Below are 114,291 nucleotides of genomic sequence, written 5' to 3'. Positions count from 1 at the left end.
TTCCAGCATGAGCGGTACTGGCCGGCACCGCCCAGAACTGCCCCCGACACCGTCACCGACCCGCTCGACACCGACTTCTGGGAGGCCGTCGAGCGCGAGGACCTGTCCGGGCTGGCCGGGGACCTGGAACTGTCGGCGGATGCCCCGCTGGGTGAGGTGCTGCCCGCGCTGTCGTCGTGGCGTCGTCGCCGGAAGCAGCGTTCCGAGGTCGACAGGTGGCGCTACCGCGTCACCTGGAAGCCCGTACAGCCCCCGGCCGGCACCCTGTCCGGCCGCTGGCTCCTCATCGCACCGGAAACAGGCCCGGCGGACATCACCGAGTGGTGCGAGGCGGGCCTGCGCAAGGCAGGTGCCGACGTCGTACGGACGGCCATCACCGACCTGGCCCCGGGCCTGGACGTGACCGGTGTCGTCTCCCTCCTGGGCATCGACAACGCTCCGCTCGACCAGGGGGTTTCTCCGGGCCTGGCCGCCACGCTGCAACTCGTCCAGCAACTGGGGCAGGCCGGGATCGACGCGCCCCTGTGGTGCCTGACCCGGGGCGCCGTATCAACCGCAGCCTCCGACCCGCTGCGCAGCACCGCTCAGGCGCAGGTCTGGGGGCTGGGCCGGGTCGTGGGCCTGGAACACCCCAAGCGGTGGGGCGGTCTGATCGACCTCCCCGAAACCCTGGACGCACGGGCCTTCGAACGCACCGCCACCATCCTCGCCAACAGCAACGACACGGGCGAGGACCAGGTCGCCGTGCGGTCCTCCGGCGTCTTCGTACGCCGTGTCGTGCGGGCCGCTGCCGGACCGCACAACGACTGGAAGATCAGGGGCACGGTCCTGATCACGGGCGGTACCGGGGGCCTGGGCGCCCGGGTGGCCCGCTGGGCCGCCGCCAACGGCGCCTCACACCTCGTCCTCACCAGCCGCCGAGGCCCCGACACCCCCGGCGCGGACGAACTCCGCGCAGACATCGAGGAATTGGGGGCCGGAGCCACCGTCGTCGCCTGCGACGCGACCGACCTGACAGCCCTCACCGCCCTCGCCCACTCCCTCGAAACCGACGGCACCCCCGTCCGTACCGTCGTCCACGCCGCAGGCGTCGCCTCGGCCGGTCCGACCAGCGAGCTCGACGCAGAGGCGCTGGCCGGACAGATGCACGCGAAGGTCACCGGAGCGGCCAACCTCGATGCCGTCTTCGCGGACACCGAACTGGACGCGTTCGTCCTCTTCTCCTCCATCGCAGGAGTCTGGGGCAGTGGCGGGCAGGCGGGTTACGCCGCCGCCAATGCCTACCTGGACGCGCTCGCCCAGGAACGCCGGACCCGCGGCCAGGCCGCCACCTCCCTCGCCTGGGGCCCCTGGGCCGAAGGCGGCATGGCAGACGACGAGATGACGGCGGAGCTGAGCCGACGTGGTCTGCCGGCCATGGCTCCGGATGCGGCCATCACGGCGATCGGCCAGGCGCTGGCACTGGACGAGACGTGCGTGACCATCGCGGACGTGGAATGGGAACGCTTCGTACCGCCCTTCACCGCGCTGCGGCCGAGCCCGCTGCTCGGCGACCTGCCCGAGAACCAGCGGCTCGCCGTGACGTCCGCCTCTGCGGAGTCGGCGGGCGCCGAATCGGCGCTGCGCGGCAGGCTGACCGGTCTGACCGGCGCCGAGCAACTGCGACTGCTGCTGGGTGTCGTCCGGGCACAGGCCGCGGTGGTGCTGGGGCACAACGGTGCCGGTGCCATCGGAGAGACGGCGACCTTCCGGGAGCTGGGCTTCGACTCGCTCACGGCGGTGGAGTTCCGCAACGCCCTGGCGGGCGAGACGGGACTTTCGCTGCCCGCGACCCTCGTCTTCGACTACCCGAGCCCGGCTGTCCTGGCCGAGCATGTGCGGGACGAACTGCTGGGCTCCGAGGCGCGGGCCGCGAATGTTCCCGCGGCCACGGGCGGACCTGTCGACGGGGACGATCCCATCGCGATCGTCGGCATGAGCTGCCGCTACCCGGGTGGTGTGCGGTCGCCTGAGGACCTGTGGGAGTTGCTGGCGTCCGAGGCGGACGCGGTCTCCGGATTCCCGGTGGACCGTGGCTGGGACCTGGAGCGGCTCTACGACCCGTCGCGCGAGCGGGAAGCGGCTTCGTACGTCGACCAGGGCGGTTTCCTGCACGATGCCGGGGAGTTCGACCCGGTCTTCTTCGGGATCTCGCCACGTGAGGCCCTCGCGATGGACCCGCAGCAGCGACTGCTGCTGGAGACCTCGTGGGAGGCGTTCGAGCGGTCGGGTATCGACCCGGCGTCCGTGCGCGGGAGCCGCACCGGTGTGTTCACCGGCACGAACGGCCAGGACTACACGGGTCTGCTGCTCGCATCCCCGGACAGTGCCGAGGGACATGTCGGCACGGGCAATGCGGCGAGTGTGGTGTCGGGTCGTATCTCGTACACGTTCGGTCTGGAGGGGCCGGCGGTGACGGTGGACACGGCGTGTTCGGCTTCGCTGGTCGCGTTGCACCTGGCGGTGCAGGCGTTGCGGTCGGGTGAGTGCGAGATGGCGTTGGCGGGCGGTGTGACGGTCATGTCGACGCCGGGTGCGTTCATCGAGTTCTCCCGGCAGGGCGGGCTCGCCGGGGACGGCCGGGTCAAGGCGTTCGCGGAGGCCGCGGACGGCACCGGCTGGGGCGAGGGCGTGGGCATGCTGCTGGTCGAACGACTGTCCGATGCCCGCGCGAAGGGACACCCGGTCCTGGCGGTCGTCCGCGGCTCGGCGATCAACCAGGACGGTGCGTCCAACGGCCTGACCGCCCCCAACGGCCCCGCCCAGCAACGCGTCATCCGCCAGGCCCTGACCAGTGCGGGCCTGACCAGCGCCGACGTCGACGTCGTCGAAGCACACGGCACCGGCACCACCCTCGGCGACCCGATCGAAGCCCAGGCACTCCTCGCCACCTACGGCCAGGACCGCCCACAGGACCGGCCGCTGTGGCTCGGCTCGGTCAAATCGAACATCGGCCACACCCAGGCCGCCGCCGGAGTCGCCGGAATCATCAAAATGATCATGGCAATGCGCCACCGCATCATGCCCCGCACCCTCCACGTCGACCAGCCCTCCACCCACGTCGACTGGACCACCGGAGCCGTCGAACTCCTCACCGAACCCCGCACCTGGAACGAACACGAACACCCCCGCCGCGCCGCCATCTCCTCCTTCGGCATCAGCGGCACCAACGCCCACGTCATCATCGAAGAGGTACCGGCCGAGGCCGGTACCTCGGAGGCCGGACAGCCGGCGGACTCGTCGGCGCCCGTGGTGCCCGTGGTGCCCTGGGTGCTGTCCGCAAAGACGCGGTCGGCAATGGCTGCACAGGCGCGGGAGTTGTACGCGCGACTGCTCAGCCGACCGGACCAGGGCGCACAGGACGTGGCTTACTCCCTCGCCACGAGTCGCAGCGCCCTTGAGTACCGCACCGCCGTCGTCGGCAGCGACCGAGCCGAACTGCTCGAAGGCGTCAAGGCGCTGGCGGAGCAGGGCATGGAGGCGGATGTCATCGGCGGCCGGGCGCACCCCGGCAGCCAGATCGGGTTCCTGTTCTCGGGTCAGGGGTCGCAGCGGTCCGGGATGGGCCGGGAGCTGTACGAGGCGTACCCGGTGTTCGCCGATGCCTTTGATGCGGTGTGCGCGGAGCTGGACCGGCACCTCGATCAGCCGGTGAAGGAGGTGGTGTTCGGTGGGTCGGAGCTGATCGACCAGACCGTCTACACCCAGGCGGGCCTGTTCGCGATCGAGGTTTCCCTCTTCCGGCTGCTGGAGCACTGGGGCGTGACCCCGGACTACCTCCTGGGCCACTCCATCGGCGAACTGGCCGCCGCACACGTGGCGGGCGTCTGGTCGCTGGAGGACGCGGCGGCACTGGTCGCCGCGCGTGGGCGTCTGATGCAGGCACTCCCGACCGGTGGCGCAATGGTCGCCATCCAGGCCACCGAAGCAGACATCCTGCCGCTGCTCACCGAAAGCGTCTCGATCGCCGCGCTGAACGGCCCGGACTCCGTGGTGATCTCGGGTGACGAGGACGCCGTACTGACGATCGCGTCGAGCTTCGCCAAGACGAAGCGGCTTCGCGTCAGTCACGCCTTCCACTCGCCGCGCATGGAACCCATGCTCGCCGAGTTCAAGACGGTCGCCGAGGGTCTGACCTTCCATGCACCGAAGCTTCCGATCGTTTCCAACCTCACCGGTGAACTCGCCGGTGAGAAGCTACTGTCGGCCGACTACTGGGTGGACCACGTCCGCCAGGCCGTCCGCTTCCTCGACGGCGTACGCCACCTCGAAACCCAGGGCGTCACCACCTACCTGGAACTCGGCCCCGGCGGCGTCCTCTCCGCCATGGGACAGAGCTGCGTCACCGACGACGCCGCCTTCCTCCCCGCCCTGCGCAAGAACCGCACCGAGACCGACGCGCTCGTCGCCGCCCTCGCCGAACTCCACGTCCGAGGCACCCGCATCGACTGGACGACGTACTACGCCAACACCGGAGCCCAGCGCGTCGACCTGCCCACCTACGCCTTCCAGCGGCAACGCTTCTGGCCCAAGGCTCCGGTGGCGGGCGGGCACCCGGGTGCCGTGGGCGAGGCCCCGGTCGCGGACTCGGCCTTCTGGGAGGCCGTGGCGCGCGAGGACCTTTCGGCGCTGGCCGGCGGTCGGGAACTGACGGCCGACAGCCCGCTGAGCGAGGTGCTACCGGTGCTGTCGTCCTGGCACAGCCGACAGCAACAGCGTTCGGTGGCCGATGGTTGGCGTTACCGCGTCACCTGGAAGCCCGTACAGCCGTCGGGCGGTGTGCTGACCGGCCGCTGGCTGCTGGCCCTGCCGGACGCGCTGTCCGGCACCGCCGTCGTCGAGTGGTGCGAGCACGGTCTGAAGGCGGCGGGCGCCGAGGTCGTGCGCGTCACCGGCGCCACCGACCTGTCCGGGTACGCCGGTGCGGCCGGCGTGCTGTCCCTGCTGGGCCTGGCGGGCGACGAGACCCTCGACGAAGGGGTCGCGCCCGGCTTGGCGGCCACGCTTGCGCTCGTCCGGAAGTTGGGCGAAGCCGGGGTGGAGGCCCCGCTGTGGTGCCTGACGCAGGGTGCCGTCTCGACCGGGACCTCCGACCCGCTGCGCAACGCGGCCCAGACGCAGGTCTGGGGCCTTGGCCGGGTCGTGGCCCTGGAGCACCCGAAGCGCTGGGGCGGTCTGATCGACCTGCCCGAGAGCCTCGACGCCCGTACCTGGGAGCAGGCCGTGGCAGTGCTGTCGGGCACGTCGGGCGAGGACCAGATCGCGCTCCGCTCTTCCGGCGTCTTCGCGGGCCGGCTGCTGGCGGCGGCTCCGGCCGGGGACGGCGAGTGGGTCCCGCGCGGCACGGTACTGATCGGCGACGGCACCACGCCGCTTGCGGGGCACCTCGCGGGCTGGCTGGCGGGCACGGCGGTGGAGCGGGTCGTCCTCCTGACCCCGGTCGGCCGCACGCCCGACCCGGACGTCCTCGAAAAGCTGGGCGAGCGGGCCGCGGTGCGGGACGTCGACGTGACCGACCGTACGCAACTGGCCTCCCTCGCCTACGAGTTGGCCGCCGATGGCGCTCCGGTCCGGGCCGTGGTCCACACCTCGGGCGCGAACCACTTCGCACCGGTCGCCGACACGGACCCGGCGCAACTGACCGAGGCGCTGCGGGCGCGGACCGCGGGAGCGGCCGCTCTGGACGCCGTGTTCGCGGAGACCGAGCTCGATGCCTTCGTCCTCTTCTCCTCCATCGCCGGTGTCTGGGGCGGAGGCGGGCAGGGTGCCTACGCGGCGGGTACCGCCTACCTGGACGGGCTGGCCCAGCTCCGGCGGGCCCGGGGCCTGGCCGCCACGTCCGTGGCGTGGGGCCCGTGGGTCGGCGGCGACACGGCCGATTCCGGGAGCTCCGGTGACACGGCCGATTCCGGTGGCGGGAACGGTGAGGGGCAGATGCAGCGGCGTGGTCTGCTGCCCCTGGAGCCGGATCAGGCGCTCACCGCTCTGGTCCGGGCGGTGGCCGAGGAGTCGCCGGTCCTGACCGTCGCCGATATGGACTGGGGGCGCTTCGCCCGCGCGTTCACCGCGCTGCGTCCGAGCCCGCTGCTGGCGGATCTGCCGGACGTCGCCCGGATCACGGCGGACGCGGCCGAGGGCGAGGCGGAGAACACCGATGTCTCCGACGAGCTGCGGCAGCGCCTCGCCGTCCTGCCGGAGGAGGAGCAGGAGGCCGAACTGGTCGAGCTCATCCGCCAGCAGGCGGCCTCGGTGCTCGGGTACGCCTCGGTGGGCGACATCGAGGCGGGCCGGGCCTTCCGTGAAATGGGCTTCGACTCGCTGATGGCCGTCGAGCTGCGCAATCGGCTCACCCGGGCCACGGGGCTGCGCCTGCCGGCGGGCTTCGTGTTCGACTACCCGAACGCGGCCTCGGCCGCCCGTCTGCTGCGGCAGGACATCTTCCGGGACGGCGCGGCGAGCGGGGACTCCCTGCTCACCGAGTTGGACAAGCTGGAGGCCTCACTGGTCACCTCGGAGCCCGATGCCCTCACTCGTACGCGGGTGGCGGTACGGCTGCAGGCGTTCCTCGCGAAGTGGCAGGGCGAGGAGACGGAGTCGGCGGCGGCGGAGGGCGGTGTGCTGGGGCAGTTGGAGTCCGCTTCCGACGACGAGCTGCTCAGCTTCATCAACCGGGAGATGGGGCGGTAACCCACACCCCGGAACCTCGTCCTTACCGCCCGAACGGGACACCGGTCGCGAACCGGTGTCCCGTTCGGTGTTCCGCCCCGGCTCGACCCGCCCTGTAGGCATCGGCAGCACCCTTTAGGCCTTAGGGGTTACGCGTCGGCTAGATGCTCAGGGGGGCGCAGTGGAGCGGGACTGCCGTGAAGCGTTGGACGGTCTTGCGCGGCAACTCGGCGAGTGTGCCGACGGCGTCGGCCAGCTCGCGCTGATTTCAGGGGGCCTGGCCAGCGGAAAGACCCGTCTGCTCCACGAGTTCTCGCGGTACGCGAAGGAGTCGGGTGTGCTGCACCTGACGGCCACCGGATCGCGGGCGGAGGACGATTTCCCGGTAGGGGGCGTGGACCAGCTGTTCCGCAACCCGGACATCCCGCCGGAAGTCGCCGAGTGCGCCGCCCGGCTGTTGCCGGACGCGGCCGAGGCCGCCGGGGCGGCCCGTGCCGTCCATGAACTCACCGTACGGCTGCTGGAGCTGGCCAGACACCGCCCCTTGATCGTCAGCATCGACGACATCCAGTTCGCCGACGAATTCACCCTGCGGCTGATCCGGCATCTGCGACAGCGGATCGCCTCGGCTCGGGTCATGATCGTGCTGACCGAGTGGAGCTGGGCCCACCCGGCGATGACGCGTTTCCACGCCGGGATCACGCAGCATCCGCATGCGCGGCTGCGGCTGGCCCCGATGGACGAGCCGGCGCTGCGGCAGCTGATCGCGGAGCAGTCCACCGACCGGACCGCCGACCCCAGCACCATCCAAACCGCCGCGCCCGAGTACGCATCGTCGCTACTGCGGTTGACGGGTGGCAATCCGCTGCTGGCGGGGGCGCTGCTTGAAGACCACCGGGACTGGCAGCTGGCGCATCCCGGTGCGACGGCCGAGCACGAAGTGGTCGGTTCGTCGTACGCACAGGGCGTACTGAACTGCCTCTACCGCTGGGACGCGAGTCTGCTGACCGTGGCACAGGGGGTGGCCGTGCTGGGTGCGGAACGGGCCACGGGCCCGCTGGTCGCGCAGTTGGTCGCGCTGCCGGTGGACGCGGTCGAGCAGGTGCTGAGCGTCCTGTCGGCCGCGGGGGTGCTGGAGGGTGTGCGGTTCCACCCCGTGGCCGCGCAGGCCGTGCTGGGCACGCTCTCCGCCGGGGAGCGGGCGCGCCTGCACGCCACCGCCGCCGAACTGCTGCAACTGCGGGGCGCGGATCCGGTGACGGTGGCAGGGCAGTTGATCGCCTCCGGCTCCGGATTCGGCCCCGCCCCCGCATCCGGCTCCGGCTCCCGTGCCGGCTCCGGGACAGCGGCTGCGCACTGGCCGGTGTGGGCGGCCGATGTACTGCGCCGCGCGGCGGCGGAGGCGGCCACGGGCGACGATGTCGAGCTGGTGACCCGCTGTCTGGAGCTGGCGCTGGAGGCGACCGCGGACCCGGCGGAGCAGGAGGTGCTGCGGCGCGGGCTGTCCCGGACGGTGTGGCAGGTCGATCCGGCGGCGTCCGACCGCTGGCAGGCCGCACCGCGCAGCGCGCTCGCACAGGGCGCCCTGACCGGGCGGGACGCGCTGCCGCTGCTGAAGCAGGCGCTGTGGAAGGGTGATACCGGTACCGCGCGCGCGGCCCGTGAGGCGTACGAGCAGCGCGGGGCCGGCCGGGACGGCGACCGGTACGCGGAGGCGGAACTCCACCTGGCGTACCGCTGGTTCTATGGCGGCGGAACCAACACAAACAACGGGACCATCGCAAACAACGGCACCGGTACCGGCGCCAATGGGGACCCGCACGGGGACGATCCGTGGGTCCGGGCGGTGCACGCCGTCGCGGAGGGCGCCGCGGGGGCGAACGCGAGGGGTGCGTTGCCCAGCGCGGAGCACATTCTGGAGAGCTGCCGGCCGGGCGATTCCCTGCTGGAGGTCGTACTGGCCGCGCTGTTCACGCTGATCGGCGGCAACCAGCTCCAGCAGGCCGGGGAACAGACGGAACGGCTGTACGCGCAGGCGCGGCGGCGCGGCGTGTTCACCTGGCAGGCCGCCCTGGGCACCGTTCGGGCCGAGATCGCGCTGAGCAGGGGCGAGCCGGCGGTGGCCGCCGTCCGGGCGCAGGCCGCGCTCGACGTGCTGTCGCCTCAGGGCTGGGGCGTGATGCGCGGGTATCCGCTGAGTGTGCTGATCTCGGCGCAGACGGCGATGGGCCGGCACACCGAGGCCGAGGAGTCGATTCGTCAGATGGCTCCTGAGGCCGTGCCGACCACGGTGTGGAGCCTGCGCTTCCTGTCCGCCCGCGGTCAGCATCACCTGGCGACCGAACGGCTGCTCGCGGCCGTCCGGGACTTCCAGGAATGCGGCCGGCTGGCGCAGGACGCCCATCTGGACCTTCCCTTCGTGCCGTGGCGCATCGGTCTGGCGGAGGCGCATCTGCGACTCGGCCGTACGGTCGTCGCCCGGGACCTGGTCAAGCAGCAACTGGGCCGGGCGCAGGCGATCGGCCCGCGCACCAGGGGGATCTCGTTGCGGCTGCTCGCGGCATGCGGTGAGCTGATGCAGCGTCCGGCTCTGCTGCGCAAGTCCGTCGAGGTGCTTCAGGCGGCGGGCGACCGGATGGAACTGGCACGTGCGCTGGCGGACCTCTCCGTGGCCTATCGGAGTGTCGGCGAGCTCGACGAGGCGCGGGCGGCGTCCTGGCGTGCGGCCCAGGAGGCGAAGATCTGCCAGTCCGGGTTCAGGGCGGCGGCGGCCGACCCCGTGGCGCGTGCGCCGCGTGCGCCACGCCCCGGGTACGGGGCCGTGGCCCCCGTGGCCGAGCGGGACGAGCAGGCTGCGGGAGCCGGAGGTGTCGGTGACGCGGGCGATACGGAGGCGTCGCTGCTCAGCGATGCGGAGAGCCGGGTGGCCCTGCTCGCTGCCCGTGGCTTCAGCAACCGCGACATCAGCCAGCAGTTGTTCATCACGGTGAGTACGGTCGAACAGCATTTGACGCGCGTCTACCGGAAGCTGGGTGTCAGCAGCCGCCGGGCCCTGCCCACCCGCCTGCTGGCACCTCCCCTGCAAGCACTGTGACCTTGTGAGTTCTTCCTCAAGAACGCTCTCATGTCCGCTCGAACACCGATCGGGCATCGCGCGCGAGGGGCGGCGAAAGCACTAGCGTCGCCGTGACAGGACCCTCGCCCCTGGAACGGAGATCACGATGCGATTCGGCGGCACCCTGCGGCTGTTCGTGTTCCCGCACGCGGGCGGGTCCCAGCTGATGTTCCACGAGTGGGCCCGGCTCTTCCCCGCGGGCTGGCGGCTGTTGCCACAGGACTATCCGGGGCACGGGCTGCTGGCGGGCGAACCGCCGATCGGCGACGCGGACACCCTCGTGGACTGGTTCCTGGACCGGCTGTCCGCCGAACTCGACGACCCGGAGGTGCCCTTCGCCTGCTTCGGGCACAGCATGGGCTCCCTGATCGCGTTCGAGCTGACCCGCCGACTCGTCGACGAGGGCCGTCGGCCGCCGGTATGGCTGGGCCTTTCGGGCTGCGGAGCGCCGCGGCCGGGCCGGCCGGCCGAGGAGCCCGGCGAACTGTCCGACGCGGAGCTGCGCCGCAAGCTGATCCGGCTGGGCGGCACCCCGCCCCGCATCCTGGACAACCCGGAGCTGTGGAGCGTCTTCGCCCCCGTCTTCCGGGCGGACATCTCCCTCGTACGGAACTGGCGTCCGCCGCAGGATGTGACGCCGCTGCCCGTACCGCTCACCGTGTTCCACGGCGAGCACGACACCACCGCGCCCGCGGGACGGCTGGAGCAGTGGGCAAAGTCCACCGACCACTTCCTCGGTGTCCGACGCTTCGAGGGCGGCCACTTCTACTTCCAGGACGATCCGGCGGCACTGGCCGACGCGGTCACCGCCGGGGTGCGGGCCGGACTGGAGGCCCTGGCAGGCACCCCGTGACCGAGTTCCGGATCCTGGGGCCGGTCGAGGTCCACGACGACCGGACGGGACGGCGGGTCGTCCCGCACGGCTCCAAGCAGCGCGCGCTGCTCGCCGCGCTCGTCATCGAGGCGGGACGGACACTGACGGTCGACCGGCTGGCCGACGAGCTGTGGGGCGACGAACCGCCCCGGCGGGCAGCCAACGCGGTGCAGGCCCATGTGGCCCGGCTGCGCCGGATGCTGCGCGATTCCGGCGGCGGGGAATGGATCAGCACCGAGCCCATGGGGTATCTGCTGCGGCTGGGCAGCGCCACCACGGACGCCCAGCGTTTCCAGCGGCTCTCCGCCGAGGGCCGGGCCGCGGCCTCCACCGACCCGGCGCACGCCACCGAACTGCTGGGGCGCGCGCTGGCGGTGTGGCGCGGTCCGGCGCTGGAGGACTGTCTGCACGCGCCGCTGTGCGCGGCGGAGGCCGAGCGTCTTGAGGAGCACCGGCTGGCGGCCCTGGAGAAGCTGTACGAGACGCGGTTGCGCTCGGCGCCGCACGAGGACGTCACGGGCGAGCTGGAGCGGCTGACGTACGAACATCCGCTGCGGGAGCGCTTCTACGACCTGTCGATGGTCGCGCTGTGTCTGGCGGGGCGGCCCGCCGAGGCGCTCGGTGTGTACGAGCGTGCGCGCAAACTCCTGGTCCACGCGCTCGGCGTGGAGCCGGGCCCGGCGCTGCGCGCCCGGATGGAGGCGACGATCCGGCACGCGCCGTTCGCGGGCCTCGGGGCGATACCGAACGGACGACCGCACGAGATGCCGTCCGACATGCCGCACAGACCGCCGCACGACATGCCGAACGGCATGTCGGACGCGGCGGCCCTGCTCGACCTCGGCGGTACGGTCGCCCGGCTGCGGGAGCGCGTCGACGAACTCTCCCGCGAGCAGGGCACCCTGCTGCGCCGGATCGACGAGCTCGCGGCAGCCGCGGGCGGCGGCGCGCAGAGCCGGGAGTTCGGCGGGTCCGCCCGGCGGGCGGCCCGGAACTCCCTCGCCGGACAGGAGTCCGGGCCCGTGATCACGAGGCCCATGCCCCCGGCGGCGTGAACGGGGCGGGCCCGCGGTGACGGAGCGCCCGGACCCGCACGACGGAGGAGGTCCGTTCCTGCTCCCGCACCCCGTTCTCCCCTGCCTCGTGCTCCCGCGCCCCGTTCGCCGACCAGAGCCGGGCCGTGAGCAGGACGGCGAGGGCGGCGACCTCCTCGGCCGTCGGGTTTCCCTTGGAGACACGGACGGACGCGGAGGTGAGCGCGGCGGCCGGCGTCTCGTTCCCGGCGGCGGTCACAGCGGCAGGTTTCCGTGCTTGCGGCTGGGCTGTTCGGCATATTTCGTACGGAGCATGTCCAGGGTGGAGATCAGCCGGGCGCGGGTGTCGGCCGGATCGATGACGTCGTCGACGAGGCCGCGTTCGGCCGCGTAGTACGGGTGCATCAGCTCGGTCTGGTACTCCTTGATCTTCTGCCTGCGGGTCTCCTCCGGATTGTCGGAGGCGTTGATCTCCCGGCGGAAGATGACGTTCGCGGCGCCTTCGGCTCCCATGACGGCGATCTCGTTCGAGGGCCAGGCCAGGGCGATGTCGGCGCCGATGGAGCGGGAGTCCATGACGATGTACGCGCCGCCGTAGGCCTTGCGCACCACCAGCGAGATGCGCGGCACCGTCGCGTTGCAGTACGCGTACAGCAGCTTGGCGCCGTGCCGGATGATGCCGTTGTGTTCCTGGTCGACGCCGGGCAGGAAGCCGGGGACATCGATCAGGGTGACCAGCGGGATGCTGAACGAGTCGCAGAACTGCACGAACCGCGCGGCCTTCTCGGAGGCGTGGATGTCCAGGACGCCCGCGAGGCAGGCCGGCTGGTTGGCCACGATGCCGACGACCTGGCCGCCGAGCCGGGCCAGGGCGCACACGATGTTCTGCGCCCACTGGCTGTGCACCTCGAAGTAGTCGCCGTGGTCGGCGATCTCCTCGATCAGGTCACGCATGTCGTACGAGCGGTTCGGCTGGGCCGGCACCAGGTCCAGCAGGCTGTCGTTGCGGCGGTCGACGGGGTCGTCGAGGTCGCCGGCGGGGGCGAGTTCGCGGTTGTTCTGCGGCAGGAGGGAGAGCAGGTGCCGTACGTCCTCCAGGCAGCTCTCCTCGTCGTCGTAGGCGAAGGCCGCGACGCCCGAGGACTCGGCGTGGCTGTCGGCGCCGCCGAGGTGCTCCATGCTGACGGCTTCACCGGTGACCGCCTGGACGACGTCGGGGCCGGTGATGAACATCTGCGAGGTGCCGCGCACCATGAAGACGAAGTCCGTGAGCGCCGGGGAGTACGCGGCGCCGCCGGCGCAGGGGCCGAGGATGACGGAGATCTGCGGGATGACACCGGAGTTGCGGACGTTGCGCTGGAAGATGCCGCCGTATCCGGCGAGTGCGGTCACGCCCTCCTGGATGCGGGCGCCCGCGCCGTCGCAGAGGCCCACGACGGGAGCGCCCGCGGCCTCGGCGAGGTCCATCAGTTTGTGGATCTTCTCCGCGTGGGCCTCGCCCAGTGCCCCGCCGAAGATGCGGAAGTCATGGGCGTAGGTGAAGACGGTGCGGCCGTGGACCTTGCCCCAGCCGATGACGACACCGTCGGTGTGGGGTTTCTTGTCCTCCAGGCCGAAGCCGGTGGCGCGGTGCTTGCGCAATCCTTCGACCTCGTTGAACGTGCCCTCGTCGAAGAACAGGGCGATGCGTTCCCGGGCGGTCAGTTTGCCCTTGGCGTGCTGTGCGGCGGTGGCCCGTTCTCCGGGTCCGGATTCGGCCAGCGCCTGGATGGCGTGCAGTTCGGCCGTGCGCTCGCGCATGGTCGCGACGCGGTTCTCGTCGCGGCCCGCGGCGGCCGGGCGCATGCTCCCGGGTTCCGGGGCCGGCGCGGTCTTCAGCGGTTTTTCCTCGACGATGCTCATGGAGGCCCTTTCGACACAGAGGCACCGGATTCCGGCCGGTGTCGCGTCGTCCAGCATCGGCGCAGGCGCTACAGCCGGACTCGAATTCCGCACGGGAACGCCTACGGCTCCGGTGCAGGATCTTCCGTCCGGATCAGGCCGGAGACCATGGCCATGAACCCCTCGTCGAGCATGGTGGCGGCGGCGGTGTCCCGCGAGGTGTCCAGACCGGTGTCGTGGCAGGCGATGCTGACGAGGTAGCGGCCGAGCACCGGATAAGTTCCGAACACCCACTCGCCGTGGGCGGCGGGGGTGCCGTCGGGGGCGAGGAGGCCGGTGTCGCCCGAGGTTCCGGTGGCGAAGCCGAACGAGGAGAAGTCGAGCCGCAGGCCCTGGCCGAGCGCCTTGGTGTAGGCCTCCTTCAGGGTCCACAGCCGCAGCAAGCCCGCGGTCTGTTCGGCCTCCGGGAGCGCGGCGAGCGTGTCCCGTTCCGCCGGGGTGCAGACCTGGTCCTGGAGCAGATCGAACGACAGCCTGCGGTCGACGGGTTCGGTGTCGATCCCGATGCGCCCGGTGCGGCTGATGCCTACGGCGATGAGGTCGTCGGTGTGGGTGAGGCTCAGGTCGATCTGGTCGAAGCCCCGCAGGTAGGGCCGGCCGCCGACCTTGTACGCCAGGTCGAGCTGGGCGGGCGAGGTGCCGAGCGCGGCGGCCGCCGTGTACTTGACGGCCAGCCGGGACGCCACGAAGCGGTACCGCAGGACGGGGTCGGCGGTCTGCCGGTAGCGCGGCCAGTCCCGTCCCAGGAGCGGGCGCAGCACCGGGTCGGCGAGGGCGGCGGGCAGCCATTCGCCCCAGGTGGTGAAGACGGAGGCGTTGCCGCGCCGGGCCAGGCCCTCCCGTACCTCGTGCCAGGGTCCCGCGGGGCCGGTGGCGTGCACGGGTGCCGTGATGCGCCGGGCGGCTTCCGCCTCCATCGGCGGCCTCCTCGGGCCGGTCACCGGGCCAGTTCGGTGGCGTCGAGGTCGTAGCTGAGGCCGGTGCGGTAGCGGCGTACGAGTTCGTCGAGGACCTGGGCGCGGCAGTCCTCGGGCAGCTCCGGCAGCGGGATGCCGAGGCGCCCGCCGATCCGGGTGAGGGCGAGTACGGCCCAGGCGGGCGCGGCAAGGAAGGGATCGCTGCCGTCCTGGCCTTCCCAGGTGGCCAGGATCGCGGCGGCGGCGAGGACGAGGGAGTAGCGGTCGCTGAGCACGCACCAGGCGGGGTCGGCGAGGGCGGCGGCGCCGGGCGGGATGGCCCGGCACTGTTCGCGCAGGGCCCGCAGCTCGTCGACGAACGCCTCGGCGAGGTCGGCGAGGACGGCGAGCTGGCCGCCGACGCCCCGTACGTCGGCCAGGCGGGAGGCGGCGCCGTTGAGGGAGGCGGCGAGGAAGTCGCCGCCCCCGGCGATGCCGAGGAGCCGGTAGTCGAGCCGGGGCAGAGCGGCGCCGGAGCGGAACAGCTCGGGCGGCGGTTCCGCGTCCCGGAACCAGGCGATTTCGGCGAGGGTGCGCAGCTGGGGCACGATCACGGCCTGGCAGGCGGCGGTTCCGGCGTGGCCGAGACCGGCCACGGGCAGGTCCCGGGAGAGCTTGTCGAGTGCGCCGTACTCGGGGGTGCCGTGCTCGTAGCCGTGGGAGCCGAGGACGCTCGCCAGTTCCTCCAGGCTCTCCCGCAGCAGGTCGGGTACGACGTATTTGACGGCCGCGGCGAGGATGTGGGTGCGGTCGGGCAGCAGGCTCAGGGCGCGCAGCGCGACGGTGGCCATGCTGTCGCAGGCGAGCAGGTCGGCGAAGACCCCGGCGAGGGGCTTGTGCCGGCGGCGGGCGATGGGGAGGCTGCGGCCGGTGGTGGCGGCGCGGACGGCGGAGTGCAGGACGGTACCGGCGGCGGCGACGGCCGTCGCGGCGATGACGCAGCGGTTGACCTGGTAGGTGCGCAGCGCCAGGGCCACGCCTTCGCCCGTCCGGCCGACGAGGGCGTCGGCCGGGATGTCGCAGTCGGTGAACCGGAGCCCGGAGAACAGGTTTCCCCGCATGCCGGCGGTGAGCACCCGGGGCAGCGGGCCGATCCCGGCGGTGAGTTCACCGGGGTCGAGGAGCAGCACGGAGTGGCTGAGGGGGGTGCGGGCCGGGTCGGTGCGTGCGTACACGACGTAGGCCCCGGAGACGGCCGCGTTGATGATGACGTCCTTGCGACCGGCCAGCGAGAAGCCGCCGCCGGGGCGTGGCCGGGCGGTGAACTCGTCGCGCAGGATGGCGTTGGAGTGGGCCAGTTCGTGGTGGACGATCGAGGCGCGGCCGCCCGCGAGCAGTAGGTCGGCCGTCGTGCGTCGCTGAGCGGGGGAGCCGGCCGCCCAGACGGCGGAGGTGGCGAACAGCGAGGTGATACCGGCTCCGAAGCCGAGCGCGAGGTCGCGGCGGAAGACGGGGCGCAGCACCTTGGCGAGCAGGTCGGCGCGGGTGAGCCGGCCGCCGAACTCGGCGGGCACGAACTCGGCGCCCAGCCCCGCCTCGACGAGGAGCCGCTCGGTGGCGGCGGGCGGTTCGTGGCGTTCGTCGGCGGCGAAGAGGGCGCCCAGGCCGTGGGGGTTGGCGGGGTCGTAGGGGTCGCCGAGGAGAGCTTCGAGCCGGGCGGCCCGGCGCAGGGCGTCGGTCTCCTCGGCGGCACGCCCGGCGATCCGTTCCGGGTGGATCTGGGTGGTGGCCATGGTGGCGTGGATCAGCTCCTTCGTCACGGGACAGCCCTTCGGGAGGGGGGGCTGAACATGTCCGCGAAGCGGCCGGGCGGCACTTCGTCGGCACACCCGGTGGCCGCGGGGGCGGGTCCGTTCCTGTGCGCGGGAGTTCAGCGTGGCCAGAGACGCTCGACAGCCGCTTGAGGCGCCGTACAGCCGGGCCGGGGGCGGGCCGGGAGCCGCTGGTGGGACGCCGGGCCGGAGGTACGGCTTCCGGTCAGCCCGGTTGCCGGCCGGGTGCGTGGAGCCGGTCGGCGACGCCGAGTGCGGCACGCAGTTCGCGGCCCGGCCGGGTGTCCGCGGGGTCGGGCCCGCAGGGGTGCGGGCGGGGGAAACCGGCGCGTACCAGGGTCCGTACCGCGTCGGCGGTGTGGGAGACCCGGCGGGCCTCCCGCAGCAGGTACGCGGGCGACAGCGGCTGCCGGTCCGGCCCGGCCCCCATGCTCCGGCCGGTCGTCGCGCACACCAGCGGGATCCGGGGCGGTGCGACGGCGCTTTCGGCGGCGGCCCGCACGAAAGCGTCCTCGGAGTCGAGGGAGGCGGCGAAGTCCCCGGCGAGCACGGCGGGGTGCACGGGGGCGATTCTGCCGCGCGCGGCCACGATCCGGGCCGCGTCGGGCAGGCTCAGGGCGTCCGCCGCGTGGGCGGCGGCGATCTCCCCGGCGCCGTGGCCGGACACCGCACCGGCCCGGAGGCCCCAGGACTGCCAGAGCCGGAAGACGGCCACGTGGAACGCGAACAGGGCGGGCTGCCCGAATTCGGACCGTCGGATCAGAGCCGCGTCGACCCCGCCTTCGGGGGCGAACACCACAGCGGCCAGCGGCAGCCGCAGCCAGTGGTCCAGCGCGCCGCGCACGGTGTCGTACGCGGCGCGGAAGACGGGAAAGGCACCGTACAGCTCGCGGCCGAGGCCGGGCCGGATTCCGGAGCCGCCGGTGAAGAGCACGGTCACCGCCGGGCCGGTCGGCGGCCGGCACCGGTGGGCGACGAGCGCCGGGGTCTCATCGGGCACGGGGCGCCGCCTCCACCGTCTCGTACAGACCGGGCTCGGGGGTGGCCAGCGGGCCGAGGTCCTTGACCAGGGCCTGGAACTCCTCGCTGCGCACGGCCCGCCGGTGGGCGGCGGGGTTCTCCCAGACGGCGAGTTCGAGGAAGACCCGCTCGTCGCCGAGGCTGCGCAGCGCCTCGTGGCCGACGTAGCCGGGCTGGCTGCTCATGTAGGCGGTCAGGCGGTCCTTGACGGCCAGGAACTCGTCGATGTCGCCGTGGACGGTCAGCTTGTTGACGAAAGTCACCATGTGAGGCTCCTCGGGTCGGCCACGGCAGGGGTGCCGTTTACGGGTACGGGTACGGGGCGGCGGGGCGGGACAGCCCTTGCGGATGCCACGCTCGGCGAGGAGGCTCAAGGAACCCCGGAAGAGCGCTCGACTCCCGCTTGAGGAAGTGTGGTGATCCGGCGGAGGGCAAAGGCCGCTTCCGGCGGGCCCGAGGGCCGGCGGTACCGGCTCCGCCGGGTGTTCCGGGGCCAGGCTCGGGGGCTCGAATTACGTCGCCGGGCACCGCCGGATTCCGGCCGGGCGGAAAACCGGCAGGGCTTGCTGTTTTTCCGTACCGACAGCACCTCGGTATTCCGGCCGGTGAAGTGATCCGGATTCTTCGGACCGCTCGTTCCATGCGGAAGGACAAAATCCGGCCAGTATCCCGGTGACAATTCGCGGGCCGATCCGATGGCGGCCCGGCACTGCCCCGGACGGATGGCCCGGGGCGTGGCTCGGGCGCCGGAAGCGCGGCAGACCACGCGCGGGACAAGCCCCCCCCACGCCCCCCCTATCCCGCGCGCGGCCGGGTCCGCCGTTGTAGGGGGTGCGGGGACCGCGAACCCCAGAGTGCGGCCGTCGTCATGGATCTGACGGGGGTTCCGAAATAACTTGAGGCTTCCTCGATCGGTTGAAGAGAACCGACGCTCAGGAAAGTGTCTCCGGGTGACCCCGGCACTGGAGGTGTCCGTGCTTGTTCGACCGATGCCCGGGGTGAGTGTCGCCTCGGTGGACGCCACCGGCCGCCTGGAACTCCTGGCGGAATCAGCGGTGGGAACAATGCGCTACCGGTGCGGTCCGGTGGGCACCGCCATGTGGATCGCGCTCCGCCAGCACGAGGGCGACACCGGCGCCGCTGCGCGGCTGCTCGCCGAATTGTGGAATACCGCACCCGAGAATGCTCGTGCCGATCTCGACATATGGGTCGAGGAAATGCGCGACGCGGGTCTCATGTGCGCCGAGCCCCGCCCCTGACCCGACCCCTACCCGCCCTCAGCGGTGGCTCGACCACCCCTGTAGGCGCAGACTTCACCCTGTCCCGGCCAGGGCCTGTCCGTGAATCAGGGGCGGACAAGTTCTAGGGGTAGACCTTCATCAACAGGGGCGAGTATGCGGTTGGTCGGCAGGACATCGGTGATCGACGCCTTGGACGAGGCGCTCGCGGACTGCACGGCGGGCGGCTCCCACGCCGTCCTGATCGAAGGCGCCACCGGGTGCGGCCGGAGCGCCGTGGCCGACACCGTCACCGAGCGGGCGGCCGCGGCCGGCGCCCTGGTCCTGTCCGCCGTCGCCACGTCGGCCGAGCGGCAGATCCCCCGGGGCGTACTGCGGCAGCTCGTCCACCGGACGCCGGGGTTCCTGCTGCCCGACGAGGGCCCCGGCGGTGAGCCCTCGCGGGTGGAGGCCCTGCGGGCGTTCTGCGACCGGGTGCGCGAACTGGGCCTGGACCGGCCGGTGCTGCTCTGCGTCGACGATGTGCAGCACGCCGACGCAGAATCCCTGCGCCACCTCCAGTACCTGGTGCGCCACGCCCGCGGGTCCCGGGTCCTCGTCGTCCTCACGGGTTCGCCGCACATGCCGTCGCAGGACCCCCTGTTCACCACCGAGCTGATGCGCCAGCCCCACTTCCGCCGGCTCCGGCTCGGCCTGCTGTCACGGACGGAGACGGCCAGGTTCCTGGACCAGGGCGGCTGCGGGGACCTCACCACGGACGAGGCGCACCGGGTCAGCGGAGGCAACCCCCTGCTGCTGCGCGCCCTGACCGACGAGTACGCGGACGAGGCCGGGGACCCGCACGGCGAGTCGGCGTTCCCCGCTCCCGACGGCCCGTTCGCGCAGGCGGTCGTCGCGTGCGTGCACCGGGCCGGGCCGGTCGCCACCGCCGTGGCCCGCGCCGTCGCGCTGCTCGGGGACCACGCCTCCCCCGCCCGCGTGACCGGGGCGGCGGAGCTGACCGCCGCCGCCGGGGCCCGGGGCCTCGCCGCGCTGCGGGCGGCCGGACTTCTCGACGGCGTACGGTTCCGGCACCCGGCCGTGCGGGACGCGGTGCTGGAGGAGGCCGGTCCGGCCACCCGGGGCGGGCTGCTGCGGCGCGCCGCACGGGTGCTGCACGAGGACGGTGTCCCGGCCCCGGCGGTCGCCCACCTGCTGCTCACCGCGGCGGCGGACGGCGTGGTGACCGCGGGCGAACCGTGGGACGTCGACGTGCTGCGCGAGGCGGCGGAGGAGTCCCTCGGGCGGGGCGAGGCCCGTGCGGCGGTACGCCTGCTCGAACTCGCCCTCGAAACCGGCGCCGACGACCAGGTGGGGGCCGCGCTGCGCATCCGGCTGGCCCAGATCGCGGCCCGCTTCGACCCGGCCGCCGCCGAACGGCGCGTGGACGCCCTGCTGGAGACGGTGCGCGCCGGCCGGCCGACCACCGGGCACGAACAGCCGCTGGCCGGGCTGCTGCTGGCCCAGGGGCGGGTCTCCGACGCGGCGGAGCTGATCCTCGGCACCGGTACCGGCGAGGGCGGCGCCTCGCCCCTGGACGCGATGGTGGACACCTCTCCCGGTGCCGCGGAACGGCTGCTGCGGTCGGCCCGGCTGACGGATGCCACACTCGCGCCGCTCGCCCAGGCCGTGACCTCGCTGCTCTGCTCCGAGCAACCGGACCTGGCGGTGCGGTGGAGCCGCAGGCTGCTCGACGAGGCGGACCGCTGCCGGGCCCCGGGCTGGAGCGCCGCTTTCGGGACGCTGCACGCCGAGGCCCTGTTGCGGCTCGGTGATCTGCGCGGCGCCCACACCCGTGCGACGGCGGCCCTCGCGGCGCTCCCCGCGCAGGGCCGGGGAACCTTCTCCTGCGCGCCGACGGCGGTGCTGGTGCGCGCGTGCACGGCGATGGGCCAGTACACCGAGGCGTCGCGGCTGACCGGCCGGCAGCTGCCGCGGCGGCAGCTGATGAGCCTGCACGGACTGGCGTATCTGCGCGCCCGCGGACTGCACCACCTGGCGGTCCATCAGCCGCACGCGGCCCTGGCCGACTTCCTTGAGATCGGGCGGCTGATGGAGAGCTGGGGGGTGGACCGGCCTGCGTTCCTGCCCTGGCGCACGGACGCGGCACGTGCGCTGCTGTGCCTCGGGGAGGACCATCGGGCGGAGCAGTTCGCCCTGCGTCAGCTCGCGATGCCCGACGCGCGGCGCCCGCACGTACGCGGTCTGGCCCTGCGCATGCGGGCGTTGGCCGGGGACTCCCAGCAGCGGCCGACGGTCCTGGCCCAGGCGATCGACGAGCTGCACCGCTCCGGCGACCGCGTGGAGACGGCCCGCGCGATGGCGGATCTGGGCCGGGCGCTCCAGCAGGACGGTTCCTCGTCGAAGGGCGGCGTGATGATCCGTTCGGCGTGGCAGCTCGCCAAGGACACCGGCGCGGCGCCGCTGTGCCAGGAGATCCTCCCGGACGCGCCGCTGGTGACGGCGCCGGGCACCGGCCCGGCCCCGCCACAGGCACGGCCGGGCCGGGCCGGGAAGGCGGACAAGGACCGGCCCGGTACCACCGCGGCCCGGCTGAGCGGTTCCGAGCAGCGCGTGGCCACCCTGGCCGCGCAGGGCCTGACCAACCGGGAGATCTCGGCCCGGCTCTTCCTGACGGTGAGCACGGTCGAACAGCACCTGACGCGGGTCTACCGCAAGCTCCGGATCACCTCCCGCGGCGACCTCCCCCTCGATCTGGAGCTCGCCGAGGGCGCCCCGGTCCGCGTCTGAAGGGCGTTGCGGGAGGCCGCGTCATGGAAGCCTGAGGTCCGGGGCCGCCGGTCTCCCGGTGCCGGTCAGCCGGTGCCGGTCAGCCGGTGCCGGTCACCGCGGCGAGGGTGCGGGAGAGGGCGGCCGCGCAGGCCTCGGTGGCCGCGGCGGTGCCCGCGATGGCCACCGGCGGCGGAAGCCAGCCGTGCTTGGCGATGCGCTGGGCGACCTCGTAGGCGAGGGCGCCGCCACCCGAGTAGCAGCCGAACGTCACCGGTTCGGCCGCCGCGAGGGCCGGGCGCAGGGCGGTCAGGCAGTCGGCCGCGTCCGCCTCCCCGTCCACGGTGAGCAGGGTCTGCGGGCCCGGGTAGACACGGGCCAGCTCGTCGTAGCAGCCCGCCGGGGCGTCCGGCGGCGGTACGAGCAGGACGGTGCCTGCGCCGGGCCGGGCGGCCTCGCGCAGGAGGACGGGCCCCGGCGCCGGGTCGGGGCGGCGCGTCCGGGCGGGCGCGGCGGGGCCGAGCAGGGCCAGGGCGTCGGCGACCGGTGTGCCGGCCGCTGCGAACCCCGGGAACTCCCGCAGCAGCAGGGCGGCCTGGGCGAGGGCCGTCGCCGCGTCGGTGTCGGCGAGTCGCCTGCGGTCGTTCACCGCCGTCAGCACCAGGCCGCCGTCGGTGTCGTGGTGGGCGGTCAGGGAGAGCGGCACCCCGGTGTCCGCGGCCAGCGTCTCGGGCGGGGTCAGTCGGATGCCCTGGGCTTCGAACTCCTCGCGCAGCGGGTCCCCGGCGGCCGGTGGCTCGAAGGCGATCAGCGTTCCGGTGAGCCGGTCCTCGGCGGGCCGGCCGCTCCAGGCGTGCACCTGGCCCGCGGAGACCCATTCGTACGCGGCCATGTCCAAGGCCCGTCCGCCGAGTTCGGTCAGCAGCCGCGCCAGCGGCATGGCCGGATCCACCTCGGTGCTCAGGGGCAGCGGATTGCGCAGCGGTCCGGGCAGCAGGGCGGCGCCGTCGAGCAGGATGCCGCGGCCGGAGACGGTCATGGCGAAGGCAACCGGGCCGGGACCGCCGCGGCCGGACGCCCGGTGCAGCAGCAGCGCCCAGGCCGCGTGCAGCGCGGTGCACTCGGTGACGCCGCTGTGCCCGGCCCAGTCGCGCAGCCGGACCGCCTCGTGGGGAGTCAGCCGCTGACTGGTACGCCCGTGGCCCGGCCGGTCCGGGATGCCGGCCGGCCGGGCGGGAAGGGTGGCGGCGTCGGCCGGCGGGGCGGCCCGGGACCAGAACGCGCGGGCCGGGGCGGTGTCCTGGCGGCCCAGCCAGTCGAGGTGGTCGCGCAGATCGGGGCGGCGCTGTCCACCGGCCGGCGGGCCGTCGGCGAGGTAGGCGCGGTGCACGGCACGCAGCAGCATGCGCACGCTGTGCCCGTCGAGGAAGGCGTGGTGGTACGTGACGACGACCCGTACCGGTCCCGCCGGGCCCGGCTGTTCGTCGACGAGCAGGACCCGCAGCGGACCGGGCCGGTGCGGGTCGAAGGGGCGCAACCGCTCGCTCCCGAGCAGCGCCTGCCGGTCGGCGGAGCCGTAAGGGTGCCGGACGACGTACGGAGTGACCCGCGGGTGCACCGCGATCCCCGGGCCGCCGGGCACGCCCGGCTCCGCGAAGGACCCGCGCAGCACCGCCTCGCGGTCCGCGACCGATGCCCAGGCGGCCCGGTAGCGCCGGGTGTCGAGCGGGCCGTACCAGCGCCAGTGCTGCTGCTCGACGTGCGGGGCGGTGCCGGGGGCGGCGGTCATCAGGTCGAGGAGGATCTCCCGCTGCCGGGGTGACGCCGGGAAGACGACAACGGGGTGATCGGGCTCCCCCGGCACGACGGAGCGCGCCGGGGACGCCGGGGACGCAGAAGGACCCTCCGGTTCCGGCGACGGCGCGAGGACGGGCGCGGCTGCCGCCCCGTCGGCGGTGCCGCGTGGACCCGTCAACGCCGTGAGCAGGTCCCCGAGAGCGCCTGCGGGCAGGTGGCGCGGGGCGAGGTACAGGGTGTGGTGGGTCGCGGTGTGCCGGCGCAGGCTGGACGTGCACCCGGGCAGCGCGGCCAGCGCCCGCGCCAGCGCCACCGGGTCGAGCGGACCGCGCAGTTCGAGCGCGGGAGGCATGCCGGAGGAGATGACGACGGTCATGCTGCCGCTCATCCGGTCCCCCCTGTCTCCGATGGTGCCCGCGCCCGGCGCGTCGGATCCGGCTCCGGAGGACAAGAGTGCGCACCCGCCACCCACGTACCGTTCCGGCTCCGGAGGACACAAGTGTGCATGCGGCGCCCACGTACCGCTGACACGGCGCTGACGTGGTGCTCGGGCCGACGTGGTGCTCAGAGGGTCCGGACGGCCGTCTCGGCGTGCTGCCCGGCGAATTCCAGGGTGGCGAGGCTGAACCGCCCTGCCGTCTCGCGGACATGGCTCCGCGCCTGCGCGAGGTCCGCGCCGGCCCCGAGAACGTCCTCGATGCCCTCCTCGCGCAGCAGCACGCTGTGCCGGGCGATCACCTGGACGCCCCGCTCGTCGGGAATCACCGACCACTCGCCGGTATGGGCGTCCGCGAGTGGGGAGGGAATCGTGTGCTTCCACAGGATCCGGCCCGAGTGCGGGAAACAGACCCGGACCGCCTCCATGGTGTGGGCCGCCCCGTCGGCGGCGAGGATGTCCACGCCGGTGAGCTGGACGCCGGGCTGCGGCTCGGCCACGTCGGCACGGGCCACGTGCGGCATGAGGTGCGGCCAGTCGGCGATCCGGTAGAGGAAGTCGTAGACCAGCTCGGCCGGGCCGTTGATGCGTACGGAGTCCTCGAAGGTCAGCAGGAGGTCGTCCAGGCGGTTCCAGCGCTCCGCGGTCTCCCGCAGCCGCTCCAGTTCGGCCCGGCTGTTGGTGTCGGTGGCCCGCCGGACCCAGGCGACGTCCTCGGGACGGTTCCCGGCGACGGTGAAGTCGTGCTCCAGGCGCAGCCGGCAGCGGCCTGGGCCGAGCGGTTCGACGGTCCAGCAGCCGCCCATCGAACTGACCGGCTCCGCGGGCGTCTCCTGCCGGAACTCGATGCGGCGCCGGGTCGCGTCCAGGGTGCGGTGCGAGAGCCAGGACCGTACCGAGCCGTTGGCGAGTACCCACATGTGGAAGCGGTCCTGGGAACCGTCGAAGTCCAGGCGTTCCACATGGATGCTCGCCGGGACGAACAACGGCCACTGCGTCGTGTCCGCGATCAGCCCGTAGACAACACCGGCAGGCGCTGCCACATCGACCGCGTACTGCGCGCGGTGCACTCGCTCGACGGCCATCGTCCATTCCCTCTCTGGATCCTGTACAGATGCTGTCCGCAGTCGCTAGAGGACCACTGGAGACTCCGCGTACCGCTTGGCGTGGGTCAGGGTCGCGGTGCTGTTGCGGCCGAGCGCCTCGCGTACGTACCGCCGCGCCCTCGCGAGGTCCGCGCCCGCGCCCAGTACTCGTTCCACGGCCTCCTCCCGGAGGACGACGCTGTGCCGGGAGGTGGCGACGGTGGTCCCCGCGGGGCCGGGTGCCACCGTCCAGACGCCGGTGTGGGCCGACATGAGGGCCGGGGTGACGGTCTGCTTGTAGACGATCCGGGCGGCTTCGGGGAAGCAGACCCGCACCGACTCGGTGGTGTGCGAGGAGCCGTCGGCGGTGAGCGTCTCCATCGACATGACCTGGACGCCGGCCGGCTCCTCGGTGAGGTCGAGGCGCGAGACGTGCGGCAGCCGGTCGGGCCACCGCCCGGCCTGCTCCAGGAACGCGTACACGGCCTCCGGCGGGGCGTCGACCGTCACCGAGTCCTCGAAGGACAGCACCAGCGAGTCCAGCCGCGCCCACTGCCGGGCCAGGGCCGCGATCCCGGCAAGTTCGGCCCGGCTGTTGGTGTCGGTGGCCCGCTCGACCCAGGCGACGTCCTCGGGGCGGTCACCGGCCACCGAGAAGTCGTGGAGCAGGGTGAGCCGCGAGGTCTCGGTCCCCACTGGCTCGACGATCCAGGTGCCGGTCATCGACGACAGCGGGGCCGCCGGGATCTCCTGGCGGAACTCGATCCGCCGGGCCACCGCGTCCAGTACGCGGCGGGAGGTCCAGGACTTCACCCGGCCGTTCGCCGTCGCCCACATGCGCAGCCGCTCGTGCGTGCCGTCGAACTCCAGCCGGTCCACGTGCACGTTCGGCGGGAAGTACAGCGGCCACTGGGTCGCGTCCGCGATCAGCCCGTAGACCACCCCCGCGGGCGCCGCCACCTCGGTCCCGTGGACCGTGCGGTGGATCCGCCCGCCGTGCGTCGTCCGTTCGTCCGTCATCGTCGGCCTCCCGCTCATCAGAAGTTGCCCAGCCCGCCGCAGACGTTGAGTGCCTGGGCCGTGATCGACGCGGCGAGGTCCGTCGTCAGATAGCCGACCAGCCCCGCCACCTCCTGCGGTGTCGAGTAGCGCCCGAGGGGGATCTTCGCCTCGAACCGCTCCAGCACCTCCTCGTCCGTGGTGCCCCAGGCGGCCGCGTAACCGGCCCGCACCCGCTCGGCCATCGGCGTCTCGACGTAGCCGGGGCAGACCGCGTTGACGGTGATCCCGGCCGGGGCGAGCTCCTTGCCCAGCGCCTTCGTGAAGCCGACGACGGCGTGCTTGGAGGCCGAGTAGGGGGCGCCCAGCAGTACGCCCTGTTTGCCCGCCGTGGAGGCGATGCTGATGATCCGTCCGTGGCTGCCCGCCGCCGCTGCCTCGGTCATCCCGCCGTGCTTGAGCACCTCGCGGGTGAGCAGGAAGACGCTGTTGAGGTTGGTGTCGATGACGTCGTACCAGAGCTCGTCGCTGATGTCGGCGGTCGGACCGCCGCCGCTGCGGCCGGCGTTGTTGACCAGGACCGTGATCGGCCCGTACGCCGCGACGGCCGCCGCGACCAGGGACCGCACCTGCTCCTTGGAGCGCACGTCGGCGGCCGTGCCGGACACCTCCAGGCCGTCGGCCCGCAGCTTTCCGACGGTCTCCTCGACCGCCTCGGCGGTACGGGCGCACAGGAACACCCGGTGTCCGCGGGTGGCCAGGTCCCTGGCCACCGCCAGGCCGATGCCGCTCGTGGCGCCGGTGACCAGCGCCACCGGGCTCTCGGGTGCCGCCGTCGATGCCGTCATCGGGGTGCCTCCAGTTCTGGGGTCGGAGCCTCGACCGTGTCCGGAACCGCTTGAGGAACGCCGGACGAGTGCTGGAGACCGCGCCGGGTACGGACCGGCCCCGGAACCTCTCGTCCGGACCGGGCAACGGATCCGAGCGGGGACAGGGCCCGCTCCAGTTCGTGCCGGGTCAGCCGGGCGCCGCCGCTCGCGACGTAGCCGTCGGGGCGGATCAGCAGCCAGCCGCCCGCGTACAGGCCCATCGACCCGCGCAGCCGCCCGCGCGGGTCGTCCAGCGGATCCGGACCCGTGGCATCGCCCGCGGCACGCATCGTCCGTACGGAGAGCCAGGGCGCGCGACCGGTGGCCGCGTCCGCCGCGACCAGGTCCGCTTCCGGTCCCCCGCCCGCCGCGTACAGCAGGGTCCACCGGGTGTCGCACAGTTCGGCGCGCAACTCCTCCGCCCCGGGGTCACCGGGCGGCCGTGCGGCGACGGCCGCCGCGGCCCGGCTGCCCGGGGGGATTCCCCGGCCGGAGCCCGGGGTGGTGAGCGAACTCCCCGGATAGCCGATCCGCAGCCCGGACAGCCCGCCGAGCACCTTGCGCTGGATGGCCCGGCGCAGCGGCGCCACCCGGCGCACGACGCCGAAGACGACCGGCAGCATGACGCCGGCCAGGGCGTTCTTGAACTGGACCAGGAAGGTCGCCGTGCGGGTGGAGCCGAGCAGTGCCCTGCCGATGGGGACGCGTTCCTCGTCGTAGGTGCTGAGCAGTTCGCGACCGGCGTGGCCCTGGGCGACCATGGCGAGTTTCCAGGCCAGGTTGTAGGCCTCCTGGATACCGGTGTTCATGCCCTGTCCGGAGGCGGGGCTGTGGACGTGGGCGGCGTCCCCGGCGACGAAGCAGCGGCCGTCGTGCATGCGCGGCACCATGCGCTGCTGGAAGGTGAAGACGGAGGACCAGTCGGGTGCGCCGACGGTCACCCGGTGGCCGAGTCCGGCGCCGAGCTTGGCGCCGAAGCGGGCGGCGGCCCGCGCGGGGTCGGCACCGGGGCGGGGCGCGGTGTCGAGCAGCCGCCAGCGTCCCTCGTCCTGGTAGGGGACCATCATCAGGGCCTGCCCGCCGGTGTGCACCCAGTAGATGCTGTCCTGCGGGAGCTCGGTGGTGACCGTCGCGTCGGCGAGTTCCCAGGTCTCGCTGGACTCGCCGATCAGTGGCAGCCGCAGCTCCTTGCGTACGGTGCTGTGGCCGCCGTCGCAGCCGACCAGCCACGGGACGTCGTACTCCTCGGTGCTGCCGTCGGCGTGCTCCAGACCCGCTCGGACGCCGTGCCGGTCCTGGGTGAGGCCGGTGAGCCGGACGCCCCATTCGACGGTGACGCCGAGCCGGGCCACCGCCGCGCGCAGCACCTCCTCGGTGCGGGTCTGCTCGATGATGACGGTGTACGGGTAGCGGGTCGGCATCGTCCGGTAGTCGGCGTTCAGCCGGACCAGGCGGTTTCCCCCGGCGTACATCGTGAACGCCCGGTTGTGGCGCCCGCGTTCGAGTACCGGCTCCACCACTCCCATCTGGTCGAAGGTCTCCAGCGTGCGCGGGTGGACCGCGACCGCCCTGCTGGTGGGCGCGGGCCCGGGGGCCGCGTCGATCAGCCGTACGCGCAGGCCCCGGCGGGCCAGCTCGTGGGCGGCGGTCAGCCCCACCGGGCCGGCGCCCACGACGAGTACGCGCTCCATGTGGTTCATGCGGCGGCCTCCTCGGCTGCACGGGTACTCAACTGCTGGCGCAACACGCGCCGTTCCGGCTTTCCGACGGGGGTGCGCGGGACCGCGTCGAGCACTTCGGCGCGGTGGATCCGTTCGTACGGTGCGAGGCGTTCGTTGGCCCGTTCGACGATGGAGTCCACCACCGCTGTCAGGCCGGGGGCGGCCGAGTCGCGCAGGACGATGCCCGTCCAGACCACCGCTCCGTGGACGTCGTCGGGCCAGCCCGCGGCGATGCAGTCGGTGACCCGGGGGTCCTCCCCGAGGACCGCCTCGACGGCGCTGGGCGAGACGAGTTCGTTGTCGTGCTTGAAGATGTCGCCGAGCCGGTCGACGAGGAACAGCTGCCCGTCCTCGTTCAGATGGCCGACGTCCCCAGTGGAGAACCACCCGTCGGCGTCCACGGGCCCCGGCCCCGAATCGTCCAGATACCCGGCCATCACCTGCGGCCCGCGGATCTGCACCTCTCCGGTGGCGTGGGCGCCCAGCACCTGGCGGGTGTCGAGGTGCACGATCCGGCACTCGGTCCCAGGCACCACCCCACCAACCCCACCGACCGCACCCGGCCCGTACGGGCTCTGGCAGTGGGAGAGCGGGGAGAGCTCGGCCATCCCGTACCCCTGCACGACGGGTACGCCGATGTGCCCGCTCAGCACCCGGGCCGCCGTGGGCGCGAGCGCGGTGCCGCCGGACAGCACGACCGTCAGCCGCGCCCCGCCGGGCGCCCCTCCCCCGTCCGCGAGGAGCCGCTCGTCCCTGGCCAGGCGGTGCAGGCGCGCGGGTAGCCCGTAGTAGTGAGTGGCCCCGACTTCTGCCGCGTACCGCAGCGAGGCCCACGGGTCGGGGTCGGCACACAGCACCTGCTCGGCGCCCGCGTACATCGCCGAGTTGAGGTGCATGACGTGGTAGAGCGGCAGGTGGTTGAGGGTGACGGAGTCGCTGCCGAGGTGGTGGGCGGCGGCGGTCTGGGCGGCGTTGGCGACCAGATTGCGGTGGCTGAGCCGGACGCCCTTGGGCCGGCCGGTGGTTCCGGTCGTGAACTGGACGCAGACGTCGGCGTCGAGATCGGTGGCGAGGGCGGGCAGCGGGCGTCGGCCGGGTACGGAGTCCAGCGCGGCCCGGAGCGGCACGGCGTCGGAAGGCACGATCCCCTCGGACGCGTCGGTGACGACGACGGTACGCAGGGCGGGCAGCCGGTCGGCCAGTTTCACCAGCAGTTCGGCGGTGGCCGTGGGCACGAACGCCACCTCGACGGCCGCCGAGGCCAGGACGTGTTCCAGGCCCTCCGCCCTGAGCAGCGGATTGACCAGCACGACCGTGTTCCCGCTGCGCGCCGTCCCGTAGTACGCGGCGGGAAAGACCGCGTCGAGGGTATTGGCCACGCCGACGCGCGCGCCGCGCAGGCCGAGGGTGTGTTCGAGGTAGGCGGCGATGCGGTCGGCCCGGTCATCGAGCTCCTCGAAGGTGACCGGACCGGCGGCCGTGCGCAGGGCGCAGCCCGCCGGGTCGCGTACCGCGGCCTGCCGAAGCAGGCCGTCCAGCCGGATTCTCGGGTACACGAACGTCGGCATGGTGCTGTCCTCCTGGCTCCCGAAGCGAGTGAACGCTTCGAAAGCTTTGGCGGGGGCGCTTGAGGAATCTTCGAAGGCCGCTCGATCTTCGGGGCAGAAGCTGTCCGGAACCGACGGAACGGAGTCAGCCCATGACCGTGCTCGCCGCCGAGCGGCACCACGTGAGCCCGCCGGATCAGCAGCCCGGCCAGTTCGGCCTGCTGTATGCGGAGGTCCAGCAGTTCTACGCCCACCAGATGCAGCTGTTCGACTCCTTCGCCGCGCAGGAGTGGGCGGGCACGTTCACCCCGGACGCCGTGTTCGACGTACCGACGCTGCCGCAACCGGTACGGGGCCGGGAGGAGCTCGCCGCGAACGTGCGGCGCAACGCGGAGGCGCAGGCACGCAGCGGCGAGCAGCTGCGCCACTGGCTGGGCATGGTCGACGTCCAGCCACAGCCCAACGGGACACTGCGCACCCGTGCGTACGCGCTGGTGTACCTGACCCCGAAGGGCGGGGAGGCCCGGGTGCACCGGGTGTGCGTCATGGAGGACACCCTCGCGCGCTCGCGCGGCGACTGGCGGGTCGTCCACCGGCTCGTGACCCGCGACGACCTGGCGTGACCCGGGCGGCCGGGGCGCAGATCGAGCGTGGCCCGATCGGACCCACCGGCCCCGGCGGCATCACCGAGCCCGGCTGTGCTCGGTCTGCCGCCGGACCGCCGCCGCTCATGACCCGCTACGCCCCTGCCCGACATCGGCCGCTCCCTGAGCGACGGGACCCGCCCTCTGCACCAACTCGCCGCCGACCACGAGACACCCAAAGGGAACAACGAGCGCATCCGCCACCTGGTTCGATCCGGCCCAACGCCTCGGCCCTCAAGAAGGTCCTGGACGGCCTCCTCGCTGATCTGGAGTAAGAGCGTCCGGCTGGGACGGGCATCCAGACCGGGAGCGGCGCCCGACGCCCCGGGGCCGCGACGGGGAACGCCGAGCTGGGCCTGCCGTGGGCTGGCTCAACGACCTCGCGGACCCCTGAATGGCACGTTCCTGAACGGGGTCCCGGGATTCCGGGTGATCTGGATCATCGGCGGGGGCGGCGGCACGCAGCGCCGCTTCGACCCGGCGGTTGCTGGTCATGGTCGCGGTGATGGCGGTCATGGTGAGGAGGAGGCCGGCGGCGGTGTAGAGCGGGGCGCGTACGTCGTAGCTGGTGGCCAGCCAGCCGCCGAGGAAGGCGCCGAACGGGGCGGCGCACATGGCGAGCATGCGGGAGGTGGAGGCGACCCGGCCCATCAGGTGGGCGGGGACGATCGCTTGTCGGAGGGAGGGGCCGAGCACCATCGTGGCGCCCATGCCCGCTCCGCAGACGGCGAGCGCGAGGCCGGCGACGTACGGGTTCGGGGCGGCGGCAAGGCCCAGGATGGCGAGTCCCTCGACTGCGGCCGTGCAGGTCAGCGCGGTGCCGGTGCCGAGTCGTCGGCCGAGGAAGGAGGCGATGCCCGCGCCGAGCAGACCGCCGGTGGCCTCCGCCGTGAGGAGCAGGCCGAAGCCGAAGGTGCCGATGCCGAGACGGTCGTGCGCGAAGAGGGCGAGTACGGTCTCCACGGCGAGGAAGGCGATGTTCCCGACCGCCGGACGCAGCGCGAGCCCGAGCAGCAGTTGATCCCGGAAGACGTACGAGGCGCCGGCCCGCGCCTGCCGCAGCAGCGACTCGCGGGCCTGCAGTGCGGGCCGGGGTGCGGCGGGCAGTGACCGTACGAGCAGTGCGGAGAGCGCGAACGAGACCGCGTCGGCGAGCAGCGGAACCGCCCGTCCGAGCGTGAGCAGGGCACTGCCCGCGGGCGGCCCGGCGAAGCCGGACGCGGCGGTCTGGGTGCCGCGCAGGCGGGAGTTGGCGCGCTCCAGGAGCGCGGGGTCGCGGCCGAGCAGATCCGGCAGATAGGCCGTGGCGGCCGTGTCGAAGAAGAGCCCGCCGAGGCCGAGGAGGAAGGCGACGGCCGCGAGCAGTGGAATGCTCAGCACGTCGAGCGCGGTCGCTGCCGCCGGTATCGCCAGCAGCACCGCACGCGCCGCGTCCGTGACCCACATCGTGCGCCGGCGGTCCCAGCGGTCCACCAGCGCACCGCCGAGCACCCCGAAGAGCAGCCACGGCAGCGTTCCGGCGGCCGTGACGACGGCGAGCGCCATCGGATCCCGCGTCAGCGTCAACGCGAGCAGCGGCAGCGCGGCGTGCGTCACCCCGTCACCGAGCGAGGAGATCGTCTGCGCAGTCCACAGCCGCCCGAACCCGGTCGGCAGCTTCCGGACGCCTGAGGTCACTTGGCGTCCCCTTCGGCCTGCTCGCGCGATGCCGGGTGGAACAGCGCGAAGACGAGTGACGCGTCCGGCAGCGACGGATCGGACAGCTCGCGGTACTCGTCCGCCAGTGCCTGCAGCCGCGCCCCCAGCTCCGCGAACTGCTCCTCGGTGAGCCGCAGATGCGCCATCCGCACGTGCCGCTCGCCATCCGCGGGCGCTGCCTCCAGGTCCGCCACCGCGTGCCGCATCAGCACATCCGGCCCTCCCTCGCCCGGATCCGGCAGCACGATCGCCCGCGCGGCCATCGCGTAGTACCGCTCGGTGACCCCCCGGACCTTGCGCGTCCGCACCACCTTCACCAGGCCGGCCCGTTCGAGCAGCCGTACGTGGTAGCTGGAACTCCCCTTCGCAAGGCCCACTCGCTCGGCGATCTGCGTGATCGTCGCGGGCTCGAAGCGGAGCACAGCCATGATCCGGTGGCGCGTGAGACTGGAGACGGCGCGCAGCTGCTCGTCAGTGGTGACGTGCAGCGTCTCGGGAACATCATCGGTAGGCATGCCCCTAATGGTCAACACTTCTTGACCATTAGGCAAGGGGGTTGTTCGGGCGTCCGAAATCGCCTGTCCAGCACGTGAGGCCTTCGCTCCGTCGCGGAAGCTCAGCCGGACCGCCCGCTCTGCGGCTGTGTCCGGGATCTCCCGGCAGCGGGATGCCTCGGTGCAGCGGATGCGGTCGACGATCAGCTCGCTGCTCGGGGAGAATCGGCCGCCATGTGGAAGAACAGAGCCATGATGCTCACCCTGCTGATGTCAAATGTCGTGCTGCTGACGCTCCTGGTCGCTACGTACATGCCGTCCGAGGGTGATGTTGCGATAGGCAAGGCCGCCCCCCGAGATGCGACTGTCAACCTTCCTGAACTCAAGGATGGGGCAATCCTGGCCGCGAATCAGTGGCCGGACGCGTGCTCGTTCGTGAACCAGGAGGAGATCAAGGCGATCTTCCCTGGCGCCAAGGACATCGAACAGGAGAGCCGTCCGATCAGCGCTCTGTCGATCAAGGACTTCGCTGCCGACTCCTCGTGGAAGGAGAGTGACAGGTCCAAGTCCGGCCAGTGCCTCTACAGCATGCGCCTTCCGGGCGAGACCTACGCCGCTACCCAGTTCTGGTTCCGCATCGAGGCCGTGGCCGACCCCAAGCTGATTGTCGGCTACGAAGATCGCCTCGTGTCAGGAGCCAATACCAACCAGGGTGCACAGGGCGCGGATCACTGCGTCATCACCGGTACTTACGAGGGAAGTTGGAACTGCCGCAAAGGTCCGCTGCTGTTCACCGTGGGCGGGCAGAGCAGCGTGACCTTCAAGGGCGAGTCGGCCCCAGCACCTTTCGTCTGGCGGGACGATGTGCTCCCTGAGTTCGTCCGGACCATCGCCGCGAAGATCAAATAGCTTCCCCAGGAGCGCAGGCGGCTCGTCACCGAAACCGCGAACCGGCTGGCCGATGAACTGCTGTCACAAGGAACCCTCGACTGGCTGCGCACCGCCCTGAGCGAGGGAAGAAGTAACCCCACCGCCCCTGGTACCTGAACGGAAGAGCCGGGGCGTAATGCCCATTTTGACCTCGCCCGCTCGACCGTCATGTACGTGAGGTCAATGAGCACCGCTCTGCTCCTCGGAGCCGCTCAGGTTGCGCGGCGCAGGGGGATGACGACGTCCTCGCCTGTGCTTTTCACGCTGAGCCGGCAGTAGCTGATGTGCGCGAGCCGGTCGGATTCTTCCAGCCAGCCGGCCTCGATGACCTGGCGCCGGGTCCGGGAGAGCCTGCCCTGATCTCAGGAACTGGGTGCACGACGCTGAGAACTGGGTGCCAGATCGTCAGAACCTGATGAAAAATGCGTTTTTGCGCCTGGTGCTGCGCAGGGTCAAGGAGATCCGGTGCCGTAGGCCACCTTGTGGGTGATCAGCGCGCCCAGCCGGGTGCGGGTCACCAGGGTCGCGGCGCGGGCGCGCAGGAAGCCTGCGACGGGGTTGCCGCCGCCGAACATGGCCTTCGCCTGCATGCGCTGCATCCGGTGGACCGATGCCGCCGCCGGGCCGCGCAGCCGGGCGTAGGGGGCCAGGCGCTCGCGGGTCGGCTGTCCGGCGGCGAGTGCGTCGAGCAGGACGGGGTGCAGGGCCGCCGCGTCCTGGAGAGCCAGGTTGATGCCCTGGGCGCCGATGGGGCCGTGGGTGTGGGCGGCGTCGCCGATGAGGACGAGCCCGTCGCGCACCCATTCGCGGGCGTGTGCGGCGAACACGTCGAGCAGGGTGAGGTCGTTCATCGACCTGATCTGATCGTGCAGCAGGTCCTTGAACTGCGGCAGCGCACCGCCCAGTTCCGCCCGGATGTCGTCGATCCCGCGCCGTGCGACCTGGCGCCAGCCGCCGTGCGGCAGGGTCCAGCCGACGCGCAGCCGGTCGGGGTGGGTGTCGTGGACGAGTACGGCGCTGCCGGCCGCGCGGTGCACGCGTACCCGTCCGGTCTCCCGGCCGGGCGCGCGCAGCGAGAACCACGCCACGTCGTGCGCGAAGGACTCGGAGCGCCCCGCTTCGATCCCGGCCAGCGCGCGTGTCTTCGAGAACCGCCCGTCTGCGCCGACGACGACCCGGGCCCCGATGGTGACCCGGGTGCGGTCGGGGCCGTTCGCGAAGATGCCGGTGCAGGGGCTGCCCGGACGGCGCTCGCGCAGGGCGGCGATCCGGTGGCCCTCCAGCAGGGTGAATCCGGGCAGGCGGCGGCAGGCCGCGAGGAGTTCGCCCAGCAGGTGCGGCTGGGGCAGGGCCAGCAGGCAGTCGTACGGGGCGGGCAGCCGGGAGTAGTCGATGTCCAGGAGCACCCGCTCCCGTTCCAGCACCTGGAAGCCGCCCAACCGCGCGGCCCCGCGTGCCCGTGCCGCGTCGAGCACCCCGAGCTCGTCGAGGACCCGCTGGCCGCCGGGCTGCAGGATCTCGCCGTGGAACGTACGGCGCAGCGCGGTGGAGCGCTCGACGAGCGTCACCCGGACTCCGGAGCGCAGCAGCATGAGGGCCAGGGCGAGGCCCGCGGGCCCCGCCCCGACGATGCAGACGTCGGTCTCGGCTGCTTCCGTGCGGATGTCGGCCCCGGGCGCTTCCATCGGTTCGCCGGCCGTCCGCTCAGACCGCGACACGGGCGGCGAGCGCCTCGTTGACCATCGTCAGGAACAGCCGAGGGGTGTCGGCCTCGTCCAGCGCCTCCTCGTCGAGGAGCACCCCGTACTCCCGCTCGATGTGGCCGACGGTCTGCAGGAAGGCGAGCGAGTCGTAGCCGAGCTCCAGCCAGTTCAGGTCGAGGACGTCGCCGTCGAGGTCGACGCCTTCCTCCTCGCCCGCGCACTCGCGCAGGATGCGGGTCAGGTCGCTGAGTCCGAGCCGGTCCATGGGTGCCTCTTCTCCTCAGTGGTGCGGTTTCTCGGTGGTTCTTTGTGGTTCTTCGGTGGTGCGGTCTCTCGGTGGTTCTTCGGTGCGGGACCGGTCAGGCGGTGGCTTCGGGGGCCCGGACGACGACGGCGGAGTTGAAGCCGCCGCGCCCGCGGGCCAGCACCAGCGCGGTACGCAGCGGCAGCCCCATTCCAGGGCTGGGGGCTCCGGTCACCAGGTTCAACAGGCAATCGTCCGCCGGGAGTTCGGTGCCGGTCGTCGGCGGGATGATCTGGTCGCGCAGGGTGAGCAGGGCGGCGGCCACATCGAGGGACGCGCCGCCCGCCGCCAGCCGCCCGGTCATCGACTTGGGCGCGGTGACGGGCACCCCGCGCGGGCCGAAGAGCGCGGTGATCTCCTCCGCCTCGACGCGGTCGGCCGTACGCTCGCCCGCGGCGTCGGCGAAGACGACATCGACCTCGTCAGGGTGCAGGCCCGCGTCGGCGAGGGCGAGTTCCGCCGCCGCGCCGAGTCGGCAGACCCCGTCGGAGTCGAAGGTGGCGGCATGCCCGGCGAGCGTGCCGTACACCGGGGCCCCGCGCCGCCGCGCCTCCTCGGCTTTCTCAAGGATGAGGAGGGCGCCGCCCTCGCCCACGACATGACCGCTCGCGTCCTCGGAGAACGGCAGGTAGGCGCGTGCCGGGTCCGCCCGGTCGGAGAGCCCCCCGCCCGCGACATAGGCAGCCCAGCCCCACGGACACAGTGCGGAGTCGATGCCTCCGGTGACCACGAGCCGGGCGCCCTTGCGGATCTGGCGGCGGGCGTGCGCCATGGCGTCGAGGCCGCCGGCCTGCTCGGAGACGATCACCCCGGAGGCTCCGCGCAGGCCGTGCCGGATGGAGATCTGGCCGCTGTTGACAGCGTAGAACCAGGCGAAGGACTGGTACGCCGAGACGTGCCGGCCGCCCTTGCTCCACAGCGCCTCCAGCTCCCGCTGGCCGAACTCGAAGCCGCCGAAGGAGTTGGCGGTGACCACGCCCGCGGCGTGGTCGGGCAGTTGCGCCGGGTCGGCTCCGGCGTCGTCGAGCGCCTCCTTGGCGGCGGCGAGCGAGAGCCGGGTGACCCGGTCGGTCTGCGGCAGCAGCCTGCTGGGGACATGGTCGCCGTCGACGAATCCGGGCACCTCGCCGGCCAGCTTCACCGGATAGCCGCCCGCGTCGAACCGGGACAGCGGACGAATGCCACTCTCACCGCGCAGGGTGGCCGCCCACCACGCCTCGGTGCCCAGGCCGTTGGGGGCGGCGACGCCGATCCCGGTGATGACGGCCTCGGCGGTGCGGGCTGCGGTGCCGGTGGCGGATTCGGTGCGGTCACGGGGAGCGATGACAGTGGTCATGCGGCTGCGCCCTCCAGGCTCGGGCTGGTCAGGATCATCGCGCTCTGGAAGCCGCCGAAGCCGCTGCCGACGGTCAGTACCGCGTCGGTGCGCAGTCGGCGTGCGGTGAGCGGGGTGTAGTCGAGGTCGCAGGCCGGGTCGGGCTCGTGCAGGTTCGCCGTCGGCGGGACCGTGTCGTGCTCGATGGCCAGGGCGCAGGCGGCCACTTCGAGGGCCCCGATCGCGCCGAGCGAGTGCCCGATCATCGACTTGATGGAGCTGACGGGGACCTCGTGGGCCCGCTGTCCGAGGCTGCGCTTGAATGCCTCGGTCTCGTGCTTGTCGTTCTGCTTGGTGCCGGAGCCGTGCGCGTTGATGTAGTCGATGTCCGCGGGCAGCAGCCGCGCCTCGTCGAGCGCGGCGGTGATCGCGGCGGCCATCTCGACCCCGTCGGGCCTGAGCCCGGTCATGTGGTACGCGTTGCTGCGCGAGGCGAAGCCGGAGATCTCGGCGTAGATGTGCGCGCCGCGGCTGCGGGCGTGCTCGTACTCCTCGATGACGAGGACGGCGGCCCCCTCCCCCAGGACGAACCCGTTGCGGGTGTGGTCGAAGGGCCTGGAGGCGGTTTCCGGTTCGTCGTTGCGGGTGGAGGTGGCGCGGATGGCGTCGAAGCAGGCGGCCGTGATCGGGGTGATGGGTGCCTCGGCCGCACCGGTGACCATCACGTCGGCGCTGCCCTCGCGGATCAGGTCCACGGCGTGCCCGATCGCGTCGAGACCGGAGGTGCAGCCGGTGGACACCAGCGCCACGGGCCCCTGGGCACCTGCCGTACGGGCCACCTCGGCCGCCATGGAACTGGGTACGAAGTAGTCGTACAGGTGGGGCACGGCCCTGGTGTGGTCGACGAGGGTCCGGGTGCCCCGCTCGCTGACGACCCCGTACTCGGCGTCGAGTCCGGTGGTGCAGCCGAGCGCGCTGCCGAGGGTGACGCCGGTGCGCGTGGCGTCGTACGCGCCGGCCAGCCCACTGTCCGCCAGCGCCTCCCGGGCGCTGACGACGGCGAACTGGGCGGCGCGGTCCAGCCGCCCGGCCTGCTCGGCGGTGAGCCCGGACTCCTGCGGGTCGAAGTCCGCCTCGGCGGCGATCCGGGAGCGGAAGCCGGAGGCGTCGAAGAGCGTGATGGCGCGGGTGGCCGTACGGCCCTCGGTCAGCAGCGCCCAGAATTCCTTGGTGCCCGGACGGCCCGGGGCCACGACCCCGATGCCGGTGATGACGACTCGTCTCATCGCCCTACCCCTGTCCTGTCTGGTCGCGGTGGCCGCGCAGCACGATGCGGGCGGCCCGGCCGAGCATCCGGGGCAGTTCGCCACCCCGTACGAAGAAGTGGCCGCCGGGCACGGTCCGCCGGACGAACCTCCCGGTGGTCCAGTGGTTCCAGCCCGCGACGGCCTCGGCACCGGCGAGGGGGTCCTCGCGGCCGGCGACCGCGAGCAGCGGTACGGGCACGGGGCCCGGTGCCGCCGGTCCGTTGACGGCGGCACGAAGGCTCCGGGCGAGCCGCAGATCGGCGCGGAGCACCGGGAACACCGACCGGAACCACACGTCTCCCAGCCGCACTCCGGGCGGCAGCGCGCCGAACCCGTCCAGTACGCGCAGCAGTTCCTCGTCGGGCAGTTCGGCGGTGTCCATGAGCGCGGCCGGTGCGTGCGGCGGCGGGCAGGCCCCGACGGCGAGCAGTGCGGGCATCGGCAGCCCGGTCCTGTGCAGTTCCTGGGTGACCGTGAGGGCGACCATCGCGCCGAGGCTGTGCCCGTAGAGCATGTACGGCTCCGCCGGGTCCTCGGCTATCCGCTCGAAGAGGGGCCCGAGGTCGGCAAGGAGTTCCTCGCGTCCGCTCAGCCGGGGTTCGCGGCGCCGTTCGTCCCGTCCCGGCAGCGGCCGGGCCGAGGTCCGCACCGCACCGCCGGCGGCCTTGTCCCAGCGGTGGAACGAGGACACTCCGGCCCCTGCGTGCGCGAAACAGTGCAGCCGCAGGGTCTGTCTGCCGCCCATCGCCACCTCCCCGGAACCGCCACGTCGGCCTCCACCCTCACCGAACTCGCTCGAGACGGGCTCGAACGGGTCCTGCGGGGTGCGAGGCCGCGCTGCGGCGGGACGGTGGGGCGGCCCTGGCTGCGGTCCGGGTCAGGCCGCGTAGAGGTCGAACGTCGATCCGCGGCGCGGCCCCGCCATCACGTCCAGCGCGGGATCGACCGTCAGCATCGCCTGGTGCAGGCGCTGCAGCTGGGGGGACGGCTCCACACCCAGTTCGTCCGTCAGCCGGCCGCGCAGCCTGCGATAGACGTCCAGGGCCGTGGCCTGACGGCCGGAGCGGTACAGCGCGACCATGGCCTGCGAGTGCAGCCCCTCGTGTTGCGGGTGCCGGGCGATCAGTTCGGTCAGTTCGGCGATGACCTCGGCGTGGCGGCCGAGCCGGAGATCCGCGTCGATGCGCCGCTCGATCGTCACGAGCCGGCTCTCCTCCAGCCGCATGACCTCGATCTCAAGGATCGGTCCGACCCGGACGTCGACCAGCGCCTGGCCGTTCCACAGTCCGAGAGCCTTGCGCAGCAGCTCGGCCGCGCGCTCGTCGTTCCCCGTCTCGAACGCGCTCTGTCCCTCGGCCACGAGACTGTCGTACGCGTGGACGTCCACGGAGTCCGGCGGTATCTGGAGCAGATAGCCGCCGTGCCGCGTCGCGAGCACGTCCTTGGCGTTGCCCGGAGCGCCCGGCCCCATGGCCGTGCCGAGTCTTCTGCGCAGTTGCAGGATGTATGTCTGCAGGGTGGTGAGCGCGCTCTGCGGAAGTTCGGTGCCCCAGATCTCCTCCATGAGGGTCTGTACGGGCATCACCCGCCCCGGGTACAGCGCGAGCAACGCCAGAATCTGGCGCGGCTTGCCGGCCGTCGGAACAATCGAGCCCCCGTTGACCTCGGCACTCAACGGACCCAGAACCTGAATCTTCACGGTCTCCTCCGTAATTCGTCGAGTTCCCATCGATTTTCAGCCTTCGACTTCCCGAACAGTAGCGGGACGCAGGGCAATGTCCCGAAATTCTCAAGCCGGTGTCGAGCGGCCCTCCGCCGCCGCTGACCGCGGACCGGAAAAGCGCTGGTGAATTCCGTTCGGGGGGTGAGGAACGACCGTCCGACGGGGGTTGCGGGCCCGGATTCCGGGTGCCGGCGGGGACTCAGGCGAGACACTCCGGGGGGCGGCCGTGGTACGCGGCCATCTCCGCGAAGAGGGCCGGGACGTCCAGCGGCGAGCCCTCGGGCAGACCCTGCTCCTCGGCGTATCCGCGGTGCAGGTTGGGGAGCAGGCGCTCGCTGTCGAGCAGGTGGGCGTACGGGCCGGGGCCGGTGGTCCGGGCCAGGTCGAGCGGGGTCGCCCCGGCCGCGGTGCCCTCCTTGGCCAACTGCTGGATCCGGCGCAGATAGGCCTCGTTGACGTCGAGGATCTCCGGTCCGCCGACCGGCCCGTGACCGGGGACGACCGTCGTGGCGCCCAGGGCGCGCAGCTGCTCCAGGGCGCGCAGCGATCCGGCGACGGAGCCCATGACACAGAACGGCGTGACGCCGTTCATCACGAGGTCGCCGGTGAACAGCACGCCCTGGTCGGGCAGCCAGACGACGGTGTCGTCGGTGGTGTGGGCGGCCGGGCCGATGTGGATGAGCTCGGCCCTGATCGCGCCCACGTGGAGCGTCGTGCGGTCCCGGAAGGTCAGTTCGGGCGGAGTGATCTCGATGTCGCCCCAGCACACGTCCGGCCACAGGCCGGCCATGTGCAGCCCCGCCGCACCGACCATGGTGCGCGTCCGCTCGTGACCGATGGTCAGGGCTTCGGGGAAGACGAAGTTGCCGTAGGTGTGGTCGCCGTGGAAGTGCGTGCTGACCACGGCGCGCGGCGGGCGCGGCGCCAGTTCGAGGGCGGCCCGGCGCAACCGGCGGGCCCGGCTCTCGGTGGCGGCGGTGTCGACGAGCGCGCTGTGGCCGCCGTCGGTGAGGATGCCCGCGTTGTTCAGGCACCAGCCGCCCGCGTGCTGGACGTACGCATGGACGCCCTCGGCCACTTCGGTGACGGTGGTGGCATGCACGGGACACCTCTTTCTTCGTCATCGGCGGGCCACGGCGGGGCCCGCCGATGATCCGGAATCCGAATTCACGCTAACCGGATCCCGGATTATTCCTTCCTCCGTCTCGACCGACCTTCAAGTCCTTTTCCGGCACCTATTCGGAATTACTCAAGCGGAATACGCCACCGTATTCACCACGGGTACAGGGGTGATGTTCCGGCCACAGCGCGAAAGACCGGGCCCTCAGACGCCGACGGTTTCCTGAAGCACCAGGCGGCGCGGTGCGGCGCGGCCCCAGGGGAACCCGTGGTGCAGGTGGACGGCCGGCACGTGCCCGGCGTCGACCTCCACCGCCACCGCCGCAAGCGCCTCGGGCACCGGCTCGATCTCCAGGAACCGCCAGCACGCGGCCGAGTCGTCGGCGGGCGGCCGGAAGGCGAGCACGCCCCGGTCCTCGGCCAGGGTGAACGCGAAGGAGTCGAAGGGCAGTCCGAGCCCCAGCCCGCGCGCCTTGGAGTACGCCTCCTTCAGCGTCCACAGGCGCAGCGCGCGCCGGTCCCGCGACCGCCCGGGGGCCGCACCGGCGATCCAGGTCTGCTCCTCGGGGGAGAACGTGGCGATGATGTTGTCCAGACCGCGTTCACCCCGGTCCAACCGCTCGACGTCGACGCCGATGCGCAGCCCGCGCGAGACGCCGAGCAGGTTGTACGCGTTGGCGTGCGAGAGGTTGAAGTCCAGTGCGGCACCGCCACGCGGCAGGCCTCCGGCGGGCGTCTGGATGAACGGCCGCCCGCGCGAGGAGCGCCAGATGACCGCCTCGGCCTCGGGGATGCCGGTCTCCAGTGCCAGCACCCGGCGCACCAGGGCGTGGGCGACGAGGTACTGGCGGCGGTCGCGTTCGAAGAGGAAGCGGCCCGCCACCTCCTGTTCGTTCTCGTCCAGCCAGTGCGAGGCCAGGGTGGCGGCGATCCCGGGCGTGAGCTCGTCGTTGGGGCAGAACCACAGATTGACGGGGCCCGGCTCGGATGTGCCCGGCTCCGCCGGGCGGCCGGGGCTCAGCACGGTCATGCCGGGTCCTCCTCGCCGCCCAGCCAAAGCGGGACGCGCAGGAACGCGGACGCGGGCAGCGGCACGACCACGGCGCCCGCCCCATGGGCCCGTTCCAGGGCGGCCCAGTCGACGTCGAGCCCGGACAGCCACAGGCCGCACAGCTGGTGCAGCCGCCCGGCCTGCCACAGCGCGGCGAGATACCCGTCCGTCTCGGGTGCACCGGCCAGCCCCAGCGGATCGGCACCGCCGTCCCGCAGATCGGCGCAGGGCGCACCGTCCCGCACGAACTGCCCCAGAACCCGCACCAGTTCACGGGTGTCGCCGACGACGGCCGCGAACCGGCAGTCCATGGCGGACCGGCCGGTCCGCAGAGCCCGCGCGAGCGCCCCGAGCGGCGGCACCGGCCCCGGACCGCCGAGCAGTTCCGCGAACCGCTGTGCGGTGGCGGCCAGATGGTCGGGGGTGGGAGCGGACAGGACGAACAGCTCACCGGCCCCGGCCGTCGCCGAATCCATGTCCACTGCCGTGTCCGTGCACGTCGCCGTCGCCGAATCCACGTCCGCTGCCGTGTCCCCACCGGCCGGGAGGTACTCCTCCAGGATCACGTGCGCGTCCGCGCCGCCCGCCCCGAGCGCGCCGACGCCGATACGGCGGGGCGCCGCGTCCTCGCGCTCCCAGGCCTCGGCCTCGGCCCGTCGCGGACCGGGCGCCAGTACCTGGTGGCGCAGCTGGAGAACCGCCCGGGTGAGCGAGGCCGCCCCGGTGGCCGCGCCGGCCGCGCCGACGAGCGCGCGTACGGCTCCGGCGTCCTCCCGTACGACGGCGGCCGAGGCGTCCACGCCAGCCGCGCGCAGAGCCGCCTGCGGCACCCGCTGTGCGGCGGCGTGCGCCGGGTCGGCTCCGGTGGTCCGGGACCGGCGGCCGGGGCCCGGGGCCGAGGAGTCCGGTGCGACGTGGCCCACGGCGCTGCCGCGGACCAGGCAGTGGACGCTGTCACCGTCGGCCAGGGCCCGTGCCAGGGGCTTGAGGAGCAGTACGCCGACGCCTTCGCCCGCGCCGGGGCGCCGACTGGACGGGTGCAGGAGCAGCTGGACGCCACCCACGAGCGCGGCGGCGCATTCGCCCCGGTGCAGGGCGGCGAGCGCGAGATGGAGAGCAACGAGCACGGAGGACTGCTCGGTGTCCACCGACTGGCTGGGGCCGGTGAGACCGAGCAGCGAGGAGAACCGGTTGGGCAGGCTCCACCGGCCGCCGCGGGGCATCGGCCGGGGCCGCTCCGGCGTCCACGTACGGGCCGCGAGCAGCGCGTAGTCACCGCTCCCGGCTCCGGTGAACACGCCGACGCTGCGTGGCGTCCCGTCCGCGGCGGTCAGGGCGTCCAGCCGGCCGCCGGTGCATCCGGCGTCCTCAAGGGCCTCCCACGCGGTCTCCAGGAACAGCCGCTCCTGGGGGTCCATCAGGGCAGCCTCGCGCACGTCGATCCCGAAGAACTCCGGATCGAAGTCCTGTACGCGCTCCAGGTAGTGGCCGATCTCGCCGCCGGGCCGTCCGGGCGGCGGCGCCGAGGCGCTGCCGTGCCCGGCGCGTACCCGGTGCCAGAAGGCGGCGAGATCGGGCGCGTCCGGGTAGCGCCCGGCCATCCCGACCACGGCGACCGGCTCGACGACCGGCTCGACGGGGGCGGGGTCGACACGGTCGGCGACCGGCCCCTCTACGACTTCCAACTCAGGCCAGTTGTCCGGCAGTTGGAGGACCACCGGCGCCGGACCGGTGGCGGCGACACCGACTGCACCGATCGCGCCGGTCAGCAGCGCGGCCGCCTGGGCCCGGTCCAGATGGCCGTTCTTGAACCGGGTCAGGACTTCCTTCTCGTCCATCGGGACGCGCTCCTTATGGGGGTGAAACAGCTTCAGCCACGGCGGGCGAGCAGCACGACTGCCTCGTCCACGGTGAGCCGGTCGTCGCGGATCGCGTCCAGCAGGACGTCGACGTCGCCGCGGAACGGCGGCCGTGCGGCGGGCACCGGGACCGGTGCCCGGACGGGGCCGGCGTCCCGCGCGAACGCGCCCGTGCGGGTCGCGATGTACGCCGCCACGGCGGCCAGGTTGGGGTGTTCGTACAGCAGCACCGAGCGCTCTCGGAGTCCGAAGGTGCGGTTGACCGCAGCGATGAACTCCGCGGCCACGATGGAGTCCATGCCGAGCACGTTGAAGGCGGCGGTGGTGTTGATGTCCCACGCGTCACAGCACAGGATCGCCGCGAGCTGCTCGCGCAGCACCTCCGCGATCCGCGTCGCCGCGTCAGGAGCGGGGGCCGCGCCAGGAGCGGCGGCCATGGCAGCCGCGACGGGAGCGGCGGCGAAGGCGGCAGCCGGAGGATCGGCGAGCGCGGCCGGCGCGGCAGGAGCGGGGGCCGCGCCGCCCCTCACCCGCCTGACCTCCTGGGCGAAGGACGCCGGGGTCGGGTAGTCGTACAGGTCCGTCGCGCGCACCTGGAGTCCGTACCGTCCGTTGACGACGGCCACGAACTCCACGACCAGCAGCGAATCGAGGCCCAGGGACGGGAAGGTCTGGTCGGGATCGATCTTCTCCGGCTTGACCCGCAGGACGTCGCCGAGCACCCCGATGAGGTCCGTCAGCACATCCGCGGGATGTTCAATCGTCATCGCAGGCTCCTCCAAGCCGTCGGTGGCACACGCTCACCCGGTACTGCCGGTGATCCCGGCCGGTACCGGTGCCCCAAAGGCGGCCAAGGGGGCGTCCGCGGAATGGTCCGCGGGACGGGACGGCGGGACGGTTCCCGGCATCCCGGCGCGGTAGTTCGCCGCCGCGCCCTCGGGCACCAGGCTCGGCAGCAGCAGCGACCACAGCCCGGTGACCCGGCGTTGGAGCTCGGCGTAGGGCATTCCCGTACCGGCCAGCGTCTCGATTCCGCAGGCCGCCGCGGCCACCAGCGATTCGATGCTCTCCCAGCCGGTCCCGGTACGCAGCTCCCCCGCTTCCCGGGCCTGCCACAACAACTCGCAGACCGCCGCGAGCCAGACGCGGTGGAAGTCGGTGACACCCTCCCGCAGACCCGCGCACTCCTTGGTGATACGGAAACCGGCCGGGATCGACGGTTCCTCGCGCAGATTGAGGGCCAGCCAATGGGTCGTGTCGACCAGGGTCTGGAGCGGGCGGAGTCCGGCTGCGCGCAGTTCGCGCACCGACTCGTGCAGCAGTGCGCATCCCCGCAGCTGGACGGCGCCCGCCAGTTCCTCCTTGGAGGCGAAATGGAAGTACAGCGCCCCTTTGGTCACACCGGCGAACGCGGCGATCTCGCCGAGTGTCGCGTTCGCGTAGCCGTTGCGGTGGAACATCTCGGCCCCCGCCTGCACCAGCTTCCTGCGGGTCCGCTCCGACCTCTCCTGCACCACGCTGCCTCCTCGGCCCATGGTCCGGGTACGTGTCCGGGCCACCGGGCGGGTCGCGGCCGCGCGCCCGGCGTCGCGTGCGGCCATCTCAGCCCACGCGTACGAGTCGCTCGGCGCCGCTCTCCGCCGTCGTCGGGCTCTCGGGGCTGGCCATGAGGATCGAGCGCTGCAGCCTGCGCAGGGCGGCCGACGGCTCCAGCCCGAGCTCACGCACCAGCGTGGTGCGCAGCCGCTGGTAGACGTCGAGGGCCTCGCCCCGGCGGCCGGAGCGGTGCAGGGCGAGCATGAACTGTCCGTGCAGGTTCTCGTGGGTGCGGTACCGGCTGACGAGCACGGTCAGTTCGGCGAGCAGCTCGCGGTGCCGCCCGATCCGCAGATCGGCCTCGATGCGCTGGTCGAGCGCGCACAGCCGGGTCTCCTCCAGCCGCTGGGTCTCCATGTCCAGCTGGATGCCACCGTGCACGTCGGCGAAGGCCGGACCGGACCACAGGGACAGCGCCTCGCGAAGCTGCCGGGCCGCGCCCGGGAAGTCGCCCCCGTCCATCGCCCGGTAGCCCATGCCGGCGAGCCGGTCGAACTCACGGACGTCGCTGGTGCCGCCGCCACTGTTGAGCAGGTAGCCGCCCGGCAGCGTGACAAGCACATCCTTGGCGGTGCCGCGGTCCGATTCCCCATCGGCCGGGCCCTGTTCCAGGGCGGTCGCGATGAGGGCCCGCAGCTGTAGTACGTAGGTCTGCAGTGTGGTCCTGGCGCTGCGCGGCGGGGCTCCCGCCCACAGTTCCTCTATCAGGGCCGAGACCGGAACGACCTGGTCGGAATGGAGCGCCAGCAGCGCCAGCACCTGTCTTGGCTTGGCGGCGGTGGGCGTGATCGAGATCCCGTTCTCCCGCACCGCCAGCGTGCCCAGTACTTCGATGTCCACGCCATACTCCCCTGTCCGTGGATGAGCCTCGGCCAGTAAAAAACAGGACAGGCGGTTTGTCAACACAAAACCGACCGCACTGTTCGTCCCCTCGGAACGCCTGATTCCTCCTCAAATATCCACCCTGAACTGCACAGTTACTACGTATCGACGGTATGGAAGCTCCCTAGAGGACCAGCTCACCCCTCATCCAGAGCGGAAGGAATTCGCCAAAACAAACCAGCAGGTCTTCTCCTTGATCAGCAGTCGGCCGGACAGTCCGGCGACAGTCCAACCGGCAACCGGTCACACCGACCCGCCCCGACCGACCACCGACGTGCCACTGACCAGCCGCTGACCGGCCGGACCACGAAAGAGCCCCGGCCGCTGGCCGGTCGGGCCACGAAAAAGCCCCGGCCCTTCGCAGAACGCGAAGGGCCGGGGCTCCGTCACACCACGGCTACGGCCGCCGGGTTCCCCCGGCGTCGATCACAGTGAGACGCGCCGCCGGCACGAGCATCGGCAGCAGCAGCCGCCAGAACCGCGCGACCGTCGACGCCGAGAGCCATGTCGAGTCCCGGACGCCGAGCACCTCGAACCCCACGGTCGCGGCCACCACAGCGGTCACCACGTCCTGGACCGCCGCCCCGCGGCGCAGTTCACCTTCGGCCTCGGCCTGCTTCAGCGTCTCCTCGACCCAGTACCCCCAGCGCTGCCGCAGGTCCACCCGGGTCGGGCGGGACGTCTCGCCGCTCAGCGCGAAGCCGACCCGCAGCACCACGTCGCCGCGCAGGGCGTCGGCGAGCGCATGAGTGACGTCGACGAGGAGTTGCACCCGGCTCGCCCCGGGCGGCTGCTCGCCGTTCGCGACGGCCAGCAGCCTGGTCAGCGCCTCCTCCTCGACGACATCGACCAGGACGGCCTTGCTGGCGAAGTGAAAGTGCAGCGCTCCGTTGCTCACGCCCGCCTGTGAGCTGATCGCGGTGAGTGACGCCGTCGAAAACCCGTCCCGGTCGAAGACCTCGGCCGCGGACCGGATCAGGGTTTCACGCGTACGCGCCGCGCGTTCCTGTTTGACCATCAACTGCTCCGTCACTGCCGGGGGTTGCCGTGCTTGCCGAAAGGCAGACATGACTATAACAAACCGCGCGTGCGGTTTTTGAAAAGATTTCCTGCTCATCCGTCAAACATCGGGACCATGAGCGGGGCCGGGGCCGGTTCACCCACCAGAACGCTGCGGGCGCACCTTGAGTCACCCCACTAGAGGACGACTTGTGTCACGCTCGAACCATGTGGCCCGGAAGCAGACGCCAACTCGGCACCGAAACGCGCCGATCTGGCTCCCATCCCCAAGAACAGGCAAATCGGAATGAACGCCTCCGCCGTTTTTGAGCGACAAGGACTCGGAGACACTAGAAATTAAACCGGTTGGTATGTATTTTCAGGCCAGGAACAGCCCTGAACACACCTCTCGCACCAGCCCAGGGGGAGCAATGTCTGCGAGCACGTTTCAGGTCGAGCGAACAGCGTTCGACAGAGAAATGACGAGAGACGCCAAGGCTTCCACGATCAAGCCCGGCGGGTTCTACCCCACCACTCTGACCACCACCGTCCCCAAGGAACTCGTACATCGGTCCGCAGTCGCGGAGGTCATGCTCACCGACTGGGAGCGGGTGGACGACACCCACTTCGTCATGTCCGCCCAATGGCCACGCGGCCACAGCTTCTTCACCCCGGTCGCGGACGGCTACCACGATCCGCTCATAGGCTGCGAAACGCTCCGCCAGATCGGGATCCTCCTGGGACATGCGGAGTTCGGTGTGCCCTTCGGCCACCAGTTCCTCGTCTGGGACCTCGACATCGCCGTGCGTCCGGAGCATCTGCGGATGGGCTACGAGCCCGCGGCCCTCAGCATCGACGTCGACTGCACGGAGATCAACCGACGTGGCAGGAACCTGTCGGGGCTGCGCTTCGAGGCGGTCTTCCACCGCGACGGGAACGTCGTCGCGACCGGGGGCGGTTCCTTCTCGTGCATGGCGCCCGCGGTCTACCGGCGGGTGCGCGGCGAGCACATGCCCGGCGGCAACTGGTACCAACTGCCGCTGATCAGCCCGGCGGCCCCGCAGAGCGTCGGGCGCATGTCGCCCATGGACGTGGTGCTCTCCCCCACGAATGAACAGAACTGCTGGCAGTTGCGGGTGGACACACGGCACCCGGTGCTCTTCGAGCACGCGGTCGATCATGTGCCGGGCATGGTGCTGATCGAAGCCGCCCGCCAGGCCACGGCATCGACCCTCGGCCGCTCCTCCTACCTCCCGCTCGGCATCGCCAATGAGTTCAAGCGGTACGTCGAACTGGACACCCCGTGCGTGATCGAGGCGTCCCTGCTGTCCGACACCCCCGGAGACGAACAGAGCGTTTTGGTGACCGCCCATCAGGACGGTGCGCTCGTCTTCACCTCCACGGTGACCGCGGGGTCGCACGGTAGCCGGCCCCTGCCGAACGGCATCTGACCCGTGCCGAACGGCGTCTTATCCGCGACGGACGGCGTCTTACCCACGTCGGACGGCGGCTGTCCCCACCAGGCAGCCGCCATGTCCGCATGCCCTCACCTGTGTCCGAAGGCACTCAGGTGATCGCTCGCCCAACCGCGGAAGGTTCCGGCCCGCCGGCCGAGCAGACCGGCGACCGTGCCGTCCACTCCCGCCTTCGAGCCCTCACGGCCGCGCTCCGCGCTTTCCAGCAGCGCCTCGACGATGTCCGCCGGATAGCGTGCGCCCAGTGCGGTACGGGCCTGCTCCGGGCCCAGTTCCTCGAACCGGAGCGGACGGCACAGCAGTTCGGCGAGCTGGGCCGTCTGCTCGACCGCGGTGATCGCCTCCGGACCGGTCAGCGTGTGGACCCTGCCCGCGTGCCCGTCCTCGGTGAGGGCACGCACCGCCACCTCCGCCACATCACGCGGATCTACGCAGGCGTTGGCCGACGCCCCGTACAGCGCCCGCACCACGTCGTCCGAGCGGATGGACCCCGCCCAGGAAAGCGCGTTGGACATGAACGCGCGCGGACGCAGCAGAGTCCACTCCATACCGGATCCGCGCAGCAGGTCTTCGTTGCGGCGCTGCCACCGGGTGATCAGGTCCTCGGCCCGGCCGTCCGCGACCGCGGCCGCGGAGAGTTTCACCACGTGCCGCACGCCCGCCGACCGAGCGGCCCGGAGGAAGCCCCCGTCGTCGTCCCCGCCGGGATTGGTCACCAGGAAAACGGTGCGAACCCCACGCAGAACACCCACCAGCGAAGCCGGATCCGAAAAATCCCCGGGGACGATCTCGGCCGCCGCACTCGCACCCGTGACTCGCCCCGGATCCCTCGCCATGATGCGAACTGCCAGGTCAGCCGGGACCCTTCGGACCACTTCGCGCCCGATGGTCCCCGTGGCACCAGTGACAAGAATCATGGACTTCCCTCTCTTGTCTGACATTTCCCCGGCCGGTACAGACGAGGAAGCGGCCTGTAAGATACGAACTGGACGGTTTCTTTACCGGCCTCCCGACGTTCGACCACCCTGAGGAGGGAGGAGGCAAAGTGGCTGAGCAGCTACGAGCCATCCGTACCCGTCAGACAATTCTTTCGGCGGCGGCCAAGATCTTCGAGGAACATGGGTACCAAGCGGCCACCATCTCCCAGATCCTCACCGAGGCGGGAGTGACCAAGGGCGCCCTGTACTTCCACTTCCACTCGAAGGAAGACCTGGCTCAGGGCGTCCTCTCCGAGCAGGACCAGCGGATCATCGTTCCGCACCGCGCCTCCAAGGTGCAGGAGATCGTGGACGTCGTGATGCTGCAGGCCCACCGACTGCAGACCGATCCCATGGTGCGCGCCGGTGTGCGGCTGACGATGGACCAGCTGGCGCAGAGCCTCGACCGGAGCGGCCCGTTCCTGCGCTGGGGCGAGGTCGGCCTCGACCTGCTCCAACAGGCCCAGGCCCAGGGCGAGTTGCTGCCCCACATCTCGCCGTCCGAGACGGCCGACGTCATCGTGGGCTCCTTCGCGGGCATCCAGTCCATGTCGCAGGCCGTCTGCGAGTACCGCGACCTTGTGGGGCGGGTCTCCGCCCTGATGCGTCACGTGCTGCCCAGCGCGGTGGTGCCGTCCGTCCTCGCCTCGCTCGACCTCTCCGAGAGCCGTGGAGCCACGGTCTACGCCGAGGCCGTGAAGGCCGCCGAGATGCGGGACCTCGTCGAAGCGACCGGCTGAGCACCGGATGTTCCTGTGGGGCACCGTCAAGGGTGCCCCACAGGAGCGGCGCCCTCGGGGCCAACTCCCTTGTGGTCGACGCTCTTGCTGTCGACGCTCTTGAGGAAGTGCGCCGACAGCACTTCCGTCAGGTCACGGCCGCCCGGCACCCAGGCGATGTAACCGTCGGGCCGCACCAGCAGCGCGTCGTGCGGCACCTCGGGAGTGGGCCGGGCACGGACCACATGCAGGACCCCCGCCCATTCCCGTGCCGCCTCGCGGTGGCCACTGTCTTCCTCGCCGAGGAGCAGCAGCAGCGGCCGACCGTCGCGCAGCAGCCCGATCACATCGGTCTCGCCGGTTGCCGTGCTGAGCACCGCATTACGGAGAAACGTTCCCGTTGCCCGGCAGACTCCCCTGGCAGGGGCCGATCCCCCGGTGGAGTCCGATGCCCCGGTGTGATCCGGAAGCACCGTGTCCTGTGCGCTGATCATGCCGCCGAGGTGCCCGTGCTCACGGTCCGCCGACAGAACTCCGGTGAACACCCTTCGTAGGGCGTCGAGTTCGGGGCCGGGCCGCATCAGGGCGAGCTGGGCCTGCGTCTGGTCGATGACCCGCCGGGCGACGGGACGGCGCTCCAGGTCGTAGGTGTCGAGCAGACCCGCGTCCGCCGATCCGTGCACCGCCAGCGCCAGCTTCCAGCTCAGGTTCAGGGCGTCGAGCACCCCGGTACTGAGGCCCTGTCCACCGATCGGGAAGTGCACATGCGCCGCGTCGCCCACCAGGAAGACCCGCCCCGCACGGAAGGTCCGGGCCAGCCGCGCGAAGTCGCTGAACCTGCTGAGCCAGCGCGGCTCGTTCATCGCGATGTCCCGGCCGGCGATCCAGGACACCTCTCGGCGCAACTCCTCCAACGTGGGCGGCAGTTGCCGGTCCGGATGGGCACCGTCGCAGTTCAGCGTGCGGATGTGTGTCCTGCCCTCCGCGTCGAGCTTGGCCACGATCCAGCCGCGCTCGGTGCGGTGCCAGCCCTTGGGAAGCTCGTCCGGCTGCGCGAGCGTGACGGCGCCCATGAGCGCGGACACCGTCGCCGGGTGGGTATCGGAGGCGATGGCCGCCTGGTCGCGGACCGTGCTGCGGGCGCCGTCCGCCCCCACCACGTACTCGGCGAAGCAGACCGCGGTCCCCTGCGGCCCCTCGGCCGTGACCCGTACCCCGCCGTCCTCCTGGACGACCTCAAGCACCTGGTGCTCGCGCAGGATCCATGCCCCGGCGGCCCGCGCCCGCTCCTCGAAGTGCCGCTCCAGCTCCACCTGGGGGCACTTGAGGATCGGCTCGGGTTCGCGTGCGGGAACCGTGATGGTCAGTCCGGGCAGGCCCGCGAAGTGGAACGGGCTCTCCGCCGCGCCGTCGGTGTACGGGTACCCCTCCCCCGGCAGGTGACCGCGACGGGCCAGGGTCTGCACCGCTCGGGCGTGCAGCGTGGTCGCCTTGGGCTGCTCGGACACCTCGGCCCGGGATTCCAGGAGCACGGTGTCGACTCCGTACCCGGCCAGTTCGGCAGCGACGAGCATGCCGACCGGTCCCCCACCGACCACCACGACCTGTGCCCGTACCGGACATTCCCCCTGCACAGCGACGCCTCCCCCTGGCTGCGGTCCATCCGCTGAAAGAAATATACCGGACGGACTGTTTCCAGGGGAACCGGGATGGCGACCGGACCGGAGTGCGTGCCCGGCACTGACGCGGGAACCACTGCCGAAGCTCAACCTGAGGCTAAGGCTGAAGCTCCCGCGTCGCGGACGACATCGGTCCGCCCTCAGAGCGCTCGGTCTTGTGCCCCTTGCTGCCCGGCGCGAGGGTCCGCACATCCACGGCCTCCGCCGGCGCCCCCCTCGCGTACAGCCCGTCGGGCTCGGTGTCCCGGTCGTGCGGCAGCAGCCAGAACACCCGTCGTCTGAACGTGCCTGAGGAGCGGGACGGCTTGGCTCTCGGCCCCAGCAGGGCGTACCCGACCATCCGGCCGTCACGGTGATACGCGGGTCTGCCGCGCCGGGTCGGCAACCGGTCCAGACTCTGGCGGACATAGTCGAGCCGACTGATGTCCTCCAGCCAGACCAGGTCCATTTCGTCGACGATCTCGTCCTCTGCGATGAGGGCACTCATACTGTCTCCTCGTCCGCGAGCAGGCCGATGCCCGGGTAGTACTTGCGCTGGTTGGAAAGGATCATTTCCTTGGGTGACGTCAGTCCCACCACCTCGCGGACACGTGCCGCGAAAGCCCGGGACGATATCGCCGGTGCGCCTTCATTCTGGCACCAGCTTCTGTAGGCCGCGTATAGCTGCGCTTGCTCGGCGCGCAGATCGGCCTCAAGTCGGCAGGTCTCGTGGACGAAGCGCCCGGTGTGGTCCTCGGTCTCGGCGTACGCCGTGGTCGCGATGCGGACCCGCTCGGGACCCGAGAGGTCCTTGTCGCCCCCGAGGTAGCGACGGGCGCCTTCGATGAGCCAGTTGAGGATGCCCGGACCTTCCTGGGTGACAAGGATGTCCGCCAGGTTGTCGATCTTGCGATCGTCGGAGACGACCCGCTCGAACGGGATCAGCCGCATGCGCCGCCAGAACGCGAAGCCACCCGTGCCCACCTCGGGCCGGTGGTTGCCGAGCAGCCACATCTTGTGCGTCGGCTCGAAGCTGAAGAAGTCCTGCCGCATCCGGCGCGCCTTGATCCGGTCGCCACCGGTGAGCAGCTTGACCCGTGCCTCGTCGAAACGGTCCCCCGGCTTGACCTCGCTGCACACGATCACGCGGCGGCCGTGCAGTTCGGCCAGATCGGTGGGATGGCCTTCGTACGGACGCGACATCAGAAACCCCGGAGGCGCCGCGTCCGCGTAGTCCCCGAGCAGCTTCATCAGGACGTCCAGCAGTACGGACTTGCCGTTCTTCCCGGAGCCGAACAGGAACGGCATGACCTGGGCGCCGACGTCCCCGGTGACGGAGTAGCCGAGCAGCAGCTGGAGAAAGTCGATCATCTCCGCACCGTCCGGCCCCTCGCCGAAGGTATCGGTCAGGAATCGGTTCCAGCGCGGCGTGGGCATCGGCTGTGGCGCGGCCGAGGTGGAACGGGAGTGGAAGTCCTTTGTCGGGTCTGCGGCACGGATGTGTCCGGTGCGCAGGTCGACGACGCCCGCGGGCGTGCACAGCGCGTACGGATCGGCGTCCAGCCGCGCCGCGTTGAGCACCATTCCCGGGGCTGACTTCGCCTGCGTCAGCATCGCGTTCATCCCACTGGTGCTCAGCGTGCGACGGCGGTGCTGCTGCAACGCGGCCGGAGTGCAGACGCCTCGCGGATCGGTGGTGGCAATGGACTCCGCCAGGTCGCCCGCCGACCACATCACGGTGTCGTCCTCGTCGATCTGCCAGCGGGTGCCGTCCCATCGGTACCAGCCGATCCCGGGAACGTGCCGGTAGTCGTTGCGATAGAGCTTGACGAACAATTTGGCGTTGCCGCGGTCGGTGAGCGTGTCGGGCAGCAGCCCGTCCGCCGTCGCCTCGCCGTCCCCCTCCGGTGCGGCAGCGACCGTGTACCGCGCGGACTCGTCGCTCTGCCGGGGTGCCGGGACGGGCTGCGCAAGGATCTGCGCGGCCACGGCCTGGACATCGAAGGCGGACAGTGCTCTTTCCTCGTCCACGCTCACGCACGCCCCCCGAGGGACAGCGGGCGTGCCAGACCCGCGCTCAGCCCGCCCCGGATGATGGCCAGGCATCGCCGTTGCTGCCCCGGGCGGGCCTGCTCGGCCGCATCCCGCAGCACCCGGGTGGCCTCGGCCTCGGTGAGGTGCCCAGCTGCGACCAGACCGCCGGCGGTGTACGCGGCCCGGTTCAACTTCTCCGAGAACGCGGCGCCTTCGGATACGGCCGCGCATGCGGTGACCTCGGCGAGAACTCCGGTCAGTACCCGCTCCCCCGCCCCCCGTCCGCCACCCGCCGCGAGAACCGCCTGCCGGGCGCGGGGCGGCACAGGCCGGGTCCCCGGCATGGAGGCAGACGGCAGATGCCCGGTGCGCTCCAGCTCCCTGGCGAGCCAGGCGGGCAGCGGAGCAGGCACCCGGACGGTTCCCACCGGCCGATAGATCCCCGCGGGGGTCACGGTCCCGGGCGCCACGATGTACCCGCCGTGCGCCCGGACGTCGACCTGCCAGGCGAGGGCCCGGCCGCCGCCCGACCCGGAGGAGCACTGCCAGTGGTGCCCGCCGTCATTGCGGTACCACACGTGCAGGCCTCCGGACGGGGTGCGGACCCGCAGCGTCGACTCGTCGTCCGCCGGGCTGGCGGCGCCGCGCAGAGCGGCCAGCACTCCCAGGGTGTGGAAGCCATTGGCCAGCCCGGTCAGGTCGACCCCGGCGGAGATCCCGACACCGGGCAGCAGCCGGTCCCGGTCGGGGAGTTCGCACGCATGCGCGTCGACATCGATGACGACGAGGCCGGCCGGACCAGTGGCAACACCCACCCCGAGGTCGGGGCGGGAACCCCACCACTGCCGGATCCGGTCAAGATCGAGCGTGGCTGCATGAAACCCATGACACCAGCGGCCCGCACGGATACAGTCGCACCCCCCTCGGGCATGACCCTGTACGCGGCACACCTCGCAGTTGCCCACAGGCGTTTTACGGCCCGGAGCAAGAGGATGAACCGGCCACCCCTGGCGCGCACACCACGAAGCAGTTGTCAGAGGCTGCGAAGCGACCGATGCAGATCTCACGAACTGCCGTGGGTCGCTGCGCGAAACCTGCAGCTCAGCTGCCATTCACTTCCCCCATCAGCGACTGAAGCGACTCAACTCCCAAAATCAGATTAGCGAAATCTGAGGGAGAGGAGAGGCACATGAGACAGAACGGATGTACGCATCCGCAAGAAGCCCCAGCGACCGAGCGACTGAGTCCACAGCGGCTGACGGTCGCTCAGTCGCTCGCCCGAAGGCACACAGAACACCAGGTCAAAGGCTTGCGCAACACAGAACAGCGACTGAAGCGACTCAAGCTCGCCATATATGACACACACACGCGCTCACACGCACACGCACGAATGTCTCCATATACCTGAACCTTGAGTCGCTTCAGTCGCTGTTCTCTCTCGACTGGCGCCCTGACCTGCCGTTTTAGCTCCATGACCGAAGCGACTCAGCACTCATTCAGTCGCTGGCGTTCAGTCGCTGAACCCGCTCCCCCACCGCCCGAACCGTTCAAGTCCGTCTGGATCCGGACTCAAGCGGCCTCCCCATCACCACCGCCCCCACTGGCGCATACCAGCCAATCGCGCCCACCGAGGGACACGGACATACGGGCCTACAACAACGGGAGTTCCGTCGCACAGGCGGCCAACACACCTGCTGCAGCGCGTAGTTCCGTGCTCGTTGCCACCACCACGGCGGCTGGGCCGGGCCGGGAACCTATGCCAGTCCCCCGGCCCGCCCTCACCGGGCCGTTCACCGAACCGAGCTGGTGCCCTCGTCGAGGATTCTGTCGACAAGGATCTTCCGCTGCGCCTCATCCATCTTTCTCAGTACGAGGTCGGCAACCTGATGACCATCGTGCCAGGGCATCTTCGTGACCTTGCCAAGGGCGACGATGCCGGACTCCCCCGGGGCCAGCTGTGTCGGCGCCACCTGTCGTCCGGCCTGCTCCGATCGCTGGCTGGGCACTTCATCCTGCGTCGGCGATACCGATTCCCGCGTCCCGGGACTATCACGCCGTGATAGCTCGGCCTGACGATCCTCCGAGCTATCACGGCGTGATAGCTCGGCTTGCTGCTCCCCCGGGCTATCACGCCGTGATAGCCCTACATGCTGCTCCTCCGGATTATCACGGCGTGATAGCCCCGTCCGCTGCTCCTCCGGGCTGTCCGGGGTATCCGGGCTGTCCGGGGTATCCGGGGTATCCGGGGTATCCGGGCCGTCGGAAGTGCCGGCGTCGGCTCCGGTCCCTTCCACTCCACTACTCTCTTCAACTCCCCCGTTCTCCGGATTATCACGGCGTGATACTTCACGCGCTGCCAAACGCCTCTGGCCACCTGCGGCAGCCCGTGCGTCCGCCTGCTGACGCTGCTCATCGGGCGGGAGCTTGGAGAGATTCCGTACGTGCTCGATCGTGCGGCGCCCCTCCAGCAGGTCCGCTTGGAGTTGTGGATCGAGGTCCAGCACGGAGAGCTTCGACGAGATGGTCGACTGGGCGATGCCGAGTCTCTTGGCTGCCTTGGTCTGGGAGCCGTAGAAGTCGACGAGCGTGCGCAGGGCCTGCGCCTGCTCCAGGGGGTTCATGTCGTCACGGTGGACGTTGGCGACGAAGGCCGCTTCGAGAAGCGACTCGTCGGTGGAGACAAGGGCGTTGTCGACGCTGACGCGAATCGTCGCAGCTCCGGCGAGACGTGCTGCGGCAAGTCGGCGGTGACCGTCGATGACGATGTACCGGGCGCCCTCGTCGAGGTCGGCCGTGCGGTCCGGCCGCTCTGCCAGGTAGGCCTCGACGGAGGCCACCGTGACGGCGTTGACAAGACCGATCTCCGCGATGCTCTCCGCCAGCCCCTGGAGATCGCGGAGCTCCTCGCGGGGGTTGTCGGGGTTCTGGCTGATGAGGCTCAGAGAGAGCTCGGTCGGTTCGGGAACGCCGGCCGTCGGCACGCCCGTAGCAGCACCGATCGCAGCCCGACGCGCGCTGATGGGGCGGGCCTGGGCGAAAGAGGCGCCTGCTCCGAGGTTCTTGGCCTTACTCACTTGCTGATCTCCCGGGCGAGGGCGCGGAGTGCGACGGACTGTTCGCAGCGGGGTGCGTAGGCAAGAAGCGGTCGCTTGGCACGGACGGCTTCCTTCTGTTCCTTGAGGTCTCCGATGACGCCTACGACACGGGGATCCTTTATGGCCATCCAGGACTGGAGCGAGGAGGTGGCGATGTAGCCGCGGCGGGCGTCGTAGTGGTTGACGACAAGGCCGAGGTAGTCGACGTCGAGCGCAAGGTCGTTGCGCATGTCCTCGATCTGGGACGTGAGCAGTTCGTAGGCGTCGGCACTGCTGTCCTCGGCCTGGACCACGATGAGAACGCCGGAGTTGCCGGGCACTTCCTGCGGGCGGCGGCGCCCGTAGTAGGTGGCGGCGTCCATGCTCAGGCCGAGGCTGGGCGGGCAGTCGATCAGGATGACGTCGTAGTCGGGCTCGACCGCGGAGAGGGCTCGTTCGAGGGCCGCTTCGCGTGCGCGGACGGATGCGAGACGTACATCGAGGAGAAAGGCATCGGTGCAGGCGGGCAGAAGATTCAGACGCCCACCGAACCGGTCTTCCTCGATCGTCACAATGAGGTCGCTCAGTGGACCCTTGCCATCACCGGCCATGTGATTGGTGAGGGAGTCCCCGTCCATGGCGAGGGGGGAGTGGCCGAGCTGCTTGGTGAGGTGCCCCTGAGGGTCGAAGTCGACGAGCAGGACCCGTTGCCCGAGTCCGGGCAGATCCTCAAGAGCGAGAGGATCATTGGCAGCTTCCTCGTCATCTTCGAGGAGTGCGGCAAAGTGCTTGGACACACGAACCGGCACCAGGGCGGTGGAGTCTTCCGCGAGAGCCTCGCCGGTTCCGGCAGTGACGGCGGTCTTTCCGACGCCGCCCTTCTGGTTGCAGATGACGACGCGTCGGACGATGTCGGGACGCTTCACCGCGGGAGCGGGATGGCTGTCCAGCCACACGCGTACGGACTGGGCCAGACCCTGGATCAGGGATACCCCCCGGAGCTTGCAGTCCGAGCGGAATCCGGTCCACAGCTGGGCGGGCAGGAATGTCGCGAAGGACTCCGCCCCAGAAGTGTCGATGGGGGAGAGGTTGGATCCGAGACCGCGCCATGCCGTGATGCCGGCTTCGACAGCGTCCTGCATGTCGATGCCATGTTGAACGGCGCGGACCTTGAGTTCCTGGCGGAGCCAAGAAGGCAGCTTCGAGACGACCTTCTCACGGTCGCCCCTGATGTCGGGTGTCGTCATAGTTCGTCACTCTACTAACGCCATAGATCAATTGAGCGCATGAAACGTTAGCTGTGTCGCCTTTTTCGGTGTGGGGCTATCACGCCGTGATAGCCCCACACACCTGCCGCCGGAGCCCCTCAGCTATCACGCCGTGATAATCCCAGGGCCCGAGGCCGAGGGATGCCTTTGAAACAGCGTGTCCGCACGAAGCACCCATGTCATGCACACAGGGCCCGGGGGAGTGGCTCATGAAGAAGTGTCACTGCTCATCATGGTGGACCCACCGCTACCGCCACTGTCACTGCGAGCCGAACACGGCAATCACCAGCGGCAATACCGTATACATCCGTACCCACTTCAGCTAAAATGCGCCCCTTTTGCAACTGATACCTTCCGCCGCTCCCCAACCCACACAGAGCAGCAACTGGATTCGCTACAGGACATCTTGTCCATCGCGGGTGCCGAGCTGACCGGCGGTCAGCTGATGAACCATCGCGGACAGCCGGGCCCGGGGGAGTGCGGGTCGGACAAGACGGTGCAGTGGCTGATCACGGTGGGGGGCTCGGGTAGGCACTCCCACCGCAGGATCCATGACCCTTTCGTCGGGGCTGACTTTCGTCGGCTGAGGTTCAGTACGGCGAGTAGATGGCTTCAGCCGGTGACGCCCGCCCAGGAACACCAACTGACGCCCGAGATGACGTGCGCGCCCGACTCAGACGCACACTCCGGCCCTGAGGGCGACGCCGAACGTCGGGTGCGGGTTCTTCTTTTATAAGAGGCGCCGGGCCTCGAAACAGCGCTGACCTGCGCATATGCGATGTTGATCATGCTCTGGCCGACACATTTGGTAGGTCGAAATGTTAACCTGGCCAGCACATTTGGCCTGAAAAGTAAGGCTCAGCCTAACTTTTCAAACCGGCTGAGCACGCCGGAAAAACCGCAGGTCAGAGGCGTGCCGGTGCCGGGTGAACGCCCCGACGAATGGCATCGATCCGAATCGATCCGAACAAAATGTGCCGCAATATTGACACCGGAAGTTAGGCTGAGCCTAACTTCCGGCACTTTCGCGCACTAAAACTTCGGCTCAGTCGAACTTTTGAGGTGGGCGCGTTGACCTCTGTGACTCGGAGCGTGTCGAGCCGTCAAAAGTAAGGCTCAGCCGAACTTTTGGGATAGCCTCGGACCGCCTGAGCAACAAGGAGGGTCCAGTGACATCTGAAACGCCGTCGCGCCAGCCGCGTCGGCCACGAGCAGTTCCCTCTCCCGCGTCCTCGCCGGAGAGCAACACTGTGTACGACGACATCCTGAACCTGCTGGGGGAGCAACTCGGCGCGACCGCCCAGGAGACAACACCGGCGAGGACAGGGAAGCCCAAGCTCAAGGGCGTCACCTTCGAATACGAGAACGACCCTCGATCCATCCACAGCTTTGCCGGAGGCGCCGGCTACAGCCTCGCCAGCAACTGGTTCACCCAGCTGCTGCCCCAGCTCTTCATCGCCAACGGCATCACGAAGAGCCAGCTGTGCGTGTTCCTGTACGTAGCGGGCGGACAGAGGCCCGGCACCGGGATCGCGGAGTACACCCAGCAGGAGATCACCGACGGCCTGAACGGGCTCGCGGTCAAGAAGCCCGGCGCCAAGATGATCACAAGGCCCACCGTCAACCGCGCCGTCCGAACCCTCTGCGAATACAAGTGGCTGGAATCGGCGGGGAACGGGCGGATCCGCCTCAACGTGACGCTCTGGTTCCAGGGCAACAGCGCTGCCCAGCACGATGTGCTCGCGCAGATCGCCGCGGACCACGACGACGACCCCACCGCGTTCCCGCACAGCATTGGTCCCGAGATGGTCCACCACCAGGAAGCGCTGGACCTTAACCTGGAAGGCGTAGTGCCCGAGCCTGTCAGAAGGAAGCGCACAGGGTGATGCCCGCTACTACGACAAGCCGATTCGATACGGAGGAAGGCACCGATGGCCGTTGCAGTCATGTCGCCCCTCGTTGCTGAGCGCATCTGGGCCTTGCCCATCGGTGCCGCCCCGGTGAAGTTCCTTCAGTACCTGGTCTTCCGGAGCGAGAACGGTGGCGCACTGCCGAGCCAGCGCGAGATGGCGGTGGAGTACAAGGTGAAACCGCCCACCGTCAGCGCGCTGATGGAGCCGCTGTTCGAGCTGAACCTCGTGCTGCGCTCCCGCGCCGAAGGCCGAGGGGGCAACCGGTACCGACTCCACCCACTCGCCGCCAAGTACGAGAGCGTGACGGACATGGAAGCCGCCTTCGCGTACGCCCTCGAAGAGATGAAGAGCGGCAAACTGCCGACTATCCACCTACCGGAATACCGAGCGGCACCGCCGACCGAGGGCCGCCCCGACCTCCGTATTGCCTGACCCGGCAAAATCAGAGGCCCCGTCATCGCAGATGACGGGGCCTCTGTGCCTGAACAACAAGTTGTGCGCCCCACTATACCGGTACACGCGACGGCCGGCGAGGCAGCCGCTGTCGCCGGCTGGGCCGTGGCACCTCAGCCGGAGCTCCTTGTTACGTTCTCACCATGTGCCCATGGAGGCGCCGTCATACGGGGCCGAAACAGTGACGCGCATGAACACGAGCATGCGTGTGAACCCGAACCCGAACGCAAGACGGCGGGTTGTCTCCGTACTCCTGGCCCTGTCCGCCTCCGCAGCGGCCCTGGGCGCCCCTGGTGCGGCAGCCGCCCAGGAGCCGTCCCATGCCAACGCCGCTGTCCCGCCGATCCGTTGGGGCACCTGCCCCAAGGCCGAGCCGCCCTACCCCGATCCCAGCCCGAGGGCGCAGTGCGCGACGGTCAAGGTACCGCTGGACTGGGCGAAGCCGAAGGGTCCGAAGATCGGCATCTTCGTCGCCCGCTACCGGGCCACCGACCCCGCACGGCGGATCGGCGTCCTGATGTCCAACCCGGGCGGCCCCGGGGCTGCCGGTGCCGATGACGCGCTGTACGCGGACGACCCCATCGAGGGCTACTCCCCGGCCATGCTCCGGCGCTTCGACATGATCGGCTTCGACCCTCGCGGCATCGGCCGCAGCCAGAACGCCGAGTGCGACGAGGCCATCACCGGCTCGATCCCGGCCCGCCCCCGCAATGCGGCCGAGTTCGAGCGGATGCGCACCCTGAACGGCCGGCTGGCGGACAGCTGCCTGAAGAAGACGGGGCCTCTCGCCGCCCATATGGACGGCGAGAGCGTGGCCCGCGACATGGACGCGATCCGTGCCGCCCTCGGCGAACCCGAGATCAGCTTCATCGGCCATTCCTACGGCACGTTCCTCGGCGAACGTTACGCACGCCTGTTCCCGAGCAGGCTTCGCGCGCTGGCCCTCGACAGCGCGATGGACCCGGACCGGCCGAACGCCGAGCGCTACCTCACCGACGGCAGCGTCACCATCGACAACACCCTGAAACGGCTCGCGGCCTGGTGCAAGACGGACACGGCCTGCGCGCTCAAGGGCAAGGACCTGGTGGCTGTCACCGACAAGCTGTTCGCCCGCGCCGACGCGGGCACACTCCGCGATCCGGGCCCGAATGGACCGACGCGGACCAAGGTCGACGCCGACCAGCTGTCCAATTTCCTCACCTTCGCACTCGGCAAGGGGAGCCCGGAGGCCACCGCACGGCAGCTGGCCGCCCTTAACACGGGAAAGGGGGAGGTCAACTGGTTCCCCGTCGGCATAGATTCCGACTCGCAACTCGTGTTGTGCCGGGACTACGACTTCCGGATCCGCGACTACGCCCAGTACCTCGCCATCCGCAAGAGGGTCGCGAAGGCCGCCCCGCACGTCCGCTACAACGCCCAGGCCCTGGACAGCGTCCTCGGCTGCCAGGGCTGGACCATGCCGCCGAAGTCCCGGCCCGCCCGAGCCAAGGGCGATCTCCCGCCCGTCCTCGTGGCCAACGCCACCCATGACCTGGCGACTCCGCTGCCGGGCGCGCAGCGCATGGCGCGCTCCTTCCCGAAGGCATCTCTGTTCACGATGGACGTCGTGGGCCACTGGCTCTATCGCAGAGGCGGGACGGAGAAGGCAATGCGAGTGATCGACACCTACCTCACCAACCCGAAGGGCTGACCCGGAAGTCCCGGCGGCGGGCCGACCGCGCCGCCCGCCTCCGCACCGATCGTTCTGTCCGGGCTTCGTCATCCTCGAAGATGCGCGTCAGATCGGACAGGCGCTGGGCGCTCAGGTGGTGAGGTTCTGAATGAGGGGCCTGAGCTTAGGATCGCTCCTGACGAACTTCCGGAGGTGCCCTCCGGTTTGGCGGTCAGGGACACGCATGGGAGCCTCCGGCGTTGCGGTGGAGATCCTGTGAGGATGCCTAGGCCAGTCCCGGTGGGCTCACCGCCTCGGCTGAGAGTTGTGCCCAAGGATTCCGATCAGCTCCATGCGCGTGCGCCTTGCGGTTGGTGCCAAAGCACGGGCGGGGCCGAACTCATCCGGCCCCGCCCATCTGTGGTGCAGACGCTTCCGCTACGCCCCGGAAGCCGTGCGCGCCTTGATCAGTCTCTGCAGGAGGACCTCCCGCTGCTTTTCCCCCATCTTTTCGATCACGATGTCGGCCACCTTTTCCCCGTCCAGCCACGGCATCTTCACTACGGCCTTGCGGGGCGCGGGGAGCTCGACATCGGTGCTCGTCGCCCCTGCCTCGTTGGACTGCTCGGTCCCGTCCGTGGCCGGGGGAGTACCGGTAACCGGCTCCGTAGCCGGGGGAGTACCAGTAACCGGCTCAGTGGCCGGGGGAGTACCAGTAACCAGTTCCGTGGCCGGGGGAGTACCGGTAACCAGCTCAGTGGTCGTCGGGGTGCTAACGGCGTTAGCACCCCGACCGCGCCGTCGCTGCTGACGTTCGGCACGAGCCGTCAGGGCTTCGTCGGCTGCGCGCTGTTGCTGCTGTGGCGGCAGCCGTCCGACGTTGCGGGCGACCTCGACGGGCAGGCTCTTGTCTTCCACGGCCTGCTGAAGGTCGGGGGTGAGCTTCAGCAGTGCGAGTCTCTGGGTCACCCAGGGGCTGGACTTTCCAAGGGCACGGGCGACCGCACGCTGCGAGCCGTGGACTTCCACGAGGCGTTCCAGCGCTTTGGCCTCGTCCAGCGGATCGAGGCTTTCGTGCTGGATGGCCGCAGTGAGGGCCGTCTCCAAGAGAGTGTCGGCGCTATCCGCGAGGGAGTTGTCGATATGGACGGGCACGTCGTCGAGGCCGGCCAGCTTGGCTCCGGCCAGGCGGCGGTTTCCGTCGACGACGACGTGCGTAGCGGAACCGAGTTCGGTGTCGTGCCCGGGGTGTGCGCTGAGGAAGGCGGCACGGGTCACGACGGTGAGGGGCTGGATGACGCCTCGCGCGGTGAGGCTGTCCGCCATGTCCTCCACGGCTCTGAGTTCTTCCCGGGGGTTGAACGGGTTGTGGGACAGCTGTGTGACAGCCAGCCGCGGTGAGGTGATCTGGGCTTCGGCGCCAATGGTCGGGGCAGGGTCATCGCCCTGTCCGGCATATCGGGCGAAGGACGCGGCGCGGCTGCTGATGGGTTGGCTGACGGCATCGAAGGTGGCGGATGCTCCGAGAGCGTCTGACTTCTTCATGCGAGCCCCCGGACAATCTGCCGCATGCTGTGGGCCTGGTCGGATTCGGGGGCATAGTCGAGGAGCGGGCGTTGCATGCGAACGGCTTCGCGCTGTTCCTTGACGTCCGGGATGACCGACAGCACAGGCGGGCTGCCGAGCGCCTTCCACTTGTCGAGTGAGGACGTGGCGATGAAACCGCGTCGGGAGTCGTACTTGTTCACGACGAGTCCGAGTTGGTCCACGGTGATGTCGTAGTCCCGTGTCAGCGATCCGACCTGGTTGATGAGCATGCCGTAGGCCTGGGCGGAAGTGTCTTCGGCTTCGACGGGGATGACGAGTCCAGAGGCCCCGGGCTTCTCGCCCTCACGCTGCCGGCCGTAGACGAGACCTGCGTCCATGGCCAGGCCGAGGCTGGGCGGAGAGTCGACGACGATGACGTCGAAGTGTTCCTCGATGGAGGCCAGGGCACGTTCCAGAGCGGCGTGGCGGGGGCCGCGGAAGACGGTGAGTCCGGAGTCGAGGAGGAAGGCGTCGAAGGCTGCCGGCAGAACACGGAGCCGGTCACCGAACTTGGCGCCCTGTATGACGACGGTGAGGTCGATGAGGGACTGCCGAGTGTCGTCACGGTTGAGCATGTGGGTGACGAGGCTTTCCTGACCGGCTGGGATGGCCTTGAGGCCGAGCTGGTGCGAGAGGTGGCCTTGCGGGTCATAGTCAACGAGGAGGACGCGACTGCCGCGTTCGGCGAATGCCTGGGCGACACCGGCGGACACCGCCGTCTTACCGACACCCCCCTTCTGGTTGCACACCACGATCCGGCGTACGGAAGCGGTGTCTTCGCCGGCGGGGTTCCGCTCCAACCACAGAGCCACTACCTGGGCAAGACCTTGGATGTAGGAGACGCCTCGCTGGCGGCAGTCGCCCTTGAAGGAGTCGTAAAGCCCTTCGGGAAGCCAGGTACCGAAGGATTCCGCACCCGCTGTCTCAATGTGGGGGAGTGGAGAACTCTGAGACTGCCAGAGCTGCACACCGGCGGTGACGGCATCCTGGACATCGATGGAGAGCTGGGCCGCGCGGACCTTGAGGGCCTGTCGGAGGGATGCGGGCAGCTTGGAGACCAGCTTCTCCCGCTCACCTCCTGTGTTGAGAGATGACATGGCGGCAGCTTACTGCCGCGAAGTCCACTCAAGCGACAACGAATCGCACGGTTTCAGCTGATCTCGCGTTAGCTGTTGGAGGTGCTAACGGCGTTAGCACCTCCGCGGGACATCATCGGCGCCCATGGCGTAGCCGGAATCACCGCAGTCGCGGCCGGTCATGGCGGACGCTGAGTCAGCGTGCGTCTGGACGATTCGGGAGGTTCGAGGTGGCGTGCGGAGGCCGGGCCGGTCGCTCCCAGAGCCCGGCCAGGTGCGCGTGGAGGACGTTGTGAGCCTCTTGCGGGGTGAGGTGGCCGATGAGGACGTGCGTGGTGAGGCCGTCCGCGAGGGCGAGGAGGGTGCGGGCCTCAAGTCGTGGATCGAGGGGAACTGCGCAGTCGGCGTCCTCGCCGGCTTCCGAGATGAGGTGGGTGAACGCCTCTTGCAGGGTTACGTAGTTCGCCTTGAGCGTCTTTGCGAGCGCCTGGCTGACAGCCGCCTGCGCGACGAAGGCGAGCCAGACCCTGGCCTCGGCTCGGTGCTCTTCCCGGAGCAGTGAGATTTCAGCGGCCGCGTGGCCCAGGGCGGTGCCCGCCGACTGGGCCGGGCTCCTGACGAGCCGGGCCCGTACACGCTCGTTGACCCGCTCGCTGATGTGCCCGAGAGCGAACACGAGCATCTCTTCCTTGGTACGGAAGCACCGCTGAACCGCACCCATCGACACCTGCGCGCGGGCGGCGACATCCCGAAGGGTCACGCCCTCCAGCCCGCGTTCGTCGGCGAGGTCGCACACGGCCTCGGCGATGAGGCGGCGTCGACTCGCGTGATCCACCTGCTTGGGCATGCCCGGTCGCCTCCTTGTTTTCACAGCACTCCGCTTCGCAGTGCACTTTATTCGATGCGCACGCATCGGTTCCAGGGGTAGGGTTCCGATGCAAGCGCATTGGTACGTGGATGAGGAAGGAAGAGCCATGCAGGACGCTCTGTGGAAGATGTCGGCCTCCGCGCAGGCGGAGGCCGTGCGCAGCGCAGAAGTCTCGGCTGCCGAACTGGTCGACAGTCATCTGGACCGCATCGCCGAGGTCAATCCGCAGGTGAACGCGGTCACGCAACTCCTGGCGGAGCGCGCGCGGGAGGCCGCGGCACAGATGGACCGTCGACGGGCCGCCGGTGAAACGCTGGGACCGCTCGCGGGCGTGCCCTTCACGGTGAAGGAGAGCACCGCCATCGAAGGCGTGCCGACCACGTTCGGCACGGAGCGCTTCCGCGATCTGGTGGCATCGGCCGACGCACCCCCGGTGGCCCGGCTGCGCGCGGCCGGGGCCATCCCCATCGGACACAGCAACATCCCCACCCTGATCCTGGCGGGGATGCACACGCGCAGCGAACTGTTCGGCGACACGGTCAACCCATGGGACAGCACCCGGACTCCGGGCGGCACCAGCGGGGGCGACGCCGTGGCCGTCGCCACGGGGATGGCGGCACTCGGACTCGGCAACGACTCTGGAGGGTCGGTTCGCATCCCGGCCCAGTTCTGCGGCGTGGCCGGGCTGAAGCCGTCCACGGGCCGGTTCCCCGCCGACCACCGTATTCTCGGCCCGGACGACCCCGGCCCGGCATCCCAGATCCTGGTCACCGACGGCCCGATGGCCCGGAACGTGGGCGATCTTCGGCTTGCTTACGAGGTGCTGGCCGGAACCGATCCGCGAGATCCACGGGCCGTGCCGGTGCCTGCCTACGGCGAACCGCTCACCGGGCCGGTGAAGGTCGCGGTCGTGGTGGACCCCGGCGGGCACGGCGTCCACTCCACGATCCGCCGAGCCGTCTCCACCGCGGCCGACGCGCTCCGCGACGCCGGATACGACGTGCGCGAAGTAGCAGACGTACCGCGGATGGACGAGGCCCTGGAGGCATACGGCCGGATCACCGTGACCGAGTTCGCCCCGAACTGGCCGATGGTGCGCAGGCTGCTCGGCAAGGGCGGCGACCGCTTTATCGAGATGGCGATGGAGCAGACCCCGCCCGTAAGCGCGGCCGAGTTCATGAAGCTGATGGGTACCTGGATGAGCATTCGCCGCTCATGGGCCGAATTCCTCGACGAATACCCGCTGTTGCTCGGCCCGGTCTTCACCGAGCCACCTGTCGAGCCGAGGCTGGAATCGCGTGACAGGGCGGGCAGGGATCGGGTCGGGTCGGGAATGCGCCTGTGCACCGTCACCAGCTTCGTGGGCGTACCCGGTGTGGCCATACCGACCGGGATGGCCGATGGGCTCCCTTCCGGAGTGCAGGTCGTCGGGCGCGCGTTCCGGGAGGACCTGTGCCTGGACGCGGCCCAGGCGATCGAGGACCGACTCGGGGTGCTCACACCGGTCGACCCACGGGTGTGAAGCCGGGCCGATCGGTCCTTGAGCCATAAAGGGCTCAGACTCTCGCCCTCGCTGCGCACAGACCCGGTGCGGGGGCGAGGGCACCCGGGCACACGAAGCCCTCGCGCCTTCGACGGCCCGTCCGAGGGCGACCAACCGTCCAGCGAACTCAAGACACCCCGGAGGGACGACCACAGGTGCCGCTCGGCTTCGCAGGCGTTCTCCGGGCGTTCTCGGATGTCTCGGCCGTTCCTGCGGTCAGCTCCTGTTCGCCGGGCAACGGCCGGGGCCTCCCTATTGGCGAAGCGGATCGGGGGCGAGGGTGATGGTCATCCACGGTACGGCGACTTGGCGGAAGCTGTGCCCAACAGGCTCCAGGCCGGCTCGCCTCCGGAGCCGGTCCACGTCAGTTCCTCCTTGCGGAAAACGACCCACGACATCGCCGGTGAGCCGGAGAGGAGCGTGCAGTGCTCGCAGGAGCACAGATGGGGGTCGTCCGGAGCGCCGGTCACCTCGTAAGCGACGTTGCCGCACTGGCAGCGCCCCGTCCGTCGTTCGGGCGCGGAGGTCGGTCCGGTCATTCGAACATCTCCCTGATGCAGCGAAACGTCGGGAGCGTCAGTTTGCTACTGGACCGGGATCCGGGTCTGGTGTTCGGCACTCCAGAGCCTGTAGGTGGGGCCATGTTCACCCCGAGCGGTGAACGGCCTCGGGCGGGGCCTCGGCTGCCGGGCCGGTTCCGGACAACGACGTGGTCGGTCATCCGGCAGACGCTCCCGACCAACGATCCTGCGCCGGCTGGTGGCAGCGGCGGAGAACTCCTCCCGTCGGCCACAAGCCGATCCTGTGACGCCGGACCGGGCCCGTACGGAGATCGGTCTCGTTGAGTCCCTTCTTCAGTCCCTCCTTCAGTCCCTCCTTCAGTCCCTCGACAAAAGCGCAGGTCAGAGCCATCTGCGCGGCCTGGACAGGGGACTGAAGGGACTGAAGGGACTGAAAATCCCTGTTCCAGTCATTACGCGTGTGCGTACATGCGTACGCGCAAGAGAAGGCTCTTTCATCGTGAGCTGTTCATAACTGAGACTTTCAGTCCCTTCAGTCCCTCGGCCGAGCCTCAAAAGCCTTGTGACCTGCGCTTTTCCGTGAGGGACTGAACAGGGACCCAAAGCCGCCCAGGCCCTCAGTCCCTGTTCAGTCCCTCACGGCCCAGCCAGGACCGACACGCCCGGCCGGCCAACCTGATCAGCTGCTTGTCCAAGGAGCAGGTGCCCCAACTCCCCAGGTGACGAAGGGACTGAAGGGACCCAAGTCGGGAAACGGCTACGCCCGTGCCCAGACCGCTGATGTAGGCTCTGACCTCATTGGAAACTCAGTCCCTTCGGTCCCTTGCCTGACGGTAACAGCGCTGTGACCTGGTCTTTTGCCGAAGGGACTGAACAGGCTATTAGCTCCTCGGCAAGGACGATCAGCGTGCCGCGTCAAAGTGAGACCAGCGTTCCCCGCTCCACGGGAACCGCCAGTCCCTACGACGTTGCCCGCTGGTGCGCCGGAAACGGCTGGCCAGTGCATCCGCTGGCGCCAGGCCGTAAGACCCCGGCCGCCAACTGCCCGACGTGCCGCAACGAGCCCCACAGGCCTCAGGACTGTCCCTGCCATTCCGCAGGCCGGTGGTGCCACGGCTTTCACGCTGCGACCACGAACCTTGCTCTCCTGGACGCCTGGTGGGGGAGGAACCCCACGCTTGGCGTCGGAGTCTCCTGCGGACCGGCAGGCCTTGTCGTCCTCGACATCGATGCCCACAGCGCCGAAGTTCCCGACCGGAACCGGCTCCTGCCCGGCATCCCGATCCACGAGAGCGTCAACCTGGCAGGCCTTGCCTCGGGGTTCGACACCCTCGCCCTGCTGGCCGCCCTCCGCAGCCGGCAAAGCCCAGCAGACGACGACTCCACCCTGCGTGTGCGAACTCCGTCGGGCGGATTGCACGTCTGGTACCGGACACCCCCTGAAGGCCCCCGCTACCGCTCCTCCGTGGGGTCCAGCCCGAAGGCCGCCCTCGCCTGGCAGGTCGATGTCCGGTCCACCGGCGGCTACATCGTGACCCCCGCCACCCGCACCTCCGCCGGCACATACGGCCCGGTCGGCGCAGCCCGGCTTCCCGCCCTCCTGCCCGACTGGCTCGCCGGCGAACTCCAGCGCACGGGCCACCTGGTCGACCACCGGCCCGCCCAGCTTCCGCCACCACGCCCCAGTACCCTGCGCCCAGCCGGTCAGCGCGCCCACCAGCTCCTGGAACCGCTGCTCGGCCAGGTGCTGGACTGCGCGGCCGCCACCGAGGGCACCGCCTTCACCGAGAAACTCAACCGAGCCGCCTACACCGCCGGTGGCCTGATCGCCTCCGGCCACCTCACCGACAGCCAGGCACGCGAGCTGCTGACCGCGGCCGCCGACGCTGCTCGGCCGCATCGCAGCCGCCACAGCCTTTCCGTCATCACCTCTGCCCTGTCCGCCGGCGCAAGCCGGCCGCTCCATCTCAAAGGACGCCCATGAGCAGCGCCGACAGCCCGCGCTTCGACGCCACTGCCGCAGCGCAGCAGATGCTCGATCTCGAAGGCCAGGCGGAACACCCCAGCCTGCCGGCCCAGCAGAGGGCCGCCACCACGGCCGTCCACGAGCCATCGGCGCAGTCGGGCCGGCTCCCCGGGCTGCTCACCGACCGGGGCAACGCCAAGCTGTTCGCGGTGATGTTCGGCGACCAGTTCCGCCACGTGGAAGGCCTTGGCTGGTACCACTGGGACCAGTACCGCTGGAAGCGCACCGGAGGCGAGAAGGCCGCCGTATGGGCGGCGGGTGATCTGGCCGAGCAGATGCCCGCCACTGACCCGACCGGCCAGTTCACCAACCGCGAGCTCGCTTCCCACCGCCGACGCTCCATGTCGACCCCGGGTATCAAGGCCATGCTCACCCAGGCCAAAGCCTCCCCGGCACTCGCTCTGGACCCCGACGTCCTGGACGGCGACCCCTACGCCCTGTGCACCCCGGCCGGCGTCGTCGACCTCCATACCGGCCACCTCCACAAGCCCGACCCCGAAGCAGACATGCACTCCCGGGCCACCAGCGTCGCCCCCGAGACGATGCCCACCCCTCGCTGGCACCGCTTCCTCCACGACACCTTCGGCGACGACGCCAAGGGCGAGGAGACCATCCACTTCCTCCACCTGCTCCTCGGCTACTCCGTCACCGGCGACGTCGGAGCCCAGGTCCTGCCCTTCCTCTACGGCACCGGCGCCAACGGCAAGTCCGTGCTGCTCGACGTCATGACCCAGATCCTCGGCGACTACGCCCAGGCCGCCCCGCCCGGCTTCCTCATGGAGAAGGGCAAGTTCTCCGAGCACTCCACCGAACTCACCGAACTACACGGCCGGCGCATCGTCGTGTGCTCCGAACTGAAACCCAACGACAAGTTCGACGAATCCCGGGTCAAGCTCCTGACCGGCGGCGACCGCATCATGGCCCGCCGCATGCGCCAGGACTTCTTCAGCTTCAACCCCACCCACAAACTCTGGCTGCTCGGGAACCACCGCCCTGAAGTCGGAACCGGCGGCCACGCCTTCTGGCGCAGGATCCGCCTGATCCCTTTCGAACGCGTCGTACCCGCCGCTCGCAAGATCGACAACCTGGCCAAGGAACTCGTCCAGAGCGAGGGCCCCGGCATTCTGCAGTGGCTCATCGAAGGTGCCCAGCACTACCTCGACACCCGCGACCCTCTCGCCGGGCCCGCGACCGTCCGCATCGCCACCGAGGCCTACGCCACCACCGAAGACCACATCGGCCGTTTTCTCACCGAGTGCTGCACCACCGAGAACGGCGACCGCGCCGCCGAACGTGGCCCGGCCGACCTCCGCGTCGAACAAGGCCTGCTGTACGCCACGTACAGCAGCTGGTGCAGCGCCGGTGAGGGCATCCGACCCGCCACCGCCCGCGCCTTCGCCACCCGAGTGCGTCAGGAACTCTCCCTCGCCTCACCCGCCGACATGATGAAGTCCAGCGGCAAGAAGTACTACCCCGGCCTCGGACTTCTCACCGACGACGAACCGCAGGCCGGCCGTGCCTGACCGGAGCGCCCGACACGCATCCGCCAACCCGGCTTACCATGAGTACGGTGCCCCCGCCAGGGATCGTGCTCACCACATCCACCCAGGCCCGCAACTGGCCATCGACAACGAAAAGGGGCTGCAGCCATGAGCTCGCTGCTGAACGAGAGCGACCTCCGCCACGAGAGCGCCGTGGTGTGGCTGGAGAACCCCGACGACCTCGACTACGTACGCCAGGCGCTCGACAAGACCGCCCGCCGCCGCGGCAAGCCCCGCTACGAACGTGACGGGCGCATGGTCGGCTACACCGAACTCGACGCCCAAGCCGAAGCCGACCCCGACAGCGGCCTCCAGCTCCGCCGCGTCTTCTTCCTTCTCCCGCACGACCGCGACGCCAACCCCGACGGGCCGTACCACGAAGGCGCCCCGGGTGAAGCCGTCGATCCCCGCACCATCGCCCCCAAGCGCGTGGGCGACAAAACCCCCCGCTCTCAACGCGGCCCCGCCGCGGCGATAGCGGCCCCCGGTACCTGAACCCTTGGTGAGACCGGGCGCGGTCCCGCGCGGACTCCCAGCACAGGGTGTTGCGGACGGCTCCAGCGCGTCGCCGGGCACAGGAGCCCCAGTCGGCGCACGGTGTCGAGCAGATCGACTGACCTGCGCGGACCGGCTGGGGCGAGACGCGTGGAGTCGGGTTATCGAGCCAGACCGCAGATCTCAGTACGGGCTCAGGTCACCGCCATCGACGGCGCGATGCCGGGCCACTACACCGACGCGGGACGCGGGCCGGAGGCCCGCTCGTGCGCGGGCTGGTTACAGGCCGAGGGCCTGGGCGGCGAGTTCGGTGCCCTGTACGCGGGCTCCGATCTTGGCGAAGGCCGTCTCCCGCGAGGTCGAGGCGTCGTCGGCCCAGGGGGCGAAGCCGGCGTCGTCGCAGGTGCCGAGTTGGTCGGTGGGGATGTGACGGGCGGCTTGCCGGACGCGATCACGTACCTCGTCGGGGGTTTCGATCCTCGGGTCGATCGGGTCGATGACGCCGACATCGGTGCCAATGCGGAAGAGATGGACCCGCTGCAGGCCCTTCTGGCCCCGGTCGCCCCCGGCGTGAAGACCGCCTGGCACTGATCGGGCCGATCCGCGCCGGGCCTGCTGGGGCTCCCTCCGGCGGCACGTGACTGCCAACGAGCTGGATGTCTGTTGCCATGCCGTCGGCTTCGAAGCCGACAGGCCCGGGTTTTTTTGGGGGGCGAGCGTTCACCGAACGGCATGGTGACCGTTCGGCGAACGGAGCCGCAACAGGCTCTCAGGCAGTGGGCGGGTGGTCAGGGAAGGGGACTGCGTATCGCGGTTCGCGGTTCGCGGTGATGCGGGCGTGGCGCAGGAGCTCACGGATGATGCCCGCGTTGCCCATGGCCCAGCCGGTGGCGGGGAGGAGGTCACTGGGCGTTTCACGGTGTTCGACGTTGGACCAGTGGATGCCGTTGGCGTCGGTCGTCGCGCGGGCCGCGAGGTCGGCGACGAGGACGTCGGCGAAGTCGTGGCCGTCGCCGCGTTCGACCTGGCGGTCGCATGCGAGTGCGAGGACGCCGGCGGTGCCGCAGCAGCGGCCGTTGTTGTCCCAGAAGCCGGGGCGGATCCGCCGTGGGATACCGGAGTTGACGAGTGTGCGCCAGCAGCGGTCGACGAGGGCGGGCCAGACGGGATCGTCGGGCAGGATGTGGCTCAGGAGGCGGAACACCTGGGCGTCGCCGGCCGTGCCGTGGCACCAGCCGTAGTTATGGCGTTCGATCTTCTCGTGTTGCTGTTGCGGGTCGGAGTGCGCGACGAAGCCATCCGGGCCGGCTTCGTTGCGGGAGACGACATCGGCGGCGCCGGCCAGTGCGAGGTCGACGAGGTCGGGGCGGTCGGCGGCCCGGCCGACGGCGGCGAGCGCGTAGACGATGCCGAGGGTGCCGTGCGACATGTGGTGCATGCGGGGTACCGCGCCGGTCCGGATCTCCCACTGGACGCCGGCGGTGGTGGGTTCGGCAGTGTGCAGGTAGCGGTTGACGGCCAGTTGGGCGAGGTCGAGGTCGCCGCACTCCAGTGCGGCGAGCGCTATGCCGGCGTTGCCGACGATCAGCTCGAAGCAGTCGTTCCACCCTGCGCCGTCGTAACGGGACCGCAGGATGTCCAGAGCACGGTCGGCGGACGCCCCCGCCACGGTGTCGCCGAGCACACGGTGCACACCCCGCAGGGCGACGGCCATTCCGGCCACCCCCGTGTAGAGGCCGCTGTTCTCCCAGTCTTCGACCGCGTCAGCGACGCTGCGGGCACCGCGCAGGGCCGCGTCCGCGTACCGGTGGTCGGCGAAGTACCGCCATGCGTCGAGGAGGGTTGGCAGCACCCCCGAAGTCCCGCTGTACAGAATCGGTGTGACCTGGTCGTCGGCGAGGGTGTCCGGCCAGGCCGAGCCGTTGTCGACGTCCCGGGCAGCCCTCAGCAGCCACTCCAGGGCTCCGACGGCAAGTGACTCCGCGTCGCTCGGTGCATTAGGGATCATCGCCCCAGCGTTCCACAGAGGTTGAGGTGTGGGAGTGGGTCCCTTTGAGCTCTGTCAGCTCAGGGCTTCGGAGTCCGGCCCGGCTCAGTTGGGAGCGCACGGCGCGTTCGGAGTGTCTGGTGCGCTCGGAGTGCCCGGTGCATGATGTGAAATCCCACCAGTCCCGGCGCCGTGTACGTCGCCCGGCGTCATCCGGGTATCGCCCCGGGCAGGCACGCAAAAGCGTGCCCGCCGGTGCTACTCGCGTCAGCGCGCCGGAGGGCCACCGTTCTGGCCGGAGCCCGTCAGGACGTACAACAGCAGGGTCATCACTTCAGCGGCGACGAGCAGAGCGACGCCGATGTCCGGGTTCGCCGGTCCGCGCCCGTCCGCCCGCGCGCTGAATCCCGGGTATCCGCCGGATGTCAGCCCGCCGATCTTGAGCGCCACCCCGCAGGGAGCCGTCGCTGCCCCTCCGGGGTGAAGGTGAAGCTCTGGCGGAAGGGTCCGGTTCCGAAGCGCACGGCGAGCAGCAGGGGCTCTTCGTGCTCAGGTGGCCATGATTGCCCGGTTCCCGGAGCACTGCCGTTCCAGAGATGGAAGGACACCATCGGTTCCTCCGGGTTCTCGGTCAGGTAGCCGAGGGTCTTGCCATACAAGGGGTTGGTCCCGCCGAACAGCATGGACGGGGAACCGAACTCGTCGACGACGTCCGCCCACACGCGGTCCTCGCCCGCCCATTGGCGGACCGAACCCTGCAAGGCTGCGTATTCGTCGGAGCCCAGCACGCGGTCGGGCTTGAGCCAGCCGCGGCGGTGCGCGAACTCGGCATACACCGAGGCCATGCCGTACTCGTAGTAGCTGTCCGGGATCAGATCGCGGAACGCGCCCGCGACGCCGATGTTGGACCAGGCGCCGCGCTCTTCCCAGACCCGCTGCTGCTCGGCCAGGGCCTCGGGCCGGCACTCCACGAACAGCAGATGATCCACCAGGATGCGCAAGCCCAGCTCATTCCCGAACATTCCGGGACGACGCAGGGCGAGATTCAACTGACCGACGAGATAGGCACGTACCTCGTCGGAGGCTGCAAGCGATCGGGAAGTGGGCACCCGACAGTCTCCCGCAAATGCCGCCGGATCGCGGTCATGGGCCGATGCCAGGACATCCGCCATCCGGCCCCGATCCAGGTCCGTCGCCCACTCCCGGTTCTCCACCGTTTTCCACTGTTCTTCACTGCGTCAGCGGGTTCTTCGGGGAGCCGCGAACCCGCTGGTTCGATCCGTTGTGGGTGACCCTGCCGGTGAGTTCCCTCGACCCGGAAAACCAGCAGAACCTCACTGCACGCGAGGACTTCCGGCGCGACTGTGACATCGAGCAGCCCAGCGGGTGGTGAAGCGCCTCCCGGGGGCGGCGGACCTGCCCCGCATCAGTGTGCTGATCCACACCGGGAACACGACGTACTACCCACTGGACGAGACGGCGCCCGTGCACAAGACGATGGGCGAGGGCCGGGGGGAGGTCGTGTGCCGCACCGACGAGCGGGGCCGGCGCCGGGTGGTGCGCATGGTCTACGAGGTCGTCGTGCCGTTCGTCGGCTCAGCCGACGTTCTGTGTGCCGAAACGCAGGCCGTCGAGGTCGACCCGACAGGCGACGCAGGCCCTCCAGCCCTGGACCGGAGCGATGTGCTCAGCCGGTCCTGGTGGCGAAGGGGCCGCCGTCGCCGAACGCGAGCCGCCCGAAGTTCTCGCCGATACGGCGGTGAGCCGCGGGATCAGGGTGGATCTCGTCAGGCAGCGGGAATTCGGCGTAGTCCTTCTCCCCGTACAGGTCACGGCCGTCGAGGTAGTACAGCTTCGGATCGTCGGCCGCCCGCTGTTCGACGATCCGGGCGAGTTCGTCGCGGATGATGTTGAGCGTCAGGCGCCCGGCGGCGCGTTCAGCCGGATCGCCCGTGGCCTTGAACCGCAAGGTCCCGCCGTCGAAGTCGGGCATGAGGGGGCCGGGGGTGTCCTCCTGGACCGGGCACAGGATGGGCGACACGACCAGCAGTGGCGTGGCCGGGTGCCCCTCGCGGATGGTGTCGAGGAATCCGTGCACCGCAGGGCCGAAGGCACGCAGGCGCATCACATCGCTGTTGACGACATTGATGCCGATCTTCAGGCTGATCAGGTCCGCGGGGGTGTCCCGCATCGCACGGGCGGTGAACGGGTCGAGCAGCGCGCCGCCGCCGAACCCCATGTTGACCAGCTCCACTTCGCCCCGGGCGGCTGCCAGGGCCGGCCAGATGGCAGTCGGGTGGGTGGCGTTCGAGCCGTGGCTGATGGAGCTGCCGTGGTGCAGCCACACCCTGCGCCCGCGGTCCGGCGCCGGCTCGATGGGGGCATCGGTGCGCAGGGCGATCAGCTCGGTGACCTCTGTATGCGGAAGCCAGATCTCGATGTCCTTGTCATGCGTGGGTAGACCGGTGAACCGGGCGGTGCAGACAGGCCCTTCGGACAGCTCGGAGGACTGGGTGACCATGTCGGTGATCGTGCGCACGTTTCCGCCGGCCACCGTGGCCTGGGCAGCGAGCCGGCCATCGACCAGCAGGTCGTACACGCCGTCGGGCGGGGCCGGGAAACCTCGGTAGACCCGCTTGGTGGGCAGCGTGTCCAGAGTGATGTTCGTGGCCCGGGTACGGAAAGCCAACCGCACGCCGGAGGGCTGGGCCTCGGCCGTGGCCAGTTGGTTGTCGGGGATCTGCCGTCGAGACCGAGCGGGCAGCCGATGCGGCAGCAGACCGTGTGCGGTCGTTTCCACGTCGAGGTGACCGCGCAAGATGTCCGCGGTGACAGGTGTGGTGATCCAGTCGTGCTCAGTGTGCATTGCCTCAGCCTTGCTCAAGGTTTTCAGTATCAGATGATTTGGCACCCGGCATCAGATGCTTCGGCGCCCCGGTATCAGATGCTTCGGCGCCCGGCGCGGGCGACCGCCTCCGGCGGTGCGGCCCTCATCCGGTCAGTGTGCAGCGCGGTTTCGCAGCAGGGTGTCGAGGGAGTCCACGATCCAGGCCCAGGATTCCTGCGCGTCGGGGGCGCTGTGCTCGAAGCCTCCGGCCAGCTCCAGGCTGACGTAGCCGTGGAACACGCTGCCCAGCATCCGGACCGCGTGCGTCTGGTCCGGCTCCGTCAGGTCGTAGCCGCGCAGGATCGCCCGCGTCATCTGTGCGTGCCGCACCCCGGCGCTGGCGGCCGCCGTCTCGGGATCGAGCCTGAGGCGGGCGGCGGCGTAGCGGCCAGGGTGCTCCCGGGCGTAGTCGCGGTAGGCATCCGCGAAGGCGGCCAGGGCGTCCTTGCCGGCACGTCCGGCCACGGCATCGGCGACCCGGTCGGCGAGTTCCTCCAGCGCGAACAGCGCGATCCTGGTCTTGAGCTCCTGGGAGTTCTTCAGGTGCGAGTACAGACTCGCGACCTTGACGTCGAACCGCCGGGCGAGCGCCGAGACGGTCACGTGATCGAAACCGACCTCATCGGCCAGCTCCGCCCCCGCCAGGGTCAGGCGCTCCGGTGTCAGCCCTACTCTAACCATAATCTTCCTCCGATCTGGCGATAACCATTATGCATTTGCCTAAAGGTTTTAGGCAAACTAGCCTGCGGTTTATGAGACCTCTGACCGAGCGGGAGATCCGCACCGCCTTCGTGAACTGCACCAAGGGCGAGGCCAAGCGCCTGTCCATCCCTCACGACCTCGCCGAGCGGCCCTGGGACGACCTGGACTTCCTCGGCTGGCGGGACCCCCAGGCCCCTCACCGGGCCTACCTCGCCACCGAGCTGGACGGCCGTCCGACGGCACTCGCCCTGCGCTGCCCCACCAACACCCCCTGGCAAACGCGGAGCAGCATGTGCTCGATGTGCTTGACCACCCACACCGGCGGTGTCTCACTGATGGTCGCCGCGAAAGCAGGCAAGGCGGGACAGCAGGGCAACTCGGTGGGCGCCTACATATGCAGCGACCTCGCCTGCCCGCTGTACGTGCGAGGCAGGAAAGACGCGGGCATCGGTGCGCGGCTCCACGAGTCGCTCACCTTGGAGGAGAAGATCCTGCGGACCGTTACGAACGTCACGGCGTTCATCGCCAAGGTGACCGCATGATGTCTTCGCAAGCTCGGGCGACCATCGTGCGGCTGCCGTACCCCACCGGGTAGTCGACGAAGCGCTCGTCGGCCAGGTCGGACACGGCTCCGACTGGGTGGGGCGCAAGCGGGTCCTGCTCGCGAGGGTCGTAGTCGAAGTGGTCGCCTGCGGTACGGGCCTCCTCGCGACGGCGATGGAGACGAGGAACCTGGCCCTGTTCCTGATCTCCGCGGTCGTCCTCGGGGCCGGCGCCGGAGTGCTTTTCAAGTCCTCCATCGGCCGCGCGATGCGGGTCTCGAAGCCCGAGCAGCGGGCGAGGCGACGGCGGCTCTGTTCCTCGTCTCCTATACGGGGCTTGTCGCTTATGCGGGGCTTGTCGTTCCTGCTGTCGCCGTCGGCATCGCGACCCAGTAGGTGTCGCCCACGACGGCGATGCTCTGGTTCTCGGTCGCTGTCGGAGCCGTACTGGTGGGGATCGCTCTCCTGGCACGTGCGGCGCAGCGCGCCGACCAGCGCTCCGTAGCCCCGACGGCAGCCGCTGCGACCCGGTAGCCGATGAAGGTGTCGATAGGCCCGGACGCCGTACGGCGCGGCGCGGCGTGCTCCGTCGCCGGCAGTCAAGGACTCCTCGTGCTGCGCAGCCAGCCGTAGGATCGCCGACGTCTTGAGGCGGTCAACTCCTTGATCGGCTCGTCGCGTGCCACAACCCGCACGGCCAGCTCCCCGTTCGCCTTCTTGAGGTGCTCGATGCGGGCCTTGCGCGGGCCGACGATCTGTCCGGCTGCCTGCAGCTCTCGCAGTTGCCTGCCGAGCCCCACAGCCAGGTGCAGGCCAGGGCCGGACATCACCTTGTGGGGGGCGTCCGTGTTCCGGGCGAGCGGGGCCGTTACCCCGGGAAGGGGACGACCGTCTGTCCGCCGGTCAGCGCGTTGAGCTGTGCGGCCGCGTCGTCGTCGAGGAAGAAGAGCGTCATGGCCTGGCCGTTGTGCCGGACGTGGAAGCGCCGGTCCCCGTGTTCCAGCTCGTCGATGAGATAGCTCACGACCATCAAGTCGGCCCAGTCGTCCCTGACTTCGATGGGCCAGTTGACCCGCCGGCCGTCGGCCGTGTATTCGATCCACGCCTCCTCCGCGCCGAGGTCGACGTGGTCCCGCAGGCCGGACAGGGCGTCCGGCAGGCCGGCGATCCGGCACAGCTGCCGGGCGATGGCCACGTACGAACCCCGGCCGCGGACGCACTCGGTGTCGAAGTGCCAGGCCCGGTCGCAGAACCACCGTTCCCACGGCTCGTCCTCGACCGCGCAGCCCAGCGCGAACAGCACCAGGTCGAACGGCTTGCGCTCGTATCCTTCCCGCGGCCACGAGTACAGCAACTCGTCCACGGTCCGGCCGGCCGCGAGCGGCAGCCCCAGTTCCGCCAGCCTGTCCAGCTGATCTTCAAGACGCATGACCGGGATCGTAACCACTACCTCGGACAACGCCCCCGGACGCTGTGAGGCTGGCTCCGCACCCGGGGTGCTTCACCGCCTGATTCATCCTCGCGCTGGTCGTGTGCGGCAGTCTGCGGAGCAGATCGATTGGCAGCGTGTGTTTCGACATGGACGTTCAGGATGGGAAGACCAATGTCCGTTTGCGTGGCTCCGTCCTGGTCGGGTGCGGTGCGTGCGACGTACGTCAACGGGTTTCACGCAAGGTGGATGAGCACCTGACCGTGAGCTCCTTCAGCCCGCACCGCCTCGACCAGGCCTCGGTGGCTCGGCCCGTGGTCGGCCCCGCCGAACACGCACTTACAGTTTGCGGATCGATGCGGGGTGAGGAACGGTTCGGGCCGTGTAGAAGGATGGCCGGAGTCGGCCGGTCAGCGCCAGGAAGGCGACGAACGCGCCTGTGACGATCCAGCCGGGCCATCCGGCCATGCTCATGTGCAGGGGATCCAGTGCCGCCTTGGAATCGGCGAACTCCGTGACCATGGCGACACTCACCGAACTCACGAACGCATGGCCGATGACGGCGGGTACGACCGAGCCGGAGCGCAGACGCAGCCATGTGAAGACGGGCAGGATGAGGAGGCAACTCACCAGCATGGCGGGCACCGACACATACCAGGGCCGACCTGGGTACTGGCCGCCCATCAGCAGCGTGGGCAGGTGCCACAGGGCGAAGGCCGCGCCGGTGATGGCGTACGCCCGTATCAGGCTCCGGCGGTCACCGTCCTGTGCGAGGCGTGGGAAAAGGTAGCCCTGCCAGCCCAGTTCCTCGCCGAAGAACAGTGGAAGCGACACCAGCATGTTCAGCACCGCTGCGGCCGCCCACGCGCCGAGCCCGTTCCAGTGCACTCCACCGAACGGGTAGCGGCCGGCGAAGGTGCCGATGACAAGAGCAGCCGTGGTGAGGCCGGCGGGGACGACGAAAGCCATCAGGCACGCCCGTGCAGCACGCCCCCAGGGCTTCGTCCAGCGCAGGGCGAGCGTGTCCCGCACCCGGCCGCTGCGCTCGACATAGCGGACGACGAGGATTGCGGCGAGGGCAGGCGCCAACATCGCGGCCGCGATGCACACCTGCTCCAGCGCACCAGTCTCCTCGCGTGCGTCGCCGCGCTGGTAACCGCTGGCCAGGAGTGGTGACATGGCCGCCCACATGCCGATGTAAGCGACTCCGAGGAAGATGAAAAGACCACGTCGCCGGTTGACGAGCGGTAGGTGCCTGGTTGAGAACGTCATGACGTCGAACCTACGGATCGGCGCAGCAGCGAGGAATCCAGCTGGAGCGCGTATCGACAGTGGAGCCAGCTCCCCTTCCTGCAGGGAGACCTCTCCACCCATCGAAGACAGTCAGCGGTTGACTTCGAGGTTCGTCAGGACCAGTTGAGCGCGCAGGAGGGTGGGGAAAGCGCGCAGGAGGGTGGGTGACACGAGCGGGTTTGGTGCGGAGTTCGGCTTCCCGTGCAGCGGTTCCAGCTTGCCCCGCATGCTGACATCCACCCCCAGCATCTCGCCGAACTTCCGGGCCATGACCGGTCCGGCGGCCTTCCGCACGGCGGCGAGGATGCGTCGGTAGACCGACGGGAGCGTGCTTCCTCCACGTCCGGCGCGCGGTGCCGGATCAGCATGACCGCCCGACCACCCGCCTGGCCGGGTACCGGCGTGGCCGAAGCGCGCTCGTCGGCCGGCGCTCGCTCACCCGCTCAAGGACGCGTTCGGCGACGGCGAGTTCGTCCCGCTCGGCCCTTACTCTCGCCAGCCCTTGGCCAGCGACTTCGAGTTGGCGGAGGCGCAGTGCGAGCCGGGTCCCGGCCGTCGCCCCATGGTTTTCAGACGAACGGTCGCTGCGTGGGTGACATCGACGAGCTGGCCGTCCAGGGCGCCGCCGACGAACTCGACGTACTCGCGGCCGGGCTGCTCGTAGGGTCGGGGTCGTCGTGGTCCGATCCGTACACCCGTCGCCGCGGCAGTCCAGTCATGCGGTCAGGCCGGCACCGGCCGCCCGGCGACGTCATCCATTTGTGACTGAGCGCTCCAGCCGGCCCGGCTGGTCGACTGGAGCGCTCACAGGAGGTGCTGGGCGGCGCGGTCGCCGGAGGTGAGGTACCGCCCTGGCGTTTGGTCAGTGGTCGGCGAGGAGTTCGAGCGTATCGATCACGCGGTTCGAGAAGCCCCACTCGTTGTCGTACCAGGCGACCACCTTGACGTGGCGCCCGTCGACGCGGGTAAGGGCCGAGTCGAAGATCGACGAAGCGGGATTGCCCGTGATGTCGGACGACACGAGCGGGTCGTCCGAGTACTCGAGTACGCCGGCGAGCGGCCCCTCCGCTGCGACGCGGTAGGCAGCCAGCACCTCGTCGCGCGTCACGTCGCGGGCGACGGTTGTGTTGAGTTCGACGATCGAGCCCACCGGGACCGGCACGCGGATCGAGTCCCCCGACAGCTTGCCGTCGAGGTTCGGCAGTACGAGGCCGATCGCCTTGGCGGCGCCCGTCGTGGTCGGCACGATGTTGACAGCGGCGGCACGGGCCCGGCGGGCGTCACGGTGCGGACCGTCGTGCAGGTTCTGTTCCTGCGTGTAGGCGTGCACCGTCGTCATGAAGCCGTGCTCGATGCCGGCGAGGTCGTCGAGCACCGCGGCCAGCGGTGCCAGCGCGTTGGTCGTGCACGAGGCGTTCGAGATGATGGTGTGCACGTCCGGGTCGTACGCATCCGTGTTGACCCCGAACGCGAGCGTGACGTCGGCGCCGTCCGACGGAGCACTGACGAGCACCTTCTTCGCGCCCGCGTCGAGGTGGCCGCGGGCGGCCTTGGCCGACGTGAAGCGGCCGGTCGCCTCAAGCACGATGTCCACGCCGAGCTCGGCCCACGGCAGCTGCGCCGGTTCGCGCTCGGCGAGCACCGTGATCCGACGGCCCGCTACAACGAGGGCGTCCCCGTCGACGGTCACCGGGCGACCGAGCCGGCCGGCCGTCGTGTCGTAGGCGAGCAGCCGCGCGAGGGAGACGGGCTCCGTGAGGTCGTTGACGGCGACGACCGTGAGGTCGCTGTCGCGCTCCAGCAGCGCGCGGAACACGTTGCGTCCGATGCGGCCGAATCCGTTGATGGCGATGCGAGTCATGAATGGTGTCCCTTCGGTTCACCATCAATTTCGCGTGCTGCATCCGCCCGCGACAGCGGCACGATCGCCACGGTTCAAAAGGATCTCGCCACGTGGCAGCGGGCTACTCGCCCTGGGTGAAGGTGCGCCGGTACTCGCTCGGCGTCGTGCCGAGGATCCGCTGAAAGTGCAACCGCAGATTGGCACCGGTGCCGAGACCGACGTCGGTGGCGATCTGCTCGACGCTCCGCTCCGAAGATTCGAGCTGCTCACGGGCCAGGTCGACGCGGGCGCGCATGACCCACTGCATCGGCGTGTATCCCGTGTCCTCGACGAAGCGACGCGAGAACGTGCGCGGCGACACCGCCGCATGCCGGGCGAGCGCCTCCAGGGTGAGGGGCTCGCCGAGCCGGTGAAGCGCCCACTCGCGGGTGGCGGCGAACCGCTCGCCGAGTGGCTCGGGCACGCTGCGTGGCACGTACTGCGCCTGACCGCCGCTGCGGTAGGGGGCCGCGACAAGGCGCCGGGCCGCATGGTTCGACGCGGCCACTCCGAGGTCGCCGCGCAGGATGTGCAGGCACAGGTCGATGCCCGAGGCGGCGCCGGCCGACGTCAGCACGCTGCCCTCGTCGACGAACAGAACGTTCTCGTCGACCTGAACGAGCGGATGCCGTGCCACCAGTGCCCGCGTGTAGTGCCAGTGCGTCGTGGCGCGCTTGCCGTCGAGCAGGCCCGTGGCGGCGAGCGCGAAGGCGCCCGTCGAGATGGCGGCGAGCCGCGCGCCCCGGGCATGGGCGGCGATCAGTGCGTCGAGGACGGCCCGCGGGGGGTCGTCGCGGTCCGGGAACCGGTATCCGGGGACGAAGACGATGTCGGCCCACGCAAGTGCGTCGAGGCCGTGGGCGACGCCGTACGACAGACCATCGCCGCCGGTCACGAGACCGGGTGCCGCCCCGCACACCCGCACCTCGTACGGCATGCTCGCGCGGGTCGCGAAGACCTGCGCGGGAATTCCGACATCGAGCGGCTTCGCACCTTCGAGCACAAGTACGGCGACGCGATACAGGCGGGAGGCTGGCACGTGAAAGAGGCTACGTGGGATGTGCCTTCGATACGCCCACCGCGTGGACCAGGCGGATGACACCGGCCGGACCGTCTTCCCCGTCGCGGTCCACCTGCTTCTGGCAGGGTGCTGTCATGAATACGACCCCGGATGGACGTCCGATCCCGCCTGCGCATGCCGACGAACGAGTCATGCTGGAGGCGTGGCTCGACTTTCACCGTGCGACTCTGGCCCTCAAATGCTCGGGCCTCGAAGATGATCAATTGCGACTGACCTCGGCACCGTCGTCGATGACGTTGCTGGGCCTCGTCCAGCACCTGGCCGAGGTGGAGCGCAACTGGTTCCGGCGTGTGTTTGCAGGCCAGGACCTGCCCCCGGTTTTCGGGGAGAGCAATGGCGACGGTTTTGCCCTTGATCCGGACCGAGGATTCGAAGAGGCGGTGACTGCCTGGCAGACGGAGATCGCTCGGGGCCGCGAGCTTGTCGCCGCCGCGTCGCTGGACGATTCCGGGCATCTGTCCGAGCAGGAGGCCGGCCATGTAGGAGATCAGGGAGTTTCCCTGCGCTGGATCATGGTTCACATGATCGAGGAGTACGCGCGTCACAATGGCCATGCCGATCTGATCCGAGAGCGCATCGACGGAGCCGCCGGGGCGTGAGACGCAGTGGCGAGGCGGGAGAGACCGCGCGGGTCGGCCGTCTCCCGGCTCGGCAGGTTCGGCAGGTGTGGAACCACACATCAGTGACGGGGCAGGGGGACGACGCCGCCAGGGTCGTCCCCCTGCCGGTGAGTTCGTGTGAGTTCACGTGAGTTCACGTGATTTTGCTGGTGAGCCGCTGGTTGAGGTCGCGCAATCGGGCGGTGCGGGCCGCGCGCGGATCGGGCTGCCGGCCCGCTGCCCAGACGGTTGCCCGCCGCTTTACGAATTCGTAAATACTCGCCCCGTAAAGGGGAGTTGAACCGTGCAGGAAGGGGCGCGTCCTTCGAGGACCCGCAGCTGAGCGCTGTCCCGTAATCCCTGGTGGATCAGCGTGCGGTGTCAGATGCGATGCATCGCAAGGCGGAGGGACGCCCTGGCTTCGTTGATTTCCAGGAGCAGTGTTTGTCGACGGTCTTCGGAGGCGGTTGGCGATCATGAGGCTCCGAAATGGCGACCAGAAGTGACGGCAGTGCGGTGGTGGGGTCTGAGGAACATCCACGTCAGGGGCGCCTGCCCCCGGGCGGACGCCGGCGGTCACCCCGTTCGCGGTGGCTTGTAGAGGTCGTCAAGGCGGAGTGGCGCGGGCTGGGGCAGGGGTGTGCCGTCCGTCGGCAGGCAGGACTGGAGGAAGTAGGCGAGCAGGCGGCGGGATGCGGCCATGGAGGCCGCCGGGGACTCTCGCACGACGCCGTTGTTGGCCAGGAGCAGGAGGGTGACATCGCTGGGGTCGAAGTCCTCGCGCAGCTGTCCGGTGTCCTTCGCACGCTGTACCAGCTGGGCGAGGGATGCCTCGGCGCGGGCACGCTCACGATGGACGTCGGGCGCGTCGGGAAATTGGGAGAGGAACGCGGCGCTGAACCCGCGGTCCTGGGCCTGCATCGTGCACACCTTGGTGAGGACGTTGCGAAGTCCGTGCCAGGGATCGTCGTCCTGGAGGGCCTCGTCGAGGGCTGCGACGCACTGGCTGAGTTGTTCGGAGAACGCGGCGGCGATCAGCGAGCCGCGTGTCGGGAAGTGCCGGTAGAGGGTGGCGGCACCCACGCCCGCTCTCCGGGCGATTGCGCTGGAGGATACGTCGGTGCCGTTGAGGGCGTACGCCTCGCGGGCGGCCTGGAGGAGCCGGGCGCGGTTGTGCCGGGCGTCGGCTCTCTGCCCCGGGGCGGGGGGGCCGGAGGCGGAGGGGGGCGGGTTCCGAGACAGTTGGGCAGGCATGTCTCCCACTTAATCACAAACGGAAGAGGTCGACCGTTTAGCGGGTTAGCGTGACCTGGTGCCGCGGTGCCCCGCGGTCAGCTCTCTGCCGCAGAGGTGAGCGGCTGCGAGTTCTCCTGCTGAACGACGTGCCATGTGTACGGAGGTTGTCCGTGTTTGCTGTGCAATACCACCGCTATGGCGGTTCCGAGGTCCTTTGTGTCGAGGAGGTCGAAGAGCCGCACGCCGGGCCAGGTCAGGTCCGCATCGCGGTGCGTGCCACCGGCGTCACCCCTGCTGACTGGTACCTGCGCTCAGGGATGCTGCGGGACATCGCCACCGTGGACTTCCCCCATATACCCGGCATGGATGCCGCGGGAATCGTCGACGAGGTGGGAGAGGGGGTGACCGGCACCGCCGTGGGAGATGCGGTCTTCGGCCTCGTCCCCTTCGCGGATCAGGGAGGCGCCGCGGCCCAGTACGCCGTGCTGGAGGCGTGGGCGTCCAAGCCTCAGTCATGGTCTTTCGAGGAAGCGGGTGGCGCCGCGGGCAATATCGACACAGCCACACGTGTACTGGACGCACTGGAAGCCGCCGAAGGCATGACCTTGTTGATCGATGGTGCCGCCGGAGGCGTCGGCACCATCGCCGCGCAACTCGCCCAGGCCCGAGGCCTCACCGTGATCGGCACCGCGAGCGAAGGCAACCACGGCTTCCTCGACCAGCTCGGCGTCGTACCGCTCACCTACGGGGCGGGGCTGGCCGATCGCCTTGCCCCACTGGCTCCGCTCGGTGTCGATGTGGTTCTGGACGCGGCTGGTAAGGGCTCTCTTGCCGAACTGGTGGCCATCGTCGGCGACCCGCACCGCGTGGTGACCATCGCGGACTTCGACGCCGGCCGGCACGGAGTGCGGTTCTCCCGCTCCGAAGCCGGAGAGTCGCCGGGCTGGGCAGGACTACCGCTGGCGGCCGACCTCGCCGACCACGGCCGCCTCACCGTCCCGCTGCACGCCGTGTTCCCGCTGAAGGAGGCCGCCACAGCTCATGACGTCAGCGCCACCGGCCACGCGCGCGGCAAGATCGTAATCACCGTGCCCTGACACGGCGGACGCTGCGGCCCGCAACCAGCGGCCCGCAGCAGGGCGGCCACGGCTACGGTGGCCTTCGCCGGCACGACCTGGGCCGGACCGCACGCTGGCGCCGGCCACCACGGCTGTACCGACCCGAACCGCCATAGCCCGCACTGACCGGTGCCCGCCATCGGCCACTGATTCGTCGTCGGCGGCGTCCTTGTCGCGCAGGGGTCGCAGGTCGGGAAACTGGAAGGAGTAACGGCCTGGACCCCGGCGAAGTCCCGCCAGCCCCCCGTCTCCTGGATCTCCCCGGCTGCGTACGGGCCGTCCCGTCACGCTCGCCGTACTGTTCGGGACACGACGGGTCCGTGATCTCCAATTGCACCGCCAGATACCCGGCGACCTCCGCCGGCGCCTGCCGCAGGTCCGGCAGAAACCGGCCCAGCTACCGCACGCTCGTCAGCTGGACCGCGCCCTCCTCAGCCTGGGCCGTTCTCTGATCTGCTGGCGTCGGCTGGCTGGTTCACTGCCAGTAGTTCCTTTGCAATCGCGGACTCCACGCTACGAGGGGAAGGTCAGATCACAGTCTTTGAGCTCTGCTTCACGCCGACCAATGCGTCCTGGACCGACCCGATCGAGGCGCACTTCGGGCCGCCGCGGCAGTTCACCCTCGCCAACTCCAACCACCCCAACCACACCGTCCAAGCCCGCGCGCTGCACCTCTACCTGCACTGGCGCAACCAGAACGCTCGCCACCCCGACGCCCTGGCCGCCCAGCGGCGCGAACGCGCCCGAATCTGCAGCGAGAAAGGCATCCGCTGGGGTGGCCGCCCTCTCAACCCCGCGGCCTGACCGCCGCGCCGTGACCGTCGGCGATCTGACACGAGCGGCCTCGCCGCAGGAGAAAGCCCCGTCAGGGCTTCTCGGGTTTGCGGGCCAGCAGGCAGGCGTGCGGTCTGTTCACCCGTCCGCCAGGCTCCTGCTCCAGCCTCGCGGTGACGACGAGTCCGGCCTGCTCCAGCAGGCCGATCATGCGGTTCAGGGGCAGGAGATACGACTTGTAGGACACGGGATGGCCATAGCCCTGGGTCGGCTGCAGCCGTTCATCGCCGACATAGTCTCCCCAGAGCAGGTAGCCGCCGGGCGCGAGCGTGCGGTGGAATTCGGCGAACACCGCCGGCAGCCACTGCGGGGGAGTGTGGTGGGTGGAGTACCAGGCCAGGATGCCGCCGAGCTCGTCGTCCCTCATCTCCAGCGCGGTCATCGAGCCCGCGGTGAACCGCAGGTTCGGATAGGCGTGCCGGGCCAGCCCGATCATCTTCGGTGACAGATCGACGCCGAAGGCGGACACTCCCAGCCCGGCCAGGTGCGCCGTCACGCGGCCGGGGCCGCATCCCAGGTCCGCGACCGGCCCCAGACCGGCCGTCCGCACGAGTTCGGCGAACCCTGCCAGCATCGCGCGTGACAGCGGGTCCATCGCGGCTGGAGGCGGGACGCGTTCGACGTAATCGGCGGCGACCGTGTCGTACGACTCGCGGACGGCGGTCAGAAAGGAGGGCTCAGCCATGCGGGCGACCCTAGACCAGAGAACTGACAGGCCGTGTCACGACCTTGAGTTGACCTGCGCGACATCCACCGCCGCAGACACTCGGCCATCACACCACTCAGGTGATCGTTTCCGGTCGGAGCACTCTAGAACCGTGCCCGGGGGCGGGCGAGGCCACTGGGGGACTGCCGGTTCCCTCTGCGCCTACCGCTAGAGTGCGATGCTTGTTCGATTCGCCGTGAGGCGGAGGGGGAGGGGTTGTGAGCGCACAACTGAGAGACACTGCCGTTGAGTTGGCGGAGATCTTGTGGCGGGAACACGCCGTGTACCGGGAGCGGTCCGGCGGTGTGGTCATCCGGGGTGAGCATGTACGGCGGTGGATCAGCCTCGCTCCGGCGGGCGGCCGGGACGAGATCCTCGTACGCGCGGGGCGCATCCTGGACGGCGGCACCACCGCTCCGGCGCGTTCGGAGGCCGTGGTGCCCCTCTCCGCCACTACGGACGTGCTCGCCGCGACCTGCCGTCGCCTGCTCGCCGACGCGGCGGCCGACACGGCGCCGGTCGTGCCGCGGACAGCGTCCCGGCGGTCCAACCACTCCAGGAAGGCCGCGCGGCCCAAAGGCAGCGGGAAACACACCAGTTTCGGTTCATGGGTGATCCTCACCTGCGTCGCCGGTGTGATCGCCCTGTACGTCTACAGCACCGCGATGCACGGCTGAGCACGGTTTCTCGGATCTGCTGACGCGAGTGGGGTGTCGGGGCAGGCCGGCTTCATGAGCCGTGGGGATCTGACGAACACGGAGTTCGTGCCGTGAGGTGCTGTTGATTCGAGCGGAGGTGGGAGACCTTCGCCGCTGACCTGTCAGGACGAGGGCGAGGGCCGGCATCGCCCCTCGGCGACGAGGTGGATCGGCGTGGTGAATCCTCCGAGGCTCCGCCGGGAACGGGCGCTCCCGCAGGGAAGCTGAAGCTCTGGCTTTCGCCGCATGCGATGTGGCTACGTAGGTAAGAACGAGGAACGTATGTAGGTGGGTTTGGAGAGCGTTCTGGCCTCGGCGGTGGGTGACATGTCGGCGAGTCCTGGGAACGCTCCTTCAGCGTTCGGACCGGGCTCGCGATCGATGTGCTCCGTGAGGTGGAATGAGGGCGCTTGGCGTCGCAGGCAAGTATCAGAACTGGGGTGCGCGGTGGGGACGATACTCAAGGGCATGAGCCGCGTTCGGTGGCACGAGCTGACGCACGCGTACGGATCAGCGGAAGAGGTTCGGGCCGACTGTCACGGGTGGCGTGGGGCGATGCATTGACCAGCGCTTCAGCGTTGAGTGATCTTGGACTGTGGCTCGGTGGGCTGTCTGTCTTCGACGCGACTGCCGCGGCGGTTCCGTTTCTGTGGGATCTCGCGGTGACTGACTCTGTCGCCGGCCGCTCCGGCGTGGTCCAGCTGCTCCAGACGATCCTCGAACAGGCCAATCCTCCACGGATCGGCGTTCAATACGCGGCTCACCGAGCTGTGCTCGACGGCAGGATCCTGGCAGACAGGCTGGCCGGTGACGGGGATGTCGCCGTGCAGACACTGGCTCAGGACTTGGTGGCCGCGATCGACAACCACGTGTGCGAGGCCTGCCGTCCCGCCTGACCACAGGCCCGTTGCTGCTGTCCCGGCGACCGTCCACCGCACCGAGGAAGGCGCCGTAACGTGTCGTCAGCCGATGCTCTGCTGTTCGGCGCGCGCTCGGGTGCTGAACTGTCCGAACGCGAAGAAGACCTCGTTGCTGCCCGAGCAGCCAACCACCGGCTCATGGCCACCCTCGACACGCGATCATGAAGGGTGACCGAGCATTCAGTTGGCGAGTTGAGCGTTGTGGATGGCGGGCGAACTGGTCTCGCCCCGACACGCAAGCTCTCGCCGCCGCGCGGGCCTGAAGATGCGCGAGCTTGAGCGCAAATACAACGTGTCGTGGCGGACGGTCAAGAAGGCCGTGGACTCGGCCTGGCCGGACCCTACGAAGAAGCTGCCGCCGCGACGGACAGCGCTGGATCTGTACAAGCCGTTGATCGACGAGATGCTGCGGACGTATCTCGACGCGCCGCGCAAGCAGCGCCATACGATCACGCGGACCTCCACCGGCTCATCCCCGGGAACGGCCGCACGGCGCCGGACGTTGGGCCTTCATGGTGATGTTGTCGAGCCTTTTAGTCATGGCCGTGCTGGTGATGGTGCCGTTCCTGCTGGCTTCGGCCCGCTACATAGTCGTCCGTACCGGCCGGCCCGATTGGTTGCGCCATGCCCTAGTGGCCCGCACACCGCGTCATGGGCTGGGTGTGGGGGCCTCGGTCGCCGACGAGCTGCATGCGTTCCTCAACTCGGCAAAGCGCGTGGAGATCGAGCACCGGGTGGAGGAACAGGTCCTGAAGGACGACGCGCTGGACGGCGCGCCGCCCCGCATGGGGGTGGACCTGGAAGCCGGTACGGCGGTGGTCCGGCGGAAGCCGAAGCCCTGAGCACGGACCGACCGGGCACCGGCAGCATTCGCCGCCGGCCGACGGTCCGCTCCCAGGAAGATCATTAATGGCTGTACCGATGGTCCCAAGGCCGTGATCTCCTCTCACCACACTGCCCTATGAGCAGCCGGGCGACCTGCCCGGCGAGGCCACCGCCGTCACTTCTCGGGTTCTGGCTCACATTCCGTGAGGCGGTGACTGGCCGTCATCTGGAAGTTGTCTTCGCTCCGGCCCAGACGCCCAAACGCCTCCCGGAGTCGGCCCGGCCTATATCACGATCGCGACGGGGACAGTCAGCGAGAGGTCCCAGCCGATCACAGCGGTGAGCAGCACGCACAGCCACAGCGCCTGCGGCAGCGATGCCTACGACCGGGTCCTGGCCAACCCCGTGATCCACTCGTCCCTGACGACACCACCACCGCCCCAGGCGCCTGCATGTACACCTGATGACTGATGCCCCCCGAACCAATTGACCGATCATCACACTTTGAGAGTATGTGTTGAAAGCCTTGGCTATCAGGGTAAATCTGAATCGACTCATCGTCTCCGGCCCAAAGGCGAGTTGGTCTCCATCGTCCGATTCACGCGGCGATGCGGCTCTCGGCTGCACGAGACATGGGCGGCATCCCGCTTCGCGAACAAGGGGTACGCCATGTCTGTTCTGACCGATGCTCGCTCAATTCCGCAGAGTGAGACGCGTTTCTCGCTGACCGCGTTTTCCGCCGCCGTGATTCCGGTTGGTGGCAATCCCCTGGGTGTGGCTCTCACGCCCGGCGGGACACGCGCCTATGTGGCCAACAGGTCGTCGAACGCGGTCAGCGTGATCGACACCGCCACCAACACCGTCACCGCAACCATCCCTACAGGCGCGGGGCCCACGCTCCTGGCGATAGCACCTGACGGGGCCCACGTCTACGTGAGCGTGGCCGACGCTGCGCTGCTCAGCGTGATCGACACAGCGACGAACACCGTCACCGCAAGCGTCGCGGTGGGGGCGGGAGCCACGGGCGTGTCGGTCACCCCGGACGGGGCCCGCGTCTATGTGGCGAACCAGAACGCGAGCACGGTCAGTGTGATCGACACCGCCACCAACATCGTCATCGCGACCATCGCGGTGGGCAATGGGCCGACCGGTGTGACGGTCACTCCGGACGGCGCCCACGTCTACGTGGGCAACCTCGCCAGCAACACCATCAGCGTGATCGACACCGCCACCAACACCGTCACCACCACCATCAGCGGGCTCAACGGACCCGCTGTTGTGGGGATCACCCCGGACGGCGCCCACGGCTACGTCAGCAACAACGGCAGCGACACCGTCACCGTGGTCGACATCGCGACAAACACCATTACTGGCAGCATCGTGGTGGGCGACCAGCCGCGTTTCGTGACCATCAGCCAGAACGGCGCCCACGTCTACGTGGCGAACTACGGCTCCAACACCGTCAGTGTGATCGACACCGCCACCAACACGCTCGCCGGGAACCTGCGCGTCGGGGCAGGCCCCACCGGCGTCGCCGTCACCCCGGACGACTCCCGCCTCTACGTGACCAACACCGACTCTGGCACGGTCAGCGTCATCCCCCTGACCTTGATCCCCAACGAGGGAAGCATCGCGGGCGGCACCATCGTGACCATCAACGGCCACAACCTCGCCAACGCCACCGCCGTCCACTTCGGCACCGCCAGCGCCACCATCCTAACCAACACCGCGACCTCGATCACCGTCGTCAACCCTGCCGGGTCCGGGGTGGTCCCCGTGACGGTCACCACCCCCGGCGGCACCGGCTTCCTGGGGGACTTCATCTACTTCCCAGCCCCCCAGGTCAACGACGTCAGCCCCACCGAAGGCCCCTCCGACAGCGGCAACACCGCCGTCATCACCGGCTTCAATCTCGCCGGCGCGATCTCCGCCTCCTTCGGCCCCAACCCCGTCGCCATCCAGTCCGCCACGGACACCCAGCTCACCGTCACTGTCGACCCCGTCCAGAACCCGGGCACCGTCCCGGTCACCGTGACCACCCCCGGCGGAACCGCCGCCGGCCCCGATTACACCTACTGGCCCCAGCCGACCATCACCAACGTCACCCCCAACACCGCGTCGACCAGCGGCGGTACCCCCGTCACTCTCACGGGCACCGACCTCACCACCACGCAACAAGTCACCTTCGAGAACGTCCCCGCCGACTTCTCCGTCATCTCCGACACCCAGATCACCGCCGTCGCCCCACAACAATCCCCAGGCCAGAACATCACCATCTCGGTCACCACCGCCGGCGGCAGCAACTCCTGGAACTCCTTCACCTACCAGGACAACCCATCCATCTGAAAGCAAGTCAGACAGCCTCCCGAGCCCCGCCGCAAAGCGCCCAGCCCCGGCACGGCGGCCCGCGCGCTCACCCCGGCAAGAGGGATGGCACGGAGCTCGGGACGATGGCTGAAGTCGAGGCTGACCCGGCGCGGCGCGAGTTCCTGGACGGATTCCCGGAGGGGTTCGGGCTCCTTCAGGATGTGGCCTGAGCTGTGCTTCACGAGTAGAGCAGGACGCGCTTGCGGAGCAGGTCAAAGCCTGCGCGGCCGAACATCTGGCGCTTGAGCATCTTTATCCGGTTGACATGGCCTTCGACGACACCGGAACTCCAGGGCAGGGTGAGGCCGGCGATGACCGCGTCGCGGTCACGATTGATGCCTGCGGCGAGGGTATGGAGGCTGGGTAAGTCGTCCCGCAGGACAGCGTCGAGCCACTGCGGCAGCCGCTCGCCCTGGCGCTCGGTGAGCATCTGCGCGAAGGAGCGGACGTGGCCGGTGAGGGCGTCCAGTTCAGGGCAGTGGACCAGAACGGCCTTGAGCCGAAGGTGCTCGGTCTCGGTGAGGGTCTCCGGCCGGCGGAGGATCCATCCGGCGACGACGTGGGGTGACGGTGGCCGAGCCGTGACGAGGCCGGGTGAGAGGCGCTTCTCCCGGAAGTAGGCGCGAACACGCTGGTAGCTGCCCCGGTAGCCGAGCGGCACAATCTCCTCCCACGCTGTCCAGGCGTTGGTGCAGCCCTGGTTCCAGCGGTCATCCAGGTAGGGCTTGAACGCGTCGAGCTTGGACGGTCGGCCCTGCCATTGCCCGTGGAAGAGGTCTTCCGGGGTGGCTGCGTCGGCGAAGAGCTTGACGGTGCGGGAGGTCATGCGGAGCTGGCGGCCGACCGCCCTCCGGCTGTGCCCGGCAGCCAGCAGTTCGTGGACGATCGCGTGCTTGGCGCGGTGCGGTCAGCGAAACGGTGTCCGGTGGGCCAGGGCGAGCCGGTCAGGTCTTCGACCTTCTCGGGCTCAGGCTCGGGCTGGGCGGGATCGGGTGCCAGGACCCGCAGGCAGCCGCGGTGGTCGGCGACGCAGCGCTCGGCGGCCTCGCTCAAGTTGTGCCACAGGGTACTGGTGGGCCGTCGGCGAGGTGCCTGCTGAGCAGGCCCTTTTCCAACGGCCCCCAGCCCGAACGACGCATGCGACTTTCGCCGCACGTCGCTCTCCAGTGACTACTCCGAACCGCCGCCGGGGGTGGTGACCGAACAGGCGGCCGGCCATCGGCTCCACCGACTTGCGCCCGCCGTCCAGCAGCAAACCCCGCAGATAGACCCCGCCCCACCGCCGCTGATCCGCCCGCGCGAACGGCTCGAACATCTCCGCCGCGAAGTCCTCCAGATCACACCGGACCGCAGCCAACTCCCCACTCAGCACGTCTTGTCAACGACACGACCCATCAAGAAGACACGCCATCACGGACCGCACATGACCAAGCCCTACTAGGCGAGCGCCGGCGCCCGCGTGAACCGTCTGTGTGCCGAGGCCGTGCCGCCCGAAGTGGGCGCCGAGAGGGTCGCAGGGTCGTCATCGCCCCTCAACAGGGCGATGAGGGAGGCTCGGGCTCGTGCGACGCGTGAGCGGACCGTGCCGATGGGACAGCCGATGGCCTCGGCGGCCTCGGCGTAGGGCAGCCCCAGCAGCTGGGTGAGGACGAAGGCGTCCTTCCGCTCGTCCGGGATGGCGGCGAGGAGCTCGGCGAGCGCCACGCCGTCCTCGAAGCCGGGCAGACCCTGGGGCTGGGCGTGCTCTGCCTCGGCCTGCCAGTCGTCGCGGTCGGAGAGGCGGGGGCGTGTGGCCGCGTACCGGAGGCTGTCGACCACCGTCCGGCGGGCTATCGACAGCAGCCAGGTGCGGGCCGAGGAACGCCCCTGAAAGCGCGGTAGCGCGGCGAGCGCGCGGAGGAACACCTCCTGGGTGAGGTCGTCGGCGGCCTGTCGATCGGCGCTGAGGTACGCCACATAGCGCCAGACGTCGTGGTGCAGGGCGCGGACGAAGAGGTCGGCTTTGGCCAGGTCGCCGTCCCTGGCCGCCAGCGCGAGCCGTGTCGTCGCCGCGTCGGTGTCGGCCTCTGGCCCGTACGTCGATCGGGAGGTTCTCGTCGAGGCCTGACAGAGGGTGTCGTGGGCAGGAGTCATCGCCACAAGTCCTTAAGAGGCAAAGGGAATCCGGCGGAGCGCGGTTCAGGCAGGCGCCGCGCCGGTGACTGGTACGGCCGGCCGCGACCCGGTGGGGGCGGCAGGACCGATGCCCGAGCGACGGTGCTGTGCCGTCGAGCTCGGGGAGCCGGCTGTCAGAGGACAGCGAGTGCCTGAGGAGGACCCCGGGAGATGACCGAATGGGCGAGGAGAAGCTGCCGCGGAGCGCGCTCGTCACCGGCCCGCACCAGCCGGACGCGAAGCCGGTTCCGAACGACGGGGACGAAGACTGCGAACAGCAGACACAGGGGGCGGAAGAGCCGCAGAGGCGCGATGCGCAGGAAGCGGAACGCCGCCCGCTCGCCGTGTGCCATCCACAGCCCGCTCAGGAGCGCCGCCAGAAAGTGTGCCGACAGCATGCCGAAGGACGACGACATCTCTGCCATGTCGTGTGCGGAAGCCGCCTCGGTGAGCACCGCGCCGGACGGGGACGAGCCCCCGTGGCCCATGGCCGCATGCGACATGTGCGCGTGCGCCGCATGTGCGTTGTCCATCGGCATCGGAGTGCGGACAGGGGGCGCGGATACGGCGACAGCCGCCGACTGGGACCAGGAGAACACCGCGTGGAGCGCGCTCTGCACGACCACGGACATCGCCGTGACAGCCAACAGTCCGCGTTCGCGTCCTGCGAGTGCCCAGGCAACCGCCACGGTGACGGCGAAGGCGAGTAACAGTGTCCAGGCGGGCACGCCCTGGCCCGACATCAGAATGTGGCCGGTGGCCGCGAGCAGCACACAGACGGCCGCGAACATCGCGGCCCGCACTCCTCGCGAACATCGGCCTGGTGTCATGGCGCGCCCATCCTTGCACCCCTCCCGGAGGCATGAGGGCGGGTACAGCGCCGTCATGAGGCCGCCCCTCGACCTGCCGGGACATGAGTACGCGACTGCGGCGCGTCCCACAAGAGTGCCCCGGGAACTTCCGGCACGGGCGCGACGACCCTCGAAGGCGACGACGTTCGGCCGGACGTAGACCGCGGGAGGGAGTACGAAGTGAGGACCGCGGGCACAGCGGTGGAGGAACCTGCAGATACGGGAAAAGGGACAGCCCGAAGACGTGCTGCTGGACGAGTTGGTGGTCCCCACTGCTCGCGAGCAGCTCGCTGCCGCGCCGAGGGAACCGCCCAGAAGCAACCGCGCCCGTGCCTCTCGCCGAGTCGGACGGAAGAGACATCGAGTTCCCGCGCCATGGCGGGAACCGGAGGGCACCGCGGTCCGACCTCCTCTCCGTCGCCCCTTCTTCGGAACAGGAGCCCCACATGAACCGCAGGCAGATACTCAGCGCCGCCACCGCCCTCAGCGCCACGGGCGCACTCGCCGGCACGGCCACCATCCCCGCGTCCGCTGCCGAGGAGGCCGGACCGACGGGGCCGCTGCGCGTCCATGTGGTGATGTACGACGGTGTCGAGGAACTGGACTTCGCCGCCCCGTACGAGGTCTTCTCGGCAGCCGGGTTCTTCACCCCGCGCCCGGTCGAGGTCCGCTACGTGTCGGCCACCGGAGCCCGCACGGTGACCGCTGCCTACGGCACGGTGATCCGGGGCATACACCACTGGGCCCCGGACGCGGCGGACATCCTCGTCGTCCCCGGCGGCGGCTACGCACGTCGCGACAGCCCCGGCGTCTGGGCCGAGATCGACCGCGGCACCTTGCCCCGAGCCCTTGCCGCCGCCACCCGCCCCGGCCTCACCATCAGCGCCCTGTGCACCGGCGTCATGCTCCTCTCCGCCGCCGGCCTCACCCATGGCCGCCCCTGCACCACCCACAACAAGGCCAAGCCCGACCTGGAGCGGCAGGGCGGTCTCCTCAAGAACGCCCGCGTCGTGGACGACGGCGACCTCGTCACCGCCGGCGGCATCACCTCCGGCCTCGAACTCGCCCTGTGGCTCAGCCGCCGCGAACTCGGCGCCGACGCCGCGACCGACCTGGAGACCATGCTGGAGTACGAGGCCCGCGGCACCGTCTGGACAGCAGGGTAGGGGGACGCGAAGCCGGCCGATACGGAGAGACTCGGCCCGACCGGATATGAACGCTCGGAGCCGGACACCTGAACGCTCAGAGAATGAGCTCGTCCCGTACAGGTGGAGCCCGTGTTGCCGCAGTTCGTCGGGCCTGCGAGCTTCAGGCACCAGGGCCGAGTCGCGTTGGCCGGGGCTGCGGTGTGGGCCGGGACTGCCGTGCGGGTGAGGCCCCCGTGTGGCACCTGCCGAGCAGGGTGGCCGAACGGAATAGTTATCCACGAACGCAAGATCGGATTCAGGGTGCAGACCTGGAAGGATGCGTCGTGGACAATTCTTTGCTGGCCCAGATCGAAGCAGCTGTCGGCAGGGGGAAGGTTGTCGTCGCGGCGGACGACGACGCAGTCGTGGCCCTTGTGCAGGAGACCATCAAGAGCGGCAGAACCGCTTCCTTCTACCTGTCGCGTGAGCAGGCCCGCACTCTCCGGGACCTGCACTGGACGCCCGATCTCGTCAAGGCCTCCCGGCTCGAACCGGTGTCGGCCGAGGAGAGGGCGCGGATCGAGTCCGAGCTGGGGATCGCGGACATCGGCGCCTTCCGGTTCGGCCGCTTCACGTGCAAGCAGGGCCACGAGTTCGGCGCGTTCGACTTCCTGCAGCACGGGATCCGGGAACACGGGACGGACACGGTGAAGGCGATCTTCGAGCTGAAGAACGCGGCCTTCCTCCGCGTCAACCCGTACTTCGCCGTCAACTGCGCCACCTGCGATCAGCCGATGGAAGGGGGCATCACGTACGAGGGCGACACCTACGCCGGGTGCTCCTACCCGGACCCGCCGGTCTGCGTGTAGCCGGCTCCGGTCTCCGTAGCCCGGTCGACCTCGCGGGCAGCCTGGCGGGCATGCTCGTCATCCTCGGCGAGGACGACCGCCGGAGTGATGTCCCCGACTGGTTTCGACCGCCTCCGTGGCCCAGGGAAGCGGACCGGAGCCACGGAGGAGTTCCCCGCTCAAGGTGTGGCAGGAGATGGCAAGGCGCGGCCGGGCGCGGCCGGGCGCGGCCGGGCCACACTGCCCGTAACCCGTAGTCCGATCCTTGCGCGAGGCGGGTGTGATCGCATCACGGAGACGCCGTCCGCGGTCAACCCAGCCGCACGGGCGGGGCCCCGCAGGCTCTCCCGCGCGGGGCCCCGCCGCCCGCTCACGACGGTCGTGCCCCGGGCTCGGTGACGACGGACTCCTCGCCGGTCCGGCGCACGACCTCCTCGCCGGTCCGGCGCACGACCAGCGCTTGCACGCCTTGAGAGCAGGTCCGACTCGTGCTCGTCGGCTGGCTGGGGGTGCGTAATCGATGGAGCATAAGGGGTATATGGGTGTGCGACGTTCGTGGGATCACCTCCTGGAGCCCCCATCAGGCCGTGGTCTGGTGGCGATCCCGTTCGTGCTGATCGTGACGATCACCGTGCTGGATATCTACACCGGTCGCCATGTCCAGCTGGGCCCCCTGCTGGTCATCGCGCCCGCTCTGACCGCCTCCCTCGCCGGGACACGGCTCACCGCTCTCGCCGGGGTCCTGGCAGTGGCGGCCCAAGTGTTCATCGCTGTCTTCCTCGGCGCACTGACCACGTCCAACCGCATGGCGCAGATCATCGCGCTGACCGTGCTCTCCGCCCTGGTGGTCTTCATGCGGTTTGTGCGGGAGCGGCGCGATCGGGCGCTGAGCCTGGCACGCTCCGTGGCGGAGGCGGCTCAGCGGGTTCTGCTTCGGCCTCCGCCACGCCGGATCGGGCCGTTGCAGGTGGCATGGCTGTATATGTCCGCGCAGGACGAGGCCGAGATCGGGGGTGATCTGTTTGCGTTCGCCCGCGCCGCGCATGACGCGACCCGGGTGGTCATCGGCGATGTCCGGGGCAACGGGCTGGCCGCCATCGGTGAGGCCTCGCTGGTGCTGGGGGCATTCCGTGAGGGCGCTCACCGGTATGCCACCCTCCCCGAGCTGGTAACTGCCCTCGAAGACAGCGTCTCCCGGAACCTGGAGGACGTGGCGGACACCGAGCACGACCCCGGCGAGCACTTCATCACCTGTCTCGTCCTGGAGATCCCCGACGACGCCCCGCCGGCCGCCGGGATGATCAACTGCGGGCATCCCCCGCCTCTGCTGGTGCACGATCAGCAGGTCACGGTCCTGCATGCCCGGCAGCCGCTGCCTCCGCTGGGCGTGAGCGCACGACCGATCGCGGACGACCACATCGACCCGTTCACTTTTACATGCGGTGACATGCTCGTCCTCTACACCGACGGAGTCATCGAAGCCCGCTCGCCGTCCGGAGCGTTCTACCCGCTCGCCGAACGAGTCGCCTCCTTCCCCACCACCAGCCCCGATACTCTGCTGCACCACATCCACCGCGATCTGCTCGCCCACATCGGCGGCCACCCCGCCGACGACGTCGCCCTCCTGATCATCGAATGCGCCCCGTCCCACCGGCCGCACCTCACACCCCATCCCCTGGGTCACTACCGGCACCACCTCAATGGATCGCCACCGCCCCCGGGCCGCTGAACCAAAGATCCGGGCGACCCCGGCGGGTGGGTGGTGTCAGGCCCATTCCGCACCGAGCCCTGTGACCTGCGCCCGCTCGCGCAGAACGGGGCGACCGGCAGTTCCGGGAGGGCAGCGCGCTCGCCGAAGCAGTCGGCGGGCCGGCCGTTGCGGCCCCCGCGCATCCCGCCCCGATCAGCGGGTCCCGTGTGCGCCCCCGTTCACGTGCAGCACCTGGCCTGTGATGTGACGGGCCCCGGGGGAGGCCAGGAAGGCGACCGTGGTCGCGATGTCCGTGGGAGTACCGGCGCGGCCCGTCGCCGTGGCGGAGACGAGGGCGGTGCGGCGGGTGTCCGGGAGGCCGTCGCGGAAGAACTCCGTGTCGGTGATGTAGCCGGGCGAGACGACGTTCGCGGTGATGCCGCGCGGGCCGAGCTCGCGGGCCAGATCCAGGTTCCAGGTGGCGAGCCCCGCCTTGGCGGCCCCGTAGGAACCGGCGCCCTGGTCGGCGGCGATCGAGCCGATGTGGACGACCGCGCCGCCGGGGGCGAGCCGTTCGTGCAGCGCCCTCGTGGTCAGTGCGGCACTCACCAGGTTCGCGTCCAGATTGGCGCGGAAGTTCCGGGCGTATGCGGCCAGGTCCATCGCTCCATCGTTGTCGAAGTCGGTGTTCCCGCCCGCGTTGTTCACGAGGACGTCGATCCGGTCCGGCAGCTCCGACAGGAGGGCGGTGAGCGCCCGGGGGTCGGTGTGGTCGCACACCAGCGCGCGGACGCCGGACTCCGCTGCCAGTTCATGGAGCGGACCGGGGCGGCGACCGGTGACGATCACCATCTCGTCCTGATCCGCGAAGAGCCGGGCGGTCGCCCGGCCGATGCCCGTACCGCCACCGGTGACCATGATGGTGCGTGTCATATGCTGACTCCGATTCTTCTCCATTGAGGTCTAAATTTAGATCTAAACGTACAGGTGGGAGTGAGGCTGTGGCAAAGGAACCCTTGACGACGAACGGCGAGGACGGTGCGGGGCGCGATTCCGCGCAGGACATCGCCGCCGCATGGGAGCGCGAGCGCCCTGGTACTCCGGCCGACTCGATCGGGATCGTCACGCCCATCTGGCAGCTCGCCAAGCTCTTCGGCGACGACCGGCGCCGGGTGCTGGCACGTGCCGGGGTGGACTCCGCGACTCTCGACCTGCTCAGCGTTCTGCGCCGCAGCGGCCCTCCGTACACCCTGAGCACCCGCGAACTCGGGCGGCGTGCCCTGGTCACGGCGGGAGCCATCTCCCAACGGGTGGCCCGCGCCGAGCGGGAAGGGCTGGTGACCCGGCAGCCCGGTACCGGGCGCCCCCGCACCGTCCAGATCGCCCTGACAGGGGCCGGGCACGATCTTGTCGAGGCCACTGTGGACCAAGTACTCCTACGTGAGGCCGAGTTGATCGGAGGGCTCGCCCCCGACCAGCGGAACAGGCTGACGGAACTGCTCCACCTCCTGCTGACGGATGTGCAGCAGCGCATCGGCGACGACCGCATCACCCAGGTGGGCGGCGAGGAGTGACCCACGACGGGATGCCGGGCAGCACGCAAGGGTGGTCGGGACGCGAAGTCATCCGGTGAGAGTCCCAGTCCCACACGTCCACCCGCCCCTTTCGGTGGCTTCCATTCCGTAGGCGCTCTTGGACCGCCTCGGTTCGGTCGGTCCGAGCCGCTGGGCGCACGGGCTGAGTATGGGCTCGGGCGGAGATGAGCATCTGGGCCCATGCCGGGGTGTTGTCGGCGCGGTGAGGATCGTTCGTACCGCGCAGGGAAGGAATCCGATGAACCCCAGCACCTACGCCCGCCTGTACGGCCCCCCGCAGCTGGCGCCGCGCCCCAGGCGGACCGGCGTCGCCGTGATGGCCTGGATGCTATGGACACTCAACGTGGCGTCGCTGGCCTGGCTGACGTTCCTCGTGGCGCTGACCGCGCTCTGGGGCGCCGCGGAAGGGACAGCAGTGGGCGGCTTCGTCCTGCAGTTCGTGCTGATCGTCACCGGCGCCGCCGTCGCCCTGACCGCTCTGGCCTTCGCCCCCGGAGTGCGCCGCCTGCACTGGGCGGGCCGTCTGCTCCTCACCGGCGCCCTGGCCTGCCCGGTCACCACCGGCCTCGCGATCGGGTCCTGGATCCATGTTGGCTGAAACACCGAGCTCGTCCCGGAAGACAGCAGCGGCGAGGAGCACAGCGCGCCGGGCGTCCCCGCGCCGCTCCTGTTCCGCCCGTTCTACCGCGCATGCCAAGGGCGCCGAAGTCGGTGCGGCGTTGTTGGGTGAGTTGTCGGCGCGTTTGCGGGTGCTGTCGAGCCAGGTCCCGAGCCTGGCTACGACGGGCCCGTCGGCTCCGTCCTCCTGACGGCCTCCCGGAGCATCTCCCGGCTCGGTGAGTCGGAAGCAGCGTTGCCACCCTGCATCCCAGGCCGGGCGCTCGCGCCCACGCCCGCCACCACGATGTCCTGGCCGCCGACCGCAAGGAACGTGCCCGCATCCGCAGTGAGAAGGGCATCTGCTGGGGCGGGCACCTTCTCAAGGCCGTTGTTTGATCCGGCCTGATCCAAACGAAAGACCCTAGTGGGGGTCCTTACGCATGCACCACGTGCGAGGGCCGTTGTCGGGGAGCAAGATCTCGGCTGTGACCTCGAAGCCGAGGCGCTCGTAGAATTTCACGTTCCGCTCGCTGGAGGTCTCCAGGAATGCCGGGTACCCGGCGTGTGCAGCCGCCTCGATGCCGGGGACGAGCACTGCACTGCCAAGGCCCTGCCCCTGGGCTTCAGGGGCGACTCCTACCGTGTTGAGGAACCACGCCGGCTCTTGCGGCCGGTACGGTGCGACGGCCTGCTCCGCGGACTCATATGCAGCCGCCCGGTCACCGGCGAGGTCGCCGAGCAACGGGCCGACCTCAGCAAAAGCGGGCGAAGGGTCCTGGTCAGGAGTGGCCCAGACAGCGACAGCGCGGCCCTCGTCCGCAACCCACACGCGCCCGTACACCATCCCGACGCGAGTCAAGCAGAGCTCTTGGAAGCGCTGGATCCGGTCCTCGTGGTCGTCTGCGGCGACCACGTGCCGGGTGTAGGGGTAGTCGGCGAAGGCCCGGGTCAGGGTCTCGACGGCGGCTGGGATGTCGACATCGGTGATGGGGCGTACGACGGGGGCGTTCTGGTTGTGCGGCATGCTGGTTGAACGGCCTTGCCAGGAGATGAGTTCCCGGGAGTATCTGCACGCGGCGGCTTCGGGAGAAGAGTCGACCGGCTTGGCTGATGTCCGGTGCTGTGGCCGGAGAGCTCTGCCGGCGCGGTGTGCGGAGAGCTGGGCGGCGACCAGGAGGTCGTCCAGCTCTTGTTCGCCCAGGACGAGCCGTACACGTCCGGACAGGACGTACAGCCACTCGTACCCCTCATGTGTGCACGGCTCGGGCCGGTTCTGGGCGGCCGGGATGACCGACTTCCATGCCTGCAAGGGGCCCGGTCGGTTGGTCAGCGGAATCAGGGTCCGGCCGTTGCGCACGCGTGGTCTGCTGTGGATCCGGGGGTCGCCGACCTCGGGTGCCCCGATCAGCTCGTCCAGCGGCAGTTGGTGGGCCTGCGCGATCGGCAGCAGCATGTCGAGGCTTGCGCGGCGCTGGCCGGATTCCAGCCTCGAAAGTGTGCTCGTGGAGATCCCCGTGGCCTCGGCCAGTGCGGACAGGGTCACGCCGCGCTCCGTACGGATGTGTCGGAGCCGCGCGCCGACCTGCGCCAGCGTGGCGGCAACGGGGGACCGGCATGGAATCTCTTCGATCCCCGCCTTCGTGGTCTACGCAGACGGCACCCCTGCAAAGGCATGGACGGGGGCTGCCCCGAAGCCACTCCTGGAACGCAACCTCAGGCCCTTCCTTTGCTGAGCTCCGGCGGGCACCACGCACTCGACGCGGCAGAGCCAGGCCGAATCGGGGTGCCCGCCGCTCGTGCTTCTGGAACTGGAGGACCCATGAACCCACCTCACCATCAGGACATCGGGTGGGACCCCTTGGCGCGTACCGCGAACACGAAGCGACGCGGCCTCCTCGGCCGCTGCCCTGGCTCCGGTGTCGGCTTCGATTGGCAGTTCGCGCCCTGCACGGGGCAGCCGAGCACGGGGACCATCCAGGTTGGTGAGTGTGCTGGACATCCAGGGGCACGAGCGGAGGACTACCTCCTCGGCGTGACCACCGACGTGCCTGTCGCCGTCCCGGCTGTTCCCCGTGATCGATTGAATACGGCTGCTCAGGGCATAGGGGGCGTGGCTAACGCCCGTAGCGGGCGTGCCCTATGTGCCACACGTAGGAGGCTGCGACGGCTTCCACGGCGCGAGCGTGATCCGCGAGTGCGTTCTTGCTGTTGACGGCGAGTTCGGTGATGCGAAGGCGTGCGGTGGCGGCTCGGTCCTCACACATGCGGGAGGCCAGGCGGAACGCCTCTTCGAGGTCGCACTCGCGGTGTCGGATCAGCAGTGTCGGCAGGCTCAGAGGAGTCGGGCCACCGTGATCCGTCTCCTTCGCGTACGAGGCGAGGTCGTTGATCCACCCGGCAAGGTCGGCAACCGCCTTCTCCAGTTCCTGTATCGCTGCCGAGGCTCGCTGATCCTCGGTCAGTTCGTAGCCGAGCGCGACTTCCGCGGTCGCCATGACGGTCCGGACGAAGACTGTGTGTGGCCGCATCGCGCAATAGTCGCTCAGGGTGACCTTGTCGAGTCTGTCGAGGTGATGGGCCTCCCAGAGGATGCCGAAGAGGTTGTCCCGCAGGTGCGCGGTGAGCCGCAGGTACTGCGTGGGCGTGGCCCGTTCCCGGAACCGGTGCAGGAGGTCCCGCAGGGCGGCGATGTAGGCGTCGTCATCGGCCGCCGGCTCGTCGTGGCCGGCCAGCAGATGGACACACTGACTGATGCGGCGGACCAGACGGGCGGTGTCACGGCCTCCTTCGGCCTCGCCGTGTACGTCGTCGAACGCGGTGAGCCACAGAAAGAGATCGGCGCAGAGGAACACGCCCTCCCGGTCCGCCGTGGGCAGGACCCGAGCCACCCCCCGGGCCGTGATGTCGCAGAGGGCCTTCGCCTCGCCGGGTGAACCGATCAAGGGGAAGGTCCGGAGCCAGTGGGTGGTCTGCTCCTCGATGGCGCCGGCATACGGGCTGGTGGCGAAGGGGCCGGGGAAAGAGTCCCGGAGGTCGGGCATCGGCAGGGTACGCGCGTCCGAGCTGCGGGTGTGGCTCACGCGGCTGTCCCCGCGACGGCCCGCTGCCTGGATTCAGCGACCATGCGGGGGTCCGACGGGTGCACGGTGAGCAGCCCGATCGGCTCGACTGTGGCGCCGGGAACGGGCCGCAGCCGCCAGCGGGACGCGATGAACGCCGTGATGACGATCGCCTCCGTCCAGGCGAACGCGTCGCCGATGCACATGCGTTTTCCCGACCCGAAGGGGATGAAGGCTCCCCTCGGCGGTTGGGGGCGCTCCGGCAGCCAGCGGTCGGGGTCGAAGCGCAGCGGGTCGGGGTACAGGGCCGGATCCCGGTGCAGTGCGTAGGGACTCCACAGCACCTGCTCCCCCGCCGGGAGGCTGACCTGCCCGAGGCGCACGGGCTTGGTGGCCTGCCGGGTCACCAGCCAGCCGGCGTGGTGCAGGCGCAGGGTCTCACTGACCAGTCTGCGGGTGAAGGCGAGTTGAGGGACGTGCTCGGCGGTGATCGGGCCCTCTCCGACCACGGAGTCGACCTCCTCGTGCAGCCTGCGCTCCAGCTCGGGGTCGCGGCCCAGCTCGTGGAACAGCCAGGCCAGCATGACTCCCGTGGTCTCGGAGCCCGCGGCCAGCAGCCCGATGATCTCCGACAGGATTTCGTTGTCGGGCAGTGGCGCACCGGTCTGGTCTCGGGCCTCCAGGAGCAGCGTCACGAGGTCGTTGTGGGCGCCGGGGTCCGCGCGGCGCTCCGCGATGATGTCCGCCACCTCGCTGCGCAGCAGGCTGCGGGCGGCCTTGAGCCGCCGGTTGCTGCGGGTGGGCAGCCGTTCCAGGGAGGACACGGGCACCATGGTGCGCCAGATGGCGGCCGTGAAGACCGTGTCGACGGCGTCGAGGATCGCGCGCGCCCGCTCTTGCTCCGCGCGGAAGGAGCACAGCACTGACAGGGCCACGTCCTGGGCCATGAGCCCCATCACGGTCTTCAGGTCGAGCAGTTCCCCCTCACCCCAGGCCGTGATGGACGGCTCCACCGTTTCCCGCATGGTGTTGACGTACCCGCTGATCTGCTCGCGGTGGAAGGCGGGCTGGAGCAGGCGGCGCCGACGCAGGTGCGGCTCGCCTTCCGCGACCGGCAGGGCCGACTGACCGAAAAGCTTGAGCTTCTCGCCCAGCAACCCCTTGGAGAACGAGCCGGACTTGCTGGTGAGCATCTCGTGGATCAGCTCATACGAGTTGACCACGGTCACCTTCTTGGGACCGACCGACATACGGACGATCGGCCCGTATGTGCGCAGGCGTTCGATGAACTCCAGGCGGTCTTTGATCAGGGGTACAGCGTGCCCGATGAGCGGCAGCCGCCCCGGAGCGGTCGGCGGAACGTCCACGTCGGCAGTCACATCTATGTCGGCAGTCACATCTATGTCAGGAGTCACGCGTCCGTCCTTTCCATATCTGCTTCCGTACATGCGGCTGCACGACGTGCCCGCAGCAACTCCTGCGCAGCGAGCACCTCCGCTTCGATCACCGCGGTGGGCGCATAAAGGGTTTTGTCGTGCCACAGGGCGGGGTGCTGGTCGCTGGGGTGCGAGGCGGCGTGCAGATACGTTTCGGCGAGGTCCAGGGCCCGGGTGTGCTGCGGCTGCGGTGCGGGGGTGGCGGCGCTCAGCAGGATTTTGACGGCGTATGCGGTCTCCTCGACGGTGCCGCCCCACACGCCCCAGGAGCCGTCGGCGCGCTGAGTGTCAGTGGTCCACGCGGCAGCGCTCTGGACAGCCCTGGACGCGTGGTGGCCGCCGTACTGTGCGAGCGCGGTGACGCTTCGCGCGGTGGCGTAGTAGGGGGAGGCATGCCACTTGTCGGTCCAGTGTCCTTCGGGTTGCTGCCGGCCGGTCAGCCAGTCGCACAGCTTCGCCGCTCGGGGGCCGTATGTGTGCTCCGCCGTCGGGCAGCCCCGCAGGTAGCTCACGAGGGCCTGGAGGGCGTGGGCGTTCGCGGTGACCGATCCGGTGTCCTCGCCGATGTAGCAGTCGTAGTGGCTGCCGTTGTGGAACAGGTCCAGCGGTGCCGGGTCGTACGGCAGGCCGACGAGCGAGGCAACCAGCACCGCCATGGCGGTGTCGTCGGCATCGGTCATGAGGCCGGGCGCACCGCGCACGCCTTGCGGATCGTAGATCTCCTCGGCCCACCCACGGACCGTGGGCAGAGCGGCAGCGGGCAGGTGGGCGCGCGCCAGCGCGGCGGCGACCCATAGCCGTTCGACCACGCGGAGGGGCGCAGCCTCGGGGAAGAGACCGCCGTAGCGCTGCGCCACTGCGGTGAGGTCGGCGACGGCCTGCGCGGTAGTGGCAGGTGACCGCGTTGCCCGTGCCGCGGTGGCGGCCGGCGAGCTGCCCAGCAGGCCTTCGACGTCAGGGACGAGAGACTGCGGTATGTAGCTGTCCATGCCTTCGAACGTGTGGTGAAACTTGACGGGCAGGCTGCCCGCCGACTCGTACCGCCTGGCCACGGAAGCAGGTGCCGACGCGTGGAAGCCGCCCGGAACCGGCAGCCGGGGGCCACCGAAACCGGGCATGTCCCCGCCGGTGATCAGGGAGCCCAGCTTCTCGTTGATCTTGGCTACCAGGCTGGGTACGAGTATTTCCGCTGCGGCCGTGTCCGGCCACGGGCCCACCGATGGCAGCGACCGCAGTACGTCGAGGCCCCTGTTCACCGCGGTCGTGAGCCGGCCGGTGACCTCTGCTGACGCGGTGCCCCTTCGCAGGACCGCCAGCGCGGCCTCCACCCCGCTGAGGGTCGGCAGGAGCCGGTAGCGCAGCGGTCCCTCCCCCCAACTGCCGTCGGGCGCCTGCTGTTCCAGCAGGTACGTGATCCGCCGTGGCTCGTCGGGCAGCCATGGCGCCGCCGAGAGGACGCGGGCCGTCTCGTACAGGGAAGGACGGACGCTTCCCCATCTGTCCTGGTCGGCCCTGGCCACCAGGCTGGTGGCTCGTTCGGCGTAGGACGTGCCGATGGGCGTGCTGATGCTCATGGGGCGACTTCCTCCTCGGGATTCTGACTGGTGGAGTGCGGCGATGCCTTATGCCTGCCTGGCCGTTGCGTCCAGGGCGAGCCGGCGCAGGGAGGCTGTGGCACTTCCCGGGAAGGGAGCGTCGTCCAGGGCGGCGAGGGCGGCGGCCCGTCGCGTGGTGATCATTTCCTCCACGGTCTGCCGGGCGCCGGTGGAGTTCAGGATCGTGCGGACCGCGGCGGCGTGTTCCTCGTCGAGGTCGCTTCGGCCGACGAGCTCGCGCAGTGTTTTCAGTTCGGCCGTGGAGGCTCGCTGGACCGCGAGCGCCATCAGGACGGTGGCCTTGCCTTCGCGCAGGTCGTCCAGTATTGGTTTGCCCGTCTTGGCGGGGTCACCGAAGACCCCGAGCAGGTCGTCCCGCAGCTGAAACGCTTCTCCTAGTGGTATGCCGAAGGCGGTGCAAGCATCGAGTACGGGTGGGGTGGCTCCGGCCGCTGCCGCCCCTATGTGCAGGGGCCGTTCTATGGTGTATTTGGCCGTCTTGTATCGAATGACATGCAGTGCCGTATCCACGTCGCCGGTAAGGCGGCCGGTGGTCTGCAAGTCCAGGAGCTGGCCGTACATGACCTCGCTCCGCATTTCGGCCACCAGAGGCAGCACCTGTGCCAGCCGCCCCGGGCTGAGGTCCGCTGTGCGCAGGAGCTCATCGGACCACACCAGGGCCAGGTCTCCGAGAAGGACGGCCGCACCCAGACCGTGCGCCTCGGCCCTGCTGCCCGGACCGCCGCTGTCGGTGTACGCGGTGGCCAGTGCACGGTGGGCGGACGGCCGGCCGCGGCGGATGTCGCTGTCATCCATCACGTCGTCGTGCACCAGGGCGAACACCTGGAAAAGTTCGAGGCTGGCGGCAGCGCGCACGGCAGCAGTCATGTCGCCCGTTGCTCCGGCGGCTTGCCATCCGTACAGACACAGCAGAGACCGCAGCCGTTTTCCGCCGGTCAGGAGTCCGCGCAGGGCGGTGGTCAGGTAGAGCAGCTCGGTTCCTGGCGCAGCACTTTCCTTGGTGTCCAGGAATCCGGTCAGAGCCGCGCCCACCTGCTGTCGTAGGGAAGAGAGGTCGGGCAGTTTTGTGGGAAGGGTTTGTGTCACTGGCGGTTGATCCTCTTTCGTTCGAGAACCGCCATCGCGGTTCCGTTCTTGCAGAGGACGGGGCCAACGGACCCGCGTCTCCTTCCTAGGGCTGTCGCGGTGGTGCCGGCCGGCTCCCGGGCGGCACCACCGCGACGCGACGATCGACGGCAGGTGATACGGCTGCTACGCCTGGGACCTGCCTGACGTCGGGGCCGACGGCGTGTCCCGCTCGGGGCAGGAGGGGCTCCGGCTCCAGGGAGTGGCCCCGTCGGCGTCGGGGGTCAGCGGGGTGAACCGGGCCGGGAGCGCGGTGAGCGTCCGGTGGACAGCCCCAGGGCGGTACGTCAGCTTGTCGGCGGGAACATCCAGTTCGATGTCCGGCAGGTAGGTCAGCAGCCTCTCGATGGCGGCGGTGGCGATCAGCGTGGCGACGTCACGGGCGGGACACGCATGGGGCCCTGCCGCGAAGGCCAGGTGCGCCTTGTTCCCGGAGCGGTAGCCGTCCGCCGGCATGCCCGAGTGGGGGCAGGTGTTGGCAGCGGCGTACGACACCATGACGGGCGAGCCTGCGGGGATGCGAGCGCCGTGGAAGGTCACGTCCTTCTTGGGGAAGTGGACGCTGAAGTTGGCCAGCGGCGCGTCGTGCCACAGCGCGTCATCGATGGCGTGCTGGATGGGCAGGCTCCCGGTGGTCAGCGTGCCGAAATACCGGTCGTCGCTGAGCATGCGGACGAGCGTGTTGGCGATGAGGTTGCCCAGTGGCTCGTTCCCGGCCCCGAGGGTGATGAGGATCTGGTTGACGGCCTCTTCCTGGTTCAGCCCATTGGGATGATCGATGAACCAGGAGGTCAAATCGTGGCCGCGCTGTGCCGCCTTGGTTCCGTAGAGCGTTTCGAGGTAGGCGCCGAACGACTGCCCGCCCACTGCCTGTGTCTCCGGATCGTTGTCCATCATCGCCCCGAGCGCCCATACGAGCCGCCGGCCCTCCTCGTCCGGCATGCCGAACAGAGCATTGAAGACCATCAGGGGCAGCTGCTGCGCGTACTGGCGGACGAGGTCGACCGTCCCGGTATCGGCGAATTCCTGGAGCAGCGTGTCGGCGAAGCGGAATGTCAGCGCACGCACATCACTGGGATCCAGGAGACCGAAGCTGTCCGTGATCACACGTCGCAGGTGCGCGTGTGCCTCGCCGTCGGCGAAGAACAGACTCGGCCGCCACTCCACCAGGGGCCGGATCGGGCTGTCCTCCGGCACCTGCGGCAGCCAGCCCCGGGTGTCCTTGGTCCACGTATCAACGTCCTGGAGGAGATCGAGGGCGGCCCGGTAGTCGGTGACCAGGTTGACCACGACACCGGGGGCCACCTCGGCTACGCCGACCGGTCCCTGTCGGCGCAGCAGTTCATAGCTGCGCTGCGGGTTCGCGGCGTGTTCGGCCCCGTGCAGGGACACGGGGGCTTCGGCTGGTGTGAGCGTCACGAGGCTTTGACTCCGGCAACGGATATGGAATGGGCGGTCAGTTGGGCGAGGGCGTGCAGGCCGCTGTTCTTCTCTCGTGCGTCACAGGTGACCAGTGGTGTCTCCGGGGCGAGGTCGAGCTTCGAACGGATGAGCGCCAAGTCGTACTTGGGTGAGTCAGGGAAGACATTGACAGCGACGGCGTACGGCAAACCGCGCTCCTCGATGAGTTCCATCACCTCCCAGGAGTCCTTGAGCCGCCGGGTGTCGACCAGGACGAGGGCACCGAGTGCTCCGACCGCGATGCCTTCCCACAGAGGAAGGAAGCGGCGCTGCCCGGGAGTTCCGTACAGGTACAGAACGTATTTGTCGCCCGGCAGGGTCAGACGGCCGAAGTCGATGGCGACCGTGGTGGTGGTTTTGTCACGCAGGACATCGTGACTGAGGTCGTCGGTAGCGACCGCCGCGTTCGTCATGACCTCGTCGGTGTGCAGGGTCGGAATCTGCGACAGCGACTTGACCACAGTCGTTTTACCGATACCGAGCGGGCCGGCGACAAGGATCTTGATCCTTCGGTGTTCCCCCTCAGGCAGGTAGACGGGAGGCGAGCTAGGCGGCAAGGAGAGCGTGGAGTCCACTCAGAACCTCTTCCAGGACTTCTTTCGACGGTCGGCCATCGTTCGACGCGCGCAGAGCGTCCGGAATCGGAACGGTGGCTTTTAACTGACCGTCACTGACAAGTTGTTCGGCGAGCACCAGAGTCACGCTCACCGGGAGGCCGAGATAGCCGGCCAGTTCGACGACGGTGAGAGATCCACCGGTCAGCAGCTCGATCACGCGCTGGTGCACCGCAGTGTGGTACCTGGCGAGCGGCAGACCACTGGCACGCAGAGCCGCCAGCGAATCGAGGGTGCCCGAGAGGCCGGCGCCGGGGCTGGTTCCGGTGGCAAGGTAGGCCGGCAGCAGCCGTCGCTGTTCCTGGCCGCGGCTCATGACGCCCCGTCGCTGGTACGAGCGGGAACGGACATGATCTGTTCGCCGAGCTTCATTGCCTGGCGCGCCATGGTGGCCGCGACCACCCCCATGGGCATGTCCTCATCGCCCGCTGCCGCGATCAGGGTGTTGGTTCCTTCGCCGACCGGCATGACCATGTAGATACCCCGGTCGTTGTGTGAGGTGACGGTCTTGAGCGGAGTGCTTCGAGGGGCTCCCAGAACGGCGTTGGTGGCGGCGCGGGAGGCGGAGTGCAGCGCGGCGGTCATCGCACCGATGCCGTCTGCCTCGTCCTTGGTGAGATCCTCGGAGATGGCCTGGACCATCCCGTCGAGAGTCATGGTCAGGGCGTGCCGGACACCACGGATTTCGGTGATGGGCTTCAGGACCCAGGCGGACGGGCCGGTCTCTTCGTGGGCTTCAGGCATGGTCACAGTGCTGACTCCGAATCGGTGACGGACCGGTCGCCGGTGAGGCCACTTTGGAAATCGCTCCACATGGCACCGGTGTCTTCCGGGTCCAAGGGGCGGGGCGCTGCGGCGGCGGCCTCATCATGGGTGGCTGTCGCCGAGAAACGGCGGCGGCGCTGCGGCAGCGCGGCCGCGCCGGTCGGCGCGGGCGGGTGTGCGGGCGAGTCGGCAGCGGCGGGCCGCTTGTGGGCCTGGGGCGCCACGGCAGGTTGGGGAGCCATGACCGACGGAGGTGTGGCGTTTTCGTCGATCGAGGTCAGCAAGTTCTCGGGAACGGACACCACAGCGCGCACCCCGCCATAGGGAGAGGAAGTGTCGATGGAGACATGGAGGCCGTAGTCGGCGACGAGACGGCCGATGGCGGCGAAGCCCATGGACGGCGGGTCGCCGAGTTCGAGGAGCATCACCTCCTGCTGTTCACCCGATATCAGGCTTCGGCCGCGGGCGAGCGCTTCCGAGGTCATGCCCTTGCCTGCATCGTCGATCGTGATGCACACACTGCCGTTGCCGGTCTGGACCAAGCCGACGTCCACCATGAGGTCGTCACGCGAGTGTTCCAGCGCGTTGGCCATCAGCTCGGCGCAGATCACCGCAACGGGTTCGGCCGCACGCCCGACTACGCCGATGTTGGAAAGGCCCAGCCGAGAAACGATGTTGATGCGGTCGAAGCCGCGCAGTCGGGAGGAGGCGCCACTGACGACCTCGCTCACGTAGGTGTCCTTGCGGACGTGACCCGGCCAGCCTCCGCACACGATGGCGGATCTCTGCGTGAGGCGCAGGTTCTGCTCGTTGATGTGGTCGGACTCAAGCAGGCTCTGCGTCAGACGGGGCGGTGCGCTGAACTCGTGCTGCAGACCCACGATATTCGTCTGCAACCGGTAGGAAAGGGCCTGGGACTCCTGAGTTGCGCCACGCAGGGCAGCCCTGGCCGCGGCGTCGATGCGGCGCCTTTCCTTGAGGACAATGCCGGAAACAGCTTCGGGCAGGGCGTCGAGGAGCTGCGCAGCCTCGGACCCCGCAAGGCTCTTGTGCAGCAGTCCGGGGACGGGGTGATGAGAGCTGATCAGGTGCAGTGCGAGAGCGGGAAGCCGATCGGAGACGAGGTGACGCACCTCGTCGAGAAGCTCCGCCTCACGGGTATCGAGTTCGTTCGTGCGGGCCTCTGCGGCCTGCCTGTTCTGCACCTCGGTCCGGGCGCGGCCCTCGGCAGCCTGCATACGGGAATTGGCGGCCTGCGCCTCCGCGGACAACTCTTTGCCCCGTCGTATGTGTGTGCGGCGCGAGCGTGCCAGGAGCAGCGCCCAGACTGCTAGGAGGAGAGACAAGACGCCGAGGGCAAGGGCGATTTTTGAGGACAAGGTCACGGAGGGTGGTCCTAGGGGTCGGTCGAGCCTTCGAAGAACGGCGCAGCGGTTCACTCCCCCGTAGGGGTGGTGAGTGCGGCCTCCGGAGAACTGGCGGACAGGAGAAACAATGTGGCAATTCGCGAATAGTGCGTGGACCGATTCGTGCAGGGCGAAGAAGTACCACCGCAGACAAACGGCTGCGAGGCCGAGCCGGGGCCCGGTGATCGCCCGAGCCGGCCAGGGCTCCAGCGGCGCGATCCCCACGGGCAGCATCGGCCGTCCGGCCGGCCCTTGCGCAACTCCCGGCCCCGGAAACGGTCGCAGGGCGGAGCCCGGCGAGAACGCGAATGAACAGGTGCATCGGAGCTCCGTTGAGGACTGCGAACGCCAGCTACATCTGGTGCTTCCCGCCATCGCACGCAGTCGACTCGCGGCCTTGCCACTTCCTAAAACGCGATCATCTTACTGGAGTTGATCTGTACACGGACCCTGGTGG

At 70.1% G+C, this 114,291-nt stretch carries 96 protein-coding genes and 3 pseudogenes (1 of these 99 cut by a window edge); 31 read left to right on the top strand and 68 right to left on the bottom strand.

Translation table 11 applies throughout. From position 1 onward, the window contains the following. From ACFV8T_RS00745 to ACFV8T_RS00730, 4 genes are all read left to right on the top strand, one after another. Positions 1-6,726: the 3' portion of a type I polyketide synthase gene (locus ACFV8T_RS00745; protein WP_385323617.1), read on the top strand. The gene continues 22,977 nt to the left of window position 1, outside the view; the window shows 6,726 of its 29,703 coding nt (coding positions 22,978-29,703); its start codon lies beyond the left edge, outside the window; its stop codon occupies positions 6,724-6,726. A 184-nt stretch (positions 6,727-6,910) separates the two neighbouring features. Further along, positions 6,911-9,799, top strand: a complete 2,889-nt coding sequence (locus tag ACFV8T_RS00740; RefSeq protein WP_385323016.1) for a LuxR C-terminal-related transcriptional regulator — start codon at positions 6,911-6,913, stop codon at positions 9,797-9,799. A 127-nt stretch (positions 9,800-9,926) separates the two neighbouring features. Then, entirely contained in the window at positions 9,927-10,673 is a 747-nt protein-coding gene (locus ACFV8T_RS00735) for a thioesterase II family protein (protein ID WP_385323014.1), read from the top strand. Beyond that, positions 10,670-11,749, top strand: a complete 1,080-nt coding sequence (locus ACFV8T_RS00730; RefSeq protein ID WP_385323012.1) for a BTAD domain-containing putative transcriptional regulator — start codon at positions 10,670-10,672, stop codon at positions 11,747-11,749. Before ACFV8T_RS00735 ends, ACFV8T_RS00730 begins: the two co-directional genes overlap by 4 nt. Here ACFV8T_RS00730 and ACFV8T_RS00725 read toward each other — a convergent pair. From ACFV8T_RS00725 to ACFV8T_RS00700, 6 genes are all read right to left on the bottom strand, one after another. Continuing rightward, positions 11,721-11,987 (bottom strand): acyl-CoA carboxylase epsilon subunit, encoded by a 267-nt coding sequence (locus ACFV8T_RS00725; protein WP_385323010.1) that lies wholly within the window; start codon positions 11,985-11,987, stop codon positions 11,721-11,723. The genes ACFV8T_RS00730 and ACFV8T_RS00725 overlap by 29 nt on opposite strands. Next, positions 11,984-13,573: an acyl-CoA carboxylase subunit beta gene (locus ACFV8T_RS00720; protein WP_385323614.1), complete on the bottom strand. Its 1,590-nt coding sequence runs from the start codon at positions 13,571-13,573 to the stop codon at positions 11,984-11,986. The genes ACFV8T_RS00725 and ACFV8T_RS00720 overlap by 4 nt, the downstream gene beginning before the upstream one ends. Before the next feature lie 158 nt (positions 13,574-13,731). Then, entirely contained in the window at positions 13,732-14,586 is an 855-nt protein-coding gene (locus ACFV8T_RS00715) for a 4'-phosphopantetheinyl transferase family protein (protein WP_385323008.1), read from the bottom strand. A gap of 20 nt (positions 14,587-14,606) precedes the next feature. Next, positions 14,607-16,385: an acyl-CoA dehydrogenase family protein gene (locus tag ACFV8T_RS00710; RefSeq protein WP_385323007.1), complete on the bottom strand. Its 1,779-nt coding sequence runs from the start codon at positions 16,383-16,385 to the stop codon at positions 14,607-14,609. Between the two features lie 217 nt (positions 16,386-16,602). Next, entirely contained in the window at positions 16,603-17,397 is a 795-nt protein-coding gene (locus ACFV8T_RS00705) for an acyltransferase domain-containing protein (protein WP_385323005.1), read from the bottom strand. Beyond that, positions 17,387-17,683, bottom strand: a complete 297-nt coding sequence (locus ACFV8T_RS00700) for an antibiotic biosynthesis monooxygenase family protein (protein ID WP_385323003.1) — start codon at positions 17,681-17,683, stop codon at positions 17,387-17,389. The genes ACFV8T_RS00705 and ACFV8T_RS00700 overlap by 11 nt, the downstream gene beginning before the upstream one ends. A gap of 708 nt (positions 17,684-18,391) precedes the next feature. Here ACFV8T_RS00700 and ACFV8T_RS00695 point away from each other — a divergent pair. Next, positions 18,392-18,676, top strand: coding sequence for a PqqD family peptide modification chaperone (locus tag ACFV8T_RS00695; protein WP_385323001.1), 285 nt, complete (start codon positions 18,392-18,394; stop codon positions 18,674-18,676). A gap of 135 nt (positions 18,677-18,811) precedes the next feature. Continuing rightward, positions 18,812-21,445: an AAA family ATPase gene (locus tag ACFV8T_RS00690; RefSeq protein ID WP_385323000.1), complete on the top strand. Its 2,634-nt coding sequence runs from the start codon at positions 18,812-18,814 to the stop codon at positions 21,443-21,445. A 79-nt stretch (positions 21,446-21,524) separates the two neighbouring features. Here the strand turns inward: ACFV8T_RS00690 and ACFV8T_RS00685 are convergent, their stop codons facing one another. The 6 genes from ACFV8T_RS00685 to ACFV8T_RS00660 form a co-directional block, all read right to left on the bottom strand. Further along, positions 21,525-23,609 carry a condensation domain-containing protein gene (locus tag ACFV8T_RS00685; protein ID WP_385322998.1) on the bottom strand — a complete coding sequence of 695 codons (2,085 nt, stop codon included), beginning with the start codon at positions 23,607-23,609 and terminating at the stop codon, positions 21,525-21,527. A gap of 176 nt (positions 23,610-23,785) precedes the next feature. After that, the gene (locus ACFV8T_RS00680) at positions 23,786-24,742 is read right to left on the bottom strand and encodes an SRPBCC family protein (RefSeq protein ID WP_385322996.1); all 957 of its coding nucleotides are present in this window, start codon (positions 24,740-24,742) and stop codon (positions 23,786-23,788) included. Positions 24,743-24,787: 45 nt separating this feature from the next. Beyond that, on the bottom strand, positions 24,788-25,762 hold the full coding sequence (locus tag ACFV8T_RS00675) for an aromatase/cyclase (protein WP_385322994.1): 975 nt from the start codon (positions 25,760-25,762) through the stop codon (positions 24,788-24,790). A gap of 17 nt (positions 25,763-25,779) precedes the next feature. Continuing rightward, positions 25,780-26,589, bottom strand: a complete 810-nt coding sequence (locus tag ACFV8T_RS00670) for an SDR family NAD(P)-dependent oxidoreductase (RefSeq protein WP_385322993.1) — start codon at positions 26,587-26,589, stop codon at positions 25,780-25,782. Next, entirely contained in the window at positions 26,586-28,310 is a 1,725-nt protein-coding gene (locus tag ACFV8T_RS00665) for an FAD-dependent oxidoreductase (protein ID WP_385322991.1), read from the bottom strand. Before ACFV8T_RS00665 ends, ACFV8T_RS00670 begins: the two co-directional genes overlap by 4 nt. Then, complete coding sequence (locus tag ACFV8T_RS00660) at positions 28,307-29,899, bottom strand: class I adenylate-forming enzyme family protein (protein ID WP_385322989.1); 1,593 nt, start codon at positions 29,897-29,899, stop codon at positions 28,307-28,309. The genes ACFV8T_RS00665 and ACFV8T_RS00660 overlap by 4 nt, the downstream gene beginning before the upstream one ends. Positions 29,900-30,030: 131 nt before the next feature. Between ACFV8T_RS00660 and ACFV8T_RS00655 the strand changes: the two genes are divergently transcribed. Then, positions 30,031-30,501 (top strand): nuclear transport factor 2 family protein, encoded by a 471-nt coding sequence (locus ACFV8T_RS00655; RefSeq protein WP_385322987.1) that lies wholly within the window; start codon positions 30,031-30,033, stop codon positions 30,499-30,501. Between the two features lie 255 nt (positions 30,502-30,756). Here the strand turns inward: ACFV8T_RS00655 and ACFV8T_RS00650 are convergent, their stop codons facing one another. Beyond that, on the bottom strand, positions 30,757-32,199 hold the full coding sequence (locus ACFV8T_RS00650) for an MFS transporter (RefSeq protein ID WP_385322985.1): 1,443 nt from the start codon (positions 32,197-32,199) through the stop codon (positions 30,757-30,759). Beyond that, positions 32,196-32,735 carry an ArsR/SmtB family transcription factor gene (locus ACFV8T_RS00645; RefSeq protein ID WP_385322983.1) on the bottom strand — a complete coding sequence of 180 codons (540 nt, stop codon included), beginning with the start codon at positions 32,733-32,735 and terminating at the stop codon, positions 32,196-32,198. Before ACFV8T_RS00645 ends, ACFV8T_RS00650 begins: the two co-directional genes overlap by 4 nt. A 231-nt stretch (positions 32,736-32,966) precedes the next feature. Here ACFV8T_RS00645 and ACFV8T_RS00640 point away from each other — a divergent pair, with 231 nt between their 5' ends. Then, positions 32,967-33,623, top strand: a complete 657-nt coding sequence (locus ACFV8T_RS00640; RefSeq protein ID WP_385322981.1) for a hypothetical protein — start codon at positions 32,967-32,969, stop codon at positions 33,621-33,623. 473 nt (positions 33,624-34,096) lie between these two features. Here ACFV8T_RS00640 and ACFV8T_RS00635 read toward each other — a convergent pair whose 3' ends face one another. The 13 genes from ACFV8T_RS00635 to ACFV8T_RS00575 form a co-directional block, all read right to left on the bottom strand. After that, positions 34,097-35,329, bottom strand: a complete 1,233-nt coding sequence (locus tag ACFV8T_RS00635) for an FAD-dependent monooxygenase (protein WP_385322979.1) — start codon at positions 35,327-35,329, stop codon at positions 34,097-34,099. A gap of 19 nt (positions 35,330-35,348) precedes the next feature. Then, complete coding sequence (locus ACFV8T_RS00630) at positions 35,349-35,612, bottom strand: acyl carrier protein (protein WP_385322977.1); 264 nt, start codon at positions 35,610-35,612, stop codon at positions 35,349-35,351. A gap of 94 nt (positions 35,613-35,706) precedes the next feature. Continuing rightward, positions 35,707-36,987 (bottom strand): ketosynthase chain-length factor, encoded by a 1,281-nt coding sequence (locus ACFV8T_RS00625; RefSeq protein WP_385322975.1) that lies wholly within the window; start codon positions 36,985-36,987, stop codon positions 35,707-35,709. Beyond that, entirely contained in the window at positions 36,984-38,252 is a 1,269-nt protein-coding gene (locus ACFV8T_RS00620) for a beta-ketoacyl-[acyl-carrier-protein] synthase family protein (protein ID WP_385322973.1), read from the bottom strand. Before ACFV8T_RS00620 ends, ACFV8T_RS00625 begins: the two co-directional genes overlap by 4 nt. Before the next feature lie 4 nt (positions 38,253-38,256). Then, a complete protein-coding gene (locus tag ACFV8T_RS00615; RefSeq protein WP_385322972.1) occupies positions 38,257-39,018 on the bottom strand; it encodes a thioesterase II family protein in 762 nt (253 codons plus the stop codon). A gap of 132 nt (positions 39,019-39,150) precedes the next feature. Further along, positions 39,151-39,972 (bottom strand): BTAD domain-containing putative transcriptional regulator, encoded by an 822-nt coding sequence (locus ACFV8T_RS00610; RefSeq protein WP_385322970.1) that lies wholly within the window; start codon positions 39,970-39,972, stop codon positions 39,151-39,153. Positions 39,973-40,195: 223 nt separating this feature from the next. After that, entirely contained in the window at positions 40,196-41,098 is a 903-nt protein-coding gene (locus tag ACFV8T_RS00605; RefSeq protein ID WP_385322968.1) for an MBL fold metallo-hydrolase, read from the bottom strand. 222 nt (positions 41,099-41,320) lie between these two features. Then, positions 41,321-42,145 (bottom strand): 4'-phosphopantetheinyl transferase family protein, encoded by an 825-nt coding sequence (locus ACFV8T_RS00600; protein WP_385322966.1) that lies wholly within the window; start codon positions 42,143-42,145, stop codon positions 41,321-41,323. Further along, complete coding sequence (locus ACFV8T_RS00595; RefSeq protein ID WP_385322965.1) at positions 42,142-44,004, bottom strand: beta-ketoacyl synthase N-terminal-like domain-containing protein; 1,863 nt, start codon at positions 44,002-44,004, stop codon at positions 42,142-42,144. Before ACFV8T_RS00595 ends, ACFV8T_RS00600 begins: the two co-directional genes overlap by 4 nt. Positions 44,005-44,036: 32 nt before the next feature. Continuing rightward, positions 44,037-44,792, bottom strand: a complete 756-nt coding sequence (locus ACFV8T_RS00590; RefSeq protein WP_385322963.1) for a phosphopantetheine-binding protein — start codon at positions 44,790-44,792, stop codon at positions 44,037-44,039. 33 nt (positions 44,793-44,825) lie between these two features. Next, on the bottom strand, positions 44,826-45,542 hold the full coding sequence (locus ACFV8T_RS00585; RefSeq protein WP_385322961.1) for a ScbR family autoregulator-binding transcription factor: 717 nt from the start codon (positions 45,540-45,542) through the stop codon (positions 44,826-44,828). An 85-nt stretch (positions 45,543-45,627) separates the two neighbouring features. Beyond that, positions 45,628-46,461 (bottom strand): BTAD domain-containing putative transcriptional regulator, encoded by an 834-nt coding sequence (locus ACFV8T_RS00580; RefSeq protein WP_385322959.1) that lies wholly within the window; start codon positions 46,459-46,461, stop codon positions 45,628-45,630. A 439-nt stretch (positions 46,462-46,900) separates the two neighbouring features. Next, positions 46,901-47,521: a ScbR family autoregulator-binding transcription factor gene (locus ACFV8T_RS00575; protein WP_385322957.1), complete on the bottom strand. Its 621-nt coding sequence runs from the start codon at positions 47,519-47,521 to the stop codon at positions 46,901-46,903. Between the two features lie 460 nt (positions 47,522-47,981). On the opposite strand from ACFV8T_RS00575, the gene ACFV8T_RS00570 reads away from it, so the two are divergent. Further along, positions 47,982-48,953: a ScbA/BarX family gamma-butyrolactone biosynthesis protein gene (locus tag ACFV8T_RS00570; protein ID WP_385322955.1), complete on the top strand. Its 972-nt coding sequence runs from the start codon at positions 47,982-47,984 to the stop codon at positions 48,951-48,953. A gap of 95 nt (positions 48,954-49,048) precedes the next feature. On the opposite strand, the gene ACFV8T_RS00565 is transcribed toward ACFV8T_RS00570, so the two are convergent. Beyond that, positions 49,049-49,894 carry an NAD(P)H-binding protein gene (locus ACFV8T_RS00565; RefSeq protein ID WP_385322954.1) on the bottom strand — a complete coding sequence of 282 codons (846 nt, stop codon included), beginning with the start codon at positions 49,892-49,894 and terminating at the stop codon, positions 49,049-49,051. Between the two features lie 128 nt (positions 49,895-50,022). Here ACFV8T_RS00565 and ACFV8T_RS00560 point away from each other — a divergent pair, with 128 nt between their 5' ends. Next, positions 50,023-50,694 (top strand): ScbR family autoregulator-binding transcription factor, encoded by a 672-nt coding sequence (locus ACFV8T_RS00560; RefSeq protein WP_385322952.1) that lies wholly within the window; start codon positions 50,023-50,025, stop codon positions 50,692-50,694. 26 nt (positions 50,695-50,720) lie between these two features. On the opposite strand, the gene ACFV8T_RS00555 is transcribed toward ACFV8T_RS00560, so the two are convergent. The 6 genes from ACFV8T_RS00555 to ACFV8T_RS00530 form a co-directional block, all read right to left on the bottom strand. Then, positions 50,721-52,307: an FAD-dependent monooxygenase gene (locus tag ACFV8T_RS00555; protein ID WP_385322950.1), complete on the bottom strand. Its 1,587-nt coding sequence runs from the start codon at positions 52,305-52,307 to the stop codon at positions 50,721-50,723. Between the two features lie 142 nt (positions 52,308-52,449). Continuing rightward, positions 52,450-52,839, bottom strand: coding sequence for a DUF6009 family protein (locus tag ACFV8T_RS00550; RefSeq protein ID WP_331748648.1), 390 nt, complete (start codon positions 52,837-52,839; stop codon positions 52,450-52,452). Continuing rightward, positions 52,836-54,368: a phage/plasmid primase, P4 family gene (locus tag ACFV8T_RS00545; RefSeq protein WP_385322948.1), complete on the bottom strand. Its 1,533-nt coding sequence runs from the start codon at positions 54,366-54,368 to the stop codon at positions 52,836-52,838. Before ACFV8T_RS00545 ends, ACFV8T_RS00550 begins: the two co-directional genes overlap by 4 nt. Then, positions 54,365-55,477: a bifunctional DNA primase/polymerase gene (locus tag ACFV8T_RS00540; RefSeq protein WP_385322946.1), complete on the bottom strand. Its 1,113-nt coding sequence runs from the start codon at positions 55,475-55,477 to the stop codon at positions 54,365-54,367. Before ACFV8T_RS00540 ends, ACFV8T_RS00545 begins: the two co-directional genes overlap by 4 nt. 678 nt (positions 55,478-56,155) lie before the next feature. Next, on the bottom strand, positions 56,156-57,439 hold the full coding sequence (locus ACFV8T_RS00535) for a ParB/RepB/Spo0J family partition protein (protein WP_385322944.1): 1,284 nt from the start codon (positions 57,437-57,439) through the stop codon (positions 56,156-56,158). Continuing rightward, entirely contained in the window at positions 57,436-58,686 is a 1,251-nt protein-coding gene (locus ACFV8T_RS00530; RefSeq protein ID WP_385322942.1) for a ParA family protein, read from the bottom strand. Before ACFV8T_RS00530 ends, ACFV8T_RS00535 begins: the two co-directional genes overlap by 4 nt. A gap of 1,271 nt (positions 58,687-59,957) precedes the next feature. On the opposite strand from ACFV8T_RS00530, the gene ACFV8T_RS00525 reads away from it, so the two are divergent. The 3 genes from ACFV8T_RS00525 to ACFV8T_RS00515 all read left to right on the top strand — a co-directional run bounded on the left by ACFV8T_RS00525 (position 59,958) and on the right by ACFV8T_RS00515 (position 62,763). Then, positions 59,958-60,593, top strand: a complete 636-nt coding sequence (locus tag ACFV8T_RS00525; protein ID WP_385322940.1) for a hypothetical protein — start codon at positions 59,958-59,960, stop codon at positions 60,591-60,593. A gap of 45 nt (positions 60,594-60,638) precedes the next feature. Next, on the top strand, positions 60,639-61,052 hold the full coding sequence (locus tag ACFV8T_RS00520; protein WP_331748658.1) for a hypothetical protein: 414 nt from the start codon (positions 60,639-60,641) through the stop codon (positions 61,050-61,052). 211 nt (positions 61,053-61,263) lie between these two features. Beyond that, positions 61,264-62,763 carry an alpha/beta fold hydrolase gene (locus tag ACFV8T_RS00515; RefSeq protein WP_385322938.1) on the top strand — a complete coding sequence of 500 codons (1,500 nt, stop codon included), beginning with the start codon at positions 61,264-61,266 and terminating at the stop codon, positions 62,761-62,763. 399 nt (positions 62,764-63,162) lie between these two features. Here the strand turns inward: ACFV8T_RS00515 and ACFV8T_RS00510 are convergent, their stop codons facing one another. From ACFV8T_RS00510 to ACFV8T_RS00500, 3 genes are all read right to left on the bottom strand, one after another. Further along, positions 63,163-64,269 (bottom strand): ParB/RepB/Spo0J family partition protein, encoded by a 1,107-nt coding sequence (locus tag ACFV8T_RS00510; protein WP_385322937.1) that lies wholly within the window; start codon positions 64,267-64,269, stop codon positions 63,163-63,165. Further along, on the bottom strand, positions 64,266-65,408 hold the full coding sequence (locus tag ACFV8T_RS00505) for a ParA family protein (protein WP_385322935.1): 1,143 nt from the start codon (positions 65,406-65,408) through the stop codon (positions 64,266-64,268). The genes ACFV8T_RS00510 and ACFV8T_RS00505 overlap by 4 nt, the downstream gene beginning before the upstream one ends. 175 nt (positions 65,409-65,583) lie before the next feature. Beyond that, a complete protein-coding gene (locus ACFV8T_RS00500; RefSeq protein WP_385322933.1) occupies positions 65,584-66,234 on the bottom strand; it encodes a TetR/AcrR family transcriptional regulator in 651 nt (216 codons plus the stop codon). Positions 66,235-66,361: 127 nt separating this feature from the next. On the opposite strand from ACFV8T_RS00500, the gene ACFV8T_RS00495 reads away from it, so the two are divergent. Then, complete coding sequence (locus ACFV8T_RS00495) at positions 66,362-67,777, top strand: amidase (protein WP_385322932.1); 1,416 nt, start codon at positions 66,362-66,364, stop codon at positions 67,775-67,777. A gap of 308 nt (positions 67,778-68,085) precedes the next feature. Here ACFV8T_RS00495 and ACFV8T_RS00490 read toward each other — a convergent pair whose 3' ends face one another. Next, positions 68,086-68,337: a GFA family protein gene (locus tag ACFV8T_RS00490; RefSeq protein WP_385322931.1), complete on the bottom strand. Its 252-nt coding sequence runs from the start codon at positions 68,335-68,337 to the stop codon at positions 68,086-68,088. 889 nt (positions 68,338-69,226) lie between these two features. Between ACFV8T_RS00490 and ACFV8T_RS00485 the strand changes: the two genes are divergently transcribed. The 3 genes from ACFV8T_RS00485 (at position 69,227) to ACFV8T_RS00475 (ending at position 72,381) form a co-directional block, all read left to right on the top strand. Next, positions 69,227-70,303, top strand: a complete 1,077-nt coding sequence (locus tag ACFV8T_RS00485; protein ID WP_385322929.1) for a bifunctional DNA primase/polymerase — start codon at positions 69,227-69,229, stop codon at positions 70,301-70,303. After that, the gene (locus tag ACFV8T_RS00480) at positions 70,300-71,868 is read left to right on the top strand and encodes a phage/plasmid primase, P4 family (protein WP_385322927.1); all 1,569 of its coding nucleotides are present in this window, start codon (positions 70,300-70,302) and stop codon (positions 71,866-71,868) included. Before ACFV8T_RS00485 ends, ACFV8T_RS00480 begins: the two co-directional genes overlap by 4 nt. Before the next feature lie 126 nt (positions 71,869-71,994). After that, positions 71,995-72,381 (top strand): DUF6009 family protein, encoded by a 387-nt coding sequence (locus ACFV8T_RS00475; RefSeq protein ID WP_331748673.1) that lies wholly within the window; start codon positions 71,995-71,997, stop codon positions 72,379-72,381. Between the two features lie 279 nt (positions 72,382-72,660). On the opposite strand, the pseudogene ACFV8T_RS00470 reads toward ACFV8T_RS00475, so the two are convergent. The 6 genes and pseudogenes from ACFV8T_RS00470 to ACFV8T_RS00445 form a co-directional block, all read right to left on the bottom strand. After that, positions 72,661-72,888, bottom strand: a pseudogene (locus ACFV8T_RS00470) (5-methyltetrahydropteroyltriglutamate--homocysteine methyltransferase); the annotation flags it as partial. Positions 72,889-73,150: 262 nt separating this feature from the next. Then, positions 73,151-74,389, bottom strand: coding sequence for a lanthionine synthetase LanC family protein (locus ACFV8T_RS00465; RefSeq protein WP_385322926.1), 1,239 nt, complete (start codon positions 74,387-74,389; stop codon positions 73,151-73,153). Between the two features lie 246 nt (positions 74,390-74,635). Beyond that, entirely contained in the window at positions 74,636-74,818 is a 183-nt protein-coding gene (locus ACFV8T_RS00460) for a hypothetical protein (RefSeq protein ID WP_385322924.1), read from the bottom strand. Next, complete coding sequence (locus tag ACFV8T_RS00455; RefSeq protein ID WP_385322923.1) at positions 74,794-75,582, bottom strand: hypothetical protein; 789 nt, start codon at positions 75,580-75,582, stop codon at positions 74,794-74,796. The genes ACFV8T_RS00460 and ACFV8T_RS00455 overlap by 25 nt, the downstream gene beginning before the upstream one ends. A gap of 473 nt (positions 75,583-76,055) precedes the next feature. After that, positions 76,056-77,234: a GDSL-type esterase/lipase family protein gene (locus ACFV8T_RS00450; protein WP_385322921.1), complete on the bottom strand. Its 1,179-nt coding sequence runs from the start codon at positions 77,232-77,234 to the stop codon at positions 76,056-76,058. Positions 77,235-77,366: 132 nt separating this feature from the next. Next, a complete protein-coding gene (locus ACFV8T_RS00445) occupies positions 77,367-77,936 on the bottom strand; it encodes a TetR/AcrR family transcriptional regulator (protein ID WP_385322919.1) in 570 nt (189 codons plus the stop codon). A gap of 71 nt (positions 77,937-78,007) precedes the next feature. Here ACFV8T_RS00445 and ACFV8T_RS00440 point away from each other — a divergent pair, with 71 nt between their 5' ends. Then, positions 78,008-78,499, top strand: coding sequence for an FBP domain-containing protein (locus tag ACFV8T_RS00440; protein ID WP_385322917.1), 492 nt, complete (start codon positions 78,008-78,010; stop codon positions 78,497-78,499). Positions 78,500-79,098: 599 nt separating this feature from the next. On the opposite strand, the gene ACFV8T_RS00435 is transcribed toward ACFV8T_RS00440, so the two are convergent. The 4 genes from ACFV8T_RS00435 to ACFV8T_RS00420 form a co-directional block, all read right to left on the bottom strand. Then, positions 79,099-79,326 carry a hypothetical protein gene (locus ACFV8T_RS00435; RefSeq protein ID WP_385322916.1) on the bottom strand — a complete coding sequence of 76 codons (228 nt, stop codon included), beginning with the start codon at positions 79,324-79,326 and terminating at the stop codon, positions 79,099-79,101. A 41-nt stretch (positions 79,327-79,367) separates the two neighbouring features. Beyond that, positions 79,368-79,928: a hypothetical protein gene (locus ACFV8T_RS00430; RefSeq protein ID WP_385322914.1), complete on the bottom strand. Its 561-nt coding sequence runs from the start codon at positions 79,926-79,928 to the stop codon at positions 79,368-79,370. Between the two features lie 339 nt (positions 79,929-80,267). After that, entirely contained in the window at positions 80,268-81,200 is a 933-nt protein-coding gene (locus ACFV8T_RS00425) for a CPBP family intramembrane glutamic endopeptidase (RefSeq protein ID WP_385322913.1), read from the bottom strand. Between the two features lie 111 nt (positions 81,201-81,311). Next, positions 81,312-81,515: a hypothetical protein gene (locus ACFV8T_RS00420; RefSeq protein WP_385322911.1), complete on the bottom strand. Its 204-nt coding sequence runs from the start codon at positions 81,513-81,515 to the stop codon at positions 81,312-81,314. 294 nt (positions 81,516-81,809) lie between these two features. Between ACFV8T_RS00420 and ACFV8T_RS00415 the strand changes: the two genes are divergently transcribed. Continuing rightward, entirely contained in the window at positions 81,810-81,986 is a 177-nt protein-coding gene (locus ACFV8T_RS00415; RefSeq protein WP_385322909.1) for a hypothetical protein, read from the top strand. Positions 81,987-82,083: 97 nt separating this feature from the next. On the opposite strand, the gene gap is transcribed toward ACFV8T_RS00415, so the two are convergent. Then, a complete protein-coding gene (gene gap / locus ACFV8T_RS00410) occupies positions 82,084-83,082 on the bottom strand; it encodes a type I glyceraldehyde-3-phosphate dehydrogenase (protein ID WP_385322907.1) in 999 nt (332 codons plus the stop codon). A 103-nt stretch (positions 83,083-83,185) separates the two neighbouring features. Then, positions 83,186-84,142 (bottom strand): GlxA family transcriptional regulator, encoded by a 957-nt coding sequence (locus tag ACFV8T_RS00405; RefSeq protein WP_385322905.1) that lies wholly within the window; start codon positions 84,140-84,142, stop codon positions 83,186-83,188. Between the two features lie 116 nt (positions 84,143-84,258). On the opposite strand from ACFV8T_RS00405, the gene ACFV8T_RS00400 reads away from it, so the two are divergent. Then, positions 84,259-84,783, top strand: a complete 525-nt coding sequence (locus ACFV8T_RS00400) for a DinB family protein (RefSeq protein WP_385322903.1) — start codon at positions 84,259-84,261, stop codon at positions 84,781-84,783. Positions 84,784-85,359: 576 nt separating this feature from the next. Here the strand turns inward: ACFV8T_RS00400 and ACFV8T_RS00395 are convergent. Beyond that, positions 85,360-86,037 carry a TetR/AcrR family transcriptional regulator gene (locus ACFV8T_RS00395; RefSeq protein ID WP_385322901.1) on the bottom strand — a complete coding sequence of 226 codons (678 nt, stop codon included), beginning with the start codon at positions 86,035-86,037 and terminating at the stop codon, positions 85,360-85,362. A 152-nt stretch (positions 86,038-86,189) separates the two neighbouring features. Here ACFV8T_RS00395 and ACFV8T_RS00390 point away from each other — a divergent pair, with 152 nt between their 5' ends. Together ACFV8T_RS00390 and ACFV8T_RS00385 are read left to right on the top strand one after the other, a co-directional pair. Next, positions 86,190-87,116 carry an NADP-dependent oxidoreductase gene (locus tag ACFV8T_RS00390; protein ID WP_385322900.1) on the top strand — a complete coding sequence of 309 codons (927 nt, stop codon included), beginning with the start codon at positions 86,190-86,192 and terminating at the stop codon, positions 87,114-87,116. A 564-nt stretch (positions 87,117-87,680) separates the two neighbouring features. After that, positions 87,681-87,941, top strand: a pseudogene (locus ACFV8T_RS00385) (IS630 family transposase); the annotation flags it as partial. 61 nt (positions 87,942-88,002) lie between these two features. On the opposite strand, the gene ACFV8T_RS00380 reads toward ACFV8T_RS00385, so the two are convergent. Further along, complete coding sequence (locus ACFV8T_RS00380) at positions 88,003-88,656, bottom strand: class I SAM-dependent methyltransferase (protein ID WP_385322898.1); 654 nt, start codon at positions 88,654-88,656, stop codon at positions 88,003-88,005. Positions 88,657-88,937: 281 nt separating this feature from the next. Between ACFV8T_RS00380 and ACFV8T_RS00375 the strand changes: the two genes are divergently transcribed. The 4 genes from ACFV8T_RS00375 (at position 88,938) to ACFV8T_RS00360 (ending at position 93,466) form a co-directional block, all read left to right on the top strand. After that, positions 88,938-89,354 (top strand): hypothetical protein, encoded by a 417-nt coding sequence (locus ACFV8T_RS00375; protein ID WP_385323612.1) that lies wholly within the window; start codon positions 88,938-88,940, stop codon positions 89,352-89,354. A 563-nt stretch (positions 89,355-89,917) separates the two neighbouring features. Then, positions 89,918-90,271 (top strand): hypothetical protein, encoded by a 354-nt coding sequence (locus ACFV8T_RS00370; protein ID WP_385322896.1) that lies wholly within the window; start codon positions 89,918-89,920, stop codon positions 90,269-90,271. Between the two features lie 563 nt (positions 90,272-90,834). Then, positions 90,835-91,137, top strand: a complete 303-nt coding sequence (locus ACFV8T_RS00365) for a DUF6191 domain-containing protein (protein ID WP_385322894.1) — start codon at positions 90,835-90,837, stop codon at positions 91,135-91,137. 652 nt (positions 91,138-91,789) lie between these two features. Further along, positions 91,790-93,466 carry an IPT/TIG domain-containing protein gene (locus ACFV8T_RS00360; protein ID WP_385322892.1) on the top strand — a complete coding sequence of 559 codons (1,677 nt, stop codon included), beginning with the start codon at positions 91,790-91,792 and terminating at the stop codon, positions 93,464-93,466. Between the two features lie 199 nt (positions 93,467-93,665). Here ACFV8T_RS00360 and ACFV8T_RS00355 read toward each other — a convergent pair whose 3' ends face one another. The 4 genes from ACFV8T_RS00355 to ACFV8T_RS00340 all read right to left on the bottom strand — a co-directional run bounded on the left by ACFV8T_RS00355 (position 93,666) and on the right by ACFV8T_RS00340 (position 96,432). Then, complete coding sequence (locus ACFV8T_RS00355) at positions 93,666-94,313, bottom strand: transposase (protein ID WP_385322890.1); 648 nt, start codon at positions 94,311-94,313, stop codon at positions 93,666-93,668. A gap of 141 nt (positions 94,314-94,454) precedes the next feature. Beyond that, positions 94,455-94,802, bottom strand: a complete 348-nt coding sequence (locus tag ACFV8T_RS00350; RefSeq protein ID WP_385322889.1) for a transposase — start codon at positions 94,800-94,802, stop codon at positions 94,455-94,457. Positions 94,803-94,924: 122 nt separating this feature from the next. Then, positions 94,925-95,620 (bottom strand): sigma-70 family RNA polymerase sigma factor, encoded by a 696-nt coding sequence (locus ACFV8T_RS00345; RefSeq protein WP_385322887.1) that lies wholly within the window; start codon positions 95,618-95,620, stop codon positions 94,925-94,927. A gap of 155 nt (positions 95,621-95,775) precedes the next feature. Further along, a complete protein-coding gene (locus tag ACFV8T_RS00340) occupies positions 95,776-96,432 on the bottom strand; it encodes a hypothetical protein (RefSeq protein WP_385322885.1) in 657 nt (218 codons plus the stop codon). A 506-nt stretch (positions 96,433-96,938) separates the two neighbouring features. Here ACFV8T_RS00340 and ACFV8T_RS00335 point away from each other — a divergent pair. The 3 genes from ACFV8T_RS00335 (at position 96,939) to ACFV8T_RS00325 (ending at position 100,196) form a co-directional block, all read left to right on the top strand. Continuing rightward, positions 96,939-97,658: a DJ-1/PfpI family protein gene (locus tag ACFV8T_RS00335; protein WP_385322883.1), complete on the top strand. Its 720-nt coding sequence runs from the start codon at positions 96,939-96,941 to the stop codon at positions 97,656-97,658. A 305-nt stretch (positions 97,659-97,963) separates the two neighbouring features. Beyond that, positions 97,964-98,488: a hypothetical protein gene (locus tag ACFV8T_RS00330; RefSeq protein WP_385322881.1), complete on the top strand. Its 525-nt coding sequence runs from the start codon at positions 97,964-97,966 to the stop codon at positions 98,486-98,488. Positions 98,489-99,062: 574 nt separating this feature from the next. Beyond that, positions 99,063-100,196, top strand: coding sequence for a PP2C family protein-serine/threonine phosphatase (locus ACFV8T_RS00325; RefSeq protein WP_385322879.1), 1,134 nt, complete (start codon positions 99,063-99,065; stop codon positions 100,194-100,196). 174 nt (positions 100,197-100,370) lie between these two features. On the opposite strand, the gene ACFV8T_RS00320 is transcribed toward ACFV8T_RS00325, so the two are convergent. Then, complete coding sequence (locus ACFV8T_RS00320) at positions 100,371-101,090, bottom strand: SDR family NAD(P)-dependent oxidoreductase (protein ID WP_385322878.1); 720 nt, start codon at positions 101,088-101,090, stop codon at positions 100,371-100,373. Between the two features lie 83 nt (positions 101,091-101,173). Here ACFV8T_RS00320 and ACFV8T_RS00315 point away from each other — a divergent pair, with 83 nt between their 5' ends. Both ACFV8T_RS00315 and ACFV8T_RS00310 read left to right on the top strand, forming a co-directional pair. After that, a complete protein-coding gene (locus tag ACFV8T_RS00315; RefSeq protein ID WP_385322876.1) occupies positions 101,174-101,731 on the top strand; it encodes a MarR family winged helix-turn-helix transcriptional regulator in 558 nt (185 codons plus the stop codon). 259 nt (positions 101,732-101,990) lie between these two features. Further along, positions 101,991-102,350, top strand: coding sequence for a hypothetical protein (locus ACFV8T_RS00310; protein WP_385322874.1), 360 nt, complete (start codon positions 101,991-101,993; stop codon positions 102,348-102,350). A gap of 423 nt (positions 102,351-102,773) precedes the next feature. Here the strand turns inward: ACFV8T_RS00310 and ACFV8T_RS00305 are convergent, their stop codons facing one another. The 11 genes and pseudogenes from ACFV8T_RS00305 to ACFV8T_RS00255 all read right to left on the bottom strand — a co-directional run bounded on the left by ACFV8T_RS00305 (position 102,774) and on the right by ACFV8T_RS00255 (position 113,666). After that, a complete protein-coding gene (locus ACFV8T_RS00305; protein WP_385323609.1) occupies positions 102,774-103,376 on the bottom strand; it encodes a GNAT family N-acetyltransferase in 603 nt (200 codons plus the stop codon). A gap of 159 nt (positions 103,377-103,535) precedes the next feature. Then, positions 103,536-103,973, bottom strand: a pseudogene (locus ACFV8T_RS00300) (helix-turn-helix domain-containing protein); the annotation flags it as partial. Between the two features lie 493 nt (positions 103,974-104,466). Continuing rightward, on the bottom strand, positions 104,467-105,432 hold the full coding sequence (locus tag ACFV8T_RS00295; protein ID WP_385322872.1) for a terpene synthase family protein: 966 nt from the start codon (positions 105,430-105,432) through the stop codon (positions 104,467-104,469). Beyond that, entirely contained in the window at positions 105,429-106,826 is a 1,398-nt protein-coding gene (locus ACFV8T_RS00290) for a cytochrome P450 (RefSeq protein WP_385322871.1), read from the bottom strand. The genes ACFV8T_RS00295 and ACFV8T_RS00290 overlap by 4 nt, the downstream gene beginning before the upstream one ends. Next, positions 106,823-108,421: a prenyltransferase/squalene oxidase repeat-containing protein gene (locus tag ACFV8T_RS00285; protein WP_385322869.1), complete on the bottom strand. Its 1,599-nt coding sequence runs from the start codon at positions 108,419-108,421 to the stop codon at positions 106,823-106,825. Before ACFV8T_RS00285 ends, ACFV8T_RS00290 begins: the two co-directional genes overlap by 4 nt. 48 nt (positions 108,422-108,469) lie before the next feature. Continuing rightward, the gene (locus ACFV8T_RS00280; protein WP_385322867.1) at positions 108,470-109,549 is read right to left on the bottom strand and encodes a polyprenyl synthetase family protein; all 1,080 of its coding nucleotides are present in this window, start codon (positions 109,547-109,549) and stop codon (positions 108,470-108,472) included. Positions 109,550-109,714: 165 nt separating this feature from the next. Continuing rightward, entirely contained in the window at positions 109,715-111,007 is a 1,293-nt protein-coding gene (locus tag ACFV8T_RS00275; protein ID WP_385322865.1) for a cytochrome P450, read from the bottom strand. Continuing rightward, complete coding sequence (locus tag ACFV8T_RS00270) at positions 111,004-111,624, bottom strand: ATP/GTP-binding protein (RefSeq protein WP_385322864.1); 621 nt, start codon at positions 111,622-111,624, stop codon at positions 111,004-111,006. The genes ACFV8T_RS00275 and ACFV8T_RS00270 overlap by 4 nt, the downstream gene beginning before the upstream one ends. Continuing rightward, on the bottom strand, positions 111,596-111,979 hold the full coding sequence (locus ACFV8T_RS00265; RefSeq protein ID WP_385322862.1) for a DUF742 domain-containing protein: 384 nt from the start codon (positions 111,977-111,979) through the stop codon (positions 111,596-111,598). Before ACFV8T_RS00265 ends, ACFV8T_RS00270 begins: the two co-directional genes overlap by 29 nt. Next, a complete protein-coding gene (locus ACFV8T_RS00260) occupies positions 111,976-112,407 on the bottom strand; it encodes a roadblock/LC7 domain-containing protein (RefSeq protein ID WP_331749558.1) in 432 nt (143 codons plus the stop codon). The genes ACFV8T_RS00265 and ACFV8T_RS00260 overlap by 4 nt, the downstream gene beginning before the upstream one ends. A 2-nt stretch (positions 112,408-112,409) precedes the next feature. Beyond that, positions 112,410-113,666 carry a sensor histidine kinase gene (locus tag ACFV8T_RS00255; RefSeq protein ID WP_385322860.1) on the bottom strand — a complete coding sequence of 419 codons (1,257 nt, stop codon included), beginning with the start codon at positions 113,664-113,666 and terminating at the stop codon, positions 112,410-112,412. Positions 113,667-114,291 lie beyond the last annotated feature (625 nt).

The organism is Streptomyces sp. NPDC059832 (assembly GCF_042731715.1).
In the GTDB taxonomy this organism is placed as follows: Bacteria; Actinomycetota; Actinomycetes; order Streptomycetales; family Streptomycetaceae; genus Streptomyces.
This window is presented reverse-complemented; position numbering and strand designations above follow the sequence as displayed.

Excerpts from the sequence above, each read along its gene's own strand:
- ACFV8T_RS00735 (WP_385323014.1), top strand. The coding sequence starts at position 9,927 with ATGCGATTCGGCGGCACCCTGCGGCTGTTCGTGTTCCCGCACGCGGGC.
- ACFV8T_RS00720 (WP_385323614.1), bottom strand. The coding sequence starts at position 13,573 with ATGCGCCCGGCCGCCGCGGGCCGCGACGAGAACCGCGTCGCGACCATG.
- ACFV8T_RS00715 (WP_385323008.1), bottom strand. The coding sequence starts at position 14,586 with ATGGAGGCGGAAGCCGCCCGGCGCATCACGGCACCCGTGCACGCCACC.
- ACFV8T_RS00700 (WP_385323003.1), bottom strand. The coding sequence starts at position 17,683 with ATGGTGACTTTCGTCAACAAGCTGACCGTCCACGGCGACATCGACGAG.
- ACFV8T_RS00690 (WP_385323000.1), top strand. The coding sequence starts at position 18,812 with ATGCGGTTGGTCGGCAGGACATCGGTGATCGACGCCTTGGACGAGGCG.
- ACFV8T_RS00685 (WP_385322998.1), bottom strand. The coding sequence starts at position 23,609 with ATGAGCGGCAGCATGACCGTCGTCATCTCCTCCGGCATGCCTCCCGCG.
- ACFV8T_RS00680 (WP_385322996.1), bottom strand. The coding sequence starts at position 24,742 with ATGGCCGTCGAGCGAGTGCACCGCGCGCAGTACGCGGTCGATGTGGCA.
- ACFV8T_RS00675 (WP_385322994.1), bottom strand. The coding sequence starts at position 25,762 with ATGACGGACGAACGGACGACGCACGGCGGGCGGATCCACCGCACGGTC.
- ACFV8T_RS00670 (WP_385322993.1), bottom strand. The coding sequence starts at position 26,589 with ATGACGGCATCGACGGCGGCACCCGAGAGCCCGGTGGCGCTGGTCACC.
- ACFV8T_RS00665 (WP_385322991.1), bottom strand. The coding sequence starts at position 28,310 with ATGAACCACATGGAGCGCGTACTCGTCGTGGGCGCCGGCCCGGTGGGG.
- ACFV8T_RS00660 (WP_385322989.1), bottom strand. The coding sequence starts at position 29,899 with ATGCCGACGTTCGTGTACCCGAGAATCCGGCTGGACGGCCTGCTTCGG.
- ACFV8T_RS00655 (WP_385322987.1), top strand. The coding sequence starts at position 30,031 with ATGACCGTGCTCGCCGCCGAGCGGCACCACGTGAGCCCGCCGGATCAG.
- ACFV8T_RS00645 (WP_385322983.1), bottom strand. The coding sequence starts at position 32,735 with ATGCCTACCGATGATGTTCCCGAGACGCTGCACGTCACCACTGACGAG.
- ACFV8T_RS00640 (WP_385322981.1), top strand. The coding sequence starts at position 32,967 with ATGATGCTCACCCTGCTGATGTCAAATGTCGTGCTGCTGACGCTCCTG.
- ACFV8T_RS00635 (WP_385322979.1), bottom strand. The coding sequence starts at position 35,329 with ATGGAAGCGCCCGGGGCCGACATCCGCACGGAAGCAGCCGAGACCGAC.
- ACFV8T_RS00630 (WP_385322977.1), bottom strand. The coding sequence starts at position 35,612 with ATGGACCGGCTCGGACTCAGCGACCTGACCCGCATCCTGCGCGAGTGC.
- ACFV8T_RS00625 (WP_385322975.1), bottom strand. The coding sequence starts at position 36,987 with ATGACCACTGTCATCGCTCCCCGTGACCGCACCGAATCCGCCACCGGC.
- ACFV8T_RS00620 (WP_385322973.1), bottom strand. The coding sequence starts at position 38,252 with ATGAGACGAGTCGTCATCACCGGCATCGGGGTCGTGGCCCCGGGCCGT.
- ACFV8T_RS00615 (WP_385322972.1), bottom strand. The coding sequence starts at position 39,018 with ATGGGCGGCAGACAGACCCTGCGGCTGCACTGTTTCGCGCACGCAGGG.
- ACFV8T_RS00600 (WP_385322966.1), bottom strand. The coding sequence starts at position 42,145 with ATGACCGTGCTGAGCCCCGGCCGCCCGGCGGAGCCGGGCACATCCGAG.
- ACFV8T_RS00595 (WP_385322965.1), bottom strand. The coding sequence starts at position 44,004 with ATGGACGAGAAGGAAGTCCTGACCCGGTTCAAGAACGGCCATCTGGAC.
- ACFV8T_RS00590 (WP_385322963.1), bottom strand. The coding sequence starts at position 44,792 with ATGACGATTGAACATCCCGCGGATGTGCTGACGGACCTCATCGGGGTG.
- ACFV8T_RS00575 (WP_385322957.1), bottom strand. The coding sequence starts at position 47,521 with ATGGTCAAACAGGAACGCGCGGCGCGTACGCGTGAAACCCTGATCCGG.
- ACFV8T_RS00570 (WP_385322955.1), top strand. The coding sequence starts at position 47,982 with ATGACGAGAGACGCCAAGGCTTCCACGATCAAGCCCGGCGGGTTCTAC.
- ACFV8T_RS00565 (WP_385322954.1), bottom strand. The coding sequence starts at position 49,894 with ATGATTCTTGTCACTGGTGCCACGGGGACCATCGGGCGCGAAGTGGTC.
- ACFV8T_RS00550 (WP_331748648.1), bottom strand. The coding sequence starts at position 52,839 with ATGAGTGCCCTCATCGCAGAGGACGAGATCGTCGACGAAATGGACCTG.
- ACFV8T_RS00540 (WP_385322946.1), bottom strand. The coding sequence starts at position 55,477 with ATGGCAGCTGAGCTGCAGGTTTCGCGCAGCGACCCACGGCAGTTCGTG.
- ACFV8T_RS00530 (WP_385322942.1), bottom strand. The coding sequence starts at position 58,686 with ATGACGACACCCGACATCAGGGGCGACCGTGAGAAGGTCGTCTCGAAG.
- ACFV8T_RS00520 (WP_331748658.1), top strand. The coding sequence starts at position 60,639 with ATGGCCGTTGCAGTCATGTCGCCCCTCGTTGCTGAGCGCATCTGGGCC.
- ACFV8T_RS00515 (WP_385322938.1), top strand. The coding sequence starts at position 61,264 with ATGAACACGAGCATGCGTGTGAACCCGAACCCGAACGCAAGACGGCGG.
- ACFV8T_RS00510 (WP_385322937.1), bottom strand. The coding sequence starts at position 64,269 with ATGAAGAAGTCAGACGCTCTCGGAGCATCCGCCACCTTCGATGCCGTC.
- ACFV8T_RS00505 (WP_385322935.1), bottom strand. The coding sequence starts at position 65,408 with ATGTCATCTCTCAACACAGGAGGTGAGCGGGAGAAGCTGGTCTCCAAG.
- ACFV8T_RS00500 (WP_385322933.1), bottom strand. The coding sequence starts at position 66,234 with ATGCCCAAGCAGGTGGATCACGCGAGTCGACGCCGCCTCATCGCCGAG.
- ACFV8T_RS00495 (WP_385322932.1), top strand. The coding sequence starts at position 66,362 with ATGCAGGACGCTCTGTGGAAGATGTCGGCCTCCGCGCAGGCGGAGGCC.
- ACFV8T_RS00490 (WP_385322931.1), bottom strand. The coding sequence starts at position 68,337 with ATGACCGGACCGACCTCCGCGCCCGAACGACGGACGGGGCGCTGCCAG.
- ACFV8T_RS00480 (WP_385322927.1), top strand. The coding sequence starts at position 70,300 with ATGAGCAGCGCCGACAGCCCGCGCTTCGACGCCACTGCCGCAGCGCAG.
- ACFV8T_RS00475 (WP_331748673.1), top strand. The coding sequence starts at position 71,995 with ATGAGCTCGCTGCTGAACGAGAGCGACCTCCGCCACGAGAGCGCCGTG.
- ACFV8T_RS00465 (WP_385322926.1), bottom strand. The coding sequence starts at position 74,389 with ATGATCCCTAATGCACCGAGCGACGCGGAGTCACTTGCCGTCGGAGCC.
- ACFV8T_RS00450 (WP_385322921.1), bottom strand. The coding sequence starts at position 77,234 with ATGCACACTGAGCACGACTGGATCACCACACCTGTCACCGCGGACATC.
- ACFV8T_RS00445 (WP_385322919.1), bottom strand. The coding sequence starts at position 77,936 with ATGGTTAGAGTAGGGCTGACACCGGAGCGCCTGACCCTGGCGGGGGCG.
- ACFV8T_RS00440 (WP_385322917.1), top strand. The coding sequence starts at position 78,008 with ATGAGACCTCTGACCGAGCGGGAGATCCGCACCGCCTTCGTGAACTGC.
- ACFV8T_RS00435 (WP_385322916.1), bottom strand. The coding sequence starts at position 79,326 with ATGTCCGGCCCTGGCCTGCACCTGGCTGTGGGGCTCGGCAGGCAACTG.
- ACFV8T_RS00430 (WP_385322914.1), bottom strand. The coding sequence starts at position 79,928 with ATGCGTCTTGAAGATCAGCTGGACAGGCTGGCGGAACTGGGGCTGCCG.
- ACFV8T_RS00425 (WP_385322913.1), bottom strand. The coding sequence starts at position 81,200 with ATGACGTTCTCAACCAGGCACCTACCGCTCGTCAACCGGCGACGTGGT.
- gap (WP_385322907.1), bottom strand. The coding sequence starts at position 83,082 with ATGACTCGCATCGCCATCAACGGATTCGGCCGCATCGGACGCAACGTG.
- ACFV8T_RS00400 (WP_385322903.1), top strand. The coding sequence starts at position 84,259 with ATGAATACGACCCCGGATGGACGTCCGATCCCGCCTGCGCATGCCGAC.
- ACFV8T_RS00395 (WP_385322901.1), bottom strand. The coding sequence starts at position 86,037 with ATGCCTGCCCAACTGTCTCGGAACCCGCCCCCCTCCGCCTCCGGCCCC.
- ACFV8T_RS00380 (WP_385322898.1), bottom strand. The coding sequence starts at position 88,656 with ATGGCTGAGCCCTCCTTTCTGACCGCCGTCCGCGAGTCGTACGACACG.
- ACFV8T_RS00365 (WP_385322894.1), top strand. The coding sequence starts at position 90,835 with ATGGCCGTGCTGGTGATGGTGCCGTTCCTGCTGGCTTCGGCCCGCTAC.
- ACFV8T_RS00360 (WP_385322892.1), top strand. The coding sequence starts at position 91,790 with ATGTCTGTTCTGACCGATGCTCGCTCAATTCCGCAGAGTGAGACGCGT.
- ACFV8T_RS00355 (WP_385322890.1), bottom strand. The coding sequence starts at position 94,313 with ATGACCTCCCGCACCGTCAAGCTCTTCGCCGACGCAGCCACCCCGGAA.
- ACFV8T_RS00350 (WP_385322889.1), bottom strand. The coding sequence starts at position 94,802 with ATGTTCGAGCCGTTCGCGCGGGCGGATCAGCGGCGGTGGGGCGGGGTC.
- ACFV8T_RS00345 (WP_385322887.1), bottom strand. The coding sequence starts at position 95,620 with ATGACTCCTGCCCACGACACCCTCTGTCAGGCCTCGACGAGAACCTCC.
- ACFV8T_RS00340 (WP_385322885.1), bottom strand. The coding sequence starts at position 96,432 with ATGTTCGCGGCCGTCTGTGTGCTGCTCGCGGCCACCGGCCACATTCTG.
- ACFV8T_RS00335 (WP_385322883.1), top strand. The coding sequence starts at position 96,939 with ATGAACCGCAGGCAGATACTCAGCGCCGCCACCGCCCTCAGCGCCACG.
- ACFV8T_RS00320 (WP_385322878.1), bottom strand. The coding sequence starts at position 101,090 with ATGACACGCACCATCATGGTCACCGGTGGCGGTACGGGCATCGGCCGG.
- ACFV8T_RS00310 (WP_385322874.1), top strand. The coding sequence starts at position 101,991 with ATGAACCCCAGCACCTACGCCCGCCTGTACGGCCCCCCGCAGCTGGCG.
- ACFV8T_RS00305 (WP_385323609.1), bottom strand. The coding sequence starts at position 103,376 with ATGCCGCACAACCAGAACGCCCCCGTCGTACGCCCCATCACCGATGTC.
- ACFV8T_RS00285 (WP_385322869.1), bottom strand. The coding sequence starts at position 108,421 with ATGAGCATCAGCACGCCCATCGGCACGTCCTACGCCGAACGAGCCACC.
- ACFV8T_RS00265 (WP_385322862.1), bottom strand. The coding sequence starts at position 111,979 with ATGAGCCGCGGCCAGGAACAGCGACGGCTGCTGCCGGCCTACCTTGCC.
- ACFV8T_RS00260 (WP_331749558.1), bottom strand. The coding sequence starts at position 112,407 with ATGCCTGAAGCCCACGAAGAGACCGGCCCGTCCGCCTGGGTCCTGAAG.
- ACFV8T_RS00255 (WP_385322860.1), bottom strand. The coding sequence starts at position 113,666 with ATGCAGGCTGCCGAGGGCCGCGCCCGGACCGAGGTGCAGAACAGGCAG.